This is a genomic window from Bartonella sp. MR110HLJHH, assembly GCF_042194225.1.
Taxonomy (GTDB): Bacteria; Pseudomonadota; Alphaproteobacteria; order Rhizobiales; family Rhizobiaceae; genus Bartonella; species Bartonella grahamii.
This window is the reverse complement of sequence record NZ_JBHIMQ010000008.1, coordinates 1-103148: the sequence shown is the minus strand read 5'-3', so window position 1 is coordinate 103148 and position 103148 is coordinate 1. Positions and strand designations below refer to the sequence as shown.

The following is a 103148-nucleotide window of genomic DNA, read 5'->3' as shown; positions in this document are numbered from 1 at the left end:
GTACGAATTGGTTGGAAAGATGTGAAAGATAATATCATTCATCTTAAGACAGAGAAAAGTAAATTCCAAACAGATGTTTTTCTACCAATTTTGCCTGAACTAGCCGAAACCCTTAAAATTGGTCCTATTGGAAATGAAACATTCATTTGTGGTAGACGTGGAAACAAAATACCCAAAGAAAGCTTCGGGGTTTTATTTTACAAAGCATGCAATGAAGCGGGTATAAAAAAATCAGCACATGGTTTGAGAAAATTAGCAGCAACACGCGCCGCTAATTCCGGTGCAACAGTTTCACAATTGAAAGCACTTTTTGGATGGACAGACGACAACATGGCATCTCTTTATACAAAGAGTGCAGATCGTAAAAAACTTGCTCTTGAATCGATAAAAAAGCTCCAAAAAAGTTAGGGATAGGAGCAAAAAAACGTAATAGAATCAATAACCGCCCAATCCCTTACATTAAGCATAATTATTTGATTTTATTTGTACTGTATTCGCCAAACAGGCCCTATAGGTTCACATATTGATATAGAAGCTTGTAGAGACTTAGGAATTGAAATATTAGACGGTGGTGGAGATCCAACTTCTGCTGCTGAATTTGCGTGGCTCTTAATTATGTCTGCGCGTAGAAAACTCTGTAAATCTGTGTCTGATATGAAAAAAGGACGATGGCAAACAACATTTGGCAACCAAATGAAAGGGGCTACTCTTGGAATATTCGGGTTTGGGCGTATTGGTAAAATGGTTGCTCAATATGCTCAAGCTTTTGGCATGTCCATTTTGGTTTATGGGAGCGAGCGTTCAACGCAAGAAGCAAAAAATTTAGGTTATCATTTTACGCATTCAAAAGATGAATTTTTTACACGTCCTGACATTATATCCGTACATTTACGCTTAAGCGATAAAACCAGAGAAATCATTCAATTAGATGATCTATTGAGCATGAAACCTCATGCTATTTTTGTCAACACAGCGCGTTCAGCTTTGGTTGAAAAAGGGGCGATAGAAAAAATACTAAGTTTGGAAAATTCAACTTACTTTGCACTGGATGTTTATGACAGCGAGCCGGTATATGAGAGCAAATTATTGCAATCAGATAGAGCTCTTTGCACGCCGCATCTGGGCTATGTGACTGAAGAAAGCTTTGAGAATTATATTGAAAAAGCTTGCCAAAATATAGCATCTTTTATGAAGAGCGTTTAATGCCAGCTGAACCAATGTTTGTAAAATTTATCTTATATCGCTAGCCTATCAAATTTGCACGACACATAATAGCTTATTTCCTTAAATTAAGCATATTCCTTAGCTTTCATATTAATACCAATCGTATTGACAGATTTTTATGTAATCAGCATAAAATACCTGATTTATTGTTGCAATCATTATTAGAAAAAAGTCCACTTTATTGGAATACACTTTAATTGGAGGGAGAGTATAGTGAGCAATAATAAATTTATAGAAAAAAATTATTATAGATGGATTGTATTGCTTGTTGCCACTATCGCTCAAGCATCAGCCTGCTTCTTTGTTCAAGGGATTGGTCCTTTAGCTGAATTTTTTAAGAAAAATTTCTCGCTTAGTGACTCTCAGATAGGTTTGCTGTCTTCAGCAGCACAGTTCCTACCTATTATTGGGTTACTTGTAGCTGGTGAATTACTAGACAAATTTAACGAGCGCTATATTGTTGGAGTTGGCGCGGTCGGCGTTTCTGTCGCTCTTTTGTTGGGAGCAATCGCAAATAACTATATTTCTCTTTTGGTCTGTTTGCTCATTGTAGGGGGATTTTATAGTTCTGCTCAACCCGGTGGCGCTAAATCTGTTTCTTCATGGTTTCCACAATCGCAGCGCGGATTTGCAATGGGAATAAGGCAGGCGGGACTACCATTAGGTGGGGCATTAGCTGGGATAGTTCTTCCTGCTAGTGCGCTTGTTTATGGCATACAAGGTGCGTTTTTGGTCGGTGCCATAGTTTCTTTTTTAGGTGGATGTATATTTATTATTTTTTATCACTCACCAGCAAAAGTTGTAGCTATCGTTCCAAAAAGCAAGGCAAGAGTTTCGTTCTATGCAAATATAAGATCTCGTCTTGCGATGTTGGCTGCACCGCATATGAAGAATATTATTTTTTCAGGCGTTTCACTTGTGATCGTTCAATATGTTTTAACCATTTTTATAACGATCTATTTTTATAGAATCTATCACCTGTCTCTAGATAAAAGTGCTTATTTGTTTTTTGTTTTACAGGCTTCTGGTGCCTTAGGAAGAATTATTTTAGCAGCGTGGAGTGATCATTGTAGAAAAGGACGATTTTTTCCTGTCTTGTTTTGCATGATTGCAGTAATTTTTGGATTTTTAATATTAATTTTAGGCATGAGTGGATCCATAATTTATTTAACTATTTTATCTGCTTGGTTAGGTTTTTTTGGAATAGGATGGTATGGCCCTTGGGTTGCTTATATTGTAGACTCTTCGCCGAAAGAAAGCGTTGGCTTTTCTCTGGGTTTAGCAATGTCTGTAAATCAAATCGCAATTATTACTGCTCCACCATTATTTGGATTAATCCAAGATTTTACAGACACTTATTTGCTAACATGGCTGATTTTAATTTTAATTATTGTTTTTTCACTTTTCTTAATAAAAAAATAGGGAAATATAATTGGGGAAGAAATTATAATGATAAATGAAAATGCTTTTGAATTAAGCAATGTCGAAAGAGATAAACTTTGGTAGACTTTAGACCACGTTATTTATGATCCATACGGGTGTATTGAATATTCGGTTGAACTAAAAAATAGCATTTTCGCTGCTATCACATAGAATATTGACAATTCTTATGAATCAAAAGGTGTCTATTACCCCGAGACCATTTAATCTTTGAAAACCTTCCAATTGATAGACCAATTAATACGTCACCTAATCCTTATAATTTAGATGCGTCTTGTAAAAGTGGCTATATTAGCAAAAATTTAATTATGATGTTTTCTTTATTGATCGGAGAGCCTTATTCAATTAAGTTTGAAGGCGAATATATAGTAAATAACCTAGTTCCTTTAGAAGATAATAAAAAAGATTATACAGGATTAGGATCTGAAGTTGAGTTAGATTTTCATATAGAAAATGCTGCACTAAAATTTATAAAGGGTTTAAATTTATCTCCTAAAGGGATATTTTTATCTGGTGTTCGCAATGATGTTGATGGCCCGTTAACGAGAATATCTGGTGCACGTCTAGCTTTAAAACTTTTAATTGAGAAGGATTTGAGTAGCTTAAGCGATAATTTATATATAATTAATATTCCTTATAGAGGAGAAAAATGGGGTAACCTCTACAAGTAAAGTGCCCCTAGTTCAAGGGGACGGTGAATTCCCAGATATCAGCGCTGTTTTTTATCCGGGCATGTTAGAGCCACAGTCAAAAAAAGCTAAGGAAGCTTTAAATCATTTTTATGAAGCTATGAAGGCTGTATCTTTTGGAATTGATGTACAACCAAGAAGATTATTATACATTGATAACAGAATGGCTCTACACTCTAGAGATAAATTTTTTGGATCATTTGATAGTTATGAAAATCCAATGCGGTGGATTCAAAGAGTGTTTGTGTCTGTAGATTTATGGAATCATAAATATGTAGAACAAATAAAAGAAAGAATATTTAATTTTCAATGTTAATGTCCTGATAATGATACGATGTTGAGTATTATTCCGGTTTATATATATTGACTACACATCTCATATATATATAGATCTCCCCCGCATAATCAGGTGAGATTACTACCTGATTATAAGCTATGGTGGCTAATTGATTTTCTATGGCTGCATTTGATCTTCGTTATTTTTGCCCTTCCTTTCAAGCCGCTAGGGGGATTTTCCTATCAATCCCTTGAAAGAGCGATTTGGAGCAATTTCATAATGCGAAACCAAAACATAGTGACAAACTTTTCTATTGTTTTCATAGGCATGACGGTTTGCATGGTCGCACCCTTCAAGCACGGTGGCTTTTTTTCTTGCACGATGGAATCTTTCATATATGAGACAACATAATTAATTTATAACAGATAATTCAATGTATTATCTAAAAAATGCAACGAAATAGCTATTAATGTGAACATATGAATTAAAAAAACAAACATCGCGTACAAATAATAATACACCCCATGTCTTTAAACAAAGAATGAAAATCATAAAATGAGCTCTAAGGATAATAGGAACTCTCCACAAAGAAGAGACAGAGATGAAGACTTCAAAGAATTCAAAGACTTCATCATCACCATCTTTCACTATTTTGTTAACATATTAATTTTATACAAGAATCTTTCCCTCGGAAGAAACAGCATTTGCAACAGCTTCCTCGCTTGCCTCATCGGGTAATAACATCTCATTATGGGCACATCCTGATGGGATCATAGGAAAACAATTTTCTAAATGATAAACACGACAATCAAAAAGAACAGGCTTATCACTGTCAATCATCTGCTGAATTTTATCATCAAGTTCATCGGGTTTTGAACAATGAATTCCCACGGCTCCATAAGCTTGTGCCAATTTCACAAAGTCAGGCATAGATTCCGTATAAGAATGAGAAAGACGATTACCATGCAGCAATTGCTGCCACTGGCGAACCATCCCCATATACTGATTATTTAAAATGAAAATTTTTACAGGTGTGCCATGCTGAATAGCTGTTGCAAGTTCTTGAATATTCATCTGAATGGAAGCATCACCAGAAATACACACAACAAGCGCATCAGGATGGGCTATTTGAACACCTATAGCCGCCGGAAGACCATACCCCATCGTTCCAAGACCACCAGAAGTCATCCAATGTTTTGGTTCATCAAAATGATAATACTGTGCTGCCCACATCTGATGCTGTCCGACATCCGTTGTGATATAAGCACGAGCATCTTTGGTCAGTGCATAAAGCCGTTCAAGAGCATATTGTGGCATGATAACATCTTCTTTTTCCATATATGCCAATGAATTGCGTGATCTCCAGCGATTAATTTGCGTCCACCACGCCTCACGGACTTCACTATTAAACGCTGGTTGCTGTATCTTTAAGAGTTGCGTCATATCTCCTAAAACACAAGCCACATCACCAATAAGTGGAACTTCTGCTTTTACGATCTTATTAATAGAAGAAGGATCAATATCAATATGAATAATACGCGCATGAGGTGCAAATGCATCCAATCGCCCTGTGATACGATCATCAAATCGTGCTCCAACAGCCAACATGACATCACAATCATGCATGGCCATATTAGCTTCATAGGTTCCATGCATCCCAAGCATTCCAAGCCAATTTTTGCCAGAAGCGGGATAAGCACCAAGCCCCATGAGTGTTGATGTAATCGGAAAATCACCCAGTTGAACTAAATCGCGCAAAAGCTTTACAGCTTCCATCCCCGATGAAATAACACCACCACCAGAATAAATAACAGGACGCCTTGCTTCTACTAAGAGAGAAACAGCCTCTTCAATAGCCTGCGCATTCCCTTTCGATTTTGAATAAGAATGCATAAATGTCGGCACTTGAGGCGCTCTATAAATTCCTGAAGCAAATTGAACATCCTTAGGAATATCAATCAAAACCGGTCCAGGACGACCTGATTGAGCAAGAGAAAAAGCTTCATGAATAATAGCCGCAAGATCATTGACGTTTTTAACCAGCCAATTACGCTTCGTACAGGGCTTTGTAATTCCAACCGTATCAGCTTCTTGAAAGCCATTTGTTCCAATGATCGTTGTCGCTACCTGACCAGAAAAACAAACAAGAGGTATAGAATCCATAAGAGCATCTTGCAAAGGTGTAACAGCATTCGTTGCGCCTGGACCAGAAGTCACAAGCATAACACCTACCTTTCCAGTACTGCGTGCATAACCTTCAGCAGCATGCCCTGCAGCTTGTTCATGGCGCACCAAAATATGCTGGAGTGTATCTTGGTGATAGAGAACATCAAAAATAGGCAGAACAGCCCCACCAGGGTAACCAAAAATATGTTTAACCCCTTGATCTATAAGAGCCTGAACCACTATTTCAGCCCCCGACATTATTTTTCCATCTGCACTCTCTTGCTTTCTTGGATCATTTCTCATTTTTCCCACTCACCTACTTGATAGGACAATAAAAAAGCCCCTAACGGAGCCCATAAAAAAAGACCCCAAAGGAGCCCATTACACAACACACACTGTATGATCACCCCCATTATTCCAACGTATAAAATATATAAAAATTTCCTTGTAGAAAGATTTCTAATTCCATTGATACCATTCGTCAATAAAAAATTCTATTTTCTAAAAAATTCTTTTTCACGAATTATCTTTTATCTTTCGAAAGTTTCTTTACAAAGCTCTAGCTCTTTTATCAAAAAGTAAGCATCCATTCTTCATCAAATTGATTACGAAACCATGTCATTTGTCTTTTTGCATATCTCCTCGTTTGTATTTTCACCGCTTCAAGAGCATTCTCAAAGCTTCTATATCCATCCAAATAAGCTATAAATTCAGGTATACCAATAGCCTTCATTGCTGGTAATGAAGGGAAAAGCTTAAGATTCTTCATGATCATCGCCTCTTCTAAAGCTCCTCTTTCAATCATAGAATCCAAACGTTTATGAATACGTTCATAAAGCAGAGGACGTGGTGGCATAAGAAGAATTTTTTCTGCACAATCTGACGAAATCAGAGGAAGCGTTTTTTTCTTCTGCCACCAACTGAGCTTCTTACCAGTTGCCTCATAAACTTCTAAAGCACGAACAATACGTTGACCATCTTGCGAAGAAATTTTCTCAGCAAGAACAGCATCAACTTGCAACAATTGGCGGTAAAGGCTTTCAGCTCCCTCTTTATCAAGCCGAAGTCGCCATTTCTGCCGTACAGCATCTGGAATATGAGGTATTTCCGAAAGCCCTTCTAAAAGAGCACGAAAATAAAGCCCTGTTCCACCAACAAAAATAACCGATCTTAAAGAAAAAGTTGCCAATAGCTTCTCGACATCACACAACCATTGCCCTACTGAATAATTCAAAGTAGGACTCACATAGCCATAGAGATAGTGTGGAACAATCGCAATATCAGCCTCCGTAGGCCGTGCTGTTAAAATATTTAAAACATCATAAACCTGCATTGAATCAGTATTAACGATGAGAGCATTTTTTTCTTGAGCCATTTGTAAAGCAAGCGCTGACTTACCACTTGCAGTAGGCCCCGCTATTAATGTAACTGTTCTCTGTGTCATGAATAGCAATTTCTCCCAATCAATAACTTATTGCAACACACAGCCCCCCCAAAGCCCCTATGAAACTTATAAAAAAAGAAAAAATGGACTTAATAACAACACCAAAGAAATTTCCAAGCATTTTTGCTATCATAATTCAATAATAAACTACATCCATAATCATTCTGTCCGTTAGTCCATTAAAAATAAACATATTCTTTGTCATCATTTATGAAAATAATACTGAGCTTAACCTATACAATCAGACAGCTTTATTTTTTTCCTATAAAAACAACATGCTACTCCGGTTTATAATAAGAGATTCAGAAATTGTCTTCTTCACGCTCTCTTTTTTATAACTATTTTTTCATCCATCACCAAGAAAGGTATAAATATATATAACTAATTTAGTCTAATATAATTTTTCTCTAGGATAACTTTTTTCAAACTGAAGTGAAAAAAAACGTTCTCTATAGCACACAAAGTACAATCACAAAGTGCTAAAAGTCTCACTAGATAAAACATTCTTTATAATAATAATTGCACCCTTTATTTATAATAGTTGAGCGTTTTGCAATCTGAATAAGAGCTCCCAATATCATAAGATTTTCTCATTTTTATCCTTCTCATAAAGTGCCATATCAATACCATTCACTTGTGCATCAAAAGCAGAGATAAAAATTGACTTAAACACAAGACAGTGATCTCTTATGCAGCATTTCAAAGCCTAGGCTGTTGCAATATTGGGAACTAGCAAATCTATTATGGTACCAACTTATACTTTTATTTAATGCAAAAATAGAACTGCCCAACGGATTTTATGTTATACAATCCATGCTCTTTGTCGTGAAATGAGCTTGAAAAATATTGAACATCACATGGCTGAGCTACAAAATAGCCCATATACCAAGGCTGATAAAAAACAAAAAATTAATTTTTAAGCCTCAATCTATTGGGGTATCAATCCATTAGAAGCGTTACGAACCGTAACTCTCCATCTGGACGCGCTACGATGAATAGAGCATTTTTGCGTCCGGCTTCACGTAATTTATGAATCCGTTTTTTAGCTTCATCGATTGTTGTGATAGCACTCTGATTGATATCAATAATGACTTCACCAACGCGAATACGCTTTTTATCCGCTGCGCTATTTTGTGCAACAGATGTTACCACTAGTCCTCGAAGTTTATCTGAAATTGAATAACGATGACGCAAATCCTCTGTCAATTCAGATAGCGTCATTCCCATAAATTGCATTGTCACGCTTTTCGACAGATCATTATCTTTTTTATCATCAACTTCTTCTTCTATATCTTCATTTGCATCTGTTTCAATCAAACGTCCAAGCTTAACTTTTACTGTTTTTTCTTGTCCATCCCGTAAAACGGTAACATCTACCACTTTTCCTTCCGGACTTTCCGCCACTAAACGCGGCAAATCACGTGCATGCTTAATTTTTGCATTGCCAAAGAAAAGAATAACATCTCCAGTTTGTAACTGGCTATTATCTACATTATTTTCTTCCGTCTGTTCTATTTTACCAGCCACCAATGCTCCTACCGCATTGTCCAATTTTAAACTTTTTGCAATATCCTCAGTCACCGGCTGAATACGAATAGCTAACCAACCACGCCTTATTTCTCCAAAATCACGCAATTGACTAATAACAGAAAGGGCCATATCTGATGGAATAGCAAACCCAATACCGATAGATCCTCCAGAAGGTGAAACAATTGCTGTATTAATGCCAATGACTTCACCATTTCTATCAAATAACGGACCACCAGAATTGCCCCGATTAATTGCTGCATCTGTTTGAATAAAATTATCATAGGGACCAGCATTAAGATCACGGTTACGTGCAGAAATAATACCAACCGTTACACTTCCACCAAAACCATAAGGATTACCAATAGCCATAACCCAGTCACCAATACGTGCTTTTTCTGAGTCACCAAAACGCACAGCTTTTAATTTTTTACGTCCCGCATCCACTTGAAGTAGTGCCAAATCAGTTTTGCTATCCTTGCCAAGAAGCTTCGCCTTGAGTTTTGTACCATCTGTAAAATTAACTTCAATATCATCAGCATCAACAATAACATGATAATTTGTAACAATAATCCCTTTTTGCGCATCAATCACAAAACCAGACCCCAAAGAACGCACCTTTTGAAATTGACTATTTTTTTGACCATCTTTGGGTGTAAAAAAATCATTAAAATATTCCTCCAGCAATGAATCTTTGGGAATAACGGGTACCGAAGTATTTTCATCCTGTTCGGTTCCTTCAACAGTCTGTGCCGTAGAAATATTCACAACCGTCTCCAAAAGCTCAGAAGCTAAATCAGGAACAGAAAGCAATGTCTTGTTTGTCTCTGCGCCCCAAGACAAATTCACTGATCCTGATAAAAACAAAATCACACACAAAACAACTCTTGTGATAAAAGACTTCAAAAACGTATTTCTACTCACGATACTTCTATCCATGACATGCCTTTAACCAAAGCTGCAAAGAGCCTTACTCAACTTATTATGCAAAATCAGTATGGCTTAACACTCTCTTACATGCATCATAAAAAAGCAGCTATAGAGCATACTTCTCATATGAAATAGTATACATCTATTCTCCACCAGACTTTGAATCAGTTTTGCTCAAACTAGGACTCATTGTTGATGAAAGCTTTTTCTTTACTTGCAGGGGATTTTGAAAATAAAAAAAGAAATCCTCATTTGGTGAAATGACCATCGAAACTCTTTCTAAATTCTTATACTGTTCCATCGCTAACCAAAAATCGTAAAAAGATGGATTAGCTTCCCGCGCATTTAATAAAATGCGAATACTTTCGGCTTGTCCTTCACCGCGAGTAATTTCAGCATCACGCTTTGCGGCTGCCACAATTTCCTCATATTCACGATTTGCTTCTGCCACAATACGATCTCGTTCTTGTTGACCACGAGCCCGGATATTTTCCGCAACAGCCTCCCGTTCAGCAGCCATTTGTCGATAAACATCTTCTGAAACAGCATCCGTTAAATCGGTTTTTCGAATACGCACATCAACAATCGTAATACCCAGCGAACCTGCATCTATAGAAAATTGCCGTTGCACCTCAGCCATCATTGCGCCTCGTTCATCCGATAAGGCAGCTTTAAATTCTCGCTTACCATAAACAGCACGCAAAGCGTCAATAAACCGTGGTGCAAGATTTTCACGTGCCGCAATTTGCGGACGCCCTGAAGCAATACGCTGTAAAAACAATTTAGGATCCGTAATACGATAAATAAAGAACGCATCCACTTCGTAATAAGCACCCCCACGAACTTGTACCGATTGCGTAGGAACATCATAACGCAACAAGCGATTATCCACCACAATCATCTTATCCACAAAGGGCATTTTCGAATAAATTCCAGGATTAGACTCGACCTTAACGATTTGACCAAAACGCTTAATTGCCACTTGTTGACGAGGATAGACAATAAAAAGTGACATCCACAAAATGATCAAAAGAAACATTATGGTACTAAAAATAAACAAAAAACGAGACTGCTGCATTATTAGCGTCCTCCAGAAATATGAGCATCCAAGAGCGATGTCGAACGTGCTGATTTCGCTTTTGCTTTTTCTGATAAATTGTTACCCAGCAATTCGTTCAAAGGAAGATAAGGCACCGCTGGAGAATTAATTTGATCAAGAACCAATTTATTTGGTGAAGAGAAAATACGCCCCATCGTTTCCATATAAAGACGATAACGCGCAGCCTCTGGTGATATTGCCGCCTCACGGGCTATAGCCTGAAAACGTTCAGCACGCCCGCGTGCCTCTTCAACCATTTGTGCTTTTTCACCTTTTGCGATTTCCCGTGTACGTGAAGCTTCACCATTTGCTAAACCAATCTTCGTAAAACGCACACGATTTCCTTCTTCAATCATTCGTCCACGTTCCTGCTCTGCCTGCTGAACAGAATTAAACGCAGCAGCAACCTTTGTCGGAGGAGCAGCTTCACTAATCGATACACGGCTTATTTCGACACCGAGTTGATATTTATCGACAGTCAACTGGGTAATCTTTCGCACATCGTTAGCAACTTCCTCTTTTTTATCGCGTAAAACATCATCAACAGGTCTGGAACCAATAACCTCGCGCATTGCACTTTCAGCAACCTGACGAACTGTCCCTTCTTGATCATTCACATTGAATAAAAATTGTCCTGGATGTGAAATGCGATAGTAAACAGAAAAATTGACATTAACAATATTTTGATCACTAGACAGCATCAAACCTTCACTTTGTTGTCTCTGTCCAGTCTGTCCACCAATTGCAATTGTTTTTTCAGTTAAAGGCACTTTCATATAGGTCTCAATTGGCCAAAAGTGAAAATGCAATCCATCCCCGATAATTCCCGCCTTAGGCACACCAAAACGCAATTCCACTGCTTGCTCATTTTGTTGGACGATATAAAGTGATTGATAGAGCAAAAAACACACAGCAAGCAGAAGGAACAAAACAACAATTCCCCCTCTACTAAATTGTTTAAACTGATCCTTCCCTTTACGCAAAATATCATCAAAATTGGGACCATTTCCGCCCCCATTATTGCCACCAGAACCAAAAAGATTCTTAGTCGATGTTTTTTTGTCACCACTGTTCTTGTTTTTATCGCCACTCCACGGGCCACCACCATTTTGATTTGTCCAGGGCATTATCACCTCTTTAACTGACTACCATTCATTCAAATACCAACCATTCAATTGGATCTTATAGGGATTATCTTATCTCATTACAATACAACTGACAGGTTCTTTTCACTTATGATTATTTTCGTTCATAAACCACAAAACGTGTCGGATGACTATCTTTTTCTCCTTTTGGAATATCTTGTGTTTCTACAATAGTCCATTTTTCTTTATCAAAAACAGGAAAAAAACTATCACCTTCTATAGAAGCTAAAACTTCTGTAAGGAATATTTTATCAGCCATATGCAACCCTTGTTGAAAAATTTCACCACCCCCAATAATAAAAACTGCATCTGCACCATTTTGAGAAGCCACACTTTTTGCAATAGAACAGGCTTGCGACAAAGAATGAGCAATAACAGCGCCTTCAGCCGTGAATACACAATTACGGGTAATAACAATATTTGTACGCCCTAGTAAAGGACGCCCAAGAGAATCCCATGTTTTTCGCCCCATAATAATGGGGTTACCAAAAGTCAAAGCTTTAAAGCGTTGCAAATCCGTGGATAAATGCCAAGGCATCGCACCTTCACGACCTATAACACCATTTTCTGCAACAGCTGCAATTAAACAAACTGGAAAAGTCATACTGCTACCGGTGCCTTAATATGTGGCTGCGCTTCATAATTAAGCAATTCAAAATCCTCAAATTTAAAAGAAAAAAGATCTGTTACCGCTGAATTTATAAGCATCAACGGCAAAGCATTTGGTATACGAGACAACTGGTATCTTGCCTGTTCAAAATGGTTAGAATAAAGATGAGCGTCACCCAGAGTATGAATAAAGTCTCCTGCTTTAAGTCCACTTACTTGGGCAATCATCATCGTCAACAACGCATACGAAGCAATATTAAACGGAACACCTAAGAAAATATCTGCTGAACGCTGATAAAGCTGGCAGGATAGCTTCCCATCAGCAACATAAAATTGAAAAAAACAATGACAAGGAGGCAAAGCCATCTCCTCTATCAGTGCGGGGTTCCAAGCAGATACAATTAAGCGACGAGAATCAGGCGTTTCTTTAATCATCGTCAAAAGATGACTGATTTGATCAATATGCCGTCCATCGGGAGCAGGCCAAGAGCGCCACTGATAACCATAAATAGGACCAAGGTTCCCTTTCTCATCAGCCCACTCATCCCAAATTGACACACCATGTTCCTTCAACCATGCAATATTTGTATCACCTCTCAAAAACCACAAAAGCTCATAAATGATCGAGCGCAAATGCAATTTCTTCGTTGTTAACAGAGGAAAGCCAGCCTGCAAATCAAACCGCATTTGATACCCAAAAATTGATCGTGTCCCCACACCGGTTCGATCTGTACGATCAATGCCGTTATTTAAAACATGCGATAAAAGATCAAGATAGATTTTCATATAAATATTATGGTTGATTCTTAACGTTACAGAAAATATAAACTTCAAAATTTATAAAAATACAATTCAAAAAAATCCTCCTCCCAAACATCTTTTATAGGAAATCATTATTATACGATTGCATTTTGATGAATCAAATCGTAAATAAATTTTAAAAGAAACAAGTTAGGTATGATCATAAAAGGGATAAATTTATGGAGAATGAACCAACTTTAGCACCACATGATACAAGAAAACGTATCTGGGCTATCGTGTCCAGTGCATCAGGTAATCTAGTAGAATGGTATGACTTTTATGTTTATTCCTTTACATCCATTTACTTTGCATCACAATTTTTTCCCTCAGAAGGCAATGTCGTTACGCAACTTTTAATGGCTGCTGGTGTCTTTGCTATTGGTTTTCTTATGCGCCCAATCGGCGGATGGCTTTTTGGCTTCATTGCCGATCGTTACGGACGCAAACGCTCAATGCTTATCTCTGTTTTTATGATGTGTGGTGGTTCGTTCTTAATCGCCCTACTTCCTACCTATGAAACCATTGGAGTAGCAGCAGGAATTCTTTTACTTTTACTCAGAATGCTTCAGGGGCTTTCTGTCGGTGGTGAATATGGTACAACAGCAACTTATATGAGCGAAATCGCCCTCAAAAATCGCCGAGGATTTTTTAGCTCTTTCCAATACACCACACTGATTGGTGGTCAGCTTCTAGCCAGTCTTGTTATATTCATTTTAGCGCTTTATCTCACTGAAGATCAGCTAAAAGCATGGGGTTGGCGTATTCCATTTGCCATTGGTGGACTAGGAGCAATTGTTGCGATTTATCTACGCCGCACGCTCCATGAGACAACGACCAAAGAAAGTCGTTCTAGTGCACAAGCTGGTAGTATTAGAGGACTTCTAAGCAACCACCGAAAAGCTTTTTTTCTAGTTATCGGCTTTACCGCTGGAGGATCGCTCACATTCTACACCTATACGACTTACATGCAGAAATATCTGATTACAACCACCGGCTTTGATAAACATACAGCCACAACTGTGATGACTGCTGCACTCTTTGTTTTCATGTTACTTCAACCTGCATTTGGTTTTATGGCTGATAAAATTGGAACAAGAACTTCACTCCTTATTTGGAGTGTCTTATCCATTATCTTTACCATTCCTGGACTTAATGTGATTGGTAGTACTGATAATACATGGATTGCTTTATCAGTCATTATTGGAATGCTCTGCATTATGAGCTTTTACACGTCCATCTCTGGCATTGTAAAATCAGAAATGTTTCCCGCTTCAGTACGAGCAATAGGAGTTGGGCTCTCTTATGCTATTGCCAACGCACTGTTTGGCGGTTCTGCTGAATATGTCGCGCTTGGATTAAAAGATCTTGGATATGAATCTGTCTTCTATTTTTATATAACTGGCATGATGATTATTGCATTCATTTCTGTTCTCTTAATGCCCGATGCCCGGAAAGAGGGTTATCTTCAAGGTGATAGTATCCATTAAATTTTCTAAACTAAATCAAGAATCCCGATTTTTCGGGCTTCTTGATTATGATAATACTGTAAAATCAATATTTACAACTTATTATAGACACGCCTTTCATAGCATAAACATCTCTCGTATCATAAAGAAGCGGTATCCTCTTCTTTGATATAAACCATGATGAATAAATTATCCCACATCATAACCGTATATTTTTCATGATCCCAATAAATCCAGTATACTTAGCTTTAAAAACATCAGATCTGTTTTAATTAAGGTCCTCTTTTCTTTATCAAAAATAAGCAAAATATCGTTTCCTTATTTGTCTAATAATAGAAATTAAACCGCATCTATTATCACCAATCAATCCTCTCTCAACACCCCTTTCTGATCTGGATGATCAATGACACCGTTAAAGATACAATAAAAATCAAAACATACCTTCCTATAAAAATATGAGTACCGTTTTTGTTCTATGACAAAAATAAAAACTGCAAACATCATGGAAATAAGCCACTTCCACCCCCCTTTTTTTAAGAAACATCGCAATATGATTGAATTTTTATGGCGTAAACTGTAAACAACTTTAAAGAGAAGAAAAGTTATAAATCTAAAAGGGGAATACTTCATGAATAATCAAACAACTTTAGATCCACATGATACAAGGAAACGTATTTTTGCTATCATATCCAGTGCATCAGGAAATCTGGTAGAATGGTACGACTTTTATGCTTACTCCTTTGCATCGGTTTATTTTGCATCACAATTTTTTCCTGAAGATGAAGATATCGTTACACAACTTTTAAAAACTGCAGGAATCTTTTTTATTGGCTTTCTTATGCGTCCAATTGGAGCATGGCTCTTTGGATTCGTTGCGGATCGTTATGGACGTAAACGCTCAATGCTTATTTCTGTTTTTATGATGTGTGGTGGCTCTTTTCTCATTGCCATACTTCCCACTTATAAAACCTTGGGAATAACAGCAGCATTTCTCCTCCTTTTAGTCCGCATGTTTCAAGGACTTTCCGTTGGCGGTGAATATGGTACAGCAGCAACTTATATGAGCGAAGTTGCACCCAAAAATCGTCGTGGACTCTTTGCTTCTTTTCAATATGCAACAACGATCACAGGTCAACTTCTCGCAAGTTTTATAATATTTATTTTATCCCTTTACCTTACTGAAGATCAGTTAAAAGCATGGGGCTGGCGTATTCCTTTTGTCATTGGTGGCTTTGGAGCAATTGTTGCAATTTATCTGCGTAGTTTGCTCCATGAAACAACAACCCACAAAAGCCGCTCTGAACAACATGCTGGTAGTCTTAGAGAACTTTTTCGCAATCATAAAAAAGCTTTCTTTTTGGTTGTTGGCTTTACAGCTGGTGGATCACTCACATTTTATACATACACCACTTATATGCAAAAATATCTGATCACAACCACGGGTTTTGATAAACAAACCGCAACAACGATAATGACTGCCGCCCTCTTTATTTTTGTGCTACTCCAACCCCTTTTTGGTTTCATAGCCGATAAAATTGGAGCAAGAGCTTCACTCATTAGTTGGAGTACCTTATCCATTATCTGCACCATTCCTGTACTTAAAATGATTGGGAATGCCCATAATGCATGGGCAGCACTCTTAATCATCATTGGAATACTCTGTGTTATGAGTTTTTATACGTCCATTGCTGGTATCATAAAAGCAGAATTGTTCCCAGCCTCAATCCGCGCAATTGGTGTTGGATTTGCTTTTGCCATTGGGAATGCACTATTTGGCGGTTCTGCTGAATATGTAGCGCTTGGATTAAAAAATATGGGATACGAATCTGTTTTCTTTTTTTACATAGTTGGTATGATGATCATTGCACTCATCTCAATTCTCTTGATGCCAGATATAGACAAAGGAGGATATCTTAAAGACAATGATATCTATTAAATTTTCTATACAAAATAAAAAAGCCCAAGCAATTGGGCTTTTTTATAATGGATGTATAAATATTCAATAAAAGAAGCAAATAATATAAAATCCATTCACTTCTTATAGCTCACCCTACAGGAAAAAATGCTGTACTCCTCTATAAGGTGAAGAATACATGTATAAGAATCTGTATTGTTTAGATATTTATCAAATGGTTAGTATCTAAATAATAAAAAATTATACAACTTTTCTGCACTCTCCAAACATCCTATCAGCAACTTTTAAAACAGCCATTTAAGCACTTTTTTACCAACATTTCATCCAGCTTAAACCTACTTTTCAACACGCTCCCCTTTTAGATTCGATGTGATGATCTTTATCCGCCTACAAAAAGAAAACGCTCAAAAGGCATAATCCTATAACCAAAATAAGCCCTCTCATATAGCTTTCATAAGAAATTATTATTATACTAACTGAGTTTTGGCGATACAAATCGTAAAAAACTTTAAATAAAAAAATATAAACTACAGATCTAAAAGGGGAGCACTTCATGAAAAATGAAACAACTTTAGTACAACATGATACAAGAAAACGTATCTTCGCTATCATATCTAGCGCATCAGGAAATCTAGTAGAGTGGTATGATTTTTACGTTTACTCATTTGCTTCTATTTACTTTGCACCACAATTTTTCCCTTCAGATGGCGATGTTGTTACCCAATTTTTTAAAACTGCAGGAATCTTCTTTATTGGTTTTCTTATGCGCCCAATTGGAAGTTGGCTTTTTGGCTTTATTGCTGATCGTTATGGACGAAAAAACTCGATGCTCATATCTATTCTTATGATGTGTGGGGGCTCTTTTCTCATTGCCATACTTCCCACTTATGAAACTTTAGGGAGAACTGCAGCAATTCTTCTTCTCCTAATCCGTATGATGCAGGGACTTTCAGCAGGTGGTGAATATGGTACAGCTGCAACTTATATAAGCGAAGTTTCCCTTAAAAAACACCGCGGTCTCTTCGCTTCTTTCCAATCTGGTACGCTTATTACTGGTCAACTTTTAGCCAGTTTTATTATATTTATTCTGGCACTTTATCTAACGGAAGACCAATTAAGAACATGGGGCTGGCGTATTCCATTTGCTATTGGTGGATTGGGAGCATTCGTCGTACTTTATCTACGTCGTTCACTTCATGAAACAACCACCAAAGAAAGCCGCTCTCAAAAACACACTGGGAGTCTTAAAGAGCTTCTAAGCAAACACACAAAAGCATTTTTTGTGATTGTTCTCTTCGCCTCTGGAGGATCTCTCACATTTTACACTTGTACGACTTATATGCAGAAATATCTGATCACAACTACCGGTTTTGATAAACATACCGCTACAACTGTAATGACCGCGGCACTCTTTATTTTCATATTACTCCAACCCATATTTGGTATCCTAGCTGATAAAATTGGGACAAGAACTTTACTTATCCTTTGGAGTGCACTCTCTACTCTCTTTACAATTCCTGGACTTCTTATAATCGGTCACGCACATAATCCATGGATTGCGCTATCAGCCATTATTGGAATACTCTGTATTATGAGCATGTATACATCCATCTCTGGTGTCGTAAAATCAGCAATGTTTCCCTCTTCAGTACGAGCACTGGGAGTTGGTCTCTCTCATGCTATTGGCAATGCATTATTTGGTGGTTCTGCCGAATACGTAGCACTTGGATTAAAAAATATAGGACATGAATCACTGTTTTATTTTTACGTAATCGGCGTAATGATCATTGCATTCATTGCCACCCTCTTTATACCGGATATGAGCAAAGGAGGATATCTTCAAGAAAACGAAACCGATTAAACCTTCGATGCTAAACAAAAAAGCCCAAAGAATTTTGGGCTTTTTTATTGAGCAAAATTGAATTTTAAAATTGTTTAAATTTTATCAAGTGCGTTTAATTGTTTAGCTACCAAATAATAGAAAGTCATACGACTTTTTCTGCGATCTCCAGACATCATTTCTGCAACTTTTGACACAGCCATTTTAGCCCTCTGCTCATCCGCGCCTAATACATCTTGAACCCATTTTTCAACGCGTTCTAACTCTTTTGGATCCGATGTAGCAACAAGCGCTGCATCCTGCTTTTTCATCACCAAAGCTAAACGACGGCTAAGCCGTTCTACTGCTGCTTCATCGGGGTTTGAATCATATAGTTTAATATCTGCTAGATTATTGGTCATTTTGCATCATCTCCTCTCCAAAAATGAGCGGCCTATACTTTACAGCCGCATCATATAGCTCCATAAATAATTAGAGGATTAAAAATATTAACAACCCCCCCTTTTCCTAAGACTGTTCTTCATCTATATTTAAGGAGCTGGTTTACCAGCTATGGTAATAAATGGACAATGAAATAAACTCATTGGACCCGGGGGCGGTACCCGGCGCCTCCACCAAAATATAAGAGACCAAAGTTATATTTTGGTGGGGGCGAAATAGGATCGACAAGGGCGTAAAGATTGCTCTTTTACTCGGCATAGTACCACCGTTATCGGACTAAATGAGTAGTTGCAAATGACAACTATGCGGAAGCACGTCTCGCTGCTTAATGCAGTGCGAATGTTTCAATTTAAGTCTTAAACCGTCGCAGGTTTAAGCGGGGTTCGGAGGCACCTGGCAACAGAAGCCTTCATTTTTTTAAATGTTATTGATTGATCTTTCAGACATTATCAGACATTATTTACCATAGAGTTTCGTTTTTATTCGATTTATTGAGGTGCATCGTAGACAAAATACTGCTAATTTTAAAATATATTCTATCACACAATATCAATACGCCCCATTATCAATACGCTCCATTCTGCTACGTGAAATAAAAGGAATAAACTTCGATGGTTAAAGATCAAATCCGTTACGATATTCTCGTTCAGGATGCGCTTCGTGGAGTTATCCGTAAAGTTTTATCGGAAGTTAGCAAAGCAGGTCTTCCGGGAAATCATCATTTTTTTATAACTTTTTTGACGAATACCCCAGGTGTTAAAATTTCTCCTCGGCTAAAAAATCGCTATCCTGAGCAAATGACAATCGTCTTACAACATCAGTTTAGAGATCTCAGTGTTTCAGAAACAGCTTTCGAAGTAACCCTCTCCTTCAGGGAAATAACCGAAAAGCTCGTGATTCCTTTTACTTCTATTCAGGTCTTTTATGATCCTGTAGCAGCATTTGAAGCAGCATTTGATCTGCCCTCAAATCTTACCTCTGGAGAAAGTGAAAATTCAGAAAATACCTCAACTACGCCCATTACCTTATCAAACACACAAAAAAAAGAAAATACGCTTACAAAAGAACAAAATTTCAGTACAAATAAAGAATCTTCAAATAGCGATACAAAACAAAGTGCTGATGTTGTCTCTTTAGATTCTTTTCGGAAAAAATAAATTTTCTCATGACTGAATTGATTAATCTTCGCCGATTTCGAAAACAAAAAAAACGTATAGAAAAATCTCTTCGTGCTGAGCAAAATCGTTATCGTTTTGGACGAACAAAAACTGAAAAATTTTTTGAGCAACAAAAATCTTTAAAAACGCAAAAATTTCTTGATCAAAATCGTTTACGAAACGACGAATAAAGGTGGAAAAATGCACGAAAATAATTCTATCGATTGGTCAAAAGTCATTCCACGAAAAATATCTGTTCGCGTTGATGGGCACGCAACAAGCGTCTCTTTAGAACCGCCATTTTTAGATATTCTAAAAGATATAGCCCGCAAAAAAGGACAATCTTTAGCCTTTATTATCACTGATATTGATAGCAAAAGACCACAACAAGTCAATCTTTCGGCTTCTTTACGCGTTTATGCCCTTCAAAGCGTTCTCACCCAACGCCTTTAATGTTTATGCTTATTTTTTACGTTCTCTTTTTGTTTATTCAACTGAAGCTGTTGTGACTTTTTTTAGAGAAGTTTTTTTAATCTAGAACTTCAATGAAAAAAAGACTACAAAAGAGATATAATGAGTAATTTTTCTGATCACAACATACCTTTCTTTGAAGAAGATTCCCCTCCAGACCATGATAAAAAGAGCTCTGGTTTTTCCTCCCATACTCTAAAAGAACAAAAATCATATAACACAGACTATTTAAAACAACTCAATCCAGAACAGCAACAAGCTGTTATGAATACTGAGGGACCTCTTTTAGTTCTTGCAGGTGCTGGTACAGGAAAAACGCGCGTTTTAACAACCCGTATTTCTCATATTTTACGCTCTGGGCTTGCCTCTCCTCAGCAAATACTTGCTGTTACTTTCACCAACAAAGCAGCACGTGAAATGAAAATACGTATTGGTGAACTTATTGGAGGAGTTGTTGAAGGTATGCCTTGGCTTGGAACTTTTCACTCCACTGGTGCTAAAATTTTACGCCGTCACGCAGAGCTTGTTGGTTTAAAAAGAAACTTTACAATTCTCGATAGCGATGATGTTCTTCGACTTTTAAAACAGCTTATTCAAGCTGAGGGACTAGACGATAAGCGTTGGCCCGCACGAAACCTTGCCATGATGATTGATTCTTGGAAAAATCAAGGACTTTCACCAGAACATATCTCAAAAAGTGATGCTCATTCCTTTGGCAACGGCATGGGACGCAAACTTTATCACAGTTATCAAAATCGATTAAAAGATCTTAATGCTTGTGATTTTGGTGATCTTCTGCTTCATTCTATCTCTATCTTCCAACATAATCCAGATATTCTTCGCGAATACCATTCTCAATTTCGCTATATTCTTGTCGATGAATACCAAGATACAAATACAGCACAATATCTTTGGCTTCGCCTTTTGGCACAACATCCCCAAGGTCAACATATTAATCTTTGTTGTGTTGGCGATGATGATCAATCCATTTATGGATGGCGTGGTGCAAAAGTCGAGAATATATTACGTTTTGAAAAAGATTTTCCTTCTGCCAAAATTATTCGTCTAGAACGTAATTATCGCTCAACATCCCATATTCTTAAAACCGCCTCCCATCTCATTGCTCATAATGAAGAAAGACTGGGCAAAGTCCTTTTTTCTGCACAAATAAAGAGTGAGGAAGAAAAAGTAAAAATTCATTCAGCATGGGATTCGCAAGAAGAGGCCCGTGCCATCGGAGAAGAAATTGAACAAGCACAACAAACAGGTCATGCATTAAATCATATGGCTATATTGGTGCGTGCATCATTCCAAATGCGTGAATTTGAAGATCGCTTTGTAACGCTTGGTCTTAACTACCGCGTCATTGGTGGTCCTCGTTTTTATGAACGAATGGAAATACGTGATGCTATGGCTTATTTACGCGTTGTTGTCCAACCTGCTGATGATTTAGCTTTTGAGCGTGTTATTAATACACCGAAACGCGGCATAGGCGATGCAACCCTGCGCATTCTTTATGAGAGTGCGCGAGCACGTGCTGTTCCTCTCTTTTCTGCAGCCGCTGACATCATTGAAACAGATGAGTTAAAGCCTAAGGCACGCAGTGCGTTACGAAGCCTTATTGAAAACTTCCGCCGCTGGCAAAATATGCTTCAAGATACTCCTCATAAAGAACTTGCCGAGATTATCCTTGATGATTCTGGTTATACAACCATGTGGTTAGAAGATCGCTCACCAGAGGCTCCTACACGACTAGAAAATCTTAAAGAAATGATCCGTTCCATGGAACAATTTGAAAATCTTCAAAGTTTTTTGGAACATGTTGCACTCGTTATGGATGCTGAAAACAATGAAAATACCGATGCAGTCAACATCATGACACTTCATTCAGCCAAAGGACTTGAATTTGAAACAGTTTTTCTTCCTGGCTGGGAAGAAGGACTTTTTCCCCATCAGCGCTCATTAGATGAAGGTGGACGTTCAGGATTAGAAGAAGAACGGCGTCTTGCTTATGTTGGACTCACAAGAGCAAAAAAACACCTGCATATATGGTTTGTATCTAATCGTAGAATTCATGGACTTTGGCAATCTACTCTTCCCTCCCGCTTTCTAGATGAATTACCAGCAGAACATATAGAAGCCATAGCAATGGAAACATCTTATGGTGGTTATGGAAAATCTTCCTTTCAAAATCACGATTCCTGTTATACTGGCTATGCAACAGCAAGACAAAAGCATGCACAAAAAAACAAGACGATTGAAGGGAAAATTATCGCTCAATCAATCTCTCATGCATCATCAGATTTTTCCATCAATGATCGGATTTTTCACATAAAATTTGGTTATGGTCATATTACAGCAATAGACGATCATAAATTGACAATAATGTTTGAAAAAGCCGGAGAAAAGCGTGTACTGGATAATTTTGTCAACAAAGCTTAACTAAAAGCAAACCACGATCAGTTTTTGCAAGAGACCATTTTGTTTATTCTGATTATCATTTCCATTTGCGAACAAAAACTTCAATGGGTAAATTTTGCATATCAGGCAATGCATCGTAAATTTTATCAAGCGACCAATCCCACCAAGCCATCTCCAAAAGGCATTCTATGACATGATTGGGAAAACGCATCCGCAACCGTTTAGCAGGAACACCAGCGACAACCGCATAAGGCATAACATCTTTCGTTATAACAGCGTTAGCACCAATAATTGCTCCATGTCCAACTGTCACCCCAGGCATAATAACCGCGCCATATCCAATCCACACATCATGCCCAATAATAACACGTTTTGCACAACGCCTTTCGCGAAAAGAACGATCAAGAGCCATATAACGAAAATATTCGTTTGGACGATAGGTTATTTTATGCGTTGAAACGCGCTCCATAGGATGCTCCAACGCATTCATCCGTACATGAGATGCAATAGAACAAAAACGCCCAATATCGCTATAAATAGCCTCACTATTACGTTCTAAATAAGAAAAATCTCCAACGGTTACATCCCGTAAAATCACCCGCTCATTAATTTCCACATAGCGCCCTAATTTACAACCATGCAGCCGTGCTGTCGTATGGATACGAGGCTCACTTTCATGAAATCGAAGATCGTTCTCAATATTCATGCATCCCTCACCAATGTTTCATCAATAGATATGGAAAGACATACCAATCAAGCCAATAAAATCAACCATGAAACAGAGATTGCAAAACAAACCTGCCGATGTTACAATTTCTTGATCTATCTAAGAGAGTCAAACTATGAAAAATGTAATACGCATCTTGGGGCTGACAATCATATTTCTTGCAGGTATTTTTATTTATGATGCGCTGACAAATAAGCCTTTAGGTGATAATTTTACACTCACTGATTCTAATGGAAAAAATATCACTGAGGCTGATATTCGAAGCAAGCCTTCAATAGTTTTTTTCGGTTTCACTATGTGTCCTGAAATCTGCCCTACGACATTGATGAATCTTGATCGATGGCTTACAGCCCTTGGACCCAATGCCGATAAATTAGGCATATGGTTTGTTACTGTTGACCCTGAACGTGATACACCAGAAGTGCTCCATGAATATCTCAGTAATTTTAACAATAAAATCATGGGTATCAGTGGAGATCCTGATAAAGTTCATAAAATGGTCAATTCCTTTAACATCGTTGCTGAAAAAGTCCCTGGAACAGATGGAAACTATACATATAACCATACAGCAGCAATTTTTTTACTCAAAAAAGGTGGAAAATTAGCTGGCGTTATCCGTTATGACACGAAAGAAAGCGATAGCGAATTAAAAGATGAAATCGCCATTGAACGGTTAAAAAAACTCATCTTAAACTAAAAAAAGCCGATCAAAAGAAAGAACAGCATGTCGCAACAAATTCGCCTCTATTATACTGCTTCTAAAAATGAAGCAGAACGGTTCTATACCCTTATAGACACAGCCTTTGACGAAGAAGGTTATCCTCTTGCTCTTACAGAGATAGATGAACAAAATGCTGTATATGAACTTTCACTCTATGTAGACCAAGAAAACTACGAGCATATTTCGAAACGTTTTGCCCAAATCCTTTCTATAGATCCTAATAAAATTAACAGTGAAATTTTACCCAACATTGATTGGGTACAAAAAAGCCTAGAAGGACTAAAACCTGTGCAAGCCGGTCCTTTTTTTCTTCATGGAAGTCACAACCGAAACGCCATTCCAGCCAATGTTCTTCCTATTGAAATTGAAGCAAATCAAGCTTTTGGCACCGGACATCATGGAACAACAGCTGGTTGTTTAGAAATGATTGCCAAAGTGATGGAACATGAAAATCCCCAAAATGCACTTGATCTTGGTACCGGCAGTGGGGTACTCGCCATCGGCATCGCAATGCTCAAACCTATTGCTATACTTGCATCTGATATTGATCCAATCGCTATTCAAGTTACACAACACAATATCCAGCTCAATGGCGTAAAAAAATATATCACAGCTGTCACAGCAACAGATTTTGCCCATGATGAAATTGCTTCACGTGCTCCCTTTGATCTTATTGTTGCCAATATCCTTGCCAATCCTCTTATCGCACTTGCACAAGAAATGGTAAAGGCACTCCAAAAAGGTGGATCACTGATACTCTCTGGAGTTCTTGAAGAACAACATGCAGATGTTTTAAAGGCTTATGTAAAACAAGGGCTGAAACACATTGAAACATACCACCGTCAAGGATGGGTTACGATACATCTGAAATAAAGTAAAAGAAAAGGACGTCATTATGTATCAATCTTTTGAGGCGACAACAAATCCAGCCCATGCTCTAGAACGCATTGCCTCTCTGCGTAAAGAGTTTGACCGCCTTGGTCTCGATGGTTTTCTTGTTCCGCGGTGCGATGAACATCAAGGAGAGTATGTCCCTCCCCATGCTCAACGCCTTAGCTGGCTAACCGGCTTTACTGGATCAGCTGGGATTGCACTGATTTTAAAAAACAAAGCCATCATATTTACAGACGGACGATATAAGCTCCAAGTTCGCCAACAAACTGATCCTAATATTTTTGATTATGAAGATCTCATAACTTGCCCTCCCTCACAATGGCTTGAAAAAAATGCTCAAAAACTTTCTATTGGCTTTGATCCATGGCTCCACACCATCACTGCCACCGATGCATTGAGAAACGCATTAGAAATGAAAGAAGGTGGAAAACTTGTAGCAATTCACTCCAATCCCATTGATCTGCTTTGGCATGATCAGCCATCATTGCCACAAGCTGCCCTATCAATTCACCCTCTCAAATATGCTGGGTGCAATACGGATGAAAAACTCGCTTTGATTTACAAAGATATACAGAAAACTCATGCAAATGCTTTTATTTTTACAGACCCTTCCTCCATTGCATGGACATTCAATATACGTGGCAACGATGTTTCCAACGCACCTTTTTCCCTTTGTTTTGCTTTCATTCCCATCCAAGAAACACCAGCCTTATTCATTAACAGCAAAAAACTTGGTGTAGAACAGAAACAATATCTGGAACGTTATGCAAAATTATATGAACCAGAACAGCTTATTCCAAAGATCAAAGAGTATGTTCAAAAAGGGACAGTGTTTGCCTTAGATCCACAGCTAACATGCGAAAAATTACGAACTGTTATTGAAGAAAAAAATAGCTCTTTCATCACACTTACCGATCCTGCCGCTCTACCACGTGCCATTAAAAATGACACAGAACTCAATGGCGCACGCAAAGCGCATCTACGCGATGGTGTTGCCCTAACCCGTTTTTTTTCCTGGTTAGATAAACAAATACCAGGGTCAATAAGTGAAATTTCTGCTGCGCAAAAATTAGAAGAATTTCGCATAAATACAGCAAAAGAAATGGGAGAAGAACTTAAAGATCTTTCTTTTGATACAATTTCAGCAGCAGGAGAAAATGGCGCCATTATTCATTATCGTGTAACAACACAAACAAATAAACAACTCAATGCGGGTGAACTTTATCTTGTTGATTCAGGCGGACAATATCGTGATGGAACGACAGATATCACACGTACAGTAGCAATTGGGAATATTGGAGAAGAAGAAAAACGCTGTTTCACGCTTGTCCTCAAAGGTATGATTGCTCTTTCAACTGCTTACTTTCCAAAAGGAACCCGCGGACAAGACATTGATATTCTAGCGCGCATTGCATTGTGGAAGGCTGGTTTTGATTATGCTCATGGCACCGGTCATGGTGTCGGGTCTTATCTTTCTGTTCATGAAGGACCACAAAATATTTCCCGCAAAGGATGCCAAGAACTCATCTCCGGTATGATTCTTTCAAACGAACCAGGATATTATCGCGAAGGTGCTTTTGGTATCCGTCTTGAAAATTTGATAATTGTAAAGCCAGCACAAAAAATTGATGGCGGGGATATAGAAATGCTTTCGTTTGAGACGCTTACACTTTGCCCTATTGATCGAAAACTCATTCTCCCAGAGCTTTTGACACAAGAAGAACGGCAATGGCTCAATGATTACCATGCGCGCGTTTATCAGATGAATGCACCTTACTTAAATGAAGAAGATAAAAAATGGGCAAAAGAGGCAACACTACCCCTTTAAATGAGGCAACACAAATATCTTCTAACGCTTCTTATAAAAACACCACACCCTTCTCTTTTAAAGAGGGAAATGCATATTTACCATCAGCAATCACAAAAAATGCTTCTATAAAATACTTCAAGTTTTTTTACCGATAGGATAAAAGCTCTTCCCAAACTGAAACAGAACGGGATATACTTATAACAGATAATGCTTATCAACTATCCTCTACCATCTTCACATGAGTTATAGCCTTATTCTGCTGTATAGAAATTTTCATTATATTTTGTAATCCTCCGCGTCTCATTTCTAAAACGCCTATTATAACCAGCTCATTACACTGTTTAAATTCAAAAATTCTGCATATTTAGTTACAATTTTTACCTTGATTCACAGTGATACCGTACATCTTTTACTAATAATAACCTTGTATATTCTTAATCATAAGAGTTTAAGTTTAATATTTAAATTCAACGTTTTTTAATCACTTAATAAATATCAAAATATATGGCGCTCTATTTTTGCAAAAAAAACAACCCCTATTATCCCCTTTTTGATTCCAGCCCCCCAAAATGTAAGAGAGATAACCATACAAACAGCATACGCATCTTCTAGAAAACGCCCTCTAAACATCATGTTCCTCAATCAACTGTAGCCAAGTCTCTTCATCGATAACCTCAACACCTAATTCTTCAGCTTTAGCCAATTTGGAGCCCGCTCCAGGTCCTGCAACAAGAAGATCTGTTTTTTTAGAAAGTGAACCAGATGTTTTGGCCCCTAATCGCTCTGCCAATGCTTTTGCTTCATCGCGTGACATATGCGCCAAAGTTCCTGTAAAAACAATTGTCTTCTCCGCTATTGGGGAAGAAGCTGTCGTGATAGGCTCTTCATCAAGAGGAGTTACTTCTTCAAGTAAAACAGACAAAACCTCACGATTATGCGCTTCTTGATAAAAATCAACAATTGCGCTCCCTACCTGTGGTCCAATTCCTTCGATATTGGTAAGCTCCATCCAAGCTTCATTGCCTTTTTCATTTGCCTTATCACATGGCATAAGTGCTCCCATAGCCGCAGTTTCAAAAGCTGTATAATTTTTATAAGTACGCGCAAGGCGGCGTGCATTCACCTCTCCAACATGACGAATCCCCAATGCAAACAAAAAACGGCTTAAAGGAATTTCGCGACGTGCATTAATGGCATCATACAATTTGCGAACTGAAACAGTACCAAAACCTTCTATATTTTCTAAACGTATCAAAGATTTTTCTTGGCGACGTTCTAAAGTAAAAATATCGGCTGGTGTATGAATACAAAGCGCTTCATCTTGAGCATAGAAAAAAAACTCTACCTGTTTTTTACCCAAGCCCTCAATATCAAAAGCATTACGCGCAACAAAATGACGAATACGCTCAATCGCCTGTGCAGGACAAATAAGCCCCCCTGTACAGCGACGCACGGCTTCTCCCACTTCACGAACAGCATGACTCCCACAAGCTGGACACAAATGAGGAAAAATAAAGACAGAAGCATCTTTCGGGCGTTTTTCAATAATAACATCAATAACTTGAGGGATCACATCACCAGCACGTTGTACAATCACGCTATCGCCTACACGGATGTCACGTCCTTCACGAATAGGCTCTCCTTTATGACCAATTCCCTTAATATAATCCTCATTATGCAAACTAGCATTGGTCACCACGACTCCACCAACAGTAATAGGTGTAAGACGTGCAACAGGTGTCAAAGCTCCCGTGCGACCAACTTGAATGTCAATATCTTTCAAAAGCGCTATCGCTTTTTCTGCTGGAAATTTATGCGCGATTGCCCAACGCGGCGAACGAGAAACAAACCCCAAGCGCTTTTGGAGCATCAAATCATTAACCTTATAAACAATCCCATCAATATCATAGCTTAAAGAATGACGGCATTCTTCGATATCGTGATAATAAGAAATAATTTCTTCTAACGTCTTAAAGGCTTTTGTTAATGGATTGATAACAAAGCCATATTCTTTTAGCTTTTTCATCATCTCCATTTGACTTTCTGCCAATATTTCACTCACCTCACCACAAGCATAAGCAAAAAATTGAAGCTTTCTGCTAGCGGTTATCCGTGAATCAAGCTGACGGAGTGAACCAGCTGCCGCATTTCGAGGATTGGCAAAGGTTAACTTGCCCTTCTCTTGTTGGCTGATATTAAGTGCTTGGAAATCCTCCCGCCCCATATAAACTTCACCACGCACCTCAATTATATCAGGAAAATCACCTTGCAAAACTTGTGGAATATCAGCAATGGTTCGGGCATTTGCCGTCACATTTTCACCGACAGTTCCATCCCCACGCGTTGCCGCCCCCACAAGCCGCCCCTTTTCATAGCGTAAAGACAAAGATAAACCATCAATTTTTGGCTCCGCTGTTATTTCCAACACCTGTGTTTCTGGAAGCCGTAAAAAACGACGAATACGCTCAACAAATTCAGTAACATCTTCAGAGCTAAACGCATTATCCAGTGAAAGCATTGGCTGTGCATGAACAGATTTTTCAAACTTTTCAGAAATTGGTGCCCCAATTTTATGTGAAGGAGAATCAACACGAATAAGCTCTGGAAAAAGAGCTTCAATTTCTGCATTACGGCGGCGCAAAGCATCATATTCTGCATCGGAAATTTCAGGCTGATCATCACGATTATAAAGCACATCATGACGTGCAATCTCTTTTGCCAACCACTCTAATTCACTTTCTGCTTCAACAGCTGTGAGATTTTTATCTGCATCTTTGTTCATAAAATCTATTCCAAATTACGAGCACTGCCACAAGGATGATCTCCGCGCCTCCTCATAAAGTGAATCTCAATAAATACAAGCTTTCCAGTATTTTTATCGCTGACTAATTACCTTCATGCTAGAAGCTTTTGAGCCGCTGCACGCGCTTCTTCAGTAATCTGTTCTCCTGCCAACATACGAGCAATTTCTTCTGCACGCTCATGCTCTTCCATTTTATGAATAGCAGTAACAAAGCGTCCTTTATCATGACTCTCAATTTTTGAAATAAGAAAATGACCATGCGCTTTCGATGCAACCTGTGGAGCATGCGTAATAGCGAAAACCTGAACATGTTCTGATAAGCGTTGCAACCGTTGCCCAATAGCAGCTGCAACAGCACCCCCAACGCCTGTATCAATTTCATCAAAGATCAGCGTCGGTGCTGATCCTCGATCAGATAAAACAACTTTTAATGCCAACAAAAAACGAGACAATTCACCGCCAGAAGCCACACTAAGCATTGGTCCAGCACGTGTTCCAGGATTTGTTCGCACCCAATATTCAATACGATCACATCCCTCTGCACTCCGCTTTTCGATATCACTTTGCATTTCAACAATAAATTCAGCCCTCTCTAATTTCAATGCCGGTAATTCAGTCATCACGCTTTCAGACAAGTGCTTTGCAATCTCTTGACGTTTTATTGACAACGCTTGTGCTAACGTATCGTAATTTTTTTGTGCTTGTTTTGCTTCATCTTCAAAACGTGTCAATATAGTCTGAGCCTCTTCAAAATCAGCTAATTCAGCATCCATCTTATCGTGTAACTGAACCAATTCATCCGCAGAAACTTGATATTTACGAGCAAAACCCCGAAGAGAAAAAAGACGCTCTTCTATCCGTTCCAATTCATCAGGTTCAAAATCTAATGCTCGTATTGCCGTCTCAATACCTTCTTGCGCTGTTGCAAGTGCATGCAATGCCTCATCAATAGATTTCACCACTGGTGCAATAAGCTCTTGTGCTTCAGGAATTTTCCGCTCCAAACGCCTCACCAAATTGGAAAGCACTGGGATTGGTGATTTTTGACCCGTTAAAAGATCATCCGCTTCTTTAATATCCGTCGCTATTTTTTCTAATTTAAGCATATCGGCACGACGAAGAGAAAGAGTATCCTCTTCACCAACTTTAAAATCAAGCTTTTCAAGCTCTTCTACACACGCACGAAGATAATCAACCTCACGTACAGCACTCTCTACTTTAAGACGCTGCCGTTGCAAACGCTCCTCAAATTCACGCCATGTGTAATAACACTGACGCAAATTTTCCACTTCATCCTCAAGACCACCAAAGGCATCTAATAATTGGCGATGTGTAGCAACATCAACAAGCGCACGATCATCATGTTGTCCATGGATTTCAACCAGCAAACGGCCAACACTCCGCATCAATGCAACACTAGACACCTGATCATTGATAAAAACACGGCTGCGTCCATCACTTGATTGCACACGTCGTAAAATAATATCACCCTCATCATCAAGACCATTCTCACGAATAAGTTGACGTGCAGGATGTGAAACAGACACATCAAAAACAGCCGTGACCTGCCCGCGCTCAGCACCATGACGCACAAGCGAAGCATCACCCCGCCCCCCTAGAGCAAGTGATAAAGCATCAAGGAGAATAGACTTCCCCGCACCTGTTTCTCCAGTTAAAACCGTCAACCCCGCCGTAAAATGAATATCGAGCGTTTCGATCAAAACAATATTATGAATCGAAAGCTGTACCAGCATAGAGAATCAACGTACCCTCTTCTTATCACCACCTAAAGCATTTGAGATCCAAGAAGATTTATGCTCGCGTGGCGATATTTTATTCTTCTGCAAGAGATTATAAGAAAATTTATACCACTCACTTTTGGGATAGTTACGTCCTAAAATAGCTGCTGCCGTCTGCGCTTCCGCCGTTAAGCCAAGAGCAAGATTAACTTCCGTCAAGCGGAAAAGCGCTTCTTCAATTTGATTTGTATCGGAATACTCTTCAACCACGGTACGAAACCGTCTACTTGCCGCAAGATAGCGCCGCCCCTCTTCATAATAACGACCAATCTGCATTTCTTTGCCAGCCAACTGTTCGCGCCCAAAACGTATTTTATCCTTAGCATCCTTGACATATTCAGAATTAGGATAACGCTCTATAAGGAGCTGCATAGCAGCAATAGCACGTTTCGTATCACGTTGATCACGCGTAACATCAGGAATCCGACGGAAAGAAGAAAGACCAATAATATAGTACGCATAAGCCGAGTCAGTCGACCCTGGATAAAGAGTAATATAGCGTTGAGCCATACTAATTGAATCATCATACTTTCCGAGTCGGTAATTAGTAAAAGCACCCATGACCAAAGATTTACGCCCCCAGTCTGTATAAGCATACTGCTTTTCAATCTTCAAAAACTTCTTCGATGCATCCCCAAGCTTCCCACTCTCAAGGCTAGCAAGCGCCTGATTATATAAAACATCTGGTGGCTCTATTTTCAAAACATAAGCAGATGGATCAAGGGTATTTTTCTCTTTAAAGAGGCATCCCGCCAACATACAGGTGCTTCCCAAAAGCACCACCCCCAATATCTTGCGTACAATGTTAAATTTTCTATATGTCATATTTCCAATGCACACATGAGATTTTTTCATAGTTTTTCCGGCCTCCACAGAATATCACCTTGTAGCAAAAACAAGTTATCAAAGGTCTTATACCATATCACTTTAAAATCCACATAACCAATTTAGCAGTTTAGGTCAATCATCCCCTTAAAAATCAAATAAACGATAAAAAAATCTTGTCAATTTTTTTACTCTTTCTCTAAAAAGCTTTTTTCGTAATGCGATTCGTCTGCCAAAACAGCCTTCACCAATTGCGCATTAATTCTATGTCCACTACAATAAGAACGAAATAATCCAATAAAAGGCGCCCCAAGCAAAGCAGTATCACCAATCGCATCAAGCATCTTGTGCCGAACACATTCATTCTCCCAATAAGGACCATCGGGATTTAAAATTTTATCATTAAGGTCGATAACAAGAGAATTTTCCAAAGAAGCGCCTCTCGCCTTTCCAGAAAGCCTTAATTTTTCCACGTCTTTGAGAAAACCAAAAGTGCGCGCACGTGACAAATCATCTCTAAACCCTCGTGTGGTAAGATCAAAACTGAAATGTTGCTTACCAATAGCAGAAGAAGGAAAAGAGATCGTTATATCAAAACGACGTCCATCGAATGGCAAAAGCTCTGCAACACCATGAGCCTCTTCAACCCGCAACGGCTTTTTTATAATGAAATAAGAACGTAACGCATTTTGCTGTACAATGCCAACATCTTCAAAAGCTTGGCAATATAGCCACGCTGAACCATCCAAAATAGGAATCTCATTATGTGACATTTCAATAACAAGATTATCCAAATTATAAGCAGCAATTGCTGCCATCAAATGTTCAATTGTTTCAACCCTTACATCTCCATCTCCAAGTACCGTTGATAATTCAGTTGCTCCTGTTTGCGATGCATGGGCTTGAAATATTTTCTCTGTTCCGTCTAATCCACAACGCTTAAAAATAATACCACACCCAACATCCGCTGGACAAACCTTCACCACTGACAAACAGCCACTGTGAACGCCAATCCCCTTAAATGTTACTGCTTTTTTAAGAGTAGACTGATATTTTGGCACCAAGTTCATCATATTATTTTATTGAATTGCTTTTACATCTTTTAACAAAATTTATAAAATCATAAAAAATATTCATAGTAAATAATAAAAAAACCGCTTAGCATAAGCGGTTTTTTTAAAAAAAGTATTTTATCCAAAAAACAGCAATATATTTTACTGTATAATTTTTGACTGATCATAAAAGAGGTAATAAAATTGCTTACTTTGCCTCATTTTTCATCAATTAATTTGCTTGACGACGTAAAAATGCTGGTATTTCCAACTGATCTTCTTCACTTATAAAAGTACGCTGATCTTGTGGTACCTGAGGGTGCAGCTCACCAGAACGACGTGGAACATAAACAGAAGCATCTTGAGAAAGCGCCTGAGAATTTTTATTGTAAACATGAGACTCTTGCTGCTGAGACGATCTAACAGCAGGCTCCAGCCTCGCTTCTGGCTCTGCTTCTTCACGATGCGTCAAGCTCTGTTTCAAACGCTGCCAAAGATTACGAGGACCTTGATCAGTCACAGATGTCCTTTGACTTTGTCCATGAGCAACAGGAGGAAAATCCTTTAACTCAGGCATACGCATTGGAGCGCGCGCTTGCATTTGTTGCATTTGTTTTGGTTGCACTGGCTTTTCTTTTTGCTTCACAACCCCTGTCATCTCATCAAGAACATGCGCTGTTGCCTCCATACTCACGGGAGCAGTCATAGCCTGTTGAGAACCACGACTTACTTGCATACGGGGCACATTTGATCTCTGTTCCTGAACAGCATTTGAACCATACGTAACAGCATTCGTCGCACTTCGTGTCGTCATTGCTTCTGTAGGATGTGCAAAAATTTGACTTTTGGGACGGAACTGTTCTCCGGTTGATTTACCCTTCTCTATTTCAAGTGATTCGATCACTTCTACCATTGACTCAGAACGCAATGGCGATGACTGAACATGAAAAGAACTGTGTGGCGTTCCAGGATCGCTCTTGCGCATTGAAGAAACAGGCCTTTGAAGCTGAGGATGAGAGGACTGAACCACATCACTAACTTCACGATCAATACCGGTGGCAACCACAGAAACACGAATAACGCCTTCCAATGACTCATCATCAATAGCGCCAAAGATCACATTCGCATCAGCATCCACTTCTTCACGAATACGATTAGCAGCTTCATCAACCTCAAAAAGAGTCATATCACGACCACCCGTAATAGAAATCAATAAACCACGCGCCCCACGCATAGAGGTATCATCCAACAATGGGTTTGCAATAGCAGCTTCAGCCGCAGCCAAAGCACGCCCATCACCAGATGCCTCACCCGTTCCCATCATAGCTCGACCCATTTCGTGCATAACAGAGCGAACATCAGCAAAATCAAGATTAATCAAACCCTCTTTAATCATCAAATCCGTAATGGAAGCAACACCAGAATAAAGCACTTGGTCAGCCATAGCAAAAGCATCAGCAAACGTTGTCTTATCATTTGCAATACGGAAAAGATTTTGATTGGGAATAACAATCAATGTATCGACAGACTTTTGTAATTCTTCAATACCAGCCTCTGCCGTTTTCATACGACGTGCGCCTTCAAACTGAAACGGCTTTGTCACAACACCAACAGTCAAAATACCTTTTTCACGCGCTGCGCGAGCAACAACGGGAGCAGCCCCTGTTCCAGTTCCTCCCCCCATACCAGCAGTAATGAAAACCATATGAGAGTCTGCAAGATGATCGATAATTTCATCAATACATTCCTCTGCCGCCGCTTGTCCAACTTCCGGTAAAGCACCAGCACCCAAACCTTCTGTCACAGCTGCCCCAAGTTGGATAACACGTTCAGCCTTTGACATAGCCAAAGCCTGTGCATCCGTATTTGCAACAACAAAGTCAACTCCCTGAAGACCAGCATTTATCATATTATTCACGGCATTCCCGCCACCACCTCCAACACCAAAAACGGTAATGCGTGGCTTCAATTCCGCGATATCTGGCCGATGCAGATTAATCGTCATTTTCTTTTCCTTCTCATAAGACACCGCAAGCCAAAGCGATGAAATTTATCCAACTAGACTTAACTAAAAACTCTCACGCAACCACTGACCAACACGCTGGAAATACCCACGCGTGCCCATCGATAAATGATTTCCTGCCGCCTGCATTGTTTTTTCTTCAAAACCCACCAATTGCGGATAAATTAACAACCCAACAGCAGATGTAAACGCCGCCCCTTTTGCAAGAGAAGGAAGCCTCGAAATACCTAAAGGCCGCCCGATACGAACATTTCTTCCTAATATAGTACGTGCCATTTCTGGCAATCCTGTTAACTGGCTTGCTCCCCCAGTCAAAATAACACGTTTACCAATGATGTGACCAAAACCAGAACGATTTAAACAATCACGGACCATTTCTAAAATTTCTTCAACACGCGCACGAATGATACGCCCAAGAACCGCGCGAGGATATTGAGTTTCACGCTGTTCACTCCCAATTTCTGCTACATTAATCATTTGCCGCTCATCGGTACTTGTTAAAAGTGCTGAACCATAAACAACTTTTAAACGTTCCGCCTCTGTTAGAGACATAGAAAATCCGCGCGCAACATCAAGAGTGACATGATGACCCCCAACAGCAAGAGCATCCGCATGAATAAATTTTCCCTCAAAAAACACTGAAAATGTTGTTGTTCCACCACCAAAATCAATACATGCAGCCCCTAAATGCGCCTCATCATTCATCAAGACAGCAAGACCACTTGCAAAGGGAGTAGCAACCATTGCTTCAACACTCAAATGTGCACGATTAACACAAGTTTCTAAATTACGCAAAGAAGCTGTTTCAGCTGTTACCACATGCACGTCAACACCAAATGTTTCCCCTGCCATTCCGACAGGATCAGAAATTCCTTTATCTCCATCCAATACATAAGAAACTGGAACTGAGTGCATAACATGACGTTCAGCATCAAAAGCTTTACGCGAAACATCTGAAAAGGCCATACGCATATCACGCTTGGTGACTTCACGACCATTCAAATGAACTTTTCCATTAATCAAAGCACTTTGTAATCGACTTGAGGAAAAATTCACAATCACTGAATCCACCACCAAACCAGCCATTTTTTCTGCCGCATCAACAGCCAATCTTATTGATTGTTCTGCTGCAAACATATCCATGACAACACCGGATTTAATACCGCGTGAACGCTGCACTCCAAAGCCTAGAATTTCCGTAGAATGTGTACGACCATGTAAATAGTGCGCATGCTTTAAAGGACGCAAACAAGCAATAAGACAAACAATCTTACTTGAACCGACATCAAGAACCGTTAAAAAACGTGTTTTACGCCCTCCCAGATGATGTGATCTAAGCAACATCATGGGTTTCCTGCCTTTCGTGTCTTTAAAATACGTTCTTCTTCTTCCACAGTAGCATGATAACGCTCCAACGTTTCATCTGATAAAGAAACAGTAATTCTATCAGCAAGACGTAAATCAACACTGCGAATATCGCGAGATAAAAGATCTTGCATTATACCGGACGAAACAAGAGAAGAAAGCTTTTCAAGGGCACCATTTTCAGGCAACATAACGCGCATTCCATTATCCAAAACAAGATCCCAACGTCGATCACCTACCCGCACGAAAGCACGAATACGATCATATACTTCCGGATAGACCGACAGCGCTTGAATAAACACTTTAGCAGCATTTTGCGCACCCTGCCCAACCACAAGAGGTAAATCCCGAACAATTTCCCCTTTAAAGGGCACAATGACACGACCTGTATTATCAACAATATCCACTATGCTATCATGTTGCCAAATAGCATAGGGTTCACGCTCCACGATGGAAATGCGCATTCTATTAGGATAAATTTTCTGAACATTAGCCGATTGCACCCAAGCCTGTTTTTCCAAAAGAGAACGTGCTCTTTCAACATCAAAAGTGAATATAGAAGGCGCAACATCAAGTTTTAAAATTTTAAAAATATCCTGCTTTGTCAAGCGCTTATTGCCGCTTATATCGACATGAGTGACCACAAAACTACTATCTAATATGATCGTGTTTACGATCACAGCCATCTGACCACTTGATGAAAGTCCATAAAAAGCCGTAACAAAGAAAAACCATACCACCGCAAAAGAACCGAAATGGCGTGGAATATGAATATTGACAAAAACAAACTCAAACATAAACCGGAGGAAACGACGATAAAGACGTGGCAAAGCCGGCACTGAAAGCACCTCCATCGGAACATTTGTTTTATTAACATTCAACGCATACATGATGCGTCCTCCACCATCCATTGAACAATATCGCCGTAAGTACGGCCGCTCGCTTTTGCAATATCAGGAAGAAGAGACGTCGATGTCATACCGGGTTGCGTATTAATTTCAAGCCAAACCAATTCTCCCGTTTTCTCATCAAAACGAAAATCAGAACGGCTAACACCTCGACACCCTATCGCCTGATGGGCTGCTAAAGACATTCTTTGCACACTTTGGTAAATATTTAGTGAAAGTTGTGCAGGACAAATGTGAAGAGAACCACCCGTTTTATATTTCGAGTCATAATCGTAGAATGGAAAGTGTTTATTGGGAAGAATTTCACACACATCCAGCACTTCATTCCCCAAAACAGCACAAGTCAATTCACGACCAGGAATATATTTTTCAATCATCACCTCATCGGCATACCCCCACTCAGCTCCCCCAATATTATGCGGCGGTGCTGCTTCATTTTCCTGGACAATGACAACACCAAAACTTGATCCTTCACACACAGGTTTAATTACATAAGGAGGCTCCATGGGATGCGTTTGTCCCAAAGCAAAGCGGCTCATGATACGAGAAGGAGCAACACAAACCCCAACATTTGCAACGATAATTTTTGCACGTCCCTTATCCATTGCCAAAGCGGATGCCATCACACCAGAATGGGTGTAAGGAATTTTTAAATATTCAAGAATCCCCTGGATCCGGCCATCTTCACCAAATGGACCATGCAATGCATTGAAGGCAATATCAGGCTGCAACTGTTCAAGAACAGAAGCAATATGAGCGTCAACATCCACGCGGCTCACGCGATACCCCTGCAGCTCTAGAACATCAGCACAAGCCGCCCCTGAAGATAAACTTACAGACCGTTCAGAAGAAAAACCTCCCATTAACACAGCTATATGTTTATCTCTCATAATAAATCACCCTCTTTCGCATACTATATGTAGTCTATATAAAATACATCAGCACCACATACAGAAAAAACAAGGTTTATCCTTGCGAATCAATAACCTAGCATTTTGCATAATGAATCAGACTCAAAAGCCTGATGCAAGAGATTCTTTGTTAATTTATTGATTCTTAATAGAAATTTTTTATTATCTCTTTGAAATGACTCAATTTTTTATTTGCACTTTTTTAGTGAACAATAAATCAATGAAATGGATCAAAAGGAGAAACACTTCGACCACGCTCAAATTGACCGATACGCTCTATTTCCCACTGTAAAAGGTGGGCTGAATTTGCAAAAACACGCGCACGCACTGTTTCTCCCAATGCTTCAAGATCATATCCTGTTGCTTGCCCTGTATTAATCATAAAGTTACAGTGCATTTCACTCATTTGAGCGCCACCAATCCGTAAACCACGACACCCTGCTTCATCAATCACGCGCCACGCAGATCCATTCTCAGGATTTTTGAACGTTGATCCTCCTGTCTTTTCACGAATGGGTTGTACTGTTTCTCTGTGGAGGGAAACTTCATCCATAGCAGCACGAATATCATCTTTATTACCAAGTTTTCCTTCCAATAAAGCAGCTGTAAAAATAAAATCTTTAGGAATATCACAATGGCGATAGGAATAATGCATATCTTTCAAACTCAAGATATGACGTTGCCCTTTACGATCCAGCGCATAGACCTCAACAACACGCGCTGCGGTTTCAATACCATTCGCACCCGCGTTCATTTTGAGAGCTCCTCCAAGAGCACCAGGAATACCATGATAAAAATGAAAACCTGCAATTCCTGCCTTTAAAGCGGCAACAGCTAAATGTTTATCCGCCGTACCAGCACCAACTAAAAAGCCTTTTGGAGAAACTTGCTGCACTTGCCCAAAGTTTTTTGGCGAAAGACGAATCACAACACCAGGAATGCCCCCATCACGCACCAGAAGATTAGAACCGATACCGACAATTGTTACAGGAACAAATTCAGGCAAATTTTGAAGAAAGAAAGCCAAATCTTGTTCATCAACAGGCTGATAAAAAAGCTCTGCCAACCCACCCGTGCGAAACCACGTTACCTTACGCATTTCAACATTAGGTGTAAGTTTGCCTCTCACGCCACCCAACAGCGGTTGCAATTGCGCCAATAGCGCCTCACCATCAATGTGCTGAAAATTTACCATGACCATCCAATACCGCTAATTGATGAGGCAACGCACAAGCCCATTGTGTGATATTGCCAGCACCAAGAAAAACAACATAATCCTCTGCCTGAGCAAATTTTGAGACAAAAGACACAACATCTTCCAGACTATGTATCAAGCGCACATCACGATGACCCGCCATTTTAATATGCTCTACCAATTCTTGAGAACCAAATCCTACAATAGGCTCTTCACCAGCCGCATAAACGGGCGTAATCAACACTGTATCTGCATCATTAAAACAAGCAGAAAAATCATCAAATAAATGATACAAACGTGAATACCGATGGGGTTGTGCAATCGCAATAACACGCCCTTTTGCACTCTCACGTGCTGCACGCAAAACAGCCTTTATTTCAACAGGATGATGTCCATAATCATCAAATATTTCAATACCCCGCCAACTTCCTGTTCGCGTAAAACGCCGTTTTACTCCGCCAAATTCTGCTAAGCCCCTTTTTATAGCTTCATTTGAAATGCCTAGTTCATGCGCAATAGCAATCGCCGCCGTTGCATTAGCAACATTATGCTGTCCTGCCATGGGCAAAAGCAAATTTTTCAACTCAATTTTTCTTCCTGTTTTGCGTGAGCGAACAAGAACATCAAAATGCGTTTTTTGACCATCCATCGAAAGATTAAGAAAACGAACATCCGCTTGTGGATTTGCACCATAAGTGATCACCCAACGATCATCAATACGGCCCGCCAATGACTGAACCTCTGGATGATCAAGGCACAAAACAGCAAAACCATAAAAAGGAACATTTTCTACGAATTGCCGAAAAGCCTCACGCACAGCATCAAAACTTCCATAATGATCTAAATGCTCAGCGTCAATATTAGTAATAACAGCAATATCAGCAGGCAGCTTTAAAAATGTACCATCACTTTCATCAGCTTCAACAATCATCCAATCGCCATCTCCTGTACGAGAATTCGTACCATAAGCATTAATAATACCGCCATTAATCACCACTGGATCAAAATGACCAGCATCAAGGAGAGCTGCGACCATTGATGTGGTCGTTGTTTTACCATGTGTACCACCCACCGCAATTGCACGCCGAAACCGCATCAGCTCCGCTAGCATTTCTGCACGTCTGACAAGCGGTAAATGTCTTTCCTTTGCAGCAATATACTCAGGATTTGTTTTTTTAACGGCAGTAGAAAAAACAACAACCTCTGCATTCCCTAAATTTTCAGCACAATGACCTATATGAACGTTAATTCCTTTTCTCCGCAAACGTTCAACATTCGCACTCTCAACTTGATCTGACCCTTGAACTTTATAGCCAAGATTATAAAAAACCTCCGCAATTCCACTCATACCGATCCCCCCGATTCCGATAAAATGGATAACGCCTATATCAAGTGGCATTTTCATTAAAAAGCTCCTCTTTTATATCTGACAACAATCGCCCTGAAATTAAGGATTCAGCCATATCAGCAAGACAACGGGTTGCATGAGGTTGCCCAACTTTTTTTGCAGAAAGCGCTTGTTTTTCTAATAAATGGGGCGCACAACAAGCGTGCATTAAAAGAGAAAAAAGCTTTTGTGCATTTAAATCTTTTTCTGATACAATTTGCGCACCACCTACACGAGCAAGCAGAGCTGCATTGGCAGCCTGATCATGATCTAAAGCATGGGGATAGGGAACAAGCAAAGCAGGTCTACCAATCACCGCTATCTCACAAACAGATGAAGCCCCAGCGCGCGACAAAATAAAATGGGCATGTGCCATACGTTCAGCCATATCATCAAAAAAAGGAGCTACCTCTGCTTGTACGCCCATATCACGATAGATTTTGATCAACCCTTCTGCTTCACCTCGAACTTGCTGCACAATTCGTAAACGTTTACGGTTCTTATCATCGAATAAAGCAATAGCTTCTGGAACAATATGTGAAAAAGCAGAAGCCCCTTGGCTACCTCCAAAAATCAAAAAATGAAATGGCTCTTCACCAGTTGAGGGATGATAAGGAATTTTGGCCGCCTTCAACACAGCCTCACGAACAGGATTCCCCGTCAAAAGTATTTTATGAGCATAAGCGCCATTTGGCGACAACAAACCACCAGCGATTGCACGCACAAAAATTGCCAACACCCGATTGGCACGCCCCATAACAGCATTTTGTTCATGAATAAATGTTACACGCCTCGTTAAGGCCGCAATAAAAAGAGGAGGAAAGCTCGGATACCCTCCAAATCCTCCAACAAGAACAGGACGTAATTTATAAAACAACGCCAACGATTGCCCCATCCCCCTTAGCAAAGACCAAAACGTCTTTATCAGAGCAAAAGGATGGCGTCGTGTAAATGTTGCCGATGAAACGATATGAATATGCTCTTCATCAAAGCAGCGAACAAAAGGTCGTGCTCTTTCATCTGTTATTAAATGAACATCATATCCACGCTGCCTTAATTCAACAGAAAGGGCTTCAGCAGGAAAAAGATGTCCACCTGTACCACCAGCCACCAAAACAATAACTTTTTTATCATTCATAAGGGGTATCCAAGATAGAAGAGGAAGAAAAAGCTGAAAGGCGTGCTTCTGGCCAACGACGTGTTAAACTGAGCAAAATGCCCATTGAAAACGCAATCGCCACCATCGAAGAACCACCATAAGAAATAAAAGGCAATGTCATGCCTTTTGGAGGAATTAAGTGAAGATTAACGGCCATATTAATAGCTGATTGAAAGCCAATCATCATTGCTATGCCAGTAATACCAAGACGTATAAAGGAATCACGTGTATTCATGGCTATATACAATGAACGCATAACGATAAAGCCAAAAAGCATCATAATTAATAAACAAAGAATAATACCATACTCTTCAGCAGCAACGGAAAATACAAAATCTGTATGGCTATCAGGAATGATACGTTTTACTGTTCCCTCCCCAGGACCTTGCCCAAACCAACCACCATTCAAAATAGCCTCACGTCCTACATCCACTTGAAACGTATCCCCTTCACCTGTCAAAAAACCATTGATACGCTCGCGTACATGATGCAGAAAAAGATAAGCTAAAATAATTCCTACAACGCCTAAAATGAGAAAGAGAAAAATAATGGTAAGAGGTACACCAGCAATAAAAAACAGCCCCCCCCATGTTGCACTTATTAAAACTGTTTGTCCAATATCAGGCTGCAAAACCAGAAGCACACAACAAATGGCATAAAGTAGAATCGCTAACGTATAACCCAGAATTCCCCTCCTGCGTATCTGTTCTGAAAAAAGCCAAGCAGACATAACCACAAAAGCTGGCTTCATAAACTCTGAAGCCTGTACAGAAAAACCAAATAGTAGAATCCACCTCCGTGCTCCCTTTAATTCTGGACCCCAAAATAAGGTTGCAACCATAAGAGCAAGCGTTACAATGAGCAAAAGAGCACATAAACGACGAATATTAGAAAGCGAAAAAAAGGAAATGGTAACCATCGTAAAAAATGCTGAAATGCTAAAAATGATATGCCACCGAACAAAATAAAAACTATCAGCAATTCCGATTTTTTTTGCAATAATAGGGCTGGCAGCAAAAGACAGCATAATGCCAATTCCCATTAAAATTAAACAAGCTGCAAAGATAGAGCGATCAATCGTCCACCACCAATTAGCAATTGGATCTCTATCTGCACGCGTAACCATGGTATCCACCTTATCCATTATAAATTATCTTAAAGTGATATGGTTCCCCAGCCTATTTAACAAACACTTTAAAAACTAAATTACACAAAAAAAGATTCTGGAGTCTTAACGCAAAATATTTTTTTATAACTGATGATTTTTTTATTGTAACTGCATCACAAAAGAGACAAATTCTTCGCCTCGCATTTCATAATTTTTAAATTGGTCATAACTTGCACAAGCAGGTGACAAAAGAACCGTCACCTCTTTTTCCTTACAACCCATTGCATCAACAGCTGCTTCACGCACCGCATTTTTCAAAGTTAAGCTCATAGAAAAGGGAAAAGCAGATCCAATAGTGCGAGCAAATTCTTCCGCCGCGCTCCCAATCAAATAGGCTTTACGAATTTTAGGAAAAAATTTTCTAAGAGACTCTATTCCTCCCTTTTTTGCCTGTCCCCCAACAATCCAAAAAATATCATTAAAGGTGGAAAGCGCAGGAGCTGTTGCATCTGCATTAGTCGCCTTGCTGTCATTGATAAACAAAACCGCCCCCATTTTACGCACCTGCTGCATACGATGATCCAGCCCTTTATAACTTGCTAAATGCTTGTTCATAGAAGGATCGGTTATTTTTAAAGCCTGCAACGTTGCTAATGCCATAAGGGCATTTTGCGCATTATGACGTCCGCGCAAAGCAGTCATAGACGTCAGATCTGCAAGCATATGACGCTGTCCTTGATAAACAGAAAAGAGCTTAGTCCCATCTGCATAAAAACCATTTTCAACAAAATGATCCTTGGAAATTGCCCCAATTTTCTTCCCTTCATGAAGCAACTGTTGATATAAAACCCTACAAGCTGCATCATCAACTGAAATAAAAGCCTGTGAAGCCTGAGCAATCAGATGCCTTTTGGTTTGCACATAACAGGCAAAACTCCCATGTCGATCAATATGATCAGGTGTTAAATTCAATAAAAGTCCAATGGTCGGCTGAAGAGAGGGTGTAAGATCAATTTGAAATGATGAACATTCAATCACATAGATACGTTTTTTAACAAATGGCTTAAGCGTCAATATTGCCTTTCCGATATTCCCCCCCACCTGCACATCATAACCCATTTTTTCCAACAAATGCGCAAGTAAAGCCGTTGTGGTTGACTTTCCATTCGTCCCCGTAATCGCAATGAAAGGAACATCTTGGTCACAAAAACCATAATGCTGTAAAAAATGCTGGCGCGCACGAACAAATAATTCAATATCACCGATAATTTCTATATTTTTTTTTCGTGCTTTTTCAACAACCCAATGGGGTTGAGGATAATTTAAAGGAACTCCAGGAGCTACAATCAATGCAACAAATTCTGACCAATCTTCATAACGGAGATCTCGCGTTGGAATATTGTGCCGGAAAGCCATCTGCACGCTTGAAGGACTATCATCCCACGCCACCACTTCTGCACCGCCACGCATCAATGCTTGTGCCGTTGCTAGTCCAGACTTTCCTAATCCAAATAAAGCAACTTTTTGTCCTTTATAACACGCAACAGAAATCAAAATCTCACCGCAATTTAAGTGTTGAAAGACCAATAAGAGCAAGAACAATTGAAATAATCCAAAAGCGTATCACGACTTGGCTTTCAGTCCAGCCTTTTTTCTCAAAATGATGATGTATCGGTGCCATAAGAAACACTCGTTTTCTTGTTAATTTGAAATAACCAACCTGAATAACGACCGAAAAAGCTTCCACAACAAAAAGCCCACCAATAAGAGCCAAAACAATTTCGTGCTTCGTAGCGACTGCAACAGTCCCCAATAATCCTCCAAGAGCCAACGAACCAGTATCTCCCATAAAAATAGCTGCAGGTGGTGCATTAAACCATAAAAAACCAAGCCCTGCCCCAACAACAGCTCCCAGTAAAACAGCCAATTCACCTGCTCCCGATACATAATGGATTTGGAGATAATCAGCAAAATTCATATTACCAGAAAGATAAGCAATCAGAGCAAAAGATAAGGCTGCAACCATCACAGGAACAATAGCAAGGCCATCAAGTCCATCCGTCAAATTAACCGCATTACCCGTCGCGACAATAACAAAAGCAGAAAAAGGAATAAAAAACCAGCCCAAATTGATAAGATAATCTTTCAAAAAAGGCAAAGCGAATCCAGATGAGCCAATTTGTAGGATGACAAAAGCAGCAATTGCGGCAACACAAAACTCCAAACTTAACCGTGCTTTCCCAGAAAATCCTTTGTCTGTTTGTTTTGTGACCTTAAGATAATCGTCATAAAATCCAATTGCCCCAAAAGAAAGCATAACCAATAGCGATACCCAAAAATAAATATTCGATAAATTACACCACAAAAATGCCGCTACCACAATACCGGTTAAAATCATCAATCCACCCATTGTAGGTGTTCCAGCCTTTTTAAAATGTGTTTGAGGACCATCCGCACGAATCGGTTGCCCCTTACCCTGCCGCAATTTAAGAGAAGCAATGATGCTAGGTCCAAACAAAAAGACGATGAGCCCCGAAGTAAGCATAGCCGCTATCGTGCGAAAAGTAATATAACGAAATACATTCACACCTGGAAGCCAATCACTAAACGAAGAAAAAAACAGCATCATGGTACAAAAAACCTCTTAAAATTATGAAGAAACCGCTTTATAGCGGTCAAGCAATGCAGTCACAATATTTGATGAACAAAGGCTATTGGATGATTTAACCATAAGCAGATCCCCAGAAGAAATTTCTGCTAAAAGGAGAGATAAAATTTTCTCAATATTTTCAGCATAATGAACCTTAACACCAGCAGACAAATCACTAACTAAAGATTTCATCGCCTCACCAAATAGAAAAACCGGATTAGCACCGGAAAGACGTATTGGCTTTATTAAATCACGATGAAGCTTTTCACTATACTCCCCTAACTCTAGCATATCTCCTAAAATAGCAATTCGCCGCCCCTCTTCCCCGACTGGTCCTGTAGCAAGAAGCTCAAGCGCAGCACGCATAGAAGCAGGATTTGCATTATAGCTTTCATCAATGAGATAAAATTCACCCCCATTTGATAAAGACAGTCGATAACGAACACCTCGCCCCTTTTGAGAAGAAAAATGGCGAAAAGAAAGAAGAACAGGCTCTAACTCAACTCCCATAGCATCACAAGCAGCAATAACCCCTAAACTATTTTGCACAATATGGCGTCCGGGAGCACCAATTTGAACCTCCCTATCCCGCTCCCTAATACGTACAATCATAGAAGAACGATCAGTTAGAAGACGTATATCTCGCGCTTGATAATCAGCATTTTTGCTCTCACCAAAGCTTAAGATATTCTTTACACCGCATTTCTTTGCTTTTTGGATGAGATAAGAAAAAAAATCACTATCCGCATTTAAAACGGCAATGCCTTTCTCATCTAATCCTTCAAAAATTTCAGCTTTTGCCTTTGCTATTTCTTCAAGATTTTTGAAAAAACCCATATGTCCTGCACAAATATGCGTAATGAGAGCAACATGCGGACAAACCAGTTTGACCAGAGGGCGAATTTCATCTCTATGATTCATGCCAATTTCAAAGATACCATAATCACTCTCCATAGGCATCCGCGCTAAAGTGAGTGGAACCCCCCAGCAATTATTTAAAGAAGCGAGATTCGCATGAACGTTCCCAGTCGTTGCAAGTGCTTGTTTCAAAGCTTCTTTTGTCGTTGTTTTTCCCACCGATCCTGTTATCGCAATAATCTTAGCTCTTGAACGTTTGCGTGCAGCTTGTGCAAGTTTTTCCAGGGCTTGCAAAACATCAGGAACAACAATAAGTGGAGCCGATATCTTTTTCATATCCCTTAAACGGTGTTCCGCAACGATAAGAACGCCTGCACCTCGTTCATAAGCTTGCGCAGCAAAATCATGACCATCAAGATGATGCCCCTTAATGCAGAAAAAAATATCACCTTCCGCAAGAGTACGGCTATCAATGGAAACCCCAGAAAAAGTTTCTGGCATGCTTCCTATTACAACACCATTAATTGCAGCAACAAGTGCTTTCTTATCCCATAAAGCTGTCATTTCTTTCGGTTCTCTAGAGCTTCTATCGCTTTCAGACGATCTGAAAAAGGATAAGTTGTCTGCCCTATAATTTGGCCATCCTCATGACCTTTTCCAGCAATGATTAATGTATCACCAACTTTCAAAAGCTCCACCGCGTAAGAAATAGCCTCACCACGATCTGCTATCTCTATTGCTGTTGGCACTGCCTGTAAAATATCCTTGCGTATTTTTTCTGGCATTTCTGTGCGAGGATTATCATCCGTTACAATAACAATATCCGCTTTATCCGCCGCAATTTTTCCCATCAAAGGTCTTTTTCCTTGATCACGATCTCCTCCACAACCAAAAACAACGATCAAACGCCCTTGCGTAAAGGGACGAACAGAAAGCAAAACCTGCTCCAAAGCTTCTGGTTTATGGGCATAATCAATATAAACAGGCGCATTATTTTCTGTCTTTCCGACAAATTCTAACCGCCCAGGTGCCCCCTGCAAAGTTTCAAGCGCAGAAAAAACCTTACGAGGTGAAACACCCGTTGCAATCGCTAACCCCGCTGCCATAAGCGCATTGGCTACCTGAAAATCTCCAGCCAAAGGCAAATCAAATGTATAAATATTATTTTCCACACGACACTCAATACACTGTTTTGAGCGTTGATGTTCAACACGATTAATCGTGATAAATTTCCCCTTACGGCCAATTGTCAAGACACGGCGGCGCGCTTGTGTAACAACATCAATAACCTTTTGTGAATAGACATCATCAGCAAAAATCAAAGCAGGAGCAGATACAGGCAAAAGTGTATCAAACAACCTCATTTTAGCTCGCAAATAATCCTCTACCCCCGTGTGATAATCCATGTGATCTCGCCCTAAATTGGTAAAGGCACCAGCCGTTAAACGAACTCCATCAAGTCGTCCTTGATCAAGCCCATGTGAAGAAGCTTCAAGAGCTGCATGAGTCACACCTTCATGAGAAATTTCACAAAGAAGACGGTGCAAGGCAACCGGATCAGGTGTTGTGAGAGAACCATAAACATTCCGTTTAGGAGAAACAACACCAACCGTTCCTATACTCGCAGCACAAAATCCAACATGAGTCCAAATTTGCCGAATAAAAGAGACAACAGATGTTTTACCACTTGTACCAGTCACAGCAACGACCGTTTCAGGCTGAGAACCGTAAAAACGTGCAGCTGCCAACGCTAAACTATGACGAACATTAGAAACACGTAAAATGGGAACAGGTAAATCCTCAAGAACAGCATAACAATCTGTAACAATTGCTCGTGCGCCACGCTTTATCGCATCATCTATATAGTGTCTTCCATCACTTTTTTTTCCTTGAACAACGACAAAAACATAGCCTGGCAAGACTTGTCGAGAATCTGCACTGATTCCTGTTATTTCCATTGAAGAAAGATTCTGATCTTCAAGACATTCTGTAAAAACTGTTCCAAACAACATAACGATGCACCTTTTATTCATTTTACCGTTGTTTAACGAAACTTGAATTGCTCTTTTTACTTAAAAGAGGCTCATATTCTTTTTTAAAATCGGGTTTTACACCAAGAAAACTAGCTGTGCGACGAATAATATTAGCAAGCATTGGTCCAGCATTCATCCCCGCTGTTGCTGAACGCTGTCCCTCTGCAGGCTTTGGTTCATCAATAATTGTTAAAACAACATAAACAGGATCATCAATAGGAAAAGCAGCAAGAAAACTATTGAAATTTTTTGTTTTAGAATATTTTCCATTTTCAACTTTTTCAGCTGTTCCTGTCTTACCACCTACACGATAACCTTCCACTTTTGCATTACGTCCAGAACCAATATCACTATTTAATTTATAAAGGTAACGCATATTTTGACTTGTTTTAGCCTGCAAAACCCGTTTTGCATGGTGCAAAGTTTGTTCTTTTGTACGTTTTAAAAATGTCGGAGCAATTAACCGACCACCATTCATTAAAGCAGCAGCCCCGACAGCTGTTTGCAAGGGTGTTGTTGCCATACCATGCCCAAAAGAAATCGTCATAGAATGGATATCCTTCCAATGATGTGGCACAATAGGATGGGCAACTTCAGGCAACTCTGTTGTGAGACGATCCAGTAACCCAAGTTTTTGCAAAAAACCACGATGTTTATCAATCCCTATCGCCAATGCCTCTTTAGCAGAACCAATATTGGAAGAATAAATAAAAACCTCCCATAACGTTAAGGGACGATTTTTTCCGTGAAAATCATGAATAGTATACCCACTACTTGCTTTTATTGGCTTTGAAGCATCAATAATACTGTTTAAATGAAAAATATCGGAATCAAGAGCCATGGCGGTCGTAAAACTTTTAATGATTGATCCCATTTCAAAAGCTCCTGCCGTTATCCTATTGAGACGATCACTTTTTAAAGCTTCAATAGGATTTCCAGGATCAAAATCTGGTAGTGATGCCAAAGCCAAAACTTCCCCTGTATGTATATTTAAAATAACAGCTCCTGCAGCAATTGCCCTATAACGTTTCATAGCCTGAATAAGTTCATCATGAACAATTGCCTGAACACGCACATCAATCGAAAGCTGAACTTGTTTTAATGATTCTTCCATGGCAAGACCAGCGGCACGCAAAGCACTCAACCCCGCATCATCAATATATTTTTCCATACCTGCAATGCCCTGATTATCAACATTCACCATACCGAGAATATGGGAAGTTACAGGTCCATCAGGATAAAAACGACGAATTTCAGTCCGAAAACCAATTCCTGGTATACCAAGAGCCATAATTTGCGTCTTCTGCATTGGTGTTAACCCACGCTGTATCCAAGAAAAACCAGATTTTCTTTTTAAACGCTTATAGGTTTCCTGCCAATTAAGATCAGGCAAAACTGTTGAGAGCAATTCAATTGTTTCATCCACATCAATAATACGTCGTGGCTCAGCAAAAAGTGAATACGTTTTAATATCTGTTGCCAATAAACGACCATTACGATCAACAATATCAGGCCGTGCCATCAATTGAAGAACTCCTGGCCCCTTTGCTTCTTCAATCTGTCCACCTTCCAACCCGTAAGAAATAAGGCAAGCCCCCATGATGCCATATAAAATTAAAAAGCAGAACAACGAAAAAAGCAAACGTGGACGACTAGAATAGGGACGACGAACAGAAACATTATGATTATTCAACGAATTCTTTAAGCGCTTTTTCTTCTGTGAGAATAAAAAAGTCGATTTCATTACTGCGCGCCTTTTTGGACAACACCATTTATCTGAGAAGCCCGATTATTTGTCAAAATATTCTGATTATCTTCCAAGATATTTTGTTTAATCACTTCTTCAATTTGATCATGTATCCGTACCGGAATATCTTTAAACGCCACGATTTGACGCGGCTGTATAACCTCTAACTCAAGTTCTTTTTGATAACGTTTTGCAAGTTTTTGCATGCGTGAAGGCCTTATCATCACAGCCCACTCAGCACGAAGCAAACTTACCGTATTTTTTGCTGCAGCAATTTCATGCTCAAGATGACGAACTTCGTTCATTCGTTTTTGAACATCATATTTTACTTTATAAGTAAGACCTGCCATACAAATCATAATCATCACTAAGATCATATCAAATGTACGAAAAACTGTCATTTCTTGCCGCCTTCAAAACTGGCAATCTCTGCTAAACCAAATGATTTCATATCTGCTGCAAGAGCCTCTGCTTCAGTTCGTACACCAATACGCAACCGCGCAGAACGTGAACGAGGATTTTGCTGTAACTCCTCTTCACTTGCAGTTATCCCCCCTTTAAACAAAGGGAAAAATGTTGCTGGAGCCGTTTTTATTTCAGGAAGATAGCGTGATCTCATACACTCTCCAGAACGAAAAGAAAAAAATCTTTTGACCATACGATCTTCAAGAGAATGAAAACTGACAACACCCAAACGACCACCCGGTTTCAAAATGCGTTCAGCAGCAAATAAGCCACGTGCAAGTTCAGCAATTTCATCATTAACATAAATGCGAAGAGCCTGAAATACACGTGTTGCAGGATGAATGCGATCTCCCGGCTTACGTCCTATCAACGCTTCGATAGCATACGCCAAATCACCTGTACGCAAAAAAGGCTGAACAACACGACGCTTTTCAATCATCCGTGCAATTCGCCCCGCATAACGCTCTTCTCCTAATATCTTAAAGATACGTGCCAAATCCCTTGCTTTTAAGTGATTTACAACATCGCCAGCAGTAAAACCAGTCTGAGCCATTCGCATATCTAATGGACCATCTTTTTGAAAAGAAAATCCCCTTTCAGCTTCATCAAGCTGCATTGAAGAGACACCAATATCCAAAATAACAGCGTCTACCTTCTCTTCAACAACGCGATCCAACTGTGAAAATTCCATTTGCACCAAACGAAGTCGTGGAAAAAATTCTTCAACAAGCGATTGTCCCGCACTAATAGCATGAGGATCACGATCAAGAGCGATCACCTCCGCCCCTGCCTTTAACAAAGCGCACGTGTAACCACCAGCACCAAAGGTGCCATCAATCACTTTTGCTCCAACCAATGGCATAAGCCCAGCCAAAACTGGCTGCAACAACACTGGAATATGGCGTTCAGCTCTTTGATCCTGCTTTATCAAAATAATCCGTCTTGAAGTTATGCTGTCTCAAATCAACAGCTCTCTCATAGCAACTGATTTTAGAGTAACCTAGCCTTCAACTTTCATATTAATCACAATGAACGAAAAAACTAAAGTTATCCCAAGACAGATCCTAACGCATTATACTTAAAGAAATGTTATAATTTTTTAAAATACTCTTTTCTCAAGTGTCCATTTCAAACACATAGACTCCATAAAAGATCATATAATCGATCTTATAAAATATCGCGTATCATCATGAAATATCAGTCGGCCTATAAGCCGGGTTCTGTAGAGTAAAGCTTACACTTTACATGGCAACCATTCATCTGGGACGGATGTTACCATCCGCCTCGTGCAACCTACCCGAATGACTCGCCCGGAAATCGGCTGCAAATTAAATTTTGCACGTCATTTCTATTTGGTCTTGCTCCCGGTGGGGTTTACCTTGCCACATTCATTACTGAATGCGCGGTGGGCTCTTACTCCACCCTTTCACCCTTACCTATAAAAATAGGCGGTTTACTTTCTGTGGCACTTTCCCTAGGGTCACCCCCGCCGGGTGTTACCCGGCACCGTCTTTCCATGGAGCCCGGACTTTCCTCACCTGCCGCATTTTAGCATTAGACAAGCGCGGCTGCCCAGCCGACTGACGCATTAATTTATAAAACATTTTCAGCTCCGTGAAAATAGCATCTTAAAATATTTTACAACAAACCTGTCTAACAAGATGTTTTTATTTTAATGAAGCCAGATAAGTTTTCACTTTTGCGCAATATTTCGCCGAAATGGAATTCATTTTTTTTGCAGCATGACCTGCGTTATATTTAAGGATTGTACCACACGTACTTCCACCACTGAGTTTATACGCCCGTGCCAAATAACGCATACCATATTCAAGGTTGGTCGCAGGATCGTACAAATCCTGTACAGAACCACTAAAGCCCAACCCTCGTGCCGTAGAGGGTTTAATTTGCATCAAACCTATTTCGCCAGCAGCCCCCTTTATACCTGCCTTATAATTACTTTCAACTTTTACAACAGCATGTGCTAAATTAACGGGAACATTATATTTATTCGCAAGTTTCTGAATAAGAAACTCATAAGGACGATCAGAAATCTTAGAAGCAACAATTACTGAAGCTTCTCCTGATTCCGCAACATTTAAGACACTATGAGTCCAACTTATATCAATTACAAAAAATACAGCACACGCTGTACTTAACAAGATTTTCAAAAATTGCATTTTCTTTCTCTTCACTCAAACATTCTCAAATTCTAGCTGCAAATAATTTGCAAATGTATTGTACAAAAAAAGAAAGCAAAAGAACGGCTTGAAAAAGGAAAGAGTAAGACAATTTCAAGATAAAATTCTGCAACAAAAGAAAATCTCTTTATGCACAAATTATAGATTTGTCTATATCATAAAATAAAAAAAATAAAGAGACTATAATTAATCTTATAGCGTATTAAATAAAATGATATAATCTGTAAATTTCTGCTATCACTATTGTATCACTCAATTTTTATATTTAAAAAATAGCATCTTAAAGAGAGACAAGAACATCTTTTTACCGAAGATCCTCAATATCAAAAAAGTTTCACAAAAAATATAAACCGTTATCAACACTTCTCTCTGGTTAATAAACACCCACAGCACTCTTTATGTCCGATAAAACCCCAACAAATAATAAAAAAAATCCCCACTCCCATCATTGCGCAATAAAAAATTCATAAATATACTAAAACCATCATACTCTTTACCAATTCAAAATATTGCAACAGGCTTTTAGCTCTCAAGATTCCTCAAAGAAGCTTTTTACTTCTTTTTTTTCAAGAGCCTCTATCCACACAAGCCTCTCACTTGTAGTGCAGAAGAAGCTGATTTTGATTTTTTCACCATGAATAAATTTAAAACGAGAGAATTTTACAATTCCTAAGATTCTCACTCAATATGAAAATGACAAATTCTCATTATAAAACAATATGCTAAAAAAGTTATATCCGTCTTTGTCCCTACAACAAAGCTTAACAATTACTTTTGTCTGTTTTTTGAAAATGTTAGAAAACTCAATACCCCCAAAGCCTTTTTAAATAAAAATAGACTTCTCATCTTCATTCAAATATTTTTTTCTTTGCCACAGACTATCATCTTATCAGCCTTGCACCCCATTTTCAGAAATCATACAAGTGAATAAATATCCTAAAATCCGTAGAACAAAGGAAGCCTAAATCCTTTAAAATTTTTTTATTTACCCATATCAAATAAAAAACAACTGGCATATAAAATGCGATTAACGTGTTTTATTATAGTCAATACTGCTTTTGTCATTGTAGCGATTGATAATGCAATTAACTTGACCAACACCCTTGATAGACTTTCTATCACTCCTGTAATGATTGCACCATTATCCCTATACTTCGATTGCTTACCTTTTGAGTAAGATAAATTTTGCTAACTATCTTACAAATTGATTATCTCCTCGCACTTTTCAAAAATTCACAAAAAGCTCTTTCTCCTCAAAATAAAACCCAAAAGCGCGATTAAAAAAACAGCTAAAAATAAGCATTAGCAATGGAAGGACGAGAAATCGCTTTTGAAAGAGCCATGGCAACAGTTTCACCAGATTTGTGAGCCTGCTCACGACTCTGACCACTTTTAAAAGCAAGCGCAATGACATCACGACGCAGCTGCGCAATAAACAACTCTTGCTGTTGAGGACTCATCTTAGAAAGATGCTTGATAATATCTGGAAAAGATACAGACAATCTCTCTAACAACTCCTCCTCTGTTACATCAAGCTTCTGAGAAGAAAAAGAAGAGCGGCCGGAAAAAAACTGATAAACAGCACCGCTTCGAGAAGCAAAAAAGACAGCGCCAAAAATAAAAAACATAAATAAAATAAAAACAATACGATGCGAAAAAGATTCCATTATCTCTTACCTAAAGATCACAGAACACAAACATAGATTCCTTTTATGATTCTCCTTATAGCATTCAACGATGCCTCAATAAAGAAAAATCAAATTATTGAAAATAAATACGCTAACACTATCTGCCCAACAAGACCTGCCCCTCATGTATTTAGGTAGTATAGGCGAAACAATAACAGATCTTACACTTCCCCCTAATAACACGCTACAACATCCCCTAAAACAATTATAAAAAGCCTGACTGAGGAAATCCTCAGTCAGGCCAGACAATCTAGGGGATCCACGCGGGGGGGGGGGAGGAGGTTCCCCGATCGTCCTCTCACATCAACCACTAAGATAGCCGATGCAATATTCTTGCTATGGAATAAAATTCTTTAAACAACAAGAAATTCTTATCATCTTCTACGCAAAAAAACATAAAAGAGTTATAAATTGTTTAAAAATGTTTAAATTTAGGCAAAAAAAGTTTAAAATGACCCAATTTGAAGCAATTTTATTTCAAGAAGCATCAATTAGAATCTACGATCATTATAACTTTTAAATAGTTTCTTTCATAATTCTGATGATCATAATTAAAAAAACCGTAATTTCTACGTATCCACCCTATAAAAATCAAACTATGTAAAAGTAGAATCACTTTTCCAACAGCAATCACCACAAAAATAAAAATGTAGATTTTTAAAATCTTATCCATCTTCATAAAAAATTCTGTAAATGATCATTAAAATATCGTCGCATCTCTCATGTAACAATCAATGAAGAATTTAAACAGCTTAATTTTATGAAAAAATGAGAACTCTGAAGGTATTTGTTTCGAATCACGTCCTATAATCATTCCAAATAACGATAAACTATTTTACAATAACCAACAGGCTCTAACGCATTTTAACATAACAAACCGAGATCAATGCAGACAGTTTCTCTTAATCTCTATCATTTAAATGATCCCGTAAAATAATACACACAGTAGTTTCTATGCTCAAAAATTGTTATAGTCTGTTCTTCTACCGTAAATAATGCATTGATTTACAATCATAACTCATCATTTTACAACTTACATGAGAGATCTCAAGAACGTAAGATTCCCTTATTTTAAATCTTCGTCTATTGAATCAATGAATAGCCATACTATGGCAGATCACAAACAAGAAAAAGCATATGGATAAAAAACATAAAACGATGATGCCCTATCAATTTTACGCTATACTAACGGGCTGCGTCATAAAATGAGCGGTAAGCATAAAAAGAAAAAATCACTTTTGGCAAGAAAAATGGACTTATTTAATAACCTTTTTAATAACCTTCATACTTCTCATGATAAAGAGATACGAAACTTTAGTGTAATATCACGCTTTTCTTTTCTACTTTCAGCCACGGACTATCCATAGATTATCGTCAATCTTATTTTTATGAATATAATGAAAAACACATAGACGAACGCCATATATGAAGCTTGTAAGAAGAAATAAACGTAAAGTCAGATACGCTATTATAACCATTGTTGTACAAAATGTTTTTAAAATTCAGAATATCACTCCAATCGATTACTAATTTATGAGTAATTTTATGGCGTCATCTACCAAGCTTTTACGTTTGCTATTACTTGTAAATCAACACCTGCTCCTAACATGGCAATATGCTTGAGATAAAGACTAGAGCAAATGAGAACCATGTAAACAGTCCCAGCTTTTATATGCCCAATTAGAGTAAAAATATTTACGTCTGTTTGAGTAATCTTAAAAAAGCCATCATTTATTTTGAACGAAACATAAAAGCCCAAAGATAAAAACCTATTGCCATCTTTACCATCCCTTTCATTTGCCTTTACGACTTTCAAACACACTCATAACGCTGTGTTTTAAATAATGAAAATCATGCATTGTCTTACCCTTTTACCCCTTCGTCTTTTTAGAGCATCTTTTTGCACCCCTCACTAAAAATTCCAAGGTACTTCTTATCTAAGCACCTGTTTTAAAGAGACATCGTAAGATCTATTGGGTACCACCATTTTTGACATTTATGAAGGTATGAGCCATCACTATATTATATTGTGCGCTGTTACATCATATCGCCGCCGCTCTCATATTTAGAAATATGTATTTCCTTTTACAAACGGTATTATTTAGATAAATATCTTCTCTTGTAACAGACAAACAGACTCTTTTGGATTCTGAAACAGGAAATTTGAAATGAAAAAATATTCCTATATTCAAGCCTCTCATTGAAGTCTAAAAAATCAATATATTGGCTAATAAAACAAATATGATATCAAGACACCTTAAATAACGATCCTCATAGGCTTAACTCTATAGAAGGTGCTTTCATTACACAACACACAGCCACCAAGCCCCTGTAAAACACCAATACTCTCATATAAAAACATAATACAAATGTAAAAAACAATAGATTATCAATGATTGAATAAAGTTTTATCTCTACGCTATTCCTTAAAAAATCAGAGAATAAAGCAGGTCAACAAATGCGATTTATGCAAAATCGACTTGTTTATCTTTGATATCGTCAACTAATAAACGCGGATCACGAGCAAGCCAAAGCGTAACCATACCCTTCTCACTGTTTTCATTTTGTATAGGAGTAAGACAAACCGTTTGTTCTAGAACAAGTCCCGTATTTTTAAGCCATTGTTCTATTTGTAAAGCCGAAAATCCAAAACGCGTATGTGCTTGATCAGAATATGAAGACTCAATTTCATGATAACCAAAATCCACAATCAATAAACGTCCATGAGGACGCAAAACACTTGATATCTCATGAAGAAACATTTCAGGATTTTCAAGAAAATGTAAAACCCAATGAAGAATAACTAAATCAAAAGTTGTATCTCCAACAGACAAGTGAAAAACATTGCTATCAAGCACAACTTCAACCGCATGCGTATAAAGATTAGAAAACAATTTTAAGACAGAGTCTCCACCTATTCCAATATTCAGCATCGTTTGAAACGGTTTATCGCCAATGATTTCAAGTAAAGCGTTTTCCACACCATGATCTGCCATATAGGATGACCGTAATACATCCCATTGCAACGTATTTTGTAAAAAATGCTTCTTCCTCGTTTTTTGACGCTGCTTTTTAACATCCTTCAAACGTTCTAAATCATGCGCTAACAACATATCATGCTTTGGCAAAGCCGAAAGAACACCCATCACAATGTCTTTACCCAAAAAATCATGACAAAGCTTAAAATAAAGGCTATCTCCCTTCTGATAACGCTCAATCAATCGTGCTTCGTACAACAAACGTAAATATCGTGATATACACGCTTGCGACTGATCAAGAATAAAAATAAAATCAGGAATTGTTAAATCTTCATGACGCAAGAGCGTAAGAACACGTAAATGGTTTATTTCTGCGACCGCTTTTAGCAGCACAATCATTGCATCTAAACTTGCACTTTTTTTCATAATTATCCCTTAAACATTTGTTTACAGAAAAAAAGTCAAGCATAAAACGCATATTCTCATCTATTTTGTTCTCTCTATTTTATTATACTATGAAAAAAATAGGCTACTGTAAAAAACGAACAGATTATTCCCCTGCTTCTCGTTATAATGATAATGCATTGATTTATAATAACAATTAATCATTTTCAACTTGAATAAAACATCGGAGTACCGTAAATTTTCCTCATTTCAAACCTATTCATGATAAATCAATCCAAATTATTCTCTTACAGCTCATAAACAGAGGAGACATATGGATAAAAATACTTTTTATAGTCATCTCAAAACAAGAACTGCACACTATTGAGAGAAAATAAATAACATGATGGTACCAGCTTGCATTTTTATTAAGTAACGATGATAATGCTCAATGACTAGAGCATTTGTAGAAATAGCGCTATACTCTTCATCCCCTCCTTTTCATTACAATACAATTTTACAAGCAATAGTCGGTTATATATCATGAGTAGAATAACCCTATCTAGGTCGTAATTTCATAAAGTATCTCTTACTATTTTCAATGAATAAAAACTTCCACAGAGTACATACACACTTTAATTTATGAAATAACAAATGCAATAAAATACACCATTTTTTCAAAAACGTTGAGATAAGATAAAAAACTCTAGCGTGTAAGAGGTTTATAATTTGCATGCTTAGGATTAAGAGATTCCGCCCCAAGACGACGAACTTTATCAGCCTCATATTCAGCAAAATTACCTTCAAACCATTCTACATGACCATCACCTTCAAAGGCTAAAATATGTGTTGCCAATCGATCAAGAAACATACGGTCATGCGATATGATAACTGCACAACCAGCGAAATTTTCCAATGCATCTTCCAATGCACCCAATGTTTCAGTATCAAGATCATTTGTCGGTTCATCAAGAAGAAGCACATTCCCCCCCTCTTTTAGAAGTTTCGCCAAATGTACGCGATTGCGCTGCCCTCCTGATAAATTTGCCACCTTCTGCTGTTGATCTGCCCCCTTGAAATTAAAAGCCCCGCAATAAGCGCGACTATTCATCTCATATTTGCCTAATTTAATAATGTCATTTCCACCAGAAATTTCCTCCCAAACAGTTTTATTCCCCACCAAGGAATCGCGACTCTGATCCACATAACTCATGTGAACTGTTTCACCGATACGTATTTGACCTGAATCGGGCTGTTCCTGTCCCGTCAACATTTTAAACAAGGTCGACTTTCCCATACCATTGGCCCCAATAACGCCGACAATACCACCAGCAGGAAGTTTAAAAGAAAGAGAATCAATCAATACACGCTCACCATAAGCTTTAGAGAGATTATCAACTTCAATAACAACCTGTCCTAATCTTTCTCCAATAGGGATAATAATTTGCGCCTCTCCAGGACGACGCTCACGTGCTGCTTGAACCAACTCATCATAAGCCTTAATCCGAGCTTTTGACTTTGCTTGTCGCCCTTTTGGACTAGAAGCGATCCATTCTTGCTCACGTGATAAAGCACGTTGACGCGCTGCCTCTTCACGTCCCTCTTGAGCCAAACGCTTGGCTTTAGCCCCCAAATAAGCAGAATAGTTCCCCTCATAAGGAATACCTCTCCCGCGATCTAACTCTAAAATCCAACCCGTTACATTGTCGAGAAAATAACGATCATGGGTTATCAAAAGCACAGCCCCAGGATATTCACGTAGATGCCTTTCAAGCCAAGCCGTCGTTTCAGCATCTAAATGGTTTGTCGGTTCATCCAAAAGTAACAAATCAGGTTTTGACAAAAGCAATTTACAAAGTGCAACACGCCGCTTCTCACCACCCGAAAGTTTTGTTACATCCCCATCGGCTGGCGGACAACCAAGAGCAGCCATAGCCATTTCCACTTGACTTTCTAAATCCCAAAGATTCTGACTATCAATAATGTCCTGAAGCCGTGCACTTTCATCAGCCGTTTCCTCGCTATAATTCATCATCAATTCGTTATAACGCTCAAGAATTTCTTGTTTATCTGCAACACCTTCCATCACATTGCCACGCACATCTTTGCTCGCATCAAGCAAAGGTTCTTGTGGTAGATAGCCACAGCGTGCTCCTTCAGAAATCCATGCTTCTCCCGTATATTCCTTATCTAGCCCAGCCATAATACGTAAAATAGTTGACTTCCCTGCACCATTCGGCCCTAAAATACCGATCTTCGCATCTGGATAAAAAGACAAATGAATATTTTCTAGAACTTTTTTATTGCCGTAAGACTTGTTAAGCCCAGCCATATGATAGATAAATTGACGTGCCATAAATTTCTCTTTATATTGTGCGATATTAAAGATTAGGATTTTGAAAAAAACTGCTTTTGCTTTTTGAAACTGTACAGTAAATAGCACTTACATCGTATCAAAAGCTTTTCGCTTTATATTGGTATATTTTTTCTAATCTCACAAGCCCCAGTATGGTCCTGAATGCAAAAAAACATCCCCAAAAAAAGCAAAAAGCAAATCTTTTTAGCTGTACCTGAAACCTGTTATCAAACATTGCCTCTCTTTTCCATACCAGATATAACATTGTATTTTTATCGTATTAAACCAACTTATCAATGTAATATGGTACCAAAAAGAAAAGCAATTCTCTATGCACCTTCTTTTTTCGCTTTATGGGCTTTATATTACGCAGTAAAAAATCCTTCCCTTTTTTCATCGATTTTTTGCTACGGGAAACAATGGTCTTCCCCCCTTGCCTTGATATGGCTTAAATTACGTTTACAAAATGATCGCCGCCTTATGGGATCTGACGTCCCAAGCCCAATGATCATGAAAGCTTTGCATCAACACGTAGCAACAAATGACTACAGTGCACTTCCCATTGGTACGTGGTTACAATTCGTAAAAAACTATAAAACCAATTGTAAAAACTTATCCATCCCCCTCTTTTGGCTTGATAATTATAAAAATAATATCAATATTCAGCAAATCATTTCAAAACTTCAAGACGAAATATAGCTTTTTAAAAATACGATAAAAGATCATCTCATATAGGAATATATTTATGGAAAAAAAAGCCTTAATCGTCATTGATGTTCAAAATGACTTCTTACTAGGTGGAGCACTTGCCGTACCACAAGGTGATGCTATTTTACCCGCCATCAATAATCTCATAAATCATTTTGACCACGTTATCTTAACCCAAGACTGGCACCCAAAAAACCATTGCAGCTTTGCTTCCTGCTATCCTGAAAAAAAGCCCTATGATACCATCATTCTTGACTATGGTCCTCAAATACTCTGGCCTGATCATTGCATACGAGGAACACAAGGAGCAGAATTTCATCCATCTCTTAGAGTGGAAAAGGCACAACTTATCCTTAGAAAAGGCTATAATCAAAAAATGGATAGCTATTCTGCTTTTCTTGAAAATGATCAAAAAACACCAACAGGTTTACAAGTTTATCTCAAAGAACATGGTTTTACCAAGCTCATTATGTGTGGCTTAGCAACTGATTTTTGTGTCGGATTTTCTGCTCTTCACGCTATACAATGCGGTTTTAAAGTCAGTGTTTCATTAAATGCCTGTGCTGGTATTGATGTAAATGGATCACTAAACACTATGCTTAAAACTATGAACGAAGCTGGTATAGAGCTTTTAATGGTCTCTTAAAATATTCTTCTCTAATCTACTACTATAATATACTGATTTATAAAGGATAAATTATTTTTCACATATTTAAGTGAGAGTCTAGAATATCGTAAATTCTCTCATTTCAAACCTGTTTCAAAACCATTCTCCTACACGTTACAAAGAGAATCAATGTATGAATAAAAATCATTCAAAAAAACAGTAAAAACACTTCTTATGAACCATTAGATGCAAGAGCTTGTCATAATATTGAAAGCTAGTAAAAAGTATAGCATCAGCTTTCTGTCTTAAATTTAGGTCAAAAAGCACCTTAGAGATTGTACACTATTCCCTTCATGAGTAGTATCATGCAATGGACTCAACTTTAAAACAAAAACGCAAATAAGCAATAAAATAGAATAGTATTTTATTTTGCATAAAAGACCTCTTTCTATTCAAAGATATGCGATAAACAAAAGCGTAAGAAAATAAGAAATCTCCATTACTTAGACACAACATGTTTATCCACCTGACGATGCTTAAAACGAATCGAAGAATATAATGCCATTCCAATAATACAGACTCCCACAAGTCCTGTTAAGACTTCAGGAACCGATATAATCGTCTGCAGATACATAATCACTGCAAGAACTAAAATTGCATAAAAAGCACCATGTTCCAAATAACGATAATGCAATAATGTTCCTGATTCAACCAACATAATTGTCATAGAACGAACGTAAAATGCACCGATACCAAGACCTATCGCAATAATAAAAAGGTTGTGTGAAAAGGCAAAAGCACCAACCACGCCATCGAAAGAAAAACTAGCATCAAGAACTTCTAAATAAAGAAACGCCCCTACTCCCCCGTGAGTTACTGTTGTTAAAGTCTTTTGAGGGGTATCCAAGAGATGACCGACAACTTCAACACCGATAAAGGTCAAAAGTCCATAAAGGGCTGCCAATAAAAAAGTTATTTTATCTTCTGTGTCAATCTGACCTGAAACAAATAAGATCAAAATCAAAACAATTGCAATATCAATCCCAACAAGCGCCCCAAACTTTTGAGCAGGTCTCTCTATAACATTAAGCCAATGTACCTCTTTTTCAGAATCAAAAAAATATTTTAAGCCAACCATCATAAGGAAAGTGCCTCCAAAAGCAGCAATCCCCATATGTGCATCGGTTAAAACTTCAGCATATCGGTGTGGTTCCCATATCGCTAATTTGACTGCCGCAATTGGATTAATCCCAACAGCAACGACAACCACCAATAATGGAAAAACAATTCGCATCCCAAATACAGCTATCAAAATGCCCCATATAAGAAAACGACGACGCCACAACGGATCCATTCTACTAAGAACACGCGCATTGATAATAGAATTATCAAAAGATAAAGAAATTTCCAAAACTCCTAAAACAAAGCAAATAAAAAAATATTTAAGAAAACCAGTAATACTTTCCGTTTCAAACCAACCAATAACCCCTCCTAAAAAAACACCAATAATCGTGAAAAAAAAAGCAAACCCAAAATAGCGTAATAGGGCCATGATCATTCCTCAAAGTTTATTTTCTCATTCATCTAAAACACACCCAGTCCAAATCCAAAGTTTGCATCTCTTTAAAGTTGCATCTATTGATGCAAAAGTGTATAGAATGTATATGGTAAAGTTACATGAAAATTCTCTCAAAAAAAGCAAGAGACAAATGTAGCAAACAGAGAATTTTGTTTTGAAATGAATATCAATTGTCAATACAATAAGCGAAAGATTTCTTTCTATCCACGAAAATAAAAAATAAAAAGAAATTAAAGCTATAAATATTGACATTATATCATAGAATATTAATACATAGTGTGCTTTTATTATTTAATGATTTATACCATGATGATTTACTGAGGGAGATAATTCGTGGCACGTCCTGAAACTGAATCAAAAACCATATTTGGAAAACGTTTACGTTATGTACGTCTTGCTTTAGGCGATCCATCACGTGAAACCTTAGCTAAAAATTTTAGCATGACAAAAAATTCCATTGCTTTTTATGAGCGTGGAGAGAGAGAACCCAATCTTAGTGTCTTACAAACATACCGCACGTTATATGGTGTCAATATTAATTGGCTTTTAACTGGGCAAGGAAAAATGTTTGACACCGAATATACAAAAGGTGATTTTGACTGGAATTATTTTATTAAAAAAATCGAAGGACTGGAAGAAACACTTGCCAATAGTGATCGTAATGAAAAACCAAATCAAGAAAAAATCGACAGTTCTTATGAAAAATTGCAGCAATATTTGTCAAGACAAGGTTTATCAAATGGACTTAACCCCAAGACTACAACCTCTCTGATCGATATGAAAGCTAAAATGGCCAATTCTTATACTCTTAGCTTATTCATTGATTTACTCATTCGAAGCGTATCCCAAAAAGAGGTTATAGCTAATCAATAAACGTCTGTTTCAAAAGAAAAAGCAAGAAATGATAAAACTCTACCAGTATGGAGAAGAGTATTTTTTACTTTATCCATGCTGGTGAAATTTTGTATAATTTATAAAATTTATTTCTGTACTGACAATAAAAATATTCGCATTTTAAATGAAAGTATAGTGTCTTTAAATTAAAAAAAATAATTTTATAGTATAAAATTCTCATTCATATCTTATTGACAAGAATTTTTTTCTTGTTAAAAGAATAATAGCTCTCATAGAAATTATTTTTTAAGGTCAGAAAATTTAAGGGGAATATATTGACGACTTCCTATAGAGACATACATTAGTGTTCACAGACGGATTAGTTAAATATTTATCCTGAAAATTATCAGCTATTTTATGAGGTGGGAAGCATGTATTTTGAGGTGTTTCAAGGAGTTCACAATCAATGGTACTGGCGTTTAATCTCAGGAGATGCACAAAAAATTGCTTTTTCTAGTAAAGGTTATCCAACAAAACAAGATATCCTAGTCAATATTGAACAAATCAAAGAAATTACACATAAGGCTCTTATTAGAGAACTACAGTCCTGACGTTCTTTACCATTAAAACAAACGTTTATTTTGTGTAATGGTATGGTGAGTTGCTTTTGTGACAAATAAAAAGTGATCGTTTTTCCCTCAGCGGGAGGAGGTTTTTGTATTATTTCTGATACTCACAAATAACAATCACATTCTTGCAGTTTATTATGTTTGTTTTCAATCATACTTAAGTCTCTATAGCATTTATCAAAAAGAAAGTCTCTTAAGTCTTGTATTTTTCATAAAAAATAAACACACATGAAGAAAAGATAATTTATCAATGAGAATATAATTACTTTACAAGATATTAATATCTTTTATGTTCATATTCCTCTTCTGCATTTGATAATCATAACTGACTTACCCATTTCATCTTCATAAAAAGCAAATATCTCTTTCTTTCTATTATCATGCAATTTTTTAGACATATTAGCTGAAACTATCGTAGCATTTATACCTTATATCTAAAAGGAACGTGCAAAATTGTTTCCAGCATACTGGATTGTATAGACGCGCTTTTTAATAACCAGCATACCTATAAACTGGTTTATCACCATAACCTCTTATTTTATAATCAAAGACGCTCTGTCTTATAAACTTAAATGTTTTCATAAAATCAGAGTAAACTTGAATATTCTCTTTCAATACAATCTCTCCATCAGCACCATAATTGGCTTCATTAAAGTTTATCTCTCTCGTCATTCCAATCTTCCTAACACATTTCCAAGCCCTTTAATGCAAAATATGAATACATATCACTCTTTATCATCTTCAGATTTAAGCATTTTTTGATATTTCTTTTCATTTTTTTCATATTGTTTAATTTGTTTTTTCAGTTTTTCAATTGCTTGGTCACGTCTTTTAATCACCATACTTTGCTCTCTAATAGCTCTATCTCGTTCTTCAGTCATCTTCATAGAATCTCTTAAAAACTCATGCTTTATTCTTCTAGATTCATCTTTTAAAACTTTCACTTGACTGCGATAATATAAAGAAAACCGAAATATAACCCCGCTGCACAACAAAACAACAACCATTGCTCCCAATAAAATTTCGTTTACACTCATTTGGATCTCCCTTAATTGTCGCTCAAGTGATCATCTTGACCAATTTGTTTCATCCTCAATCAAAAAAAGAATGCAATAAACCGCATGTTCCAAGTGTGAACAATCACTCTCGGCATTCTTATTTTCTCCATTAAAGCCATTGATAAATGACGCAAAAAAATCTCTGAAAGCGGCTAAATCTACACGCTTACACCAATTATTTGCGACACATTTATTGACACAAAAAACAAAAATAAGGAACGTCAAATAAAACTAACGACGCAACGCAATCGTACAAGCCTTGCCCAAATCGTTCCTATCTTCCTTTTTACGCCATGGGGAATACGGCTATATATGAAAGTTTTTCATTATTACAAAAATCATCGGTGTCACAAAGCACAGCATTTCTGTAAAATTTTGCCTTCCCAAAAATCTTTACATCACCATAAATTAAAGCATCACTATAAACTCGAGCCTTTCTATAATCACGAGTATCACCATAAAATTCAATACATTGAGCATTCAAAACTTGATCAAAAAAGACCGCATTAGCGTAAACATATGCATCTCCACTCATATTCGAATAACTATAAAGTTCTTATCTTTCATAAACATGCAAACTCTTACGAACGACTACACAACCATATGTTAATGCATTGTTATAAATAACAATATCATTGTAAATACAGACTTCATTATAAACTGCAGCTGCCTTAAAACACACTCATCCCCGTAAGGGCATTGATCAAATGTATACACCCTACCAAACAACCACCTATGTGACTCAGATTACCTTCCTGTTTAATAAAATATCCAAGATCACTTTTTTGATATTTTCCAAATTTTTTAACGCATATATACGATATACCATCTGATAGTGATCTAATTTATTACAATAAAGGAGAAATCAGTATTCTTTGCCTATGAATTTACATTTTTTCTACAGCCATTATCCTATCTCTTAAGGCTCTAAAGCTTCGTTATACTCACACACCACCTCAACACAGAATTTTTTTACAAATTCTGATGTTGGGGTATATCTTGATTTATAATGCTGCTACGTATACTATCACAGTGAAATCTCATAAACATACGAGTGTGTATCGCCATCTCTGGTATACACGTTTATTTTTTCACAACCGTGGAACTAAGCAACCATTTTTTATTGATTCGAATCTGAAAGTGTATGGGGACATTTTGTTATTAGTTAAAAACAACTCTATATGCTTCATTAGCGAAGAGCTACACATGGATATTTTCACGCTCCTTGTATCATATATTCTGGATTCGCAACGCAATATTAACGCTATAGCGTAAATATGTAAAGGTCTAAAAATGACAAAGACTGAAAAAGATTGGTTCCAACGCTTAGTTGAATTGATTAAAAGTGACGGACGAACAATGATTGAAATAAGCAGAGCTGCAGGCTGTGGACAAAATTACGTCCAACAAATGATAAATGGAGGAAAGAGGCCTTCAGTAGATAAACTCATGGCTATTTTGAACACACTGGGAAATGCTAGTGCCATATATGTAATAACTGGTTTCAACATCTCCGATGAAGACTTAAAACTCATAACTTTGATTTCGTCTGGAGATAAAAAGAAGATTGAAGCCTTAAATGTTCTGTTGAATGAGCAGAATCTGTAGAATTTTCTACTCTATCCAATATCGCTTGCTTTTGAGACGTCGATAAAGACTCCCATTTTACAATAATATCAGATAAAGTTGTTTCAAATTTTTTATCATTCTTCATAGTCATACTCCATGTAGTCAAACTATATAACGCTAAAGCGTTTAAATATATCTCATACCTTAGAAAAAAATATTTGCAATAGGCAGTATGGAAGCAATTGTGTACAAACTTATTTTACAAAATCAGATGAAGTTCTATTAGTCATGTACCATGGTGAAACAGAAAGCATCACACGATCCAGATCTTCTTATGAAAATTGGTATAATCTATCAAAAATGCGAATAATGTTACGCATATCTTGTGATTCGGACCAGTAACAAACTAATGTGAAAATATCCCTGAAGACACTCCTGAACTCTATATAAGAGAACACGAAAAAGCTTTTTTGAAAAAAAAATATATCACAATTTTATTCTACATAGCACCGTCTATGTTTTTTAAACAATATTGCAAAGCAAGAATATAACAATGTTATAGGAATAAATTCTTATAAACAGAGCCACACTACCTAAAACTCTGTAACACGTTTATAGGTAACCTCCCCTCTAAACGCACCTTGTAAATACTAATATTAAGTCTCTATCATAAGCAAAAATGATACTATTAAAAAATAAAACGAATCACCACGCATAATCCTTGTACGTAAATTGTATTGCAGATTTACAACAAGAGAGAAATTCCCTTATGTAAATGAAGAATTATATTTTCAAAGTATGATTTTGAAGAAAAGTATACTTTTCCAAAAAAAATTACCCTCTCTGCCAATAATTTTTCATAAGAGAGAAAACTCACAACAAAGATAAAACTCTCTACACAATCAATACGAGAAAAATGTTAGCAATACCCAAAAGTGCTAGGTTGACCTAAATATTGCCAATCCCCTATGAGAGTAAAATCAAAAAAGACTTCTGCTCTTCAATAATAATTTGGCTTACATGAAAACTCTATAATTTGAGCATTAAGCGAAAAATACACAAAAACAGAAAATGGCATTTTAACGAATTTTCCAATATCATAGAAAACATTTTTTACAGAATAAATAAAATGCTTATTACAATAAAATCTGGATGACGCAAAGCGATAGAAAAAACCACTCAATTGACTTTTCAAAGAACAATTGATGAGATTCTTTTCAGAGAACACGCCAACGTCACTATGAACAATATTTCTCAAAAATCAAATAGAACTCCTCTCTTGGGAAAAAGAAAATATCAACAAATGTTATTATCGTTGACCCCATGATACATATGAGCACCTATGGATTACATCCTCTTATATACAACCTTTCATCACGATAATGCTATTCGAACGTCTAAAAGACATTAACATCACTCAGAAAAAAGCAAATTTACACTAAATGTTTTTTGAGCCATTTGTTCTAAACAGATACAATCTTTAAAATTGGTTTTATTGGGATCTGTTTATTTATAGAACAAGCATAAATAAACTTATCCAATGAAGCTTTTAGTCTTCTATTTTATGAAGAACATCATACAGAAAAAGTACAAAACAGTATATGAATTAAGAAAGTAAATAGCGCCACATATCAGTTAATCCAAATGCTACAATGTTTCAAATGAGAGCACTTCTTTAATGAGACTAAAAAACATACTATCACTTTATATTAAAGCGACTGATAGAAAAAAACAGCAACAAACAATGACAAAGGATTTTAGAACAAACAGAAAAATAAATAAAAAACGAAAAAGGTAGAATCCCAAAATTTTTATATAAGCTACCCATTTTTCTATTGGCCATTTCCCTATTGGTGGGCCCGGAGGGACTCGAACCCCCAACCAAGCGGTTATGAGCCGCTGGCTCTAACCAATTGAGCTACAGGCCCCATATATAGGTTGTTTCTCTCTAAACTAAAATGCCCTATGATACAAGAGCTGACGAAGATTATAACCCATCTTTTTCTCTTTTCTATTGGTTTTTTTTTCAGTGCCCTAATTTCTTTACAAGAACTCTTAAAAATGAGAGAATAGTTAACTGACAAATATAAAGGTATAGATATGATAGAAAAGAAAATTCAACCACTGAAGGGTTCTCTGGTTAAAGCAGTTATATTAGCATTTACACTCTTAGCCACATCGTTGACTGTACGTGCTTATGCTGAAGAAAATAAAATGAAAAATGCAACTATTACAGTGACTGCAATCGGAGAAAGTCAGGCTGCACCGGATATGGCAATTATTAATCTAGCCGTTGTTACCTATGACAAAACTGCCCAAAAGGCATTAGCTTCCAATAATCAATCCATCAATGATATTATAAAAGCTTTTAAAAACGATGGCATCCAAGCAAATGATTTGCAAACATCAGGTTTATCCATTTATCAGTCGACTTCTGATAAACACCACGAAAAAAAGAATAATGAAAAACTCTATCATGTTTCAAATTCTTTAACCGTGCGCATTCGTGATCTTAATAATGCTGGTAAAATCTTTGATCAAGCGATGACTCTAGGTGTTAATTCAGTCAACGGCATTACTTTTACCAACGCAGATACAAAGCCGTTTTATCAAGAAGCACGTAAAAAAGCCATTACTGAAGCCATTGAAAAAGCGCAAACGATAGCGCAAGCAGCCGATTTAAAATTAGGAAAAATTATTGAAATCAATGAAAGGGATGATTACTACCACCCAACACCACGTCTCATGAGTAGAGCAGCAGATGCAAGCTACGAAAATACAAATTTTGCAGGTGGTGAATTAACTTATAATGTGAGCGTCACTGTCGTCTTTGCGATCGATTAAGTCGCCAACTGTTGTATAAAAAATCATATTACTGGCCTTTACATAGAAGACCAGTAATGTGATAAAGATAATCTTCCTCAGATAATAATTCGTCTTCGTAAACCTCTATCTGTCCGCGTGCAGAAATATGCGCTGTATGTACCGTCTGGCAATCTCCTGATACCAATGGATGCCACCAATGAAGATCTTTTCCCTCATAAATTAATCTATAAGCACAACTTTCTGGAAGCCAACGCGCTGTTTTAACTGTCGTAATGTCTAGCGATATACAATCTGGTACAATTGATTTGCGATGAGCATAATCTCGACACCTACAAGTTTCCCCATCTAAAAGACGACAAGCAATACTGGTTGCATAAAGGTCACCCGTATCATCGTCCTCAACTTTATGGAGACAACAACGACCACAGCCATCACAAAGGCTCTCCCACTCAGAAATGGAAATCTCTTCTAATTTTTTTACTTTCCAAAAGGGAAGCTCTCCACTCATAAACTCAGACACACCTTTTTTAATTAAGACGATCTATAAAAAATGAAACGTTTAATTTCTATAATTTCATCTATTTCTGTCTCTTAAAAAGATTCAACTCAATGTATGCTTTAAACCGTTTTCTTAAAATCTATCTGAATAAAAAGAGAATATTCAAAAAATAGCGCATATAAATGAACATAATCTATTGAAACATTCCTTTATAAACTGACGAAGAATAAAATGCGTCACCTAAAAATGATAAAAATTCCGCAACGAATACACATTTCTCATCAAAAAGTCCGTATGTTGCAATATAAGTTTATTCTTAATAGATCCTATTTCTTAAGAAACGAGCCGCTACACGCAAGATAATGTTTTTCGTTCATTTTTTCAAATGACTACCACACCAGTATTTACCCTACATCTGTTATTTTCAGAAAGAGAAATACAAAATTCAAAAGCTAAGAAAAACATTAAACATCGTAAACTTTCTGGATTATTCAAATTCTTCCCATATTTTCTCAAAAAAGCATCAAAGTACAATGTGACACACCTCCCCTTCATTAAGAAGAAAGAGGGATTTATTAAAATACACACGAATTTCTTTATTTAAGAATCGAGAAAACTACGCAATTTTCGTGAACGGCTAGGATGTTTTAATTTACGAAGTGCCTTTGCTTCAATCTGACGAATACGCTCTCTTGTAACTGAAAATTGTTGTCCTACTTCTTCCAACGTGTGATCTGTATTCATCCCTATTCCAAAACGCATCCGCAAAACACGTTCTTCCCGCGGTGTTAATGAAGCAAGAACGCGTGTTGTCGTATCTCGCAGATTAGCTTGGATAGCTGCATCAATTGGTAATAACGCATTCCTATCCTCAATAAAATCACCTAAATGGGAATCATCTTCATCACCAACAGGCGTTTCGAGTGAAATGGGTTCTTTTGCAATTTTAAGAACTTTTCGTACTTTTTCCAACGGCATAGAAAGCTTGCTAGACAATTCTTCTGGTGTTGGTTCTCGTCCAATTTCATGGAGAATCTGACGCGATGTACGAACGATTTTATTAATTGTTTCAATCATATGAACAGGGATACGAATAGTACGCGCCTGATCAGCAATTGAACGTGTAATAGCCTGACGAATCCACCATGTTGCATAAGTTGAAAACTTGTAGCCGCGCCGATATTCAAACTTATCCACAGCCTTCATCAAACCGATATTACCCTCTTGAATAAGATCAAGAAACTGCAAACCACGATTAGTGTATTTTTTTGCAATTGAAATGACAAGACGCAAATTAGATTCTACCATCTCTTTTTTCGCAATTGTTGATTCGCGTTCACCTTTCTGCACCTGCATAACAATCCGACGAAATTCACCAATCGAAATAGCCGTTTCTTGCGCAAGATTTTGTATCTCACTTCGCAGTTTTTGGATTTCTTTTGCTTCACGCATCGAAAATTCTTTCCAACCAGGTGTAGGCAAAGCAGCAATATAATTCATCCAATCTGCGTCCAATTCACGCCCTTGGTATTCTTTTAAAAAATCCTCGTGGCCAATGCCATAGCTGTTGGCAATCCGTTTCAGCTTACCTTCATTATGAATCAATCTCTTATTGATGTCATAAAGCTGTTCAACCAAAGCTTCGATACGATTTTGATTTAAAGAAAGAGATTTTACTGCTTGAATCAACTCACCCTTTAATTGAATATATTTCTTCTTCTGAGAAGATGTAAGGGCCCCCTCTTTACGCTCTGCCAAACTGCTTTCAACATGCTGATCTTGTAATTTTCGTAATTTCACATAGGTTTGAGCAATAAAATCCAATGTTTCCATAACTTGAGGACAAAGTTCATTTTCCATTGCAGCAAGCGATAAGTTAACATCGTCATCATCTTCTTCATCATCGTCTTCAATGTTTCTCTCTCCTGCGCTCTCCCCCATATTACGTATACCAGAAGACATTTTTTCTTCTTCTGTCTTATTCACTTCACTTCGCTCAATAACAGGAGCCTGCTTTGCTTCTGGACCAGCATAAGTCGTTTCAAGATCAATAATTTCACGAAGAAGAATACGCTGTTCTTTTAACTCGTCACGCCATATAATAAGAGCCTGAAAAGTTAAAGGACTCTCACAAAGTCCCGCAATCATTGTCTCACGCCCTGCTTCAATACGCTTAGCAATGGCAATTTCACCTTCCCGTGAAAGAAGCTCAACAGCTCCCATTTCACGCAAATACATACGCACCGGATCATCCGTACGATCTGTTACTTCGCGTTTATTCGTTGTCGTTGCAATTGCGTGGCTAGAGGCTTCTACTAAATCACCACCCTCTACTGTAACTTCTTCTTCATAATTTTCAGACTCAACTTCATCCTCATCATCCACAACATTAACCCCCATCTCAGAGAACATCGCCAAGATATCTTCAATTTGTTCGGATGTAACCTCGTCAGAAGGAAGAACAGCATTGAGTTCATCCATTGTTACATAACCATTTTTTTTGGCAAGTTTAATCATTTTCTTGATGGCATCATCAGAAAAATCAAGAAGAGGACCATCCAAACTCGCTTGGCTTGTTACTTCTGCATTATCTTTCTGTTTAACCTTTGTTGCCATACCATAACTCCACTCGACCACTTCACAGTTTCCATGTAACCATAGTTTCCATGTGACCAGTTTTTTTTGCTCTCACTAAAATCTACCAATAATTTCTCATATATACTTCCTTTTAAGAGATTACTATTGGAAAGAATACATTTTGTATACGCCTTAACATCCAGACAAACTTGACATCCAGACAAAAACGCGGGAAAACTCCAGAAGTTTCCCCGACACCTCTCAGCCCTTCTGAGATAATCTCTGTACCCTATCGTAAGAACCAATTTCCCGCTTTTCCTAAAATTTACCCGCTTTTCCTAAAATTTAATTGCCATCTTTATGAAAATGTCACTCCCATAAACTTCCTCATCTAAAATTTAAGTGACTGATTCGCATTAAAAAAGCGAATCATTTTATCGTATCTTGTGTATTCCCGTCTATTTTTTCATCCAACCAACTTCCAAACCCTTCAATTAACGCTTCTGTTGCCTGCATCTGCTCCAGCTCATTTTTTACCTCACGAAGCAGATCAAAAACCTCACTCTTAGGATTTTCTACAAGTTGCTCTTTAATATCCTGTAATCTCTTATGTAGGTGGTGTTCTTGAAGATGCAAGTAGACAGCTTGTTTTAATATCGCACGTGCATCCTCTATAGAAGCTCTACCAAAGATAATACGCATACCAATATTTTGCACAAGATGTTTCATACGCTCTAACAGAGCCTTTTGCCCTCTTTTTTCTAAGAGCGCAACCATCGTCTCCTCATCATGAAGCTGTTGATTCCCAAGAATTTCCAACATAGCTTGATGAAAGTACATCAATTGAGTATTTTTTAATTCTAACTCAGAAAGAATTTCAAAATTTTCATACCACAACTCAGGATAGTAAGCTAAAGTGAGTAAAATCACTGCTTCTCGCAAAGGAATAGATTGCGAAGAATTTCGTACTATTTCAGAATTTGCTAACAGAGAAAAGGATTGATCTTTAAAGATCCTATTTGATGAAGATTGATCATATCGCCCTTCTCCCTTTTTTTTCGAAAAAGAGGGACGAAAAAAATCAAAAAGGCGTTTTTTTACATCTTGCAAATAATAACGACGGACATCTTCATCCTTAATCGTAAAAATTTGTTGTTTTAGTTGTTTTTCTAGCGCTGCTCGTGTCTCTGGAGTTTCAAAATGCTTTCCATAGGTAGCTCGCCACCATAAAAGCTCACTCAAAGGAATTGCTTTTTGCAAAAAAGAAGAAAAAAGTTGTGCTCCACCAGCACAAACAATTTCATCAGGATCTTTTCCTTGTGGCAACAAAACAAAGCGTACACAAACCCCAGCCTTTAAAAGAGGCAACACACGATCAGCAACACGAAAAGCAGCGTTTAAACCAGCATCATCACCATCAAAACACAAAATGGGCTCCTTCCCCATCTGCCATAAAAGCTCAATTTGCGCTTCCGTTAATGCTGTCCCCAAGGGCGCTACAACTCCTTCAAAACCAGCTTTAGTCAATGCAATGACATCCATATACCCCTCAACAACAAGGAGTGAATGATTTTTTTCATCGCCAACAAAGCGACTGTTTTTGCGAGCTGCTACCGCGTTATAAAGTATATTTCCTTTATGAAACAGCACTGTTTCAGGGCTATTGAGATATTTTGCTCGTGTCTCTTTCTCTAATGCACGCCCTCCGAAAGCCACCACACGTCCGCGCAAATCTTCGATAGGAAACATAATGCGATTTCTAAATCGGTCATAAGAATCCGCACTCCCCTCACGCACTGTGAGAAGTCCACATTCTTCCATTTGCTTTATTGAAATGCCCCGTGCACTCAAAGCTTCTTTCAAAGCTGTACGCCTTACCGGTGCAAAACCAATGCGGAAACGCTCTACGAGCTCTGGTGTCACACCACGTGCATCCAAATAACGACGTGCTTGCACACCTCCTTTATCGCGTAAATTATATTGAAAAAAATCTGTAGCAATTTTCATTACATCATAAAGCTCAGCTTTTTCCAGTTGACGTTTATGACTTTGTGAATCCAAAATAGGGAGTTTCATTCCCGCAAAATCAGCCAAACGCTCTACACTTTCTGAAAAGTGCAATCCATCAAGCTCACACAAAAAGGTAAAAATATCTCCACTTACACCACAACCAAAACAATAATAGCGCCCTTTATGATCATCACAATGAAAACTTGGCGTTTTTTCACCATGAAATGGACAACAACACCAAAAGTCTCCCCGTGAAGGCTTACTTTTTCGAGGATCAAAATCCACCCGTTGACCAATCACTGTTGAAATTGGGAGTCTAGTACGCAGTTCATTAAGGAAATCGGGCGGGAAACGCATTATCTCTCACAGAGTTTGAAAATTCTTTTTTGCATATTTAACGACTTTAGAGCATAATTCCAATACTTCCTCTTAAGTAGTTGTAAAATTTTAAACTCTTAACTGCATATAACTTTAGAAATGGAGAGTGGAAAAGTGATCGAATTTATTGTTCAATATCCGTGGTTAGAGGCTATTTCTTGGCTTATTATTCTTACTATATTTGCCCTTTTAGTCAACTTTCTAGGACGAAAATTACTTATTCACGGAGCCAAAAAACTCTCTTCTTTTCTCCCCAAAAATACAACGATCGATATTAATAATGCTATTCAATACATAGCGGATATCATTTCAGCCTTTATTATTTCGGTTGGTGTTAATTTTATACCAACATTGCCCAATGCATTCAGTACTATCATCGGTAATGTTGCTAACGCCTTCATTATCTTTTTTGTTGTTCTGACAATTTCTGCCTGTCTGAATGTCATTAACATCCTCTACGAACAACGACCAACAGCACGGTTAAAACCAATAAAAGGCTATATTCAAATTGCTAAAATTGCACTTTTTGCTGTTGCGACAGTTTTAATGGTCGCTACATTGATTGACCGCTCCCCTCTTATTCTTTTCTCCGGTCTTGGTGCAATGGCCGCGGTTCTCATGTTAATTTTTCAAGATACGCTTCTTTCTCTCGTTGCCGGTATTCAAATTTCATCCACTGATATGGTTCGCGTTGGTGATTGGATTGAAATCCCTAATCTCGGTGCCGATGGTGATGTTATTGAAATTGCCCTGCATACTGTTAAAGTTCAAAATTTCGACAATACCATCACCTCAGTTCCTATCCGTAAACTTGTGACCGACCCTTTTAAAAATTGGCGTGGAATGCAAGAATCGGGTGGAAGACGCATCAAACGCTCCCTTTTTATTGATCAATCAAGTATCCATTTTCTCACAGAAGAAGAACAAAAATATCTTTCCCGATTTAATTTATTAGAAAATTATTTCACGCAAAAATTAGCAGAAATTGACCAATGGAATGCTCAATTAGATAAAAATCATGATGTCTTAGCCAATACGCGCCGTTTAACCAACATTGGAACTTTTCGTGCTTATGTTTTTGCTTATCTACAACAACATATAAACATCAACCCTAATATGACCTTTATGGCACGGCAATTACCTCCTACAGAAAATGGTTTACCATTGGAAATTTATTGCTTTACGAACACCACCGTTTGGATAGACTACGAACAAATTCAAGGTGATATTTTTGATCACCTTTATTCCATTCTTCCCTGTTTTGGTCTAAAGGTTTTTCAAAATCCAAGCGGTTATGATTTTAATCAAGTATTAAAAGCAAAAACGAAATAAAAACGATAAACTTTAATTTATCAATTTTGAGGCAAACATACTCATAACAACAGAGAAAGAATAAAGTATCATGAATGGTTCATTGGTACTCCTTCATCTTGCCGGCGCTATTTCTTTACTTCTCTGGGCCACACGCATGGTGCGCACAGGAATTGAACGCGCCTATGGTGACAGACTTAAATATAAAATGTGCCACGTCATTTCAAAACCATTGTTTGCGGTAAGTTTTGGGCTTTTTACAGCAATGATTTTACAAAGCTCTACAGCAATAACGCTCCTTGTTGGTTCTTTCGTTGAATCTGGTTTTGTCTCTGGAGTAGCGGGACTTATGGCTGTACGCGGAGGAGAATTAGGATCAGCAATCGTTGTTAAAATTCTCACCTATGATCTCACACTTGTTGTGCCCCTTTGTCTTTTAATTGGCACTTGTATCTTCATGACAACAGAAAAACGTGAGTGGCGTCAAATAGGACGTATTGTCATCGGTATTGGTCTGTTAATTTTATCTTTAGAGATGATAAGTACAGCGACAGAACCTTTACGTGAAAGCGAAATTTTGCCTAGCATCATTCGTTATCTTTCAACCGATCCTGTTTCCACTTTTTTGTTGGCTGCTGGCTTAACCTACCTCTTACATTCATCTATTGCAGGAATCATTTTGCTGGTCAATTTTGCCAACTACGATCTTATCCATACGCAACTCTGTGTTGTCATGGTTCTTGGTGTCAACTTTGGCTCTTCTCTTATAGCACCACTTTTAACGCGCAACGCCTCTCCTAATACCCGCCTCGTTCCCTTAGGAAATTTACTCATGCGTGGGGCAGGTTCAATCCTTGTACTTATCTTATTTCTCTCCTTCCGCCCTCCCATCACATGGCTTGGCAATAACGCCCCTACTCAAGTGATCAACGCCCACATTATTTTTAATGTTTTCATTCTCCTTGCTGGAATACCGCTTTCAAAATGGGTTTTAAAATTAACCACTCAAATTGTTCATATAAGTGCAAAAAAAACGCAAGCCGACAAAACGCTCAATTTATCGGATCAAACAGCTCTTGATGACAGTGTGCTTGAACGCCCCTCTCTCGCTCTCTCGAATGTCATGCGTGAAGTCATTCATATTTGTGATCTTGTAGACATCATGCTAGAAAAAATCATGGGACTTTATGAAAATCCTGATCCCAATATTATTCGTGAACTCAACCAACTCAACACCATATTGGACAAAAAACATATCGCCATCAAACTTTATCTTGCACGATTAGCGGGACAAAAATTATCTGACGAAGAAGCTCTTCAAACGCAAGAACTTCTAGGCGCCTGTATAAAATTAGACCAAGCAGGCGATATCATTATTCATAATATGCTGATGCTGGTTAAAAAGAAACAACAAAAAGGTTTACAGTTCAGCAGCGAGGGCTGGAATGATCTCCTTCGTTTCCACGCCATTGTACTAGCCAACGCGCATATAGCATTTAACGTTCTTGTCTCACGTGATACACACACTGCACACCTATTGGTACAAAAAAAAGATCAACTACGAAACTTAGAAAAGGAGATGAGTTTAAAACATTTTAAACGTTTGCGTGAAGGGGATCTCAAAAATGTAGAATCATCCAGTCTTCATCTCGACACTGTCCGCGACCTCAAACAAATCAACTCTCTTTTGACCTCAATGATCTACCCCATTTTAGAAGAACAGGGACTTCTTCAAAGTTCTCGCCTACGCAACCCTGCTGAAGAACAAACAGAAAAACCTTAAACTTTTAAATAACTTGAATAAGAAATACATCACATCGATTACTCGATTTTGAATATGGTCAAGATACTGATTTAATCAAAATATTTTATTATTTGACAATTTAAATGAGCTTTCTGCATCGTAAATTTCTTTCATTTAAAATCTATTCATGATGAATTACTCAAAGTCATTTGCTTACACATTATAAACAAAGCAGCATGTAGAATAGAACTCTTGAAGAAAGACGTAAAAATGCCTAATCATCTCAAAGCCAAGACTGTTAAACACATAAAGAGAAAGTCAAGAGTATAATGGTTCCAACCTAAACTCGCCTTGTAAAAAGGAATTGCCCCACAGTAGCAGCAAAAACAGAAATACTCTAATAAGGGATGCAAAACTCCACAAAAATGCAACATTTATATCAAGATTGGTAGAGGCTCAACCTATACAGCCATTCTATAACGTGTCAACAAAACAGTTTTAATTTCATTTCAAACATCATTGATATCAATTGGCAAGCTCCAAACTTTTAAATATCCATTTTACTTATTGCTTTAATCACAATTGTTTTTTTTAACTTAAGAGAGAGCTTAAAAAAGCTTATAAATAAACTTTATGACTTCTTAAAGCATTTTCACTAATATTTTCTTCTTTTATTCATATTTTCTCAAATAATTAATTTAATTATAAATTAAAATGTGTTATATATTTATACTTGTTAAGTATTATTATGATATAAATGTAAATATTATTTTAATATAAAGGAAAATAATAATTAAAATTTCTAACAGAAATATCCTTTCCACTGGATAAAAAAGGGATAAATCTTGATTTTTATAAAGTTTACTCTAGTTACAATTTAAATTCAGGCAAAGGAGAGTATCATGGAAGATGCAAACATCGGTTGGATTGCAGCTATTATTATCGGCGGGATCGCAGGTTGGGCTGCACAGTATATTATGAAAAGCCAAACAGGAATATTGTTAAATATCATCTTAGGGATTATTGGCGCTGCGCTAGCAAGCTTTCTTTTTAGTCTTTTAGGTGTAAGTTTTGCTGGTTGGCTTGGCTATCTTATTTCAGGTTTTATAGGAGCCTGTATTCTTATATGGATAGGACAAAAAATTCGATCATAGAGCATTTATTTTTTTACACCTTTTTAGGGATTCAATAAAAAACTGGGAAACAACTAGAAAAGTTTGAAATATTTCCCTGTAACTCGTTGTTACCAGTTTTGATATGATGGTGAGATGCTTAAGCTGCAATTTTGGGTATACACCATCACCGTATTTTAAAACGATTTTAAAACGAAATGCAGTAAAAACCTTTATAACGCACCATTTCATACCTATATAAACTTACGTATATCAGGAGAGATATGTTGCGTTATTTTAACGAAATACGAACTTATTTTTGTACCGTGTGCGCAAATCTAGCTCATCTCACTGTAATAACAATCCATAAGGTTACAAAAATCACTAACGATGATTAAAGATTCTACCGCACAGCACTTAAAGCCTATACACTTTATCAATAATACCTTTTTTACCGAAAAAATCGAAGAGCTCTTTTGCATTCTTAAGAAGTAAAGAGAGAAGGTAAGAAAAAATGATAAAGAAATTTTTTCTAATCTGTGAAATAAAAGAATATCTAAAGTAGATATACTATAAATACATATGAATATAACTTTATTATAAATATAACTACACATTCTGTAATATGAAGTAATTTATTACAATTTAAATAATATAATCTATTTTAAATTTTTCAAAAATATATATATTACTATAAAATTACTTATTATAAAGAATACGATCTTCTTTACATCTCAATTCAAAAGGTTTGAATATCTCTTCACTTTCTAAAGTATAAAATAAAGTTTTGTTTCTCTTACAGTTTCCTCTTTATATCATCTTACATAGATGATTTTTTATATGCGTTACAAACAAATTTTAAAGCACAAAACATTTTTCCCATTGCTCTCATGAGATAAAGAAATTTCCGTAATGCATTGTGTGAAAGCGCCTTGGATAAAACATAATACCTTATTTTGCCTTTTTAATGAAAATGATCCTATGATAGGTATTTTCCGCATATCTTCTTTTAAAGACCTTTGATATCTTTCTGTTAAAATCTTGCTGCTTTTATACTCCTTGTATTACAATAGAGCTATTTATTTTAGTTCGCCCAACATAACATATGGAATAAGACTTTAAATGTGGAGTAAAATGATGTCTGATCTTGAAGATTCCATCTTACCACCTCTAAAGTGGCTCTCTGATCAAAATCCTCCAATACCAGAAAATATTCGCGATTGGCTCATGGAATCGGGCTCAATGACGCTTCGATTAAAGAAATATTGTACCTGCCTCCAAGTTCAACCACAACGCGAATGTTTTATTACGCGAGATAAATTAATAGACGAAGCAGAGCATCTCCCTGAAAGTGCTCGTTATTGGCTACGCGAAATCATATTGATGGGAGATAATAAACCTTGGCTCCTTGGACGCACTGTAATTCCACAAGAAACCCTCCTACACAATCAAGCCTTGATGCATTTGGGAACTGTACCTCTAGGACATTATTTATTTAACCATGACCAATTAACCCGCGATTACATTCATATTGGTCAACAAGGTGTGCTATGGGCACGCCGTTCCCGTTTACGGTTAACGGGTAAGCCATTGTTGCTAACTGAACTATTTTTAACAGATTCACCACTGTATCCCTACAAATAGAGATTACTCATTTTATTCTGCATAATTTATAGATTTTATATAGCTTATAAGGGATTTAATCAGAGAAAAGAATTTCAAAATCAGCTCAAAACACATTACAAACAAAGACTTATTTTAAAAATATCTTTTCATTTCATCAACTCAGCTTAAAAATGTCTTCTATAGAAAAAACGTTTTAAAGTTCTGATTTTCTTATCATTAAAACCAGCGCTTGAATTAAGAAGATACACATCATATTGATAAATATCATCTACATTTAAATTTCTTACCGAATAATCACCACTCTAAAAAATACGGCAACTCTTTATTAAAAAAATGCTTTGAAACAGCAAAAAAGACAGCAACACACTCCCCAAAATTAGAAATCTGTATCAATTAGCTTAATCATCCTATTTTAAAATTTTTAACAGTGCAGACAATAGATTTTTTTTAAGTAGAGACTCTATAACTTTTTTATTTTGTTAATGATCTAACAGCTTTGAAGAACAGAAAAATATAATACATAAAAGATGTTTTTATTGCCCTATGAGCTCCAAAAAAGATTCGTTTATTTAAAAAAATATTTTTTGAAATAATTATGTATGTACAAGATAAATGATATTTATCAAAATCCTACTGACTTACAAAGGCGAAGCACAATAAAAAATATTTCCCAATCCCCTTGAATTAATAAGATCTATTGCAATTTCTTACGAAGACTATTGCACACTTTAGAAAAATTCATTTGCCCCGCATACCGTTCCTTAAGCCATGCCATCACCTTACCGATATCGCGTAATTTTTCAGCTTTTGTTTGTGCTAAAGCTTCACAGAGAACCTGTTCTACTTCCATCTCCTTAAGTTGATAAGGAAGAAACTCACGAATAACTTCTATTTCTGCTTGTCCTCTCTCTGCCAATTCTAGGCAACCAGACTCTTTATAGACTCGCATCAATTCTTCACGCTGTTGAAGCATTTTAGTGAAAACAGACTGTATCTGCTGATCATCCACTTCTAACTTCCCTTGATCATAATAAAGGATATCACGATCCCTAACTGCAGCATTCATTAAACGAAGTGTAGCAAGACGCGCACTATCTTGCGCTTTCAAAGCAGCCCTAAGAGCCCCATCAATCTGGTTACGCAACATAAATTTATCCAATTTTGTTCAAGAAAAAAAGCCTTTTAACCAATCTTTATCCATCTTGCAATGGAGGATAAAAAAATAATTAAGGACTCGATCTTCGAAAAGCTAAAACAAGACTTTACCTCTTCATGGAATGTACTTATACTGCCTATTTCAAGCGAAACATTACCAGAATAATATACACAGCATCTGTTAAAGGTATGATTTTTGTGTAAAGTTGATCATTATACCTTTCAGAGAATAAATTGTGGATACATACTATGATACAAACGACTTCACCCAGCCACCCTTGGAGTATCAAAAAACCTACAGCCCTCTTAGTCTTAGCAGATGGAACCGTTATTGAAGGCAAAGGAGCAGGTGCTACAGGTATCGCTGAAGCTGAAGTGTGTTTTAACACCGCTATCACAGGCTATGAAGAAATCCTCACAGACCCGTCATACACACAACAAATCGTTAATTTTACTTTTCCTCATATAGGAAATGTAGGGGCAAATAGCGAAGATATTGAAGATCTCTCTCCTCTCAATTGTCATGGTGCTGTTGGCGCTATTTTCAAGGCAGACATTACACATCCCTCAAATTATCGTGCCAATGAAAATCTTCATCAATGGCTTAAAACGCGTAAAATTATTGCACTTTGTGGTATTGATACACGTGCGCTCACAATTCTTATTCGTGAAAAAGGTGCGCAAAATGCTGTCATTGCACATGATTCTAATGGAAATTTTGATATTCCTTCATTAAAGAAACGTGCGCAAAAATGGCACGGTCTCGTCAATCTTGACCTTACGAAAGACGTGACATCTCAATCATCAATGCAATGGGATGAAAAACCATGGAGCTGGAATAAAGGATACGGTACAAATAATGTGCACAATCTTCATATCATTGCAATTGACTATGGTATTAAACGCAATATTCTTCGCCTTATGGCAACACAAAAAGCACGCATTACTGTTGTACCTGCCCACACAACTGCAAAAGAAATTCTAGCAATGAACCCTGATGGCGTTTTTCTTTCTAATGGACCAGGGGACCCCGCAGCTACGGCTCAATATGCCGTTCCAACGATCAAAACGTTAATTGATCATAATTTACCAATTTTTGGAATATGTCTTGGTCACCAACTTCTCGCTCTTACGGTTGGTGCAAAAACCATGAAAATGCACCAAGGACATCATGGTGCCAACCACCCAGTTAAAGACCTCAACACTGGAAAAGTTGAGATTGTATCGATGAATCACGGTTTCGCCGTAGATTCTGCCTCTTTACCACAACATGTTCAAGAAACACATATTTCTCTCTTTGATGGTTCAAACTGTGGTATTCGAATCATTGGAAAACCAGTTTTTTCTGTTCAATATCACCCCGAAGCTTCTCCTGGACCACAAGATAGCCACTACCTCTTTCAGCATTTCTGTGATCTCATTATGAATTATAAAAAAATATCTTAAAATAAAATATCTCACTTTCTAGCTTCTCTCCTTTAAATTATATCATCTTCCCATACACAACTATATTATTTGTATACCTACAACTTATTGAATAAGTGTTATTATTTATCATTTTGCAACTAAGATGAGAGCACTGAATAACTTGAATTTTTCTCATGACCTCTCCTCTTAGAATTGTATTCATCAAAATCATTGGCTTCCCCCTAAGCAAGATAAGTGTGTCGATAAAAACCATTTTTAAAAAGAGTAAAGCACCTAACCGTACCAAGAGCTCAGAGCTATCGGAACATTAGAAACTAGCAAAGTGAATGATTGGTGCTGCATCTTTTATATACGTAAAGTAAGTAGTGTACAGCAGATCTTATACCATTGACAGTGACTTTTACCTTATATTCTTTATTGGCACTATCATGAAATTGGCGCAAACACATTGAAAGCTATTCCTTCAAATAAGTATTAGATTCATAATACAATTTTAAGCATTCTATTTTGCATGAGAAGCATAATTCCTATTAAAGAATAAAAAACTAAAGTGTGAGACCATGTAACAAATCTCTACTTTTTAAAAGATATTACCGTAGATGGTTTTGAAAGCTGCAAAGCCGAATAAAAAAGTGATGGCAAAACAGGAAACGGTTTTTCAATTTTACAACTTTATATTCTTCCAAAATGAGTTTTTTTCGATTCTAGAAGTGATGCAAACAAATATACGCAATATTTTACTTCCAATTTGCCATATAAAATTTGGAATTGTTCGCACAGTACTAATACATCTAACGCAGATACGTTTTAATCTTTGTTTTCAATATGCTGCTGCATTAGCACTGAATATTAATTTGCAAGCAACAGAAAAAATACGGACTCTACTATACAAACAATATCACAAAAAACTTTTTACCTATAAAATGATGCATTTTGTTTATCTTGTGCATTCTCTAGCAAAATAGTACGTACCAGCTCTCCTCAACAAATTAACGTACCCGCAAGACAAAAATAACTGTCGCAACGACAAGAAGAAAAAAGCCTCCAACAAAAGGAGCACCAGAAAAATAAAACTGTGCATTTTTATCTGTAAAACATTCAAAAAGAAACACATAAAAAACAGAACCAAATATTAAACTTAACGAAATAACAGATGTCATCGCTCCTTGCAGTTCTCCTTGTACATTTGTTGGTACCTGCGCTGAAGCAATAGCACGTATAGGTGCATGAACAAGATATTCAAGCATTGTACACGCACAAACCATATAAACCATCCACCCCTGCGTCGCAAATGTATAGCCCAGCATAGCAACGGAGGCAAACAAAAGCCCCACTATAACAATATGCCAATCACTCCATCGTTTAGAAAAATAAGGCAAAATGAGAGCGACTACAATAAATTGGCCTATCCCAAAAACACTATAGGAGAGCCCAATAGAAAAAGAACTCCAATCATAGCGTTCTTTTGCAATGAAAGCCCAAATGCTTAACCATACAGATTCCGCAAACCAATAAAGAAAAAAGACCAATAACACCCAAAGAACCATCGGATATTGTTTCAGGTGCCAAAAAGCACCTAAGGGATTTGCCCGCTTAATATCAAAAAAGCGCCTATTCCATAGAGAAAGAGTTTCTGGAAGCATAACCCAAGAAAAAATAAAATTAATGAGTGAAAAACCAGCAGCAAAATAAAACGGAATACGCGGACCAAACTGACCTAAAAAACCACCAATAAACGATCCTAAAATAAACCCCAATGCGGATGCAACGCCTAACAGACCAAAATTGCGTGTACGGGTTTTATCATCGGATATATCCGCAAGATAAGCTGTACAAGTTGCAAAACTAGCACCACTCATCCCTGACAAAAGACGCCCGATAAATAACATAGAATAACTCCATGCTATAGCACATATGAGGTTATCAAGAGCAAAGCAGATAATAGAGAGAAGCAAAATAGGACGACGACCATAACGATCAGAAAGATTGCCAATAACAGGAGCAAACAAAAACTGCATCACTGAATAAGCTGCAAGTAATTTTCCTCTTTCTACAAAAGATGTACTGATATCTTTTCCAGTTAATTGAGAAAAATATTCAGGCAAAACAGGACAAATAATCGCAATGCCAAGAATATCTAACAATAAAGTGATGAACACTAAAACGAGCCCACGCTGAACAAAATTCGGGTTAAGCATTTGGTCTTGCATAACATACACACTATTTTACGCATACAATTACTCCCCCGCTATCTTTTTACTCCCTTTTCCTTTTAAAAGTATTCTATACCATATACTTGTCACATATAAAATAATAACAAAGTAAAAATTTAAGTAAGAGTCAAGATAAAAATATAAAATTACATTTTAATTGGTATATCTTTGTCAAAGCATAAAAAATATTTTTTTGCATTATACGAACAAAATATTTGTGCGACCAACTCATAAACAAAATTTCATGAAACACAGAGCATTTCCAATAATTTTAGAGACATTATGATAGATTTTATCAGACATCATTTCCCCTTCTCATACCAACGTTTTCAGGAATCTCAATTCCACTTGATACGTTAGATATCCTATAGCAATTGAAACCTTTTAAAAGATAAGCTCTTAAAAAATTTTCTTACCCTCAGAATGTGCTATAAGATTAAAGCAGCATCACCCGAATAGCTTAACAACGTAAAAAGCTCATCATATTTTTTAAAAATATTCATTTGACAATCATTTTATTAAAAAAATAAGTATATTATAGAGAAATATTCTTTGATTCTATAATCTTAGAAACTATTCATATTGCTTGCAATTTGTGTAACCTTAAAAAACATGATTATATCTTTATATTCATTGATGCTCTTAATGATTATATGCTACCGTTAAATCTAATGATAATCATGATACGCATTTTAAAAATAGCACTTTTAGAAACAGTTAGTCATGAATTGTTAATGCAAAAATGGTGTATAGAATGCGAAAAATATCCCTATTAGTTCTCATTTTAATATTGGTAACAGGATGTGATGTTCAGGATTCTGATTCACAAGAGAGTATTTTAGGAAATAAAATAAAAACACAACAAACAAACAACGTAAACTTAGATCCTTATACTCTAAATAAATTAAATGCTCTTCTCAAAAAACGTTCAGAAACAAATTATCAGGAAAAAGGGGCACTAATTGGCTTTCTTTCTGAAGCTTTTTTAGGGACACCTTACCAAGCAAATATGTTACATGGCTCAGAAAATACACCAGAAAAACTGATTATTGATTTTAGAGGCTTAGATTGCTTCACTTATCTGGATTATGTTGAAGCATTGCGCAAATCAACATCCCAACCAGAATTCATAAATAACGTCATAAAAACGCGTTATATTAACGGTAATGTTCATTTTTTAAATCGCAAACATTTTTTTACAGACTGGGCTTATAGAGAATATAAACTCGCCACTGATATTACCGCTGAAATAAGTCCCCATGCGGTAAAAATAGAAAAATATCTCAACAAAAAAGCTGATGGTGGAAGCTATCTACCTGGGTTGCCAGTTGTGAAACGCACGATAACATATATTCCAAGCAACTTTATTAATGAGGAGGTTATAGGTCGTTTACAGTCTGGTGATTTCATTGGTATTTATACGAAACTTGCTGGATTGGATGTAACACATGTGGGCTTCTTTATCATGACAGATAAAGGTCCAATATTAAGAAATGCTTCTTCACGAAAAGCAAACGAAAAAGTCGTTGATTCTCCTTTTATGGATTATGTTGCAAAAACACCAGGAATCATTGTTTTAAGAGCTCTTTAATAACATTATAATGATATGAAATATCTTCTCTATTCTTAAAATATATACCATAGTTATTTAGGTAAACATCTAACTTCGTTCAAGCTATACGGATACAATATATTTGTTTACAGTTTTTAGAGAAAAAATTCGTTTTGATCTAACTTTGTTTATAGGTATGATAAAATCACTTGTGACGAAATCACGGATTTGTAATCACTTTTACTGGTTGAACCATAAAGACAGGCAAAACTCTACTATAGTATCACGCTTTCCTTTCATATTCTCAACCAAGAGTTATCTATAGATTACCGCTAATCTGATCTTTACGAATATAACACAAAAGACATAGACGAACGTTTGTAAAATAAGTAAAAGTAAAGCCAGATATGTTTGGTTGTTGTCTCATAAAGTATTTTATAAAAATTCGATCTATCTCTCTAATTTATTGCGTATAAATTTTTGACTTTATAGCATTATTTTCCTCATAAAGTCTTTGCTTTTTCTTGTTGTCTATACATTAAAATAGCCCTGATATAGCAGCATATTTATGATTAGGATGCACCAATACTGTACGAGTCATTGTAAAATTTTTGATGTCAGATTGGAATGAAAATATGAAGGCATCAATTAAAAACCAGTTTCTATCTTTAGCATCATTCTTTAGTTCAACTTTGCGATTTTCTAAAGCAACGACAATAATATCCTTTAAAGAATAGAGATATGAGCATTATTTTTTGTTTTTTTCATTCTTTAATGAGTCCCCCATTATTCATGCAATAAAGAACACTTAAAACAAAACACATTTTATCGATAAAACAACACATTTATTAGCAACAATAATGATGATTAATCTATGATCACAAACTTTAAAATTCTATTCATAACTTTTATATAAAGTTTATAATTAAATCTCATTAAACTTATTACGAAAGCTTCATTCCTCTTCGCCCTAAGAAACGAAACATCTACTCCCGACAGTCTGTAAACAATCCGTTCTCTTAAGTGAATTTAAGCTGCTAACCATTTCATGAGATTCACTTACACAAGAATACACCGGCAAGCCCTATTTTGAATATTTACTCCACACTCTAAAAACACTTAAAAGATCAAATTTTATATGCCTTATCTCACCACACCTTAAATGACAGTGTTTTAACGAAATAGAATAAATCTTGCTTAAATACTCTGTTTAACCTTTATACTTGACTGATGCAAAAATTAAATCAACGAAAGAGCATCATTGTATTTTCGAGAGGTATGAATCGCCCCATTATAAAAAACGACCCCCATAACATGACAGGCAATTTAAAAAAATCTTTTTATATAAAAGGGATCACCGTTGTACCGGGAGGCAATTTTGCCTCATCTTCAGGCTCGACATGAATAGAAATACGCACATTATCAAATTCTTTTTGAAGAACACCTTCGATTTTATCACAAATTTTATGTGCCTCTCCTACCTGCATTACAGCAGGCACAACCAAATGAAACTCTATAAAAGTAACCCTCCCAGCAACACGCGTCCGTAAATCATGGACCTCAAGCGCACCCGATGCATTTGCAGAAATCAGCTCCCGAATCCGCATGCTTTCATTCAATTCAACGCCGACATCCATTAATCCCTGAACAGCATTTCTAATCACCTTCCAGCCCTGTAAGAGAATATTAACGGCAACGATTATCGCTAAAATTGGATCTAAAACTCCCCATCCTCCTACAAAACCAGCAATCAGACCAATTAAAATTGCAAGAGAAGTAAAAACATCCGTTATAAAATGCACTCCATCAGCTTTAAGCGCCGGTGAGCGATGGTGTTTTCCCTGCCAAATAAGAACCATTCCCCACATACAATTTATGACAGTTGCAATAAGATGAATAACAAGCCATATTCCAGGCTTCTGCAATAATTGAACGGTAGAAAGAGCTATCCATGCTTCTCTTAAAATAACAATTGCCGCAATAATAATGAGTACCCCTTCAAGAATTGCGGAAAAATATTCCGCTTTATGATGCCCAAAGGGATGATCATGATCCGCTGGCTTCATACTCACTTTAACAGCCCACCATGCTGCCGATGACGCAAGGATATTAACTATTGATTCCAATGCATCAGAATAAAGTGCAACCGAACCTGTGATGTGATATGCCCAATATTTCAAAGCAAAAACAATACACGCAATAAAAATAGAGTATAAAGTTAAGCTTTGTATATTGATTTTTACATCCATGAGCCTCATCCTTTTCTTCACGAAATAGGGAATTAATATTTTCAACCATATCATTATACTTTTGGCATATCGACGATATTTCCTCAATATTACAGAAGCTTCATCATACAATAAACGCCCCAGCTCACCATTATTATCGTAAAAACTGCTCAGTTACACGAACAGCACCAATAAAGGAAGAAGAAAGGAAAATAATAAACAAAGAGCTTTCCCAAGAGCAATCAAACACATCATCTTCATTATTAATCGTTTTCTGAATAACTTAAAGCCATTTCACATCTCATAAACAAAAAACTTGTTTTTGCTCAAATGTATCATGATCATGCGTTATTTTTCAGTCTTATGATGTGCATTATAACCCATCTATAAGCCATCTTTGCACCTTAGAAAAATATCTTAGCGCTCTACTGTAACCTTACAGATCAACTGGATTTTAAAATATGATTTACTAAAAAATTGAGATATAAAAAAGAAGAACAGTGATACCCTCAAAAAAAGAATCTGGGCATTGGGGACCCAGATTCTTTTCCCTTAGAAATTAAGGGCATACAGAACTTGGGAAATAGCGGGGACCCAAGACACTGCACCCGATACGAGAAAAATATATGATTCCGTACCAGTGTTTTTATACTATACCTATGGTTGTATATTGTCAACATAAATTCTACCATAAGTTTTAAAATAATGTTTTTTTATCTCTTTTTTTTTAATAAAATAAATTCTAACATCTGGAAATCATAAGAAAAAAGCACTAAAAATCTCGCATGCATTTGAATATCATAACAATCAATGAAACAGATGATCCACGCCTAAAAGCCTATCATAATATCCGTGAAAAAGATCTTGTTGGACGGCAACATCAATTTATTGCTGAAGGCAAAGTAACCTTGTCCGCATTACTGCACTCGAAAGAGTTTTCTGCCATCTCACTGCTCATCGTAGCAAACCGTCTCTCTGGACTTCTACCGCTTTTAGAAAAAACACAGCCTCTATGTCCCATTTATTGTGTTCCACAAAAAGTCATGGATAATATCACCGGCTTCCATGTTCATCGTGGTGTCTTGGGTATTGGTAAACGCAAAACACTGCCATCCTTACAAAGTTTTCTACAACATCTTCCAGAAAAAGCTTTGATTCTTGTTTTATGTGGTATCTCGAATCACGATAATATGGGATCAATTTTTCGTAATGCAGCAGCCTTTGCCAGTAATGGCATTATTGTCGACAAAACCTCATGCGATCCACTTTATCGTAAATCAATAAGAGTTTCTGCCGGCGCTGCTTTAAAAGTACCCTATACGCAAAACGCTGATATAAATGACATTATAGCTGCTCTAAAGGATAAAAGATTTCATCTTTATGCACTCTCCCCTTCTGCTTCACACACTCTCAAGCAAGCCAACAAAACTAAAAGAATGGCACTTATTTTTGGAACAGAAGGCGATGGCTTACCGCCCCATATACTACAACAATCAAAAACCTTACGTATCCCCATGACTAACGGTTTTGACAGCCTTAATGTTGCCACAGCCTCAGGTATTGCACTTGCCCATTTTACCAACTTTGACCACTAAAAATGATAACACTTTAAGTTGTAAAACATATCCAATGTTGTATGTTATTCATCAGTCCCAATAATGTTGCTGTTCCCTAGCATTTGAAAGCATTGATTAAAAAGCATTTTATATTTTTCTTATCAATGCTTTCCACACCCTAACCCCGCTCATGACGTGCAAAAGACATAATTTTGATGGATCCAATCATAAAACAAACTCTCAATGAGAGAACCTTCTGGAAGTCTCTCATTCAAGTTTAAGGTTAAAAATTATCGTTATAAATCAATTGACTATGTTTTACGAAGCTGTTGTTTTAGTTCAGAGGAAACAGAATCTTTTGTTTCGAGATTGCATAAAACGCGCTTTAACATCATTTCAGTATCGGCCGCACGTTCTGAATGTGTTACAAATCCTCCCCCAAGAATACGTGCCTCATGACCATTTCCATCATAAAGAACGCAAGCTTGCCCTGGTGCCACACCATTTTCACATTCCAATAAATCAACGGAAAAAATACCTTCTTTATAATGTAAGCGCGCAAGGTGAGGAGGACGCGTTGAACGCACCTTTACAGCTACCTCAATACCTTGAGAAGGAAATTTATCTAACGACTCATCACCAAGCCAATTCACATCACGTAAAAAAAGCTTATGCGTTTCTAACATTTCACGCGGTCCAACAATAACACGTGCATTTTCCACATCGAGATAAACTACATAAAGCGCTTCACCCGTTGACACCCCAATACCACGACGTTGACCAACCGTATAATTAACAATTCCCGAATGTTTACCTAAAATCTTTCCATCAATATGGACAATAACGCCAGGATTAGCGGCTTCTGGACGCAGTTTTGCGATAACATCTGAATATTTTCCTTGTGGAACAAAACAAATATCCTGACTATCATGCTTATTGGCAACCACAAATCCCATTTCTGCTGCCATTTCACGAACGCGGGCTTTTGGAAGATCACCAAGTGGAAAACGCAAATAATCAATCTGTTCTTGTGTCGTTGCAAAGAGAAAATAACTCTGATCACGATCATTATCGAGAGGACGAAAGAGTGCTCGATGCGCTCCGTGGGAACGCGAACGAATATAATGTCCCGTAGCCAAAGCATCTGCCCCCAATTCACGTGCTGTTGCTAATAAATCAGCAAACTTAACCGTTTGATTACATGCAATACATGGTACTGGTGTCTCTCCATGAGCATAGCTTTCTGCAAAAGGGTCAATAACAGCTTCGCGAAAACGCTTTTCATAATCAAGAACATAATGCGGTATTCCTAATGTTTCTGCAACGCGGCGAGCATCCTCAATATCTTGTCCTGCACAACATGCCCCCACCCGATGCGTTTCTGCCCCATGATCATAAAGCTGCAACGTAATGCCAATAACATTATACCCTTCCTTTTTCAAAAGACCTGCAACAACCGATGAATCAACCCCCCCCGACATTGCAACAACAATGCGAGAATCCTCAGGTTGTCCTGGTAAATCAAGACTGTTTAAAAACATGTATTCATTCTCTATTTAATGCTCTGTTTAATGGCTACCCATATGTTAACATTTTGATGTACGCTCTTCAGCACTTTTACACGATTGATTGTCTTTATATTGTTTTTTTATCTTTTCCACAACCATAGGCATTACTTTCTTAAAGGCTGCTGCAAACAAAAAAAGAATGATAGAAATAAGGCATAATGGCAATCGTTTGGGAGAAAACCTTTTTTGCTCTTTTTAAAATCTGAAAAATATTACAAGAAGCTCTTCTACACACTTCACTTAAACTTCTTTTTACGTGCTCAATCACTTTATTAATTTTTTCTTTCAGCGTGTTTAGCTCTTTTTTAAATTTCATGCTCTATAAACGAATCAAGTCCTTGACTAAAGGTAGAGGATACGAATGACCAATTTGATAAAAACACAAATGAAATATGTTATTGGGCCAGATGGAAGTCCGCTTACAATTGCCGACCTACCGCCGCAAACAACACGACGCTGGGTGATTCGTCGCAAAGCTGAAGTTGTTGCGGCTGTCAGAGGTGGATTGTTAAGTCTTGACGAAGCGTGCCAACGTTATACTTTGACTGTAGAAGAATTTCTTTCATGGCAAAGTTTGATCGATGAACACGGTTTAGCGGGATTACGAACGACCAAGATTCAAAACTACAGGCATTAAGTTGCCATTAATTATGATTCGATAACATAAAAAAACTTATAAAACAGCCAAATTTGATAAAAATTTGGCTGTTTTATACTATACCCAAAAGATAAATCTGAAAGAATGGATTTTTCAATAATTGCTTTTATCATCCAACCATTGAATTAGCCAACCATTGAATTAGATTGAATCAAAATATCCTCATCATCCGCAGCAATCTTCTTTTCTCGTGCTTCCAAAAGCTGTGCACGTTGCAGCTCTGTATTAGCTTCATGGAGAGCAATTTCAGCGTTTGTTTTTTGAAGCTGTAAATCACGAATTGAATTGATCAGATTATCACGTCTTTGCCGCGCTGCACGCGCAAAAGCAGAATAAGCGAAATGGTGAACATCATTGTTTCCAGATTTACGTTCTTCATGAGTAATCTGTGCTTCCAGCTCTAACACCATTCGTTCAAATTCTGCGATCATCATCTCAAGCTGTGCAATTTCACGGCGTTTTCCACGCACTTGAAACATCCTCAATCGCACCATATTTTCTCGCGGCTTCATACTCACTACTCCTTGATTGCGCCAACTCAAAACTCGCATTCACACCCAATAAATATCTTTTAGTTATATGTCTATCCGACAAAAACAGTCTATTGACTTGAAATTATAATAATTTTCGCCTTTCATTAAAGCATCTGAAAATACAATCTGCTTTAAAGAGCAATAACTATTTCTTTACTTTTCCCTCCATTATAAAATGAAGAGGTTTAAAGCTCAGTAAATAAACACTGAAATTGTAAAAAAGTAATTTATAATGCTCTTTTACAAATTTTTTTAAGTTAAAGTTTATAGAAAAAGCCGTTCTTTTTTTATTATGTTAAAAAATATGCGATTTTTCTAAAATAATTTTGTAGCCTCTTTCAAAAATAAAAATATTTTGTTAACCACTATCATGGATAGTGGGGAATTTAGTAGTGATTGTTACGCGTACTACTGAAATATACATAAACACTTTGTTATAAGTGTTTGATTTCATGAATTGTTTTTATAACAGTGGCTTTGCTAACTGATTATAAAATAGAAATGCTCCTTATGATTCGTGAAGGAGCGAAGTGAGGGATCTAAAATGCGCGTATTATTAATTGAAGATGATAGAGCAGTTACTCAAAGCATTGAGTTAATGTTAAAGTCAGCTAACTTTAATGTTTATATCACTGATCTGGGTGAAGAAGGTATCGATTTAGGAAAACTCTATGATTATGATATCATTTTGCTTGATCTGAATTTGCCCGACATGTCAGGATATGATGTCTTGCGGACTCTAAGGTTGGCAAAAATAAAAACTCCTGTCCTAATCCTTTCTGGTATGAATGCCATTGAAGACAAGGTCCGTGGTTTTGGCTTTGGAGCTGACGACTATATGACGAAGCCTTTTCATAAGGATGAACTCATTGCACGTATCCATGCAGTTGTTCGTCGTTCTAAAGGGCATGCACAATCGGTTATTGTTACCGGTGATCTCACTGTTAACCTTGATGCAAAAACCGTCGAAGTTGCAGGGCGCCCCGTTCATTTAACCGGAAAAGAGTATCAAATGCTAGAGCTTCTCTCTTTACGTAAAGGTACCACCCTTACTAAGGAAATGTTTCTCAATCATCTCTATGGTGGAATGGATGAACCAGAACTAAAGATTATCGATGTTTTTATCTGTAAATTGCGGAAAAAATTGGAAGCAGTCTCTTCTAGTGTAAATTACATTGATACAGTTTGGGGACGTGGTTATGTATTACGTGATCCAGTTGAAGAGAACGTACGAAAAACCGCTTAAGCAGTGAAAATGCACTTTGTAAAATCTCGGAGTGTAGCGGGCCGAGATTTTTTCCCGAGATCTGTTCTCTGTTAAAAGTAGAAAACTCGCACACCAAGAATCTCATATGGAAAGCGCTTAAAGCTTAAGAAGTAACCACACAGAATTTACACATATAACCCTATTGCTCATAAGTTCAATCGAAGCCACTTTTCCCAACACGGCTTAAGCGCTTCTCTCTTATTCAAAGCTTTTTTACACTTTCTAAAACAATACAATGATCACTTTCATCAATATTTATTTTCATCTCTGTCATCTGAGAAAGTAACATTGTGTAATAAAATTGGATGACATGTGCATCAATAAGCTCTTCTTGAACTTCTCCACGAAATAACGCAAGAAAATGAGGGGGTATACGGAGAGTTTTACCGAAAACCTCAAATCGAAAAGAACGTTTATTTTCTTCTTGCAAAATCATAACAACAATTTCACCACCACGAGAAACTGTTGCGTTTGCAATCAATAATAAATTAAGCAAAAGTTTAACTTCATCTTTTGGTAACAATAAAGAAGAAGCTTGCCATTTTAAAGTTGCTTTTTCTTCTTTCATATATTGTTGAGCAACCTGCTCTGCAGCCCGTGTATCTATTTGTCCTCCACTTGCACCAGCAAAACCAAAAGCCAATCGCGCAAATTGTAGACGTGCAGCAGCACTCGCAACGGATAAACGCACCAATTGTAAAGCATCTTCTTCAGCTCCTCCTTCATCATAAAGCTCCATTGCATTTTGAATAGCCCCCACAGGTGAAATCAAATCATGGCAAATGCGACTACAAAGCAAAGCAGCAAGATCCATAGGCTTCAAAGAAATATCTAACTTCATAATGATTGAAAACTCCTAGATTCAAAAAAACAAACTTTATTTTAAAGAAAAACTCTTAATATCTGATGCATAGTAGGAAACATTAACAATCATGCTAAAAAAATTTCAGAAATAAATTCAAGAATTTAAATAACCTTATATCTTATTTTTTATTTGAATAGAATGAAAATTCTAATATTATCTTTTTGTTTATCACTAATAAAAGGAGAAAACTCCATGGCTCTCTCTCTGCTCAAATACTGGTACAAAAATATTATATCTTTAATCCTCCTTTTATTCATCACCATAAACACTGCACATGCTCAACTACAACCAATAGAGCAAAACGAACCCCATTATTCACTCCAAGAAATTATTGATTCTGGTCATCTTTTTTTTGGAAAAACAGCTAGTGGTCTGGCTGTTGCAATTCAAAATATTTTTTCACAATACGGTTATCCCAATGCCTATATTTTAGGAGAAGAAGCTTCTGGTGCCTTTTTTGCTGGATTAACCTATGGCGAAGGAAAGGTTTTTACCAAAAGCTATGGTCAACATAAAGTTTTTTGGCAAGGTCCCTCAGTAGGATGGGACTTTGGCGGCCAAGGCTCCCGTTTAATGATCTTAGTTTACAACCTTAATAGCATAAATAATTTATGGAAACGCTATGGTGGTATTTCAGGTTCGGCCTATTTAATTGCAGGTGTTGGTTTTCATGTCCTCAAATACCATAATACCTTGTTAATCCCAATACGTACAGGAATCGGCGCACGCCTTGGTATCAATATAGGATATTTAAAATTAACACCTAGACCGACATGGAATCCGTTTTAAACGTATTCTTATTTGAAAAGGGGTATTATGCTTATTCAATCGTTTCTTTTTTTTATTCTTGGAGTTGCTTTCACTTCTTGGGTACTGGTGCTTTTGTCTCCTTTTATTTGGCGTAAAGCCGTTCATTTTGCGTATAAAGATGTTTGTGCGCAAATGCCATTATCACTCGCGGAAATAGAAGCAAATCACGATTTTCTTCGTGCACAACATGCTGTAGAATTAGCAAAAAACCAACAAAAGTACGAGTTTTTGCAAAAAAAATACGCCCAACAAAAAATACAACTGAGCCAAATAACAGAACAATTTTATCGGCTATGCCTCCCCATACAAGACACTCTCACCAAAGAAGCGATAGCAATCAAACAAAATATCGCCACAATACACACTTTCAAAGGAAAGAAAAATGATGCGTGAAAAAATCGCACACTATCAGCAACGTTTACAAAAAATCCAAACTCATGAGCTTGACACGACTGCTAACCACCAATTGCTGGAAGAACTCCGTGAAGAAACAAAAGAACTTGCAGCAACATTGGCAGCTCAAATAGCGCTACAAGAGGGGAATACATCACCCATCAATACATTGATTCAAAAATCAAAAAACAAAAATGACCTCGCATCACGTATTCGCAAAAAAATCACTTGTCTCTCCAAAAGCTCTGTTAAATAAGTTATCTTTTAAAACACCTTGAATGAAGAGTAAAACCAACAAAGGTTCATTGTAACTTTCATAACCCAAATCCTTTTTATTAAACGTGACTTTCTTGCTAAGCTAAACGACAAAGTTTCTTAACCCATACCGTTCTGTTAAAAAGCATCTTCTTGTCTAGCAGATTCCACTTGCTAATCATATCACCGCCCTAAAGGACAACATTTCATAGGTCCTAGAAAGCAAATAATACCAAAAACATTGGTCACACGCTCTAACAAAAATACCTTCTAAGATGGGTCACCAATAGAGCTCTTACGATAATTTTAAGGATAAAACACGCTCTCAAGAGTGATAAAAATCTCTTATTTTTTGGATAATCATATCCTGATCCGTTTGTGTCAAGTAAGGATGCATTGGTAAACTTAAAACACACTCTCCTAAAGACTCTGAAACAGAAAGGGAATCTTTTACATAAGGAAAGTGTTTATAAGCTGGCTGTTGATGTAACGGAGTTTTATAATAAATCATTGTAGGGATAGATTTTTTTTGTAAAAAATCTTTTAATTTATCACGTTCCTTTACCTTAATCGTATATTGTGCATAAGCAGAACGAATATTTTCTCCTATTTCTGGAACTGTAACAATATCTCTTAAGCCATTGGAATAGCATTGAGCAATTTCTACACGCTTTTCCATTTCATCTTCAAAGATCGCAAACTTTTCTAGTAAAATTGCAGCCTGAATGCTATCTAAGCGCGAATTCATGCCAATACGTACATTGTCATATTGCGTTTCACCTTTACCATGAAACAAAATAGAGCGTAAAAGTTCTGCAAAATGATCATCATTGGTCATCATAGCGCCTCCATCGCCATAACATCCTAATGGTTTTGCAGGATAAAAACTTGTAGCAGCCACATCACCAAAAGCACCGCACATAGTATTACCGCTTCTTCCACCCATAGATTGAGCAGCATCTTCAATTACAAAAAGATTTTCCTTTGCAGCCACTTGAGCAATTTGCACATAGTCAGCAGAAAGCCCAAATAAATCAACAGCAATAATAGCCTTTGGCTTTAAACGTCCCTCTTTTTTTACCATTTCGATAGCGTAAGAAAGTTTTTCAACATCAATATTGAATGTATCAGGTAAAACATCAACAAAAACAGGCTTAGCCCCCACTAAAGCAACCACTTCAGCCGTTGCTGAAAATGTAAAACTAGGACAAAACACAGCATCCCCTGGACCAATATTTTTAGCCATAAGAGGCATCTTCAAAGCATCTGTTCCATTAGCACATGCAATCACATGTTTAACGCCAAGATATTCTGCCAATTTCTCTTCAAATTCTGTTACTTCTGGTCCCAAAATATACTTACCACTAGCGACCACATGTGCAATTGCAGAATTAATTTTATCTTCAATACGCGCACGCTGCGCCCCAAGGTCGATGAATTGCATATTAACTCCATTGATCATCACAAGAATGCAAAAGCGCTACCTATCTCTTTTATCTATCATAATTGACACCAGCAGCTGTTAAAATCCGTAAAACCGCAATAGCATCATCACCATTTGTACGAGGTGATTGACGCGTTTCAATGCAATGAAGAAAGTGCCGTAATTCGCAAGTAAGCGGCAAATCTTCACAAACATCAATATAATTCAGCTCATCCATGCTAAAAGCCCACTCTTGATTTTCTTTCCAAACGGCAAAATGGTGCATTGCCAATTTACGGCTCCACGGTTCCATATCATCAAAAACGAGCATAGCTTTTGTTCCAACAACAGTTAAACGTCTCTCACGATAAGAACTCAAGCGTGAAGTAAAAAGATGACTACGCACACCATTTGGAAAAGTCATATGAATATGAGAAAAATCAGAAATCTGATCAACGACAGCAGCCCCCTCACCGCGAATTTCGGAAGGTTCACACCCTGTCAACGCCAAAATCATTGAGAGATCATGAGGCGCAAGATCCCATAAAGCATCGCTGTGTGTGTGAAATTTTCCAAAGCCTAATCTATGAGAATAAATATATCGCACATCTCCCACTTCTCCGTTTTTCACCAATTCACACATTTTTTCAAAAGCCGGATGAAAACGTAAAATATGGCCCACCATAAAAACTCGCTCATAAGCCTCAGCCTCCTGAACTTGGCATTTAGCATCAGAAACATTCAAGGCTATTGGTTTTTCCACCAAAACATCTTTACCATTTTTAACAGCACGGAGCACATTTTGCGTATGCAATTGTGGCGGCAGAGCTAATACCAGCGCATCAATATCTCGATGCGTAAAAAGATCATCTGGTGTAACAAGCTCTACACCATACATCGTTGCAAAACTAGCAGCACGATCATTATCAATATCAGAGACTGCTGCCAAAGCCCCGAGAGAATGGAGTGTCCGTATATGATTTTCACCCCAATGACCGCATCCTAAAACCGCTACACGTGGCACCATTTTCATGCCTTACCCTACTTTATCATATAAAATTACACTTTTACATATCGAGGATAAAATAGAATGACAAGAGAAAAGCTTAAAAACGATGCTTGACATCTTACTATTCTACCCCTTATATCCGCAAAAGATGTAATTCTTTACAATTATGATTGCTTATTTTGTATGATTGCTTATTTTGGCGGAGTAGCTCAGTAGGTTAGAGCAGAGGAATCATAATCCTTGTGTCGGGGGTTCAAATCCCTCCTCCGCTACCATTACTTTTTTGTTGTGTAGCTGTAGCTTGTGTAGCTGTGTAGCTTGCCAGCGGGTTTTGTATAATTTGCCACTAGGTTTTGTACCAATTTATTTTTTCTCAAAGAGTTTTAAAGTGGTTCTCAAAGGATCTTCAAAGACCTTTCAAAGATCGTTTAAAGCCTCTTTTCTTTTCTGCTCAAAATCGCAATTTAAGATGATCAATCAAATTGACTGATGATTTTTCTGTATCCTAAGCACATTATTCAGGACATTATTAAAAAGAGAAGCGTTTAAGGAATTCGGTCAACTTGACCAAATTGCTCTTCAGTCTGCAATTGTGCAATGTTTGCACCATTGCTCCTTTTAGGAATTGGGTAAACAATACCTTATTGCTGTACTCATGCAATTGGATCAACTTGATCCTATTTCTCGTTTTAGCAATTGGGACAAGTTGTCCCTATTCCTTACCTCCACACCAAAGTGCGAACTTTTGATTTTGGTCTCAATACTCTTCAACACCGATCAAAGGGTCAAGTCGACCCTTTGATTTTTTGTCACTCAGAGTTTTCCTTTTCTCTTGTTTTGTTTCCCTTGTCCGGTGCTTCGAGTGTAATTTCTGTGGTGTATCCGCTTTGTTTCTCATAGCAGTGGGTGACGGTAGCGGCTTTCCATGGACCATTGATTTCGCCTCGAAACCCTTGCAACACTAGAGGTTGATCCGCCATGATTTCAGGGTGTCCCTCAAGGGTCAAAGAACCACTGCCCACAGCACGACAAAGTCGGTCTGATTCTGATGCAGCAGCAGCCAAAGCCTCTTCCTTGCTGGTGTAACAAGTGCGAAGACGCCGCACGGGACCGCTAAACCCTGTATGATGTTTGACTTGGCATTGCTGCCCTTTTGAACGATCAAAATAAGAAGCTTCAATGGTGCCATATTGCGTGCGTGGCTCTAACGTGAATTCCCAACTTGAACAGTCATGCTTATGGATGTCGAGTGCTGGTAAATTGTCACCGCTTAAAAATAAAAACTTATTGTCCTTGATCAAAAAACGTGCCTGCATGCGGTCGGCAAGGCGGGTTAGAAAATCAACAGCCGATTGATCTGTGCGAATCACATAAGGCAAAGGTTTTTTAGTGAACTGGGGACTGACCTTTGCTTGATAGCCATGGCGTTTGGCCAGTGTCTCAACAATCTCAGCAACAGTTTTGTGATCAAAATGCTCACTCACCTGTTCTTTAAGCTCTTTACGCATCGAGGCACTTTTGCCACAAAGGCGCAAAATCTCTCCATCACTGCCCCCACAACTTACAACCGATTCGACAACAAAACGCCCCATAAAAGCACTGATGCTGTTCTCATAGCCAAAGATCACCTGCAGAGCGTTGCCCGTTTGTGGAACCTCTAAATCATTGCCATTATCATCAAATTCTGCTTCAAATGTATCGGCTTCATTACCGGCATGGTCCGTAATGGTTGCGGTTAAAAGACGCTGATAAAAAACCTCATGAACAGGTTTATCTCCCACCTTGACCACAATAAAGGGGTATGTGCGCATTAATCCCATAACCGCTTCACCATGCTTTGGGGATTAGACAACACAAATTCAGGTAGAATAACCGTTAAGCCCCGCGGTAAAAACACACCATATTTGGCAATCTCTGGATTGGCTTCTAGTGTGGCTTCTAAATAGCCGTTTAGTGCCCCAACTTGGATGCGGTCTCTGAACACTGCCATGGCATGGTGAAAGCAGATAAGATCAAGACTCATATCCTCTAGCTCTACAACAACATGCTTTTCTGGTATCTT

The 103148-nt window shown here is 37.5% G+C and carries 83 protein-coding genes, 2 tRNA genes, 2 other RNA genes and 1 pseudogene; 34 read left to right on the top strand and 54 right to left on the bottom strand.

All coding sequences use genetic code 11. The features are described 5' to 3' along the window. The 5 genes from ACFIKB_RS06190 to ACFIKB_RS06170 form a co-directional block, all read left to right on the top strand. Window positions 1–408, top strand: a 408-nt coding sequence (locus ACFIKB_RS06190) for a tyrosine-type recombinase/integrase (protein WP_375653038.1), incomplete at its 5' end; no start/stop codon positions are given. 75 nt (window positions 409–483) lie between these two features. After that, window positions 484–1203 carry a D-2-hydroxyacid dehydrogenase family protein gene (locus ACFIKB_RS06185; RefSeq protein ID WP_375653036.1) on the top strand — a complete coding sequence of 240 codons (720 nt, stop codon included), beginning with the start codon at window positions 484–486 and terminating at the stop codon, window positions 1201–1203. Between the two features lie 234 nt (window positions 1204–1437). Continuing rightward, the gene (locus tag ACFIKB_RS06180) at window positions 1438–2646 is read left to right on the top strand and encodes an MFS transporter (RefSeq protein WP_375653035.1); all 1209 of its coding nucleotides are present in this window, start codon (window positions 1438–1440) and stop codon (window positions 2644–2646) included. A gap of 326 nt (window positions 2647–2972) precedes the next feature. Next, on the top strand, window positions 2973–3335 hold the full coding sequence (locus ACFIKB_RS06175; protein WP_375636187.1) for a hypothetical protein: 363 nt from the start codon (window positions 2973–2975) through the stop codon (window positions 3333–3335). Between the two features lies 1 nt (window position 3336). Next, window positions 3337–3669, top strand: a complete 333-nt coding sequence (locus ACFIKB_RS06170) for a hypothetical protein (protein ID WP_375644772.1) — start codon at window positions 3337–3339, stop codon at window positions 3667–3669. A gap of 630 nt (window positions 3670–4299) precedes the next feature. Here ACFIKB_RS06170 and ACFIKB_RS06165 read toward each other — a convergent pair. The 7 genes from ACFIKB_RS06165 to ACFIKB_RS06135 all read right to left on the bottom strand — a co-directional run bounded on the left by ACFIKB_RS06165 (window position 4300) and on the right by ACFIKB_RS06135 (window position 13336). Next, window positions 4300–6099 (bottom strand): acetolactate synthase 3 large subunit, encoded by a 1800-nt coding sequence (locus ACFIKB_RS06165; RefSeq protein WP_375653034.1) that lies wholly within the window; start codon window positions 6097–6099, stop codon window positions 4300–4302. Window positions 6100–6367: 268 nt separating this feature from the next. Continuing rightward, complete coding sequence (miaA, locus tag ACFIKB_RS06160; protein WP_375636184.1) at window positions 6368–7240, bottom strand: tRNA (adenosine(37)-N6)-dimethylallyltransferase MiaA; 873 nt, start codon at window positions 7238–7240, stop codon at window positions 6368–6370. Between the two features lie 939 nt (window positions 7241–8179). Then, window positions 8180–9706 (bottom strand): Do family serine endopeptidase, encoded by a 1527-nt coding sequence (locus tag ACFIKB_RS06155; RefSeq protein WP_375636183.1) that lies wholly within the window; start codon window positions 9704–9706, stop codon window positions 8180–8182. 133 nt (window positions 9707–9839) lie between these two features. Next, window positions 9840–10775 (bottom strand): protease modulator HflC, encoded by a 936-nt coding sequence (hflC, locus tag ACFIKB_RS06150; protein ID WP_375636182.1) that lies wholly within the window; start codon window positions 10773–10775, stop codon window positions 9840–9842. Between the two features lie 2 nt (window positions 10776–10777). Then, window positions 10778–11923: an FtsH protease activity modulator HflK gene (hflK, locus tag ACFIKB_RS06145; protein WP_375636181.1), complete on the bottom strand. Its 1146-nt coding sequence runs from the start codon at window positions 11921–11923 to the stop codon at window positions 10778–10780. Window positions 11924–12035: 112 nt separating this feature from the next. Continuing rightward, entirely contained in the window at window positions 12036–12545 is a 510-nt protein-coding gene (locus ACFIKB_RS06140; RefSeq protein ID WP_375636180.1) for a dihydrofolate reductase, read from the bottom strand. After that, a complete protein-coding gene (locus ACFIKB_RS06135) occupies window positions 12542–13336 on the bottom strand; it encodes a thymidylate synthase (protein WP_015856618.1) in 795 nt (264 codons plus the stop codon). The genes ACFIKB_RS06140 and ACFIKB_RS06135 overlap by 4 nt, the downstream gene beginning before the upstream one ends. Before the next feature lie 194 nt (window positions 13337–13530). On the opposite strand from ACFIKB_RS06135, the gene ACFIKB_RS06130 reads away from it, so the two are divergent. From ACFIKB_RS06130 to ACFIKB_RS06120, 3 genes are all read left to right on the top strand, one after another. Further along, window positions 13531–14838, top strand: coding sequence for an MFS family transporter (locus tag ACFIKB_RS06130; RefSeq protein ID WP_375636179.1), 1308 nt, complete (start codon window positions 13531–13533; stop codon window positions 14836–14838). A gap of 607 nt (window positions 14839–15445) precedes the next feature. Then, entirely contained in the window at window positions 15446–16753 is a 1308-nt protein-coding gene (locus tag ACFIKB_RS06125) for an MFS family transporter (protein ID WP_375644773.1), read from the top strand. Window positions 16754–17285: 532 nt separating this feature from the next. Further along, on the top strand, window positions 17286–18593 hold the full coding sequence (locus tag ACFIKB_RS06120; protein WP_375644774.1) for an MFS family transporter: 1308 nt from the start codon (window positions 17286–17288) through the stop codon (window positions 18591–18593). A gap of 74 nt (window positions 18594–18667) precedes the next feature. On the opposite strand, the gene ACFIKB_RS06115 is transcribed toward ACFIKB_RS06120, so the two are convergent. After that, window positions 18668–18973 (bottom strand): DUF2853 family protein, encoded by a 306-nt coding sequence (locus ACFIKB_RS06115; RefSeq protein WP_015856622.1) that lies wholly within the window; start codon window positions 18971–18973, stop codon window positions 18668–18670. Window positions 18974–19070: 97 nt separating this feature from the next. On the opposite strand from ACFIKB_RS06115, the gene ssrA reads away from it, so the two are divergent. The 5 genes from ssrA to ACFIKB_RS06090 all read left to right on the top strand — a co-directional run bounded on the left by ssrA (window position 19071) and on the right by ACFIKB_RS06090 (window position 23083). Then, window positions 19071–19427: a transfer-messenger RNA gene (ssrA, locus tag ACFIKB_RS06110) on the top strand. A 197-nt stretch (window positions 19428–19624) separates the two neighbouring features. Further along, window positions 19625–20170 (top strand): SspB family protein, encoded by a 546-nt coding sequence (locus tag ACFIKB_RS06105; protein WP_375636176.1) that lies wholly within the window; start codon window positions 19625–19627, stop codon window positions 20168–20170. Window positions 20171–20178: 8 nt separating this feature from the next. Next, window positions 20179–20361: a DUF4169 family protein gene (locus tag ACFIKB_RS06100; protein ID WP_375636175.1), complete on the top strand. Its 183-nt coding sequence runs from the start codon at window positions 20179–20181 to the stop codon at window positions 20359–20361. Between the two features lie 10 nt (window positions 20362–20371). Further along, the gene (locus ACFIKB_RS06095) at window positions 20372–20623 is read left to right on the top strand and encodes a ribbon-helix-helix domain-containing protein (RefSeq protein ID WP_273788067.1); all 252 of its coding nucleotides are present in this window, start codon (window positions 20372–20374) and stop codon (window positions 20621–20623) included. Window positions 20624–20743: 120 nt separating this feature from the next. Beyond that, complete coding sequence (locus ACFIKB_RS06090) at window positions 20744–23083, top strand: ATP-dependent helicase (protein WP_375653032.1); 2340 nt, start codon at window positions 20744–20746, stop codon at window positions 23081–23083. A gap of 55 nt (window positions 23084–23138) precedes the next feature. Here ACFIKB_RS06090 and ACFIKB_RS06085 read toward each other — a convergent pair whose 3' ends face one another. After that, the gene (locus ACFIKB_RS06085) at window positions 23139–23768 is read right to left on the bottom strand and encodes a DapH/DapD/GlmU-related protein (protein WP_375636173.1); all 630 of its coding nucleotides are present in this window, start codon (window positions 23766–23768) and stop codon (window positions 23139–23141) included. A 136-nt stretch (window positions 23769–23904) separates the two neighbouring features. Between ACFIKB_RS06085 and ACFIKB_RS06080 the strand changes: the two genes are divergently transcribed. The 3 genes from ACFIKB_RS06080 to ACFIKB_RS06070 are packed head-to-tail and all read left to right on the top strand — an operon-like array spanning window position 23905 to window position 27232. Further along, window positions 23905–24486: an SCO family protein gene (locus ACFIKB_RS06080; RefSeq protein WP_015856628.1), complete on the top strand. Its 582-nt coding sequence runs from the start codon at window positions 23905–23907 to the stop codon at window positions 24484–24486. 27 nt (window positions 24487–24513) lie between these two features. Then, window positions 24514–25383: a 50S ribosomal protein L11 methyltransferase gene (locus ACFIKB_RS06075; protein WP_375644776.1), complete on the top strand. Its 870-nt coding sequence runs from the start codon at window positions 24514–24516 to the stop codon at window positions 25381–25383. A 22-nt stretch (window positions 25384–25405) separates the two neighbouring features. Then, window positions 25406–27232 (top strand): aminopeptidase P family protein, encoded by a 1827-nt coding sequence (locus tag ACFIKB_RS06070; RefSeq protein WP_375653031.1) that lies wholly within the window; start codon window positions 25406–25408, stop codon window positions 27230–27232. Between the two features lie 604 nt (window positions 27233–27836). Here the strand turns inward: ACFIKB_RS06070 and ligA are convergent. The 25 genes from ligA to ettA all read right to left on the bottom strand — a co-directional run bounded on the left by ligA (window position 27837) and on the right by ettA (window position 61106). Beyond that, window positions 27837–29996 (bottom strand): NAD-dependent DNA ligase LigA, encoded by a 2160-nt coding sequence (gene ligA / locus ACFIKB_RS06065; protein WP_375636170.1) that lies wholly within the window; start codon window positions 29994–29996, stop codon window positions 27837–27839. A gap of 113 nt (window positions 29997–30109) precedes the next feature. Next, window positions 30110–31771, bottom strand: coding sequence for a DNA repair protein RecN (recN, locus tag ACFIKB_RS06060; protein ID WP_375636169.1), 1662 nt, complete (start codon window positions 31769–31771; stop codon window positions 30110–30112). A 6-nt stretch (window positions 31772–31777) separates the two neighbouring features. Next, the gene (locus ACFIKB_RS06055) at window positions 31778–32671 is read right to left on the bottom strand and encodes an outer membrane protein assembly factor BamD (protein WP_015856633.1); all 894 of its coding nucleotides are present in this window, start codon (window positions 32669–32671) and stop codon (window positions 31778–31780) included. A 158-nt stretch (window positions 32672–32829) separates the two neighbouring features. Beyond that, the gene (gene lpxC / locus ACFIKB_RS06050) at window positions 32830–33714 is read right to left on the bottom strand and encodes a UDP-3-O-acyl-N-acetylglucosamine deacetylase (protein ID WP_375644778.1); all 885 of its coding nucleotides are present in this window, start codon (window positions 33712–33714) and stop codon (window positions 32830–32832) included. A gap of 211 nt (window positions 33715–33925) precedes the next feature. Next, window positions 33926–35698, bottom strand: a complete 1773-nt coding sequence (ftsZ, locus tag ACFIKB_RS06045) for a cell division protein FtsZ (protein WP_375636167.1) — start codon at window positions 35696–35698, stop codon at window positions 33926–33928. Between the two features lie 63 nt (window positions 35699–35761). Beyond that, a complete protein-coding gene (ftsA, locus tag ACFIKB_RS06040) occupies window positions 35762–37063 on the bottom strand; it encodes a cell division protein FtsA (protein WP_375653030.1) in 1302 nt (433 codons plus the stop codon). Further along, complete coding sequence (locus ACFIKB_RS06035; protein ID WP_375644781.1) at window positions 37060–37971, bottom strand: cell division protein FtsQ/DivIB; 912 nt, start codon at window positions 37969–37971, stop codon at window positions 37060–37062. The genes ftsA and ACFIKB_RS06035 overlap by 4 nt, the downstream gene beginning before the upstream one ends. Beyond that, complete coding sequence (locus tag ACFIKB_RS06030; RefSeq protein WP_375644782.1) at window positions 37959–38879, bottom strand: D-alanine--D-alanine ligase; 921 nt, start codon at window positions 38877–38879, stop codon at window positions 37959–37961. The genes ACFIKB_RS06035 and ACFIKB_RS06030 overlap by 13 nt, the downstream gene beginning before the upstream one ends. Window positions 38880–39117: 238 nt before the next feature. After that, a complete protein-coding gene (murB, locus tag ACFIKB_RS06025; protein ID WP_375653042.1) occupies window positions 39118–40095 on the bottom strand; it encodes a UDP-N-acetylmuramate dehydrogenase in 978 nt (325 codons plus the stop codon). Further along, window positions 40073–41500, bottom strand: a complete 1428-nt coding sequence (gene murC, locus ACFIKB_RS06020; RefSeq protein WP_015856640.1) for a UDP-N-acetylmuramate--L-alanine ligase — start codon at window positions 41498–41500, stop codon at window positions 40073–40075. Before murC ends, murB begins: the two co-directional genes overlap by 23 nt. Continuing rightward, window positions 41484–42620: a UDP-N-acetylglucosamine--N-acetylmuramyl-(pentapeptide) pyrophosphoryl-undecaprenol N-acetylglucosamine transferase gene (locus ACFIKB_RS06015; RefSeq protein WP_375636161.1), complete on the bottom strand. Its 1137-nt coding sequence runs from the start codon at window positions 42618–42620 to the stop codon at window positions 41484–41486. Before ACFIKB_RS06015 ends, murC begins: the two co-directional genes overlap by 17 nt. After that, window positions 42613–43767, bottom strand: coding sequence for an FtsW/RodA/SpoVE family cell cycle protein (locus tag ACFIKB_RS06010; RefSeq protein ID WP_375636160.1), 1155 nt, complete (start codon window positions 43765–43767; stop codon window positions 42613–42615). The genes ACFIKB_RS06015 and ACFIKB_RS06010 overlap by 8 nt, the downstream gene beginning before the upstream one ends. A gap of 141 nt (window positions 43768–43908) precedes the next feature. Next, window positions 43909–45303: a UDP-N-acetylmuramoyl-L-alanine--D-glutamate ligase gene (gene murD / locus ACFIKB_RS06005; RefSeq protein ID WP_375636159.1), complete on the bottom strand. Its 1395-nt coding sequence runs from the start codon at window positions 45301–45303 to the stop codon at window positions 43909–43911. A gap of 4 nt (window positions 45304–45307) precedes the next feature. Beyond that, complete coding sequence (gene mraY, locus ACFIKB_RS06000; RefSeq protein WP_375636158.1) at window positions 45308–46378, bottom strand: phospho-N-acetylmuramoyl-pentapeptide-transferase; 1071 nt, start codon at window positions 46376–46378, stop codon at window positions 45308–45310. A gap of 21 nt (window positions 46379–46399) precedes the next feature. Continuing rightward, entirely contained in the window at window positions 46400–47821 is a 1422-nt protein-coding gene (gene murF / locus ACFIKB_RS05995) for a UDP-N-acetylmuramoyl-tripeptide--D-alanyl-D-alanine ligase (RefSeq protein ID WP_375644787.1), read from the bottom strand. Next, window positions 47818–49269 (bottom strand): UDP-N-acetylmuramoyl-L-alanyl-D-glutamate--2,6-diaminopimelate ligase, encoded by a 1452-nt coding sequence (locus ACFIKB_RS05990; protein WP_375636156.1) that lies wholly within the window; start codon window positions 49267–49269, stop codon window positions 47818–47820. Before ACFIKB_RS05990 ends, murF begins: the two co-directional genes overlap by 4 nt. Before the next feature lie 22 nt (window positions 49270–49291). Then, window positions 49292–51034, bottom strand: coding sequence for a peptidoglycan D,D-transpeptidase FtsI family protein (locus ACFIKB_RS05985; RefSeq protein WP_375653029.1), 1743 nt, complete (start codon window positions 51032–51034; stop codon window positions 49292–49294). After that, window positions 51034–51438, bottom strand: coding sequence for a hypothetical protein (locus ACFIKB_RS05980; protein WP_375653027.1), 405 nt, complete (start codon window positions 51436–51438; stop codon window positions 51034–51036). Before ACFIKB_RS05980 ends, ACFIKB_RS05985 begins: the two co-directional genes overlap by 1 nt. Then, window positions 51435–52433: a 16S rRNA (cytosine(1402)-N(4))-methyltransferase RsmH gene (rsmH, locus tag ACFIKB_RS05975; protein WP_375653026.1), complete on the bottom strand. Its 999-nt coding sequence runs from the start codon at window positions 52431–52433 to the stop codon at window positions 51435–51437. Before rsmH ends, ACFIKB_RS05980 begins: the two co-directional genes overlap by 4 nt. A gap of 262 nt (window positions 52434–52695) precedes the next feature. After that, window positions 52696–53086, bottom strand: an RNA gene (gene rnpB / locus ACFIKB_RS05970) — RNase P RNA component class A. A gap of 83 nt (window positions 53087–53169) precedes the next feature. Beyond that, complete coding sequence (locus tag ACFIKB_RS05965; protein ID WP_375636154.1) at window positions 53170–53679, bottom strand: lytic transglycosylase domain-containing protein; 510 nt, start codon at window positions 53677–53679, stop codon at window positions 53170–53172. Window positions 53680–54989: 1310 nt separating this feature from the next. Beyond that, on the bottom strand, window positions 54990–55367 hold the full coding sequence (locus ACFIKB_RS05960; RefSeq protein ID WP_375644792.1) for a hypothetical protein: 378 nt from the start codon (window positions 55365–55367) through the stop codon (window positions 54990–54992). A 1576-nt stretch (window positions 55368–56943) separates the two neighbouring features. Next, entirely contained in the window at window positions 56944–57204 is a 261-nt protein-coding gene (locus ACFIKB_RS05955; protein WP_375640432.1) for a hypothetical protein, read from the bottom strand. A gap of 649 nt (window positions 57205–57853) precedes the next feature. After that, window positions 57854–58792, bottom strand: coding sequence for an ArsR/SmtB family transcription factor (locus ACFIKB_RS05950; RefSeq protein WP_375653024.1), 939 nt, complete (start codon window positions 58790–58792; stop codon window positions 57854–57856). Between the two features lie 664 nt (window positions 58793–59456). Beyond that, window positions 59457–61106: an energy-dependent translational throttle protein EttA gene (gene ettA / locus ACFIKB_RS05945; RefSeq protein WP_375636151.1), complete on the bottom strand. Its 1650-nt coding sequence runs from the start codon at window positions 61104–61106 to the stop codon at window positions 59457–59459. A 162-nt stretch (window positions 61107–61268) separates the two neighbouring features. Here ettA and ACFIKB_RS05940 point away from each other — a divergent pair, with 162 nt between their 5' ends. Continuing rightward, window positions 61269–61805, top strand: a complete 537-nt coding sequence (locus ACFIKB_RS05940; protein ID WP_375653023.1) for a hypothetical protein — start codon at window positions 61269–61271, stop codon at window positions 61803–61805. 46 nt (window positions 61806–61851) lie between these two features. Next, window positions 61852–62460, top strand: a complete 609-nt coding sequence (gene pncA / locus ACFIKB_RS05935; protein ID WP_375636149.1) for a bifunctional nicotinamidase/pyrazinamidase — start codon at window positions 61852–61854, stop codon at window positions 62458–62460. A gap of 460 nt (window positions 62461–62920) precedes the next feature. On the opposite strand, the gene ACFIKB_RS05930 is transcribed toward pncA, so the two are convergent. Further along, window positions 62921–63973: a DUF475 domain-containing protein gene (locus tag ACFIKB_RS05930; protein ID WP_375644794.1), complete on the bottom strand. Its 1053-nt coding sequence runs from the start codon at window positions 63971–63973 to the stop codon at window positions 62921–62923. Between the two features lie 360 nt (window positions 63974–64333). On the opposite strand from ACFIKB_RS05930, the gene ACFIKB_RS05925 reads away from it, so the two are divergent. Both ACFIKB_RS05925 and ACFIKB_RS05920 read left to right on the top strand, forming a co-directional pair. Beyond that, on the top strand, window positions 64334–64873 hold the full coding sequence (locus ACFIKB_RS05925; protein ID WP_026500335.1) for a helix-turn-helix domain-containing protein: 540 nt from the start codon (window positions 64334–64336) through the stop codon (window positions 64871–64873). Window positions 64874–65265: 392 nt separating this feature from the next. After that, the gene (locus ACFIKB_RS05920) at window positions 65266–65445 is read left to right on the top strand and encodes a DUF1508 domain-containing protein (protein ID WP_015856658.1); all 180 of its coding nucleotides are present in this window, start codon (window positions 65266–65268) and stop codon (window positions 65443–65445) included. A 507-nt stretch (window positions 65446–65952) separates the two neighbouring features. Here the strand turns inward: ACFIKB_RS05920 and ACFIKB_RS05915 are convergent. From ACFIKB_RS05915 to ACFIKB_RS05905, 3 genes are all read right to left on the bottom strand, one after another. After that, a complete protein-coding gene (locus ACFIKB_RS05915; protein WP_375636147.1) occupies window positions 65953–66135 on the bottom strand; it encodes a hypothetical protein in 183 nt (60 codons plus the stop codon). A 53-nt stretch (window positions 66136–66188) separates the two neighbouring features. Continuing rightward, complete coding sequence (locus tag ACFIKB_RS05910) at window positions 66189–66500, bottom strand: hypothetical protein (RefSeq protein ID WP_375636146.1); 312 nt, start codon at window positions 66498–66500, stop codon at window positions 66189–66191. Between the two features lie 307 nt (window positions 66501–66807). Continuing rightward, window positions 66808–67056: a hypothetical protein gene (locus ACFIKB_RS05905; protein ID WP_375636145.1), complete on the bottom strand. Its 249-nt coding sequence runs from the start codon at window positions 67054–67056 to the stop codon at window positions 66808–66810. 758 nt (window positions 67057–67814) lie between these two features. On the opposite strand from ACFIKB_RS05905, the gene ACFIKB_RS05900 reads away from it, so the two are divergent. Then, window positions 67815–68129, top strand: coding sequence for a helix-turn-helix domain-containing protein (locus ACFIKB_RS05900; protein WP_007347852.1), 315 nt, complete (start codon window positions 67815–67817; stop codon window positions 68127–68129). Here ACFIKB_RS05900 and ACFIKB_RS05895 read toward each other — a convergent pair. Continuing rightward, on the bottom strand, window positions 68053–68235 hold the full coding sequence (locus tag ACFIKB_RS05895) for a hypothetical protein (RefSeq protein ID WP_015856659.1): 183 nt from the start codon (window positions 68233–68235) through the stop codon (window positions 68053–68055). The two genes, ACFIKB_RS05900 and ACFIKB_RS05895, sit on opposite strands and share 77 nt — an antisense overlap. A gap of 1706 nt (window positions 68236–69941) precedes the next feature. Further along, a tRNA-Ile gene (locus ACFIKB_RS05890) sits at window positions 69942–70018 on the bottom strand. Window positions 70019–70190: 172 nt separating this feature from the next. Here ACFIKB_RS05890 and ACFIKB_RS05885 point away from each other — a divergent pair. Then, entirely contained in the window at window positions 70191–70934 is a 744-nt protein-coding gene (locus ACFIKB_RS05885) for an SIMPL domain-containing protein (RefSeq protein WP_015856660.1), read from the top strand. 28 nt (window positions 70935–70962) lie between these two features. On the opposite strand, the gene ACFIKB_RS05880 is transcribed toward ACFIKB_RS05885, so the two are convergent. The 3 genes from ACFIKB_RS05880 to dnaG form a co-directional block, all read right to left on the bottom strand. Next, window positions 70963–71424, bottom strand: a complete 462-nt coding sequence (locus ACFIKB_RS05880; RefSeq protein WP_375653022.1) for a YcgN family cysteine cluster protein — start codon at window positions 71422–71424, stop codon at window positions 70963–70965. A 591-nt stretch (window positions 71425–72015) separates the two neighbouring features. Beyond that, complete coding sequence (rpoD, locus tag ACFIKB_RS05875) at window positions 72016–74031, bottom strand: RNA polymerase sigma factor RpoD (RefSeq protein WP_273788086.1); 2016 nt, start codon at window positions 74029–74031, stop codon at window positions 72016–72018. 390 nt (window positions 74032–74421) lie between these two features. Beyond that, window positions 74422–76359, bottom strand: coding sequence for a DNA primase (dnaG, locus tag ACFIKB_RS05870; RefSeq protein WP_375653020.1), 1938 nt, complete (start codon window positions 76357–76359; stop codon window positions 74422–74424). Between the two features lie 135 nt (window positions 76360–76494). Between dnaG and ACFIKB_RS05865 the strand changes: the two genes are divergently transcribed. The 4 genes from ACFIKB_RS05865 to ubiC all read left to right on the top strand — a co-directional run bounded on the left by ACFIKB_RS05865 (window position 76495) and on the right by ubiC (window position 82191). Continuing rightward, window positions 76495–77712 carry a mechanosensitive ion channel family protein gene (locus tag ACFIKB_RS05865; RefSeq protein ID WP_375636143.1) on the top strand — a complete coding sequence of 406 codons (1218 nt, stop codon included), beginning with the start codon at window positions 76495–76497 and terminating at the stop codon, window positions 77710–77712. Between the two features lie 70 nt (window positions 77713–77782). Further along, entirely contained in the window at window positions 77783–79474 is a 1692-nt protein-coding gene (locus ACFIKB_RS05860) for a Na/Pi cotransporter family protein (RefSeq protein WP_375636142.1), read from the top strand. An 863-nt stretch (window positions 79475–80337) separates the two neighbouring features. Beyond that, a complete protein-coding gene (locus ACFIKB_RS05855) occupies window positions 80338–80589 on the top strand; it encodes a GlsB/YeaQ/YmgE family stress response membrane protein (RefSeq protein WP_015856666.1) in 252 nt (83 codons plus the stop codon). Window positions 80590–81681: 1092 nt separating this feature from the next. Beyond that, window positions 81682–82191, top strand: coding sequence for a chorismate lyase (ubiC, locus tag ACFIKB_RS05850; protein ID WP_375653019.1), 510 nt, complete (start codon window positions 81682–81684; stop codon window positions 82189–82191). A gap of 676 nt (window positions 82192–82867) precedes the next feature. Here the strand turns inward: ubiC and ACFIKB_RS05845 are convergent. Beyond that, the gene (locus tag ACFIKB_RS05845) at window positions 82868–83320 is read right to left on the bottom strand and encodes a GatB/YqeY domain-containing protein (protein WP_015856668.1); all 453 of its coding nucleotides are present in this window, start codon (window positions 83318–83320) and stop codon (window positions 82868–82870) included. 257 nt (window positions 83321–83577) lie between these two features. Between ACFIKB_RS05845 and carA the strand changes: the two genes are divergently transcribed. Continuing rightward, the gene (carA, locus tag ACFIKB_RS05840; RefSeq protein ID WP_375653018.1) at window positions 83578–84774 is read left to right on the top strand and encodes a glutamine-hydrolyzing carbamoyl-phosphate synthase small subunit; all 1197 of its coding nucleotides are present in this window, start codon (window positions 83578–83580) and stop codon (window positions 84772–84774) included. Window positions 84775–85745: 971 nt separating this feature from the next. Here carA and ACFIKB_RS05835 read toward each other — a convergent pair. Beyond that, on the bottom strand, window positions 85746–86966 hold the full coding sequence (locus tag ACFIKB_RS05835; RefSeq protein ID WP_375636138.1) for an MFS transporter: 1221 nt from the start codon (window positions 86964–86966) through the stop codon (window positions 85746–85748). A gap of 757 nt (window positions 86967–87723) precedes the next feature. Between ACFIKB_RS05835 and ACFIKB_RS05830 the strand changes: the two genes are divergently transcribed. Next, window positions 87724–88560: a DUF1460 domain-containing protein gene (locus ACFIKB_RS05830; protein ID WP_375653017.1), complete on the top strand. Its 837-nt coding sequence runs from the start codon at window positions 87724–87726 to the stop codon at window positions 88558–88560. A gap of 1301 nt (window positions 88561–89861) precedes the next feature. Here ACFIKB_RS05830 and ACFIKB_RS05825 read toward each other — a convergent pair. Next, on the bottom strand, window positions 89862–90770 hold the full coding sequence (locus ACFIKB_RS05825; RefSeq protein WP_375653015.1) for a cation diffusion facilitator family transporter: 909 nt from the start codon (window positions 90768–90770) through the stop codon (window positions 89862–89864). A gap of 764 nt (window positions 90771–91534) precedes the next feature. Here ACFIKB_RS05825 and ACFIKB_RS05820 point away from each other — a divergent pair. Continuing rightward, on the top strand, window positions 91535–92344 hold the full coding sequence (locus ACFIKB_RS05820; protein ID WP_375653014.1) for a TrmH family RNA methyltransferase: 810 nt from the start codon (window positions 91535–91537) through the stop codon (window positions 92342–92344). 272 nt (window positions 92345–92616) lie between these two features. Here ACFIKB_RS05820 and mnmA read toward each other — a convergent pair whose 3' ends face one another. Continuing rightward, complete coding sequence (gene mnmA, locus ACFIKB_RS05815) at window positions 92617–93846, bottom strand: tRNA 2-thiouridine(34) synthase MnmA (protein ID WP_375653013.1); 1230 nt, start codon at window positions 93844–93846, stop codon at window positions 92617–92619. Between the two features lie 139 nt (window positions 93847–93985). Further along, window positions 93986–94189: a hypothetical protein gene (locus tag ACFIKB_RS05810; protein WP_375644802.1), complete on the bottom strand. Its 204-nt coding sequence runs from the start codon at window positions 94187–94189 to the stop codon at window positions 93986–93988. Between the two features lie 45 nt (window positions 94190–94234). Between ACFIKB_RS05810 and ACFIKB_RS05805 the strand changes: the two genes are divergently transcribed. Further along, window positions 94235–94510 carry a DUF1153 domain-containing protein gene (locus ACFIKB_RS05805; protein WP_015856675.1) on the top strand — a complete coding sequence of 92 codons (276 nt, stop codon included), beginning with the start codon at window positions 94235–94237 and terminating at the stop codon, window positions 94508–94510. A gap of 146 nt (window positions 94511–94656) precedes the next feature. On the opposite strand, the gene ACFIKB_RS05800 is transcribed toward ACFIKB_RS05805, so the two are convergent. Beyond that, the gene (locus ACFIKB_RS05800) at window positions 94657–95043 is read right to left on the bottom strand and encodes a hypothetical protein (RefSeq protein ID WP_015856676.1); all 387 of its coding nucleotides are present in this window, start codon (window positions 95041–95043) and stop codon (window positions 94657–94659) included. A 565-nt stretch (window positions 95044–95608) separates the two neighbouring features. On the opposite strand from ACFIKB_RS05800, the gene ctrA reads away from it, so the two are divergent. Further along, window positions 95609–96310 (top strand): response regulator transcription factor CtrA, encoded by a 702-nt coding sequence (gene ctrA / locus ACFIKB_RS05795; protein ID WP_015856677.1) that lies wholly within the window; start codon window positions 95609–95611, stop codon window positions 96308–96310. Between the two features lie 223 nt (window positions 96311–96533). Here ctrA and chpT read toward each other — a convergent pair whose 3' ends face one another. Further along, window positions 96534–97172, bottom strand: a complete 639-nt coding sequence (chpT, locus tag ACFIKB_RS05790; protein ID WP_375636132.1) for a histidine phosphotransferase ChpT — start codon at window positions 97170–97172, stop codon at window positions 96534–96536. A 216-nt stretch (window positions 97173–97388) separates the two neighbouring features. Between chpT and ACFIKB_RS05785 the strand changes: the two genes are divergently transcribed. Both ACFIKB_RS05785 and ACFIKB_RS05780 read left to right on the top strand, forming a co-directional pair. Further along, the gene (locus tag ACFIKB_RS05785; RefSeq protein WP_015856679.1) at window positions 97389–97985 is read left to right on the top strand and encodes a DUF1134 domain-containing protein; all 597 of its coding nucleotides are present in this window, start codon (window positions 97389–97391) and stop codon (window positions 97983–97985) included. Between the two features lie 27 nt (window positions 97986–98012). Further along, window positions 98013–98655, top strand: a pseudogene (locus ACFIKB_RS05780) (hypothetical protein). Between the two features lie 324 nt (window positions 98656–98979). Here ACFIKB_RS05780 and ACFIKB_RS05775 read toward each other — a convergent pair. Both ACFIKB_RS05775 and ACFIKB_RS05770 read right to left on the bottom strand, forming a co-directional pair. Then, on the bottom strand, window positions 98980–100098 hold the full coding sequence (locus ACFIKB_RS05775; protein WP_375636130.1) for a DegT/DnrJ/EryC1/StrS family aminotransferase: 1119 nt from the start codon (window positions 100096–100098) through the stop codon (window positions 98980–98982). Window positions 100099–100147: 49 nt separating this feature from the next. Then, window positions 100148–101104, bottom strand: a complete 957-nt coding sequence (locus ACFIKB_RS05770) for a Gfo/Idh/MocA family protein (RefSeq protein WP_375653040.1) — start codon at window positions 101102–101104, stop codon at window positions 100148–100150. A 180-nt stretch (window positions 101105–101284) separates the two neighbouring features. Here ACFIKB_RS05770 and ACFIKB_RS05765 point away from each other — a divergent pair. Beyond that, a tRNA-Met gene (locus ACFIKB_RS05765) sits at window positions 101285–101361 on the top strand. A 534-nt stretch (window positions 101362–101895) separates the two neighbouring features. Here ACFIKB_RS05765 and ACFIKB_RS05760 read toward each other — a convergent pair. Next, window positions 101896–102897, bottom strand: coding sequence for a phage late control D family protein (locus ACFIKB_RS05760; RefSeq protein ID WP_375653039.1), 1002 nt, complete (start codon window positions 102895–102897; stop codon window positions 101896–101898). Further along, window positions 102897–103148: tail protein X (locus ACFIKB_RS05755; protein WP_375636779.1), on the bottom strand; the 252-nt coding region annotated here is incomplete at its 5' end. The genes ACFIKB_RS05760 and ACFIKB_RS05755, both read right to left, overlap by 1 nt.

Coding starts and splice junctions, on each gene's coding strand:
- ACFIKB_RS06015 (WP_375636161.1), bottom strand. CDS start 42,620: ATGAATGATAAAAAAGTTATTGTTTTGGTGGCTGGTGGTACAGGTGGA.
- ACFIKB_RS06090 (WP_375653032.1), top strand. CDS start 20,744: ATGAGTAATTTTTCTGATCACAACATACCTTTCTTTGAAGAAGATTCC.
- carA (WP_375653018.1), top strand. CDS start 83,578: ATGATACAAACGACTTCACCCAGCCACCCTTGGAGTATCAAAAAACCT.
- ACFIKB_RS05800 (WP_015856676.1), bottom strand. CDS start 95,043: ATGAAGCCGCGAGAAAATATGGTGCGATTGAGGATGTTTCAAGTGCGT.
- ACFIKB_RS05985 (WP_375653029.1), bottom strand. CDS start 51,034: ATGAAATCGACTTTTTTATTCTCACAGAAGAAAAAGCGCTTAAAGAAT.
- ACFIKB_RS06120 (WP_375644774.1), top strand. CDS start 17,286: ATGAAAAATGAAACAACTTTAGTACAACATGATACAAGAAAACGTATC.
- ftsA (WP_375653030.1), bottom strand. CDS start 37,063: ATGATGTTGCTTAGATCACATCATCTGGGAGGGCGTAAAACACGTTTT.
- ACFIKB_RS05965 (WP_375636154.1), bottom strand. CDS start 53,679: ATGCAATTTTTGAAAATCTTGTTAAGTACAGCGTGTGCTGTATTTTTT.
- ACFIKB_RS06105 (WP_375636176.1), top strand. CDS start 19,625: ATGGTTAAAGATCAAATCCGTTACGATATTCTCGTTCAGGATGCGCTT.
- ACFIKB_RS05940 (WP_375653023.1), top strand. CDS start 61,269: ATGCAAAAAAACATCCCCAAAAAAAGCAAAAAGCAAATCTTTTTAGCT.
- ACFIKB_RS06030 (WP_375644782.1), bottom strand. CDS start 38,879: ATGAGAGATAAACATATAGCTGTGTTAATGGGAGGTTTTTCTTCTGAA.
- ACFIKB_RS06080 (WP_015856628.1), top strand. CDS start 23,905: ATGAAAAATGTAATACGCATCTTGGGGCTGACAATCATATTTCTTGCA.
- ACFIKB_RS05960 (WP_375644792.1), bottom strand. CDS start 55,367: ATGGAATCTTTTTCGCATCGTATTGTTTTTATTTTATTTATGTTTTTT.
- ACFIKB_RS05930 (WP_375644794.1), bottom strand. CDS start 63,973: ATGGCCCTATTACGCTATTTTGGGTTTGCTTTTTTTTTCACGATTATT.
- ACFIKB_RS05855 (WP_015856666.1), top strand. CDS start 80,338: ATGGAAGATGCAAACATCGGTTGGATTGCAGCTATTATTATCGGCGGG.
- ACFIKB_RS06055 (WP_015856633.1), bottom strand. CDS start 32,671: ATGAAAAAATCTCATGTGTGCATTGGAAATATGACATATAGAAAATTT.
- ligA (WP_375636170.1), bottom strand. CDS start 29,996: ATGAACAAAGATGCAGATAAAAATCTCACAGCTGTTGAAGCAGAAAGT.
- ACFIKB_RS05915 (WP_375636147.1), bottom strand. CDS start 66,135: ATGACGAGAGAGATAAACTTTAATGAAGCCAATTATGGTGCTGATGGA.
- ACFIKB_RS06035 (WP_375644781.1), bottom strand. CDS start 37,971: ATGTATGCGTTGAATGTTAATAAAACAAATGTTCCGATGGAGGTGCTT.
- dnaG (WP_375653020.1), bottom strand. CDS start 76,359: ATGCGTTTCCCGCCCGATTTCCTTAATGAACTGCGTACTAGACTCCCA.
- ACFIKB_RS06095 (WP_273788067.1), top strand. CDS start 20,372: ATGCACGAAAATAATTCTATCGATTGGTCAAAAGTCATTCCACGAAAA.
- mraY (WP_375636158.1), bottom strand. CDS start 46,378: ATGATGCTGTTTTTTTCTTCGTTTAGTGATTGGCTTCCAGGTGTGAAT.
- lpxC (WP_375644778.1), bottom strand. CDS start 33,714: ATGATGAACTTGGTGCCAAAATATCAGTCTACTCTTAAAAAAGCAGTA.
- ACFIKB_RS05775 (WP_375636130.1), bottom strand. CDS start 100,098: ATGCAATTCATCGACCTTGGGGCGCAGCGTGCGCGTATTGAAGATAAA.
- ACFIKB_RS06125 (WP_375644773.1), top strand. CDS start 15,446: ATGAATAATCAAACAACTTTAGATCCACATGATACAAGGAAACGTATT.
- ACFIKB_RS05805 (WP_015856675.1), top strand. CDS start 94,235: ATGACCAATTTGATAAAAACACAAATGAAATATGTTATTGGGCCAGAT.
- ACFIKB_RS06085 (WP_375636173.1), bottom strand. CDS start 23,768: ATGAATATTGAGAACGATCTTCGATTTCATGAAAGTGAGCCTCGTATC.
- ACFIKB_RS05880 (WP_375653022.1), bottom strand. CDS start 71,424: ATGAGTGGAGAGCTTCCCTTTTGGAAAGTAAAAAAATTAGAAGAGATT.
- ubiC (WP_375653019.1), top strand. CDS start 81,682: ATGATGTCTGATCTTGAAGATTCCATCTTACCACCTCTAAAGTGGCTC.
- ACFIKB_RS05920 (WP_015856658.1), top strand. CDS start 65,266: ATGTATTTTGAGGTGTTTCAAGGAGTTCACAATCAATGGTACTGGCGT.
- ACFIKB_RS05835 (WP_375636138.1), bottom strand. CDS start 86,966: ATGCAAGACCAAATGCTTAACCCGAATTTTGTTCAGCGTGGGCTCGTT.
- miaA (WP_375636184.1), bottom strand. CDS start 7,240: ATGACACAGAGAACAGTTACATTAATAGCGGGGCCTACTGCAAGTGGT.
- ACFIKB_RS06115 (WP_015856622.1), bottom strand. CDS start 18,973: ATGACCAATAATCTAGCAGATATTAAACTATATGATTCAAACCCCGAT.
- ACFIKB_RS05760 (WP_375653039.1), bottom strand. CDS start 102,897: ATGCGCACATACCCCTTTATTGTGGTCAAGGTGGGAGATAAACCTGTT.
- ettA (WP_375636151.1), bottom strand. CDS start 61,106: ATGGCACGTCAATTTATCTATCATATGGCTGGGCTTAACAAGTCTTAC.
- hflK (WP_375636181.1), bottom strand. CDS start 11,923: ATGCCCTGGACAAATCAAAATGGTGGTGGCCCGTGGAGTGGCGATAAA.
- murC (WP_015856640.1), bottom strand. CDS start 41,500: ATGAAAATGCCACTTGATATAGGCGTTATCCATTTTATCGGAATCGGG.
- ACFIKB_RS05910 (WP_375636146.1), bottom strand. CDS start 66,500: ATGAGTGTAAACGAAATTTTATTGGGAGCAATGGTTGTTGTTTTGTTG.
- ACFIKB_RS05905 (WP_375636145.1), bottom strand. CDS start 67,056: ATGAGTGGAGATGCATATGTTTACGCTAATGCGGTCTTTTTTGATCAA.
- ACFIKB_RS05860 (WP_375636142.1), top strand. CDS start 77,783: ATGAATGGTTCATTGGTACTCCTTCATCTTGCCGGCGCTATTTCTTTA.
- ctrA (WP_015856677.1), top strand. CDS start 95,609: ATGCGCGTATTATTAATTGAAGATGATAGAGCAGTTACTCAAAGCATT.
- ACFIKB_RS06135 (WP_015856618.1), bottom strand. CDS start 13,336: ATGAAAATCTATCTTGATCTTTTATCGCATGTTTTAAATAACGGCATT.
- ACFIKB_RS05820 (WP_375653014.1), top strand. CDS start 91,535: ATGCATTTGAATATCATAACAATCAATGAAACAGATGATCCACGCCTA.
- ACFIKB_RS05895 (WP_015856659.1), bottom strand. CDS start 68,235: ATGAAGAATGATAAAAAATTTGAAACAACTTTATCTGATATTATTGTA.
- ACFIKB_RS06130 (WP_375636179.1), top strand. CDS start 13,531: ATGGAGAATGAACCAACTTTAGCACCACATGATACAAGAAAACGTATC.
- ACFIKB_RS05990 (WP_375636156.1), bottom strand. CDS start 49,269: ATGTTGTTTGGAACAGTTTTTACAGAATGTCTTGAAGATCAGAATCTT.
- ACFIKB_RS06155 (WP_375636183.1), bottom strand. CDS start 9,706: ATGGATAGAAGTATCGTGAGTAGAAATACGTTTTTGAAGTCTTTTATC.
- ACFIKB_RS05810 (WP_375644802.1), bottom strand. CDS start 94,189: ATGAAATTTAAAAAAGAGCTAAACACGCTGAAAGAAAAAATTAATAAA.
- ACFIKB_RS06140 (WP_375636180.1), bottom strand. CDS start 12,545: ATGACTTTTCCAGTTTGTTTAATTGCAGCTGTTGCAGAAAATGGTGTT.
- ACFIKB_RS05770 (WP_375653040.1), bottom strand. CDS start 101,104: ATGGTGCCACGTGTAGCGGTTTTAGGATGCGGTCATTGGGGTGAAAAT.
- ACFIKB_RS05830 (WP_375653017.1), top strand. CDS start 87,724: ATGCGAAAAATATCCCTATTAGTTCTCATTTTAATATTGGTAACAGGA.
- ACFIKB_RS05785 (WP_015856679.1), top strand. CDS start 97,389: ATGGCTCTCTCTCTGCTCAAATACTGGTACAAAAATATTATATCTTTA.
- ACFIKB_RS06165 (WP_375653034.1), bottom strand. CDS start 6,099: ATGAGAAATGATCCAAGAAAGCAAGAGAGTGCAGATGGAAAAATAATG.
- ACFIKB_RS05885 (WP_015856660.1), top strand. CDS start 70,191: ATGATAGAAAAGAAAATTCAACCACTGAAGGGTTCTCTGGTTAAAGCA.
- ACFIKB_RS06070 (WP_375653031.1), top strand. CDS start 25,406: ATGTATCAATCTTTTGAGGCGACAACAAATCCAGCCCATGCTCTAGAA.
- ACFIKB_RS05980 (WP_375653027.1), bottom strand. CDS start 51,438: ATGACAGTTTTTCGTACATTTGATATGATCTTAGTGATGATTATGATT.
- ACFIKB_RS06175 (WP_375636187.1), top strand. CDS start 2,973: ATGATGTTTTCTTTATTGATCGGAGAGCCTTATTCAATTAAGTTTGAA.
- pncA (WP_375636149.1), top strand. CDS start 61,852: ATGGAAAAAAAAGCCTTAATCGTCATTGATGTTCAAAATGACTTCTTA.
- recN (WP_375636169.1), bottom strand. CDS start 31,771: ATGCTGGTACAGCTTTCGATTCATAATATTGTTTTGATCGAAACGCTC.
- mnmA (WP_375653013.1), bottom strand. CDS start 93,846: ATGTTTTTAAACAGTCTTGATTTACCAGGACAACCTGAGGATTCTCGC.
- ACFIKB_RS05845 (WP_015856668.1), bottom strand. CDS start 83,320: ATGTTGCGTAACCAGATTGATGGGGCTCTTAGGGCTGCTTTGAAAGCG.
- murF (WP_375644787.1), bottom strand. CDS start 47,821: ATGACAGCTTTATGGGATAAGAAAGCACTTGTTGCTGCAATTAATGGT.
- ACFIKB_RS06100 (WP_375636175.1), top strand. CDS start 20,179: ATGACTGAATTGATTAATCTTCGCCGATTTCGAAAACAAAAAAAACGT.
- ACFIKB_RS05950 (WP_375653024.1), bottom strand. CDS start 58,792: ATGAAAAAAAGTGCAAGTTTAGATGCAATGATTGTGCTGCTAAAAGCG.
- ftsZ (WP_375636167.1), bottom strand. CDS start 35,698: ATGACGATTAATCTGCATCGGCCAGATATCGCGGAATTGAAGCCACGC.
- ACFIKB_RS06010 (WP_375636160.1), bottom strand. CDS start 43,767: ATGGTTACGCGTGCAGATAGAGATCCAATTGCTAATTGGTGGTGGACG.
- ACFIKB_RS05825 (WP_375653015.1), bottom strand. CDS start 90,770: ATGGATGTAAAAATCAATATACAAAGCTTAACTTTATACTCTATTTTT.
- chpT (WP_375636132.1), bottom strand. CDS start 97,172: ATGAAGTTAGATATTTCTTTGAAGCCTATGGATCTTGCTGCTTTGCTT.
- murB (WP_375653042.1), bottom strand. CDS start 40,095: ATGGTAAATTTTCAGCACATTGATGGTGAGGCGCTATTGGCGCAATTG.
- ACFIKB_RS06075 (WP_375644776.1), top strand. CDS start 24,514: ATGTCGCAACAAATTCGCCTCTATTATACTGCTTCTAAAAATGAAGCA.
- rpoD (WP_273788086.1), bottom strand. CDS start 74,031: ATGGCAACAAAGGTTAAACAGAAAGATAATGCAGAAGTAACAAGCCAA.
- hflC (WP_375636182.1), bottom strand. CDS start 10,775: ATGCAGCAGTCTCGTTTTTTGTTTATTTTTAGTACCATAATGTTTCTT.
- ACFIKB_RS05900 (WP_007347852.1), top strand. CDS start 67,815: ATGACAAAGACTGAAAAAGATTGGTTCCAACGCTTAGTTGAATTGATT.